Raw genomic sequence first — 115,103 nt, 5'->3', positions numbered from 1 at the left:
CGTGCGCTCGGCCATGGCGGCGTTTTCCACCGGCACCAGGTGGTCCAGCGGCTGTTCGGAAATGACGAAGCCCCCTGGGTGCTGGGACAGGTGACGGGGGAAACCGATCAGTTCCCCGGCCAGGATCAGAATGCGCCGCAGCGACGGGCTGCCGGGTTCGAAACCGGCCTCAACCAGCCGTTGATCGTCCGGGATACGGTCGCTCCAGCGGCCGCAGCACTTGGCCAGGGCATCCACCTGATCGGCTGGCAAGCCCAGCACCCGAGCCACATCACGCACAGCGCCGGCAGCGTGATAGGTATTGACCACGGCAGTCAGTGCGGCGCGGTGCCTGCCGTAACGGCGGAACACATACTGGATCACCTCTTCGCGCCGGTCATGTTCGAAGTCCACGTCGATATCGGGCGGCTCGTTGCGCTCACGCGACAGGAAGCGCTCGAACAACAGGCGATGCTCCATCGGGTCGAGCTCGGTGATGCCCAGCACGAAGCACACCACCGAGTTGGCTGCCGAACCACGCCCTTGGCAGAGAATGTGCTGGCTGCGGGCAAAGGCGACGATGTCATGCACGGTCAGGAAATAGCTTTCGTAGCCCAGCTCCTCGATCAGTGCCAGTTCCTTGTCCAGCACCGCGCGTACCTTGCTGCTCGGCCCTGACGGCCAGCGCAGGGGCAAGCCCCGCTCGCACAATTCACGCAGCCAGCTGGCAGGGGTCTGGCCCTCGGGCACCAGTTCGCGTGGGTACTGGTAGCGCAGTTCACCCAGGTCGAACTGGCAACGCTCGGCGATGACCAGGCTCTCGGCCAACAGGTCTGCCGGGTACAGCTCGGCCAATTGCTCCTGCGTACGCAGGTGGCGCTCGCCATTGGCGAACAGATGGCGCCCTGCTTCGGTCACGTTGCAGTGTTGGCGGATGGCAGTCATGCAGTCCTGCAGGGCCCGCCGGCCGCGAACATGCATGTGCACGTCACCACAGGCCACGGCGCGGATGCCCAGTTGCGCAGACAGTTCGCGCAAGCGGGACAAGCGCCGGTCATCATCGCTGCCGCGGTGCAGGTGCACGCCCAGCCACAAGCGCTCGGCGAACATATTGCACAGCCAGCGGCCTGTAGCCTGGTCGTCGGCATCATCGGCAATCCACAGCGCCAGCAACCCTTCATGGTGTGGCTGCAGATCGTCAGCGAACAACTGATAGTCACCCTTCTCGGCCCGCCGTCGGGCACGGGTGATCAAGGCACAGAGGTTCTGATAACCCGTGAGGTTCTGCACCAGCAACACCAGTTTTGGGCCATCCTGCAGGCGCATTTCACTGCCGACGATCAGGCGCAACTGCTGTTCTTTGGCGGCCTGCCAGGCGCGCACGATACCGGCCAGGGTGCACTCGTCGGTAATCGCCAGGGCCTGGTAGCCCTGCTCGCGGGCGCGGCGGAACAGCTCTTCGGCGCTCGATGCACCGCGCTGGAAGCTGAAATTGGACAGGCAATGGAGCTCGGCATAGCCCGGCGCAAAGCCCTGCGAATAGCCCTGCGAATAGCCCGGCGCGTTCATGCGAACCAGCCCTGCAGCCATAGTGGGCCGGGATGGGCCAGGTCCTGATAGGCCCAGCCACGCAGGCCATCGCGGGTTTCGATGCGGTAGTAGTCGCGGCGCACGTCGCCACCGTCCCACCAGCCTGACTCGATGCGTTCGGCCTGCCCGAGCAGCATATGGTCAGCCGCTTCCAGGGCCTGCGGTGTGGGCAGCAACCAGCCTGGGCGGCTACCGGGCAAGGCTGGCAGGCTGCCCTGGGCGCCCTGCTCCGCTGGCTGCCAGGCGCATTCGGGGCGATGGTCAGCCTCGGCGCGCAGCCCTTTGACGGCTTCATCACCCAGGCGCGCACGCAGGCGTTCGCGCAGTTGCTCCCAGGGCTGGGCCTGTTTGGCGCGAGGGTCGAACAGTGCCTGGTGCTGGGGCACGAAGGGCGGCAGATCATCAGCGACCAGCCGCAGGTTGCGCACCGGTGCCGGGATGCGCAGCGGCTCCAGGCGCCCGCGGGCCAGTTCGAACAGCATGCCAGCGTCCCGCTCGGCGGCCAGCAGGCCAACGTGCAGCAAAGTGTCCGGCCCTTCGACATGTTCCAGGTACAGGCTAAAACGCTGCACGCCGCAGTCGCGCCCGGCGAGGAAGGCCGCCAGGTCATTGAGCATGCGCCGCAAAGGGAACAGCAAGGCCTGGTGCGATTCGACGTCGAAGTTGAGTTCCAGGCGCGTTTCGAAGCGGTCCGGTGGTTGGTAGAAGTCCAACCCCATGGAACGCACCCCGAGCAACTGGTCCAGGTGCAATTGCACCTGGGCGGAAAATCGCCTGGCCAGCGCATCACGCGGCAGGGCCAGCACCTGGCCCAACTTGTGCAGCCCCATGCGGGCAAAAGCTTCGGCAGCGTCCGCTGGCAACCCGACCCGCTCGATCGGCATGCTCGCCAGTGCTGCCCGGGTCTGGTCGGCGCAGGTCAGTGCCAGGCCATCATGGCCGTTGGCAAGCATGCGGGCCGCTACCGGGTTGGTCGCGAGCACGATGCGCTGGCGCAAACCCAGTGCAGCCAGCTCCTCGCGCAGGCGGGCCTCGAACAACGGCCAGGGGCCGAACAGCTGCAAGCTGGAACCGACTTCAAGCAACAGGGCACGTGGGTAGTGAAGGCTCACCTGGGCACTGAACCGGTAGGCCCAGGCCGCCAGCAATTGCTGCAACTGCTCGATGCGGGCCGGGTCGGCCTCTACACAGTGGAACCCGTCGGCCAGGGCCCGCGCGGCCGTCAGCGTCTGCCCCGCCCGCAGGCCAAGCGCCGCCGCGGCGGAATTAACCGCTTGCAGCAGGCGGCGCTGAACGGGGCCGCCGACCAGCACCAGTGGCGCATCGGCGTCGTCACGCTCGCGCAGGATCGAATCCAGCGCCAACTGGGGCAGGAGAATGCAGGCCCAGAGCATGCTGCATCAGCCCCGCCCTGGGCAGGCGATTGGCATGGCTGGTGGCATGCCGCCACGGCACTTGAGGACGCGCCATTGCGCCGGGCGTGTATCCACGGCAATACGCAGCGCAGCGGGCGACGGGTTGTGCGCAGCCTGTTGCGGCCGACAGGCAAAGGCCAGTGCCTGCCCTGTCTCGGCGGCCACCTGCAGGCGACGCAGGGCGCGATCATCGGCACGCTCCGGCCAGCACAGCACCGCCGCGCAGCTGCCGGAACGCAAGCACTGTTCGGCCGCCCACAGGGCATCGGCCTGCCCGGCATCGACCTGCACCAGCCAGCGCAGGTCCACGCCAGCGGCCTGCCAGGCCGGTGCATAGGGAATGAACGGCGGCGCCACCAGCACCACCCGCCCGCCTTCAGCGGTCAGGCGTGACAGGGATGGCCAGAGCAATTGCAACTCGCCACAGCCTGGGCTGGCCAACAGCAACTCGCTGAGCGCCGCAGCCGGCCAGCCGCCATCCGGCAGGCGCTGGTCGAGCATGGCATGGCCCGTGGGCTGCAACCCGGCCGGGCGCACCTGGCCCTGCCGCCCACGCCAGACCTGACGCTGGTCGAGCAGCCGATCGAGGTCGACCACCGCGTCCATCAGTCGCGCCTCAACAGGCCACAGAACACGCCTTCGATGAAGAACTCGCGCTCAGGCCCCACGTCGATCGGCGCATAGGCCGGGTTGCGCGGCAGCAGCCGGTAACCGCCGGGCTGGCGCTGCAGGCGCTTGATGGTGACCTCGCCGTCCAGGCGCGCGACCACGATCTGGCCATCACGTGCCTCGCCCTGCTGGCGGATGCCGACCAGGTCACCGTCGAAGATGCCGTCATCGATCATCGAATCACCGCGCACCTTGAGCAGGTAGTCCGGTGTGCGACGAAACAGGCTGGGGTCGAGCAGCAATTGCTCGTGAATGCCCAGGTCCGGGCCGATCGGCGCACCGGCTGCGACCTGCCCCAGCACGGGAATTTCGAGGATTTCCGGCCGGCGCAGGGGCTCGGCCAGGCGAATGCCCCGCGCCTGGTTGGGCGTGACGTCGATGTAGCCGGCCTGGCACAACGCGGTGATGTGCTTGCGCGCGACGCTGCGCGAGGCAAAGCCGAAGCGGCTGGCGATATCGGCCAGGCTTGGCGGCTGGCCGTGGTCGGCAATGCGCTCGCGAATGTAGTCGAGGATTGCACGGCGTTTGGGGGTGAGATTGCTCATGGAGTACATTTGTACTCTTTTCGGCGTACGCTGAACAGCCCCCTTTGTCGTCAGGTTTGGTTATCATCCCCGGGCTTTTGTTTTTTTGAATACCTGGATACCTGATGCTGACTGCCCTGCTGTTCGATCTCGATGGAACCTTGACCGACACCGACACCCTGCACTTGCAGGCCTTCCGCCAACTGCTGCATGACTATGACGGCCGCGAGCTGACCCAGGAACAATTCGATGCCCAGGTCAGTGGCCGGGCCAATGGCGAACTGTTTGCCGAATTGTTTCCGCTTGCCGACACAACCGAGCGCCAGGCGCTGGCCGACCGCAAGGAAGCGCTTTTCCGTGTACTGTCACCCGCGTTGCAACCCATGCCCGGCCTGCTGCGCCTGATGGACCATGCGCGAGCCTGGGACATCGGCATGTGCGTGGTGACCAATGCGCCGCGGCTGAATGCCGTGCACATGCTCACGGCCATGGGGCTTGGCGATTGCTTCGAACATGTGCTGGTGGCCGAAGAGCTGGAGCGGGCGAAGCCTGATCCACTGCCCTATCTGACCGGGCTGCAGCGCCTGGAAGCGGTGGCGGGTGAGGCGCTGGCGTTCGAGGATTCGTTGCCGGGCGTGACTGCGGCGAGCGGGGCCGGGATCTTTACCGTGGGGGTTGCCACCACCCAGACGCCGGAGCGGCTGCTGGCTGCGGGGGCCAAGCTGGTGGTGAAGGACTTCAATGATCCACAGCTGTGGGAATTGATAGAGACCATGCACGGGTGATGGCCCCTAGGTGCCCGCCGGGAGGCATTCAGCGCCTGTGAGATCGAGCGCCGCGCGGGCGGCGCTCGACCTCACAGGCGCTGCAAAACTACCGACGGACAACTGCAAACCACTCGTCGGCCCTGCCGCAAACCTGTCGATTCCCCTCTCCTCGAATCGACCAAAAGCTGAACCCCCTTCGCGGAGTCAGCACCATGAGCACCCCCGATCAAAAACACCCGATCGCCTCGCGCGAGCAATGGCTGGCCGCCCGCCGCCAGCTGTGGCTGCACGAAAAAGCCTTCACCCACCAGCGCGATGAACTGGCCGCTGCCCGGCGTGCCCTGCCCTGGGTCAAGGTCGAGCAACCCTACCGCTTCCAAGGCCCGGATGGCGAACTGAGCCTGGCCGACCTGTTTGCCGGGCGCAGCCAGTTGCTGGTCTATCACTTCATGTTTGCCGAGGGCTGGAGCGAAGGTTGCCCAGGCTGTTCATTCCTCGCCGATCATTTCGATAGTGCCAACCTGCACCTGGCCCATCACGACGTCTCGCTGGTGGCCGTGTCGCGCGCGCCCTACCCCGAATTCCAGGCTTTCCGCCAGCGCATGGGCTGGCGATTCCCGTGGTACTCATCCCAAGGCAGTGGTTTCAATGAAGACTTCGGCGTCAGCGTCGGCACCGAGGGACAACGCCACTACAACTACGAGCCGTACACCGGCAACGAAGCCGAGCTGCCAGGCCTGAGCGCCTTCTACAAAGAAACCGACGGCACGCTCTACCATACCTACTCCACCTACGCCCGCGGCCTGGACATCCTGGTCAACACCTACAACTTCCTCGACATCGCGCCACTGGGGCGCAACGAAGCCGGGACCATGGACTGGGTGCGGCATCATGATCGCTATGATGGGCAACCCGACAAACCGCACTGCTGCCATGAGTGAAAGGTCAGCCCCTCACGCCCAGCATGCCCCGCTCGACGATGAAGTCGATCACCGCCTGCAGGCCTTCGCCCTTTTTCAGGTTGCTGAAGGTCCAGGGCCGCTGTGGGCGCATGCGCTGGGTATCACGCTCCATGACTTCCAGCGAGGCGCCGACATAAGGTGCCAGGTCGGTCTTGTTGATCACCAGGAAGTCCGACTTGGTAATGCCGGGCCCACCCTTGCGCGGGATCTTCTCGCCCTCGGCCACGTCGATGACATAGATGGTCAGGTCGGCCAGCTCCGGGCTGAAGGTGGCGCTGAGGTTGTCGCCACCGCTTTCGACAAAGATCACTTCCAGGTTGCCGAACTTGCGCGCCAGCGCTTCGACGGCGGCCAGGTTCATCGAGGCATCCTCACGGATGGCGGTGTGCGGGCAGCCGCCGGTCTCTACGCCGACGATCCGCTCAGGCTCCAGGGCGCCGGCTTCGGTGAGGATGCGCTGGTCTTCCTTGGTGTAGATGTCATTGGTCACCACGGCGATCTGGTAGTGATCGCGCATGGCCTTGCACAGGCATTCGAGCAGCGCGGTCTTGCCAGAGCCGACCGGGCCGCCGACACCGACGCGCAGGGGTTGCTGATAGCTTTGCATGGATGCAGTCCTCAGGAACGGAACAAACGGGTGTATTGGGTTTCGTGACGCGAAGAAGCGATTGCCAGCAGCGGCAGGCCTCCGCCGAGCTGTTCGTCGGCCAATGCCAGTGCCTGGTCCAGCACGCCAGGCAGTTCGGCGCCCAGGTCGCGCAGCAGGGTCTGCGCTGCTTGCTGGCCGAACGGCACCAGCTTGACCCCTGCCATCACCGCACCTTCTAGCCAGGCAAAGGCATGGCCGAGGGCGAGTTGACGCAGCGGGATCTGCCAGTGCGCGGCGAGCCAGGCCATACCGCCGAGCTGGCTGAGTGCAAGGCTGGTGCGCCAGGCCGGGTCCTGGCCCAGCTGCCAGCCATCGAGCAGGCGTGCGAAGGCCGAGCCGCGCTGCTGTTCTTCCAGGCGCAGCTCGGCGGTTTCGCGGTTGGCCAGCAGAAAGTGGCTCCAGTGGCTGAACGCTTGCGCGTCGCCCGCCTCGCAGGCGCGGTACAGGCGCGCCAGCACCGGCCAGTCCAGGCAGGCCAGGGTGTCGTGCATCTGCTCACGCTGCCAGGCGCTGAAGCCGGCAGTGCCCTGCACCCAACCCGCCTCGACGGCCCACTCCAACCCTTGCGAGTAGGTGAAGCCACCCACCGGCAGGCCGGGGCTGGCCAGCTGCAGCAAGCGCAGCAGTGCCAGGTCGCTGCTCATCAACCGGCCAGCACCAGTGCGGCGCCGGCCAGCATGCCGCCACCGAAGGCCTTCTGCAGGCCACTGTGGCGGCGCAGCAGGCAGCCGACGCCAAAGCCGACGGCCAGCAGCAGGCCACTGACGGTGACGAAGCCGGCGCTGAACATCCAGAAGGCGCTCGGCGTGGCTTCCACACCGTGGGCCCAACCGTGGAACAGGGCGAACACCGGCATGGCCATGGCCAGCAGCAGCTGACGGCTTGGCAGCAGCACCGCAGTGGCCGCCACCAGCACCGACACGGCGATCAGGGTTTCCATGCCCAGCACATCGCCGAACAGGTGGCCGCACACGGCGCCGGCGAACATCGAGGCCAGGGTGGCCAGCGGCAGGGTCAGGTTGCGTCGGGTCAGCGCGGCCAGCACACCGGTACCCAGCAGCATCAGCAGGTGGTCGAGGCCGGTCAGCGGGTGCAGCAGGCCGTCCTGCAACGGATTACCGTCGTGACCAGGGTGGGCAAAGGCCGGCAGTGCAACCATCAGCAAGGCAAGGGCGAAAATCTTTTTCATGGTGGGTTCCTTTTAATGAAGTGTTCAGGAATGGGCTGGCAGGCGCACGAACGGATGGTCGTGGCCATGGCTATGGCTGCGGCTGTGACTGTGAGACGCGCTCTGGTAGGCACCGGCCTCCGGCTCGAACGGTGCCTGCTCGGCTTCCACCGTCAGGCCCAGGCCGCGCAGCATGTCGTCAAGGACATGGTCATGCTGATAGCGCAGCAGGCCCGGATCGATTTGCAGGGGGACGTGGCGGTTACCCAGGTGATAGGCGGCGCGGGCCAATAGGTGCGGGTCGGCACAACGCACGGTCGATACCGCTTCAGGTGCAGCCAGCACGCGGATCACCTGCTCTCCCAAGGCATCGGCAAGCAACTCGCCGCCGCGCAGCAAGTGGCCACGTTCGAGCATCAGGCCGGCTTCGCGGCCGTCGTCCAGAGTCACGCGCAGGCGGCTTTTGATACGGCTGTCGACGTCCAGGGTCACGGTACCGGTGACGGTCTCGGATGCCTCGATCCGGCGGGTCAGGACAATCATCTTCACTCCTTCAGAACAGGAAATAGCGCTGGGCCAGCGGCAGCTCGCTGGCGGGCTCGCAGACCAGCAACTCGCCGTCGGCGCGTACCTGGTAGGTCTGCGAATCGACTTCGATCACGGGCTGCAAGGTGTTGTGAACCATGTCGGGCTTGCGTACCCGGCGGCAACCGTGGGCGACACCGATCAGGCTCTGCAAGCCCAACTCCTGGTGCAGGCCACGGTCCATGGCGGCCTGGGGCAGGAAGGTCATGCGCGTGGCGTGGCGGGCCGCACCCATGGCGCCGAACATGGGCCGGTAGTGCACCGGCTGCGGGGTCGGGATCGAGCCGTTGATGTCGCCCATCGGCGCGGTGGCGATCATCCCGCCCTTGATCACCAGGGCCGGCTTGACCGCGAAGAACGCCGGCGACCACAGCACCAGGTCGGCCAGCTTGCCGACCTCGACCGAACCGACTTCATGGGCGATGCCATGGGTCAGCGCCGGGTTGATCGTGTACTTGGCGATGTAGCGCTTGACCCGGAAGTTGTCGCTGTAGCCGGTATCTGGTGCCAGCGGACCACGGCGCAGCTTCATCTGGTGGGCGACCTGCCAGGTGCGCAGCACCACTTCGCCGACCCGGCCCATGGCCTGGGAGTCGGACGAGGTCATGGCGAAGGCGCCCATGTCGTGGAGGATGTCCTCGGCGGCGATGGTCTCGCGGCGGATGCGCGACTCGGCAAAGGCCACGTCCTCGGCAATGCTCGGGTCCAGGTGGTGGCAGACCATGAGCATGTCCAGGTGCTCGTCGACGGTGTTGACCGTGTACGGCAGGGTCGGGTTGGTCGAGGACGGCAGCACGTTGGCCTGCCCCGCTGCACGGATGATGTCTGGCGCGTGGCCGCCGCCGGCACCCTCGGTATGGAAGGTATGGATGGTGCGGTCGCCGATGGCAGCCAGGGTGTCTTCGATGCAGCCCGACTCGTTCAAGGTGTCGGTGTGGATCGCCACCTGGATGTCCATTTCCTCGGCTACGCCCAGGCAGCAGTCGATGGCAGCCGGGGTCGAGCCCCAGTCCTCGTGCAGCTTGAGCCCCACCGCGCCGGCGGCGATCTGCTCGCGTAGCGCTTCGGGACGCGAGGCGTTGCCCTTGCCCAGCAGGCCGATGTTGATCGGTAGGCAGTCGGCAGCCTGGAGCATGCGCGCCAGGTACCAGGGCCCCGGGGTGCAGGTGGTGGCATTGGTGCCGGTGGCCGGGCCGGTGCCGCCGCCAATGAAGGTTGTGACGCCGCTGGTCAGCGCCTCTTCCACCTGCTGCGGGCAGATGAAGTGGATGTGCGAATCGATACCGCCAGCGGTGACGATCTTGCCCTCGGCAGCGATGACTTCTGTACCTGGGCCGACCGGAACGTTCACGCTCGGTTGCACGTCGGGATTGCCGGCCTTGCCGATGACGGCAATGCGCCCGTGCTTGACGCCGATATCGGCCTTGACGATGCCCCAGTGGTCGATGATCAGGGCATTGGTCAGCACCAGGTCCATGGCCTCGGCGGCGAGCATCTGGCCCTGGCCCATGCCGTCGCGGATGACCTTGCCGCCACCGAACTTGACCTCTTCACCGTAGATTGTGAAGTCCTTCTCCACCTCTACCCACAGCGCGGTGTCAGCCAGGCGCACGCGGTCACCGACGGTGGGGCCGAACATGTCGGCGTAGGCCCGACGGGAAATCCGGCTCATGCCCTGCCCTCCAGTGCGCCATTCACCTTGCCCTGGAAGCCGTACACTTCACGCTTGCCGGCATAGGCCACCAGTTGCACGGTGCGCGACTGGCCCGGCTCGAAGCGCACGGCAGTACCGGCCGGGATATCGAGGCGAAAGCCACGGGTCGGCTCACGCTCGAACACCAGCGCAGCGTTGACCTCGTAGAAGTGGTAGTGCGAACCGACCTGCACCGGCCGGTCACCATGGTTGGCCACGCTGACGCCGACCGTGTCACGGCCGACGTTGAGTTCGATGTCGCCGGCGGCGACCTGAATTTCACCTGGGATCATGCTGGGCTCCTGCTCCAGGTCAGACGATAGGGTCGTGCACGGTCACCAGCTTGGTGCCGTCGGGGAAGGTCGCCTCGACCTGCACGTCATGCAGCATCTCGGCGACGCCTTCCATGACCTGCTCGCGGCCGATCACTTCGCGGCCCAGGCTCATCAGCTCGGCCACCGTGCGGCCGTCACGGGCACCTTCGAGCACCGCAGCGCTGATCAGCGCCACCGCCTCCGGGTAGTTGAGCTTCAGGCCACGGGCCAGGCGCCGTTCGGCCAGCAGCGCGGCGGTGAACAGCAGCAGTTTGTCTTTCTCTCTCGGGGTCAGCTCCATGGCGCTCTCTCAAGTGGCCCAGATGCGCGGCGGGCACGCGACCAGACCGAGAACGGCCGGGCGCAAGGCATGCCAGAGGCGCTGCAGGGTGCGTTGCAGGTGTTGGTTGTCGTGGTCGAGCAGGCGGATCACCAGCAGCGAGCCGAGCAAGGTCGCGCCTGCGGGGGTGTCGAGTTCATCGAGTAGCGTGCGTATCTGCTCCAGCACGGCCGGGGTCGCCGGCGCTGCGCAGAAGGTGGCGACCAGCGGGTGGCCGCCGACCTTGGCCAGTTGCCCGCCGGCGATGCGCAGGCGCTCGTGCAGGCCGGGGTCGTCGGGCAGCTCGATGCACAAGCGACTGTCCAGTGCGCCCTGCTCGAAGCGCTCGCTCATCACCGGCCGGCCCAGGCACAGGGTTTCCCAGGCCAACAACTTCGCACCCGGTTCCAGGGTGAAGCGGCTGTCGAGGCTGGCGCGGGCGCCGCTGAAGAAGATGCTGTCCTGGGGCAGCCATTCCAGCGTGCTGCCAGCCTGCAGGTGGAAGCGCTGGGCCAGCCGTGCGGTTGGGCCGATGCTGCGGTAGAACTTGCTGGCCCCAGGCATGGTCAGCAGCGCATGGCTGCCGGGCTCGAGGTGGATGTCCAGCTCCAGGCGGTCGCCGGCGACGATGCCGCCGGGTGGGTGCAGCACATAAACGTGGCACGGCGAGCCTTCCGGGTAGAACGGCCGCTGCACCAAAAGCGGGCCGAAATGCCGACGCGCACCAAGGCGGGTCACGCCATTGCGCTCAATGAAGCGCAGTTGCAGGTGAGCGCTCCAGCCTGCATCTTCTTCAGAGTGTTCCACCTGCTTTGCCAGTAACATCCTATAGCCCCTGAATTCCGTGGCCCGCCGAGAGATCAGAGAGGCTGGCGCCATTTAGGGCGACGCTGGCGGGCTGTCCACTCGATCAAATTTCGCTGGCTGGATATAGCAGGTTGCGGGCCAAGTACGCAGGTGAAAGCAAATGAAAACTCTGGCTGTTGTTCGGCAGGTCGCAGAATGATGCACGGTGTGGGGGCGGCACGTTGCCCCCCTTTAGATCATTAGCTGCGTGCGAGTGATCCGTGGCGGAGCCATGTAGGGTGAGCGGGATTATCATGGTGCGAGACATGACGGTGGCTTTTCAGGATGCCCAGATTTCGCTGTGCGATCAGTCCTCGCAATTCGCCAATTTCTGCTCTGGCGCGAGTCGCATGCGTGTTGAACCTGCTTTGCGTCACGACTGCAGGCGACAACAAGGAGCGCCGCTGTACGCGCAGCCCGATGGCATGGCTTTTTTTCAGGGACCAGGGCAGTGGGTAAAACGCAAGGTCACGGCCATCTTTTTCAAACGCTTTGTTCATGTGATCTATCAACCCGTTGAGAACCGACTCTACCTGATCCAGCTCGGCCTCAAGCTGCACCACCAGGTCTTCCTTGGATAACCTGACTGCTTTGACGACCTTCCAGGGAATCTGGACCATGGCAACCACGGGCACCAGCGGCACCACACTGGCCAACTCGCCCATCAGGGTATGCTCCGTTGTTTCGGCGAAGGTGTTGCCAGTCACCTCTTCCCCCCCCGCCCCTACGTCTAGGCCAATACTGTCCAATGCCTGACGGAGGGCTCCGGGTTTTGACAGGCGATCGATTTTTTTGGCCACCTCGACCTCCGGCGAAGGCAGATAGTTCGGAATGATGGCTGAGGTCACTTGACCTGCAACCAGGCCTGCTGCATGCGTACCCACCACCGGTACCACCGAGCCGACTGCGGCACCCATAAAGCTGCCTGCCGACACTGTGGCAGCCTTGAGGCCGGAGAAGAGTGCACCATAGGTGACGGTTCGCTTTTTCGATTCCAGGAAATCACGACTGCGCTCCTTCAGCGTCCGCAGAATTCCCCCGGCCTCCCTGACTGCCTTGTACTTCCTGTAGATATCCTTCTCTGCCGACAACCCGTCGCCATCCCCCCACGTCAGCGGAGAGTTGCGCACCATCCGATAGACATTCATGCCGTCCACCCAGCCTGCCGGGTCGGCACTCAACCAGCGCGCGGCCCAAGGCTGGTAATAGCGCTGCCCGAAGTAATACAACCCCGTCGCATCACGTTCCTTGCCGGCAAAACGCTGCGTTTTATAACCTGCCTCCACTTCGTTGCGAGCCGACCACACAGACGTACCGCCGTAGGGGTAATACTCCTCACGGCTGATTACCTGCCCGCTGCCGTCCAGCTCAAGGCCGACACTTGCGGTCAGGTTGCCGTACGAGTACCGCAATGCGCCGTTCTCGATGCCTGCCGGCAGGCCGAGCTGCCACTGCAGCACCCGCACCTGAACCCTACCCGTCCCACCGACCTGCAACACCTGCAACGCCTGGGTGACATCCGCGCCATGACGCCAGGTGCGCAGCTCGAGGGCGGGTAGATACAGCACATGTCCGCTGCCGGCAGCGCGAATCGAGATCTTTTCCGTGCGCTGCCGATTGCCGTCGTAGCGGTAACGCTCTCCCTCCACCAGGCCGTGCTCGCCGGCGACCAGCACGACCTCTTGCAAGGCCTGTCGAGAGGTCCAGGACAGCGCCTGGTCTGGCTGCAGCAAACGTTGATTACCTGCCGCATCGAACAGCGCATCCACTTGCAGCGGGTTTTCGGTGAGTGCGCTCGACACAGCGCGGTTGCTGCGCCCGGACACGGTCATGGCCCGCGTGTAGCTGCCCCGGCCCAGGGGCGACAAGTGGCTGATGCGGTTCAGATTGCCCCCACGATCATAGGCATACTGGCGAACGTAGTTCACCAGCGAGCCGTCCTGGCCACGCAGGGGGATGGACCGAGGGAGCAAGGCGGGATTGTGTTGCGCGTTTTCAGCCATTTCGCGTCCGCTGGCCGAGACCAGTTGATAGAGGGTGTCGTATTCACAATGCTGCGCGGGCATCACCTTCTGGTTACTCCAGAATCGCGTTGCTTCGGCGTCGCTGTAGACACCAAGCACATTGCCCACGGGGTCATACTCGTAGTGCAGATCCTGCAGCAACCTTGGCCCGAACGCATGCCCGGCAGGTCGCTGTATACGCATGCCGGAAAGGCGCTGAGTGCGTGGCTCGTAGCTGTAGAGCGTGACTACACCGTTGCCGTGCACTTCACCCTGGGTCTCGCCACTGGCCGCATAGGCCCGCGAATGGAGCACGGCCCGTTCGATGCCGCCCTTGAGAGTCAGACAGCTGTTGGCGAATGAACCTGCAACATCGTATGCATGCCGCTGCAGATGGCCTTGCGCATCGATCTGCTCGCGCAACACTCCTGTGGCGTCCACCGCATAGCAGGTGGTGTAGGGCGTCAGCGACAACAGCAGGTCCCACTGCTCCTCGCTTGCGCCTTGCCAATCGGCCTCTCCACCGGGCTTGAGCAACCTTCTGGAGGTCGCCAGCGCCACCCCGGTGATGCCCACGCGGTCCTGGCCGAGGCAACCTGCAGTGTCGTAGTGACGGACGCACAGCCCGGCCAGGTTGTGCGCCTTCATCGCCGACGATGCATCACCCCAGTTGAAACGTTCCACGATAACCAGTGGTTGTGCGCTGACCTGCTCGCTGGCATGGGTCAAACGACCGGCTAACGGTGCTACCTCATAGTGCTGCCGACGCGTGACGCCCATTCCGTTGACCTGCAGCAGCGCGCGGCCGTCGATACTGGCCAGGGAAATATCGGTCCCGGCATCGACGCAATCGGTTCGTGACAGTCGCCCACTGAATGAACAGAGGATCGAGCAATTGACCAACTCCTCGTCCTCGCCCTGAGCATGCTCGTGCAAACGTGGGTCGACGCTGCTCAGCCGTTGCCCGAGCGCGTTGAAACGATGGCGGGTGATACGCGGGTCGGTCCGGGCCAACGCTTGCGGATGCCGGTGGTAAGCAACTTCGCGCACACCCAGTCCCCTGTTATCTGTCACCATCACGTCGGGTGTGCCGCGATGGAGGGCCTCAGCGTTCCTGGTCATACCGTTCATCCTGCGTATTTGCTCGTTGCAGACGTATTAGCCTAGACACAACCGACAACCTCACAAGGACAGCACATGCCCCTGGCCCCTGCCATTCCCATACTGCGTATCTTCTGCATCGACAAGGCCCGGGAGTTCTATCTGGACTTCCTGGGCTTCCAGCTTGACTGGCAACACCGCTTCAGCCCCGACCTGCCGCTCTATGCGCAGATTCATCGTGACGGGTTGATCCTGCACCTGAGCGAACACCACGGCGATGCCTGCCCAGGCTCGACCGTGTTCGCCCGCACCGAAGACCTGCGCGCACTGGAGCGGGAATTGCTGGACAAGCAGTACGGCTATGCCCGGCCCCAGGTCGAACGGGTCGATTGGGGGTTGCAGATGCAGATCCGTGACCCGTTCGGCAACCTGTTGCGGTTTTGTCAGCAGATTGAAGAGTAAGGCTGGGTAGCCAGGCGCTGAAAATCCCCCGTCCTGCACCCAGGCCTCACCCAATTCGTGACTGGCCGTTCCCGATCCGCGAGCTTTGTATTATCGTGGCGTGGTGCGCATATAACAGCAGCCCGAGCGATCGGGCACTTGCAAGACAATCGAGGGTGTCATGAGTAACGAAAGCATTAACTGGGACAAGCTGGGTTTCGACTACATCAAGACCGACAAGCGCTACCTGTCCGTGTGGCGCAATGGTGAGTGGGACAAAGGCACCCTGACCGAAGACAACGTGCTGCACATCAGTGAAGGCTCCACCGCCCTGCACTATGGCCAGCAGTGCTTCGAAGGCCTCAAGGCCTACCGTTGCAAGGACGGCTCGATCAACCTGTTCCGCCCAGACCAGAACGCCGCCCGCATGCAGCGCAGCTGCGCGCGCCTGCTGATGCCGCAGGTGCCGACCGATGTGTTCATCGAAGCGTGCAAGCAAGTGGTCAAGGCCAACGAGAAGTTCGTCCCGCCGCACGGCAAAGGCGCCCTGTACCTGCGCCCGTTCGTGATCGGTACCGGCGACAACATCGGCGTGCGCACCGCCCCCGAGTTCATCTTCTCGGTCTTCGCCATCCCGGTTGGCTCGTACTTCAAGGGCGGCATGAAGCCGCACAACTTCCAGATCTCCAGCTTCGACCGTGCCGCCCCTCAGGGCACTGGCGCAGCCAAGGTCGGTGGCAACTACGCGGCCAGCCTGCAACCGGGCGCTGAAGCCAAGAAGGCCAACTTCGCCGACGCCATCTACCTCGATCCGCTGACCCACACCAAGATCGAGGAAGTCGGTTCGGCCAACTTCTTCGGCATCACCGCCAACAACGAATTCGTCACCCCGAAATCGGCCTCGGTACTGCCAGGCATCACCCGCCTGTCGCTGATGGAACTGGCGCAATCGCGCCTGGGCCTGACCGTGATCGAAGGCGACGTCGAGATCAACAAACTCGACCGCTTCATCGAAGCCGGCGCCTGCGGCACCGCTGCGGTGATCACCCCGATCGGTGGCATCGAGTACAACGGCAAGCTGCACGTGTTCCACGACCTGGAAAAAGTCGGCCCGATCACCCAGAAGCTCTATAACGAGTTGACCGGTATCCAGAGCGGTGACGTCGAAGCACCGGCAGGCTGGATCGTCAAGGTCGCCTGAGCCGCTGCGCCACGCTGATCGACGGGGCATGCCAGACACTGGCATGCCCCGTTTTGTTTTACCCGCCGTAGATGAATTTTTCTTAAATCGCTGTTTGGCTATTCTTTGGCACAATCAAATCTCCAAATAGACGCCCAGGAACGAGCATGCCACGCGTACTGACCATCGAAGACGACGCCGTCACCGGCCAGGAAATCGTCGCCGAACTCTCCAGCCACGGCCTGGAAGTGGATTGGGCCGACAATGGCCGCGAGGGCCTGGCCAAGGCCATTGCCGGCGGTTACGACCTGATCACCGTAGACCGCATGCTGCCTGAGGTCGATGGCCTGACGATCGTCACTACCCTGCGCAACCTGAAGATCGCGACGCCAATCCTGATGATCAGCGCCCTGTCCGACGTGGATGAGCGCGTGCGCGGCCTGCGGGCCGGTGGCGACGACTACCTGACCAAGCCGTTCGCCTCGGACGAGATGGCGGCGAGGGTCGAAGTGCTGCTGCGGCGCAACAGCGTACCCATGACCCAGACCCGCCTGCAGGTCGCCGACCTGCAGCTGGACCTGATCAGCCACGAGGCCCGCCGCGGCGAGCACACCCTCAACCTGCTGCCCACCGAGTACAAGCTGCTGGAATACCTGATGCGCCACAGCGGCCAGGTTATCACGCGGATGATGATCTTCGAGGAAGTCTGGGGCTACCACTTCGATCCGGGCACCAACCTGATTGACGTGCACATCGGCCGCCTGCGCAAGAAGATCGACTCCGCCGGCCAGTCGCCGCTGATCCGTACGGTACGGGGCTCGGGTTATGCCATTGCTGAACCCGTCTAAGGGCTGGAGTTCGTCCACCAGTCGCCTGTTGGCGCTGTACAGTTTCCTGTTCGTGGCCTGGAGCAGCATCCTCATGGGGGTGCTGTATTTCGAGGTTTCCAGTTACCTGAACAAGCTCACCCGTCACTCCATGCTGCAGCGCCAGCACCTGTTCGCGCATATGAGTGGCAAACAGCTGGACGATGCCCTGATCGCCAGCCAGGCGTTCGAAGAGCGCAGTTTCGATGCCTACGGCCTGTTCGACGCCCAGCTCAACCCGGTGGGCGGGCGCATTCGCGCGATTCCCCCTGACCTTGGCCTGGACGGCAAGGTGCACGAGCTCAAGCGCTGCCTGGACGCTGACGACCCGCACATGCCACGTGACAGCTGCGATGCTGTGGCGATCAAGGTGCAGGATGGCCGCTGGCTGGTGTTGTTCCGCGACAATGGCTCGTTGTTCGTGGTCACCCGCATCATCCTGCATGCCTTGTTGTGGGGTATCTCGCTGACTCTGATTCCGGGGTTTGCCGGTTGGTACCTGCTGCGCCGCCGGCCGCTGAAGCGCATTCGTGCCATTCAGGCCCAAGCCGAGCTGATCGTCGCCGGCGACCTCACCCACCGCTTGCCGCTGTCGGCCCGCCGCGATGAGCTGGACATGCTCGCCGATATCGTCAACGCCATGCTCGACCGCATCGAACGGCTGATGCACGAGGTCAAAGGCGTCTGCGACAACATCGCCCACGACCTGCGCACACCCCTCACCCGCCTGCGGGCTCAGCTGTACCGTATTCGCCAGCAGAGCACGCACGACTCGCCACAAGCCGAAGCGCTGGACCAGGCGATCGGCGAGACCGACACGTTGATGGCACGCTTCCGTGGCCTGCTGCGCATCAGCGAGCTGGAAGACCGCCAGCGTCGCGCCGGCTTCGTTCAGCTCGATCCGCACGACCTGCTGGTGGAACTGCACGACTTCTACCTGCCGCTGGCCGAGGATGGCGGCATCCGCCTGAGTCTCGAACAGCCTGCCCAGTTGCCGGCGCTGCATGGTGATCGCGAGCTGCTGTTCGAAGCGCTGGCCAACCTGGTGGGCAATGCCATCAAGTTCACACCCGAAGACGGCCGGGTTGCCATCAAGGCGACTCAGGATGAGCTGGGTGTGCACATCGCCATTGAAGACAGCGGGCCGGGCATTCCCGAAGAAGAGCGGGCTGCGGTGTTGAAGCGCTTCTATCGCAGCGAGGAAGGCCACCGCCATTCCGGGTTCGGGCTGGGGTTGTCGATCGTTGCGGCGATCGTCGACCTGCATGGGTTCGGGCTGGAGATTGGCGAGAGCGAGCTGGGAGGGGCGAAATTGGTGTTGCACTGCCCCCTGGCCGGTTTGGCCAAATAAAGTTGGGGCCGCTTTGCGGCCCCAATGACGCCGATCAGTCAGCCAGGCGCCAGGTAGTGGCACCCTTGCTGTCTTCCAGCACCACACCCATGGCAGTGATCTGGTCACGGATGCGGTCGGACTCCGCCCAGTTCTTGTCCGCACGCGCCTGCAGGCGCGCCTGGATCAAGGCTTCCACCTCAGCCGCGTCGACCTTGCCTTCGGCACCGGCACGCAGGAAGTCATCGGCTTCCAGCTGCAGCACGCCCAGCACATCGCCCAACTCGCGCAAGCGACCGGCCAGGCCGGCCGCCGCGTCGACATCGCTGTCACGCAGGCGGTTGATTTCGCGCACCAGGTCGAACAGCACGGCGCAGGCCTCTGGCGTACCGAAGTCGTCGTTCATCGCCACGCTGAAGCGCTCGACGAACGCTTCACCACCCTTGGCGGCAACCCGTGGCAGACCACGCAGGGCGTGGTAGAAGCGCTCCAGGGCGCCCTTGGCATCGCGCAGGCTGTCTTCGGAGTAGTTGATGGCGCTGCGATAGTGGCTGGCCACCAGCAGGTAGCGCACCACCTCCGGGTGGTACTTGTCGAGCACGTCGCGAATGGTGAAGAAGTTGTTCAACGACTTGGACATCTTCTCGCCATTGATGCGGATCATGCCGCAGTGCATCCAGCTGTTGGCGTACTGCTTGCCAGTGGCTGCCTCGCTCTGGGCGATCTCGTTCTCGTGGTGCGGGAACTCCAGGTCACTGCCGCCACCGTGGATGTCGAAGCTCTCGCCCAGGCAGCAGGTGGACATCACCGAGCACTCGATGTGCCAGCCCGGACGGCCCGGGCCCCACGGCGAATCCCAATATGGCTCGCCCGGCTTGACGCCTTTCCACAGGACGAAGTCCAGTGGGTCCTGCTTGGCCTCGTCGACCTCGATGCGGGCACCGATGCGCAGGTCCTCGATCTTCTTGCGCGACAGCTTGCCGTAGCCGACGAACTTGCCGACCCGGTAGTACACGTCACCGTTGCCCGGCGCGTAGGCATAGCCCTTGTCGATCAGGGTCTGGATCATCGCGTGCATGCCGGCGATATGGTCGGTGGCACGCGGCTCCAGGTCTGGTTTGAGGATGTTCAGGCGGCGCTCGTCCTCGTGCATCGCGTCGATCATGCGCGCGGTCAGGGCGTCGAACGCCTCGCCGTTTTCGTTGGCGCGGTTGATGATCTTGTCGTCGATGTCGGTGATGTTGCGCACGTAGGTCAGGTCGTAGCCGCTTTTACGCAGCCAGCGGGTCACCAGGTCGAACGCCACCATGCTGCGGCCGTGGCCAAGGTGGCAGTAGTCGTACACGGTCATGCCGCACACGTACATGCGCACCTTGTTGCCATCGAGCGGCTTGAAGGCTTCCTTGGTCTTGCTCAGCGTGTTGTAGATGGTAAGCACGGCGATTCCTTAGCTGCCCCAGGAGTCACGCAGGGTGACGGTGCGGTTGAACACCGGGCGACCCGGCTGGCTGTCCTTGAGGTCGGCGCAGAAGTAACCTTCGCGCTCGAACTGGAAGCGGTCCTCAGGCTGTGCCTGGCCCAGCGACGGCTCGGCGCGGCAGCCGGTCAGCACTTGCAGCGAATCCGGGTTGATGTTGTCGAGGAAGCTGCCGCCATCTTCGGTCTTCTCCGGGTTGGCGGAGCGGAACAGGCGGTCGTACAGGCGTACCTCGCACTCGACGCTGCCTTCAGCCGGCACCCAGTGGATCACGCCTTTGACCTTGCGGCCTTCCGGGTTCTTGCCCAGGGTGTCCGGGTCGTACGAGCAGCGCAGCTCGACGATGTTGCCGTCGGCATCCTTGATCGCCTCGTCGGCGCGGATCACGTAGCTGCCGCGCAGGCGCACTTCACCGGCTGGCTCCAGGCGCTTGTAGCCCTTCGGAGGCTCTTCCATGAAGTCGTCGCGGTCGATGTACAGCTCGCGGGCGAATGGCAGCACACGTACGCCCATGTCTTCCTTCGGGTGGCGCGGCAGTTCAAGCTGTTCGACCTGGCCTTCCGGGTAGTTGGTGATGACCACCTTCAGCGGGCGCAGCACGCACATGGCGCGTGGCGCAGTGCGGTCGAGGTCGTCACGGATGCTGAACTCGAGCATCGACATGTCGACCACGCCGTCGGAACGGTTGGTGCCGATCATTTCGCAGAAGTTGCGGATCGACGCCGGGGTGTAGCCGCGGCGGCGGAAGCCCGACAGGGTCGACATGCGCGGATCGTCCCAGGCGCTGACGTGCTTTTCATCGACCAGTTGCTTGAGCTTGCGCTTGGAGGTGATGGTGTAGTTCAGGTTCAGGCGGCTGAACTCGTACTGGCGCGGGTGCGCCGGTACCGGCAGGTTGTCGAGGAACCAGTCGTACAGCGGGCGGTGGCCCTCGAACTCGAGGGTGCAGATCGAGTGGGTGATGCCTTCGATGGCGTCGGACTGCCCGTGGGTGAAGTCGTAGTTCGGGTAGATGCACCACTTGTCACCGGTCTGGTGGTGGTGGGCATGGCGGATGCGGTACAGGATCGGGTCGCGCAGGTTCATGTTCGGCGAGGCCATGTCGATCTTGGCGCGCAGCACGCGCTCGCCGTCCTTGAACTCGCCGGCCTTCATGCGCGCGAACAGGTCGAGGTTTTCCTCGACGCCGCGCTCGCGGAACGGGCTGTTCTTGCCGGGTTCGGTCAGGCTGCCGCGGTATTCCTTGGCCTGATCAGGGGTCAGGTCGCAGACATAGGCCTTGCCACGCTTGATCAGTTCAACGGCCCAGTCGTGCAGCTGGTCGAAGTAGTTGGAGGCATAGCGCACTTCGCCGGCCCAGTCGAAGCCCAGCCATTTCACGTCGCTCTGGATGGCGTCGATGTATTCCTGGTCTTCCTTGGCCGGGTTGGTGTCGTCGAAGCGCAGGTGGCAGACGCCGCCAAACTCCTTGGCCAGGCCGAAGTTGACGCAGATCGACTTGGCGTGGCCGATGTGCAGGTAGCCGTTGGGCTCCGGCGGGAAGCGGGTGACGATGCTGCTGTGCTTGCCCGAGTCCAGGTCGGCCTGGATGATCGGCCGCAGGAAGTTCGCAGGGACAGCGGGGGCGCCTTTGGCAGCGGCGTTGGGCGCGTTGTCGGCAGTGGGCTTGCTCATAGGATCCTTGAATGCACGTGTCCGGCCTGGGTAGGCCGATTGAATCAAAGGGCCTATCATAGCCGAAGCAGTCAAGCTGCTGACAGCCGGGCACCGACAAACTGGCGCGTTTTATCGCGATCCGTGCAAAATGATCGTCGTGCACCCTGTGCCATGAACATGTGTCGCGGTTGCCCGATCCTGCGTCAGGTGACTACACGCGCCCTGCGCAACCTATTCCCGTATGCCTTGAAAGAGCGAATTTCAGCATGTCCAAAGTCAAACTGACCACCAACCACGGCGACATCGTCATTGAACTGAACGCTGAAAAAGCCCCGATTACCGTGGCCAACTTCATCGAGTACGTCAAAGCCGGCCATTACAGCAATGTCGTCTTCCACCGTGTGATCAAGGGCTTCATGATCCAGGGCGGCGGTTTTGAGCCAGGCATGAACGAAAAGCGTGACAAGCGTGCCAGCATCCAGAACGAAGCCGACAATGGCCTGAAGAACGACAAGTACACCATCGCCATGGCCCGCACCATGGACCCGCACTCCGCCTCCGCGCAGTTCTTCATCAATGCCTCCAACAATGACTTCCTCAACCACAGCGGCAAGAACACTCAGGGCTGGGGCTACGCGGTATTCGGTGAAGTGATCGAAGGCCGTGAAGTCGTCGACGCTATCGAAAAGGTTGCCACCGGTTCCAAAGCTGGCCACCAGGACGTGCCGAAAGAAGACGTGATCATCGAGAAAGCCGAGATCATTGAGTGATTCTGCTGATCTCTGATCTGCATTTGCAAGAAGAACGCCCGGACATAACCCGGGCGTTTCTAGATCTGCTCGACGGCCGCGCCCGTCACGCCAAGGCGCTGTACATCCTCGGTGACTTCTTCGAAGCGTGGATCGGTGACGATGCCATGACCCCGTTCCAGCAGTCGATCTGCCAGGCCTTGCGCCAGCTCAGCGACAGCGGCACGGCGATCTACCTGATGCATGGCAACCGCGACTTCCTGATTGGCCAGGATTTCTGCACGGCCGCCGGCTGCACGCTGCTGGCCGACCCGAGCGTGATCGAGCTGGGCGGTGAACAGGTACTGCTGATGCATGGCGACACCCTGTGCACCCGCGACCTGGCCTACATGAAGATGCGCCGCTACCTGCGCAACCCAGTGAGCCTGTGGATCCTCCGGCATCTGCCGCTGGCCACCCGGCAGAAACTGGCGCGCAAGCTGCGCAGCGAAAGCCGGGCGCAGACGCGTATGAAGGCTACCGAGATTGTCGACGTCACACCGGAAGAAGTGCCGAAGGTGATGGCGGCGCACGGCGTGCGCACCCTGGTGCATGGCCACACCCACCGGCCGGCGATTCACAAGCTGGTGGTGGATGGCGAACCGGCACGGCGCATCGTGCTGGGGGACTGGGACCGCAGGGGCTGGACCTTGCAGGTCGATGGGCAAGGCTTTGCCCTGGAGCCGTTCGAGTTCTCCTGAAAGTCCGAGCCGACTTCTTCGCGGGCGCGCCCGCGAAGAAGCCTGTGCAGGCTAAAGCCTCAAGGCCGGTTAGCCACCACTCCTTTATCCCGCTCACTGATCACATACTGCCGATACTCCGGGTCCGCCTTGATCTGTGCCTCGGTAAACGGCATCGCTGCCAGTTGCTTGGCGGCAAACGCCTTGGTCTGGTCGCTGAAATGCGCTGAACCGGCTTCGCTGGACTGCGAGAACGCCAGCAGCCCACGCGCCTGTGGCCCTTTTTCAGTGAAACTCACCAACTGCAGATAGCTGGTACCGCTGACCACCAGGCGCTTGCCCGGCCCGTGCGGTACGCTGAACATCGCATTGTAGACCCCCAGCTGCTGCGGCCCACCCGGCACCGGCGTGCCATCGGCGGCCTGCTGGATCTGCCCCCAACGGCTGCCCTCCTCCACGCCCGCCTTGGCCACTTGCTGCAGTGACGCCAAGGCCGCTTCGCGCAAGAGTTTACGTACCGCCGCCTGCTCCACCGCCAAGCCACGCGGGGTGTGCTGCGGGTCTGCCGGGTCGAAGGCCACGCGCCAGCTTTGCGGGTGTTTGGCCATGCTCTCGACCATATTCTGGAAATGCACCAGGCCGATACCACTGTTCAAATCGGCCTTGCCATTCCACACGGCGAGGCTGGCGCACACGGCCTGCAGGTCTGCCTCAGCCCCCTTGCACCACTGCAGCAGGTCAGGCAGCACCAGGCTGGCCAGGTATACATCGTCATCCAGCACCATGCGCTGCAAGTCATCGACGCCCAGCTTGGCGTTGCCTTGCAGGCGCTCGAGGGCGAAACGCCCGCGCATGCCCAGCGGCTGGTCGCTGCGGCTGATCAAGGGCGAGAACCCGGTCAACGGCTGGGCCGGGTTGGCCATCCAGGCCGGGTCGTTGGAATTCTGCACGAAGTCGTTGCGTTCCAGGCTTGGCAGCATCTGCGCCGGGAAGATACCAGGCTGTGCGGCCTGAGCATCGACCTTCCACTGGCAGGCGCTGCGCGACCCGTCCAGCACCACCAGCGGGCCTTGCGCCGCCGGGTTGCTGCATTCGCTCAGCAGCTGCTGATCGACATAGGGCACCACCGACTGGTTCAGGTACAGCGCCTTGCCTGCGGCATCGACCGCCAGGGTGTTGACCCATGGGATACCCTGCAACTGCTCGATGGACCCCTTGAGGACATCCAGGCTGTCGGCTTGGTTGATGCGATACCACTGCTGCAGCACGCGCGTGTTGTCCAGGTTGGCATCGCGCAGGCTATAGGCCGCCTGGGTGTCCCAATCCAGTCGACCGGGCCACTGCACCACCGGCCCGAAACTGGAGCTGTAGACCTGGCGCTCGACCTGGCTGAGTGAGCCATCGGCGGCCTTGACCGTGACGCTCACGGTCTGCTGTGCCATGGGGATGGACTGGCCATCCTGCAGGTAGTGGGTCGGGTCCTTGGGGTCCAGTTGCAGGCGGTACAGGGTGAAGTGCTTCGAGGTGTCCACCGTGTGGGTCCAGGCCAGGTGGCGGTTGAAGCCGATGTTCACCACGGGCAGGCCAGGCAAGGCCGCCCCCATCACATCCAGCTTGCCAGGAATGGTCAGCTGCATCTGGTAGAAGCGCATGCCGCCCATCCACGGGAAGTGCGGGTTGGCCAGCAGCAGGCCACGGCCATTGGCCGAGCGCTGCGCCCCCACGGCCACGGCGTTGCTGCCGCGTTCAGAGGCGAAGCGCTGCTGCTGGGCCAGTGCCACGTCAAAGGACGGGGCAGCTTGCTGAGCAGCCAGCTTGGGGGGCTGGGCGCCCGCCAACGCTTCGGCGAACTGGCCCACGCCGCCTTCGGCCAGCAGGCGACGGGTCAGTTTGACCAGGTCCTGGCTGGTGATCGGGCGTACCCACTGACCATCGCCACATTCCGCTGGCAGGCCTTGGCTGCGTCGCTCGGCCAGGGCACGATTGAAGCCGCTGGCATACCCCTCCAGCAGTTCACGCACCTGCGCTGGCTGGGCCTGCATGAAGCCGCTGACTGCCGCCGGCGTGTTGAGCCAGGTAAAGAACAGGTCGCTGGCCAGGTTGTCGCGTTGCTCGAGGGTCTTGCCCTGGACGCCAAAATAGCGCGAGCGCTCACCATTGACCGTCAACACTTCGTTGGCCAGCAGGCACAGGTTGTCCTGGGCATAGGCATAGCCAATGCCATAGCCCAGGCCGCGCTCGTCCTTGGCGACGATATGCGGCACACCAAAACTGGTACGGCGGATCTGCGCACTGGCATCAGCGCTGGGTTCCCGCGCCTGCACGGCTACGCTGGAGGCGACCAGGGCAGCCGCCAGGCTGGCACAGGTCAAGGGACGCGAAATTGGCAACACGGGCACTCCTCGGATTCAGGGGGTCATTCCCGATCAGACGAATGGCTGGATGAAAATTTTACGCGCACGCGCGCCGCGAACCGTCTTTAAGAAAAACCGGCAGAAATCTTTTTTCAGGCAGAAGCTGCAGATTTGCCGTTCTCATTCGTCCTAATCAGTGAGCCACCCATATTTCGGGACAGTCCACGAAAAGGAGCATTCACATGTACAACCCGCAACCCTCAGTGCAGACCGGACGCGCCCCGGGCAAAGCGGCCGACGGAGCGGCCGCCTGCGTGGACGAGCGTGCCGGCAACGTGCAGATTCGCGAACTGCTGCGCGGATACGGCCTGCGTACCAGCCTCATTCGCCTGAAGGTGATCGATGCGCTCTACAACGCAGACCGCACCGGGCGCAGCATTGGCGTACGCGGCGTGCATGCGCAACTGGAACAACTGGACATACCGCTGTCGTTCCTGAGCGTACGCGAGGTGCTCAAGCGGCTGTGCACAGAGGGTGTGATCAGCCTTGGCAGCGACAAGTGCTACAGCCTCAAGCCAGAAGCACGCGCCGTGCTCGAGCAGCCCTTGCCGCGCTGACTGAAGGCCGGCCTGGGGTGGCCGGCTGGCAGGCGTCAGGGCTTGACCTTGCGCCGCAGAATCCCATTGATCACCACCACGACTACGGCAATGGCAATGGCCAGCATCTGGAAGGTCTGCTCACTGATCGTGCCTTGCTTCTGCAGATGCGACAGGCCCAGCATGAGGCCCAGCACCACCAGGATGATCAGAAGCGAGTATTTGAGGCGCTGCACGTGTGTCATCGAAAATTCCTTCAACATCGGGGGCATTTGGCTCGCAATGAGCAGGCGCAATGATACAACGGCCATGGCTTGCGGCGCTGTATTTCCTGCTTAGCGTGGCGAGCTCAGCCTGAAAGCATGGGTTTCCCCAATCCATGCTGGAGGCACCATGCGCAATTTCGCGCTTTTCATCATGCTGCTCACACCCTCTCTTCCCATTCATGCCCTGGACACCGGCCAGGCCGCGCCTGAACAATTGCTCAAGTTAGGTAGCCAGCTGGCGGCTCATGCAGGCAGCAGCCAATGGCAACAACTTTGGCAAAGAACCCGTGCTGCAGGGCACCTGCAAGCCACATCCGGGAAAGCCCACTTCACGATCCCCCAGCCGCAGCTGCCGGAATTGGCTCGTCAGACGCTGGCGCAAGCGGATCAGGTAGAAACCGTAAACCGCACCCTCGCCCGCTATCGGCGTACCTTCCCCGACAGGGTCATTGGCCTGCTCGATGGTCAACCCTTGAACAGCCTTTGCCTGATCATCGACTGGCGCACCTTGCCGCAGGAGCAGGCCGATAAAGCCCATGCCTACCTCGGCAGTGCAAGCCTGCTGAACAGCTATCCATGCAAGTAAGGGGGGGGCCACTTATAGACACGGTAGACAATGCAACCCTATGTGACATCGGGCCTGTACGGCAGCGCTGAGGCATCTTCCTACACCGCTAAGCATCGTTGCCTGCAAGCCCTGCTCATCAAAACTACAACTGCCAGCCCACTTGGCGCCTAGCGACAGCATTCGTCGCTCACCGAGAATTCCCCCATGCCAACGACAGGCATCGCGCCCCATCCACCGCGAGGAAGTCTCATATGGAACTGCCAGATCTCACCGCCATCGACATCGGCCAGTTACCGCATTCGCTGCAGGCCCTGATCGAATGCATCGGCCTTGAAAACGCCTACCAGCTGACCTGCGCCTACGGCGGCAGGCCCAAGTACATTCCCAAGCACCGAGAGCGCACCAAGCTGGCCGACGTACTCCCGGCCGATGCGCTCGACGCCTTGATCAAACGCTTTGCCGGCGTGGCCCTGGAAATTCCCAAGGCAGACCATTTCCTGCGCCAGCTGCGCAACCTGCAGATCCAGAAAGAAAGCGCCAACGGCTTGTCCCGGAGCCTGCTGGCCGACAAGTACGGCCTGAGCCTGCGCCAGATAGGCAACATTCGCCGTCAGGAGCATTGCGCTCGCTGAAGGTGCTCATGCGCGGTCACCCTGATTGGCCGCCTCCTTAGCCTTGCAAAAAGAGATAACCTCCATGTCTATCGATAACAGCCTTATCGGTTCGGTCATCAATGCGCTGCCCATGGACCGCATGATCGCCGCACCGCTGCAAGCGATGGTCCAGGCACAGGTCACTGCCAGCAAATCCTATGCGGACTTCCTCATGCAGGTTTGCGTACAAGATGGCAAAGCCGTTGCCATCCAGTTCGACTACGACGAAACCATCGTTGACGAACAAGGCGAGTACAAAGGCATAGTCAGCAAGTCCATGAAGGTGCCCCTGCTGGCAGCCATCACCCACCCGAACATCACCATAGAAGAAGGTAACGTCGAATTCGAGCTGACCATCAGTCAGATGGCCGAGGACTTCAGCGAGTCGAGCAAGAGCGGCGAACTGGCTGCTTCGCTGGGATGGGGCCCGTTCAAACTGGATGTAAAAGGCAGTATCAGCAGCAAGTCCACACAAACCCGCAAGACCGATACCCGGGCACGCTATGCGTTCAATACCTCGCTGCGTCGCCAGGACCCACCAGAGGCCATGATGCGGGTGATCGACTTCCTCACCGAAGCCGCCACCAAGCCGACAGTGGTCAAAAACTCAACACTGGAAAGTCCGGACACCATCTCGCAGGCCGACACCCTTAAACCCACTCCCGGCATAGAGAGCGACGCTGGCAAGGGTTCCACTACCGTCTGACGGTCAACCCGATGCTTGATCGCTCGCCCTGCTCCTCCCAGCGGGGCCTCTTCCTGCTTCAGGAGCCAGCCCCTTGGACAACCCACCAGCGCCCATGACCGCCATCGATCTGCGGGATATCACACGCGGTCTGCAGGAGGCCGCTGCGGCCACCAACAGCCTGATAGCCCAGCAGTACATCAACCTGTTTGATCAATTCTTCGACTATGACACCCAGGCGCTAGGCAGCCCGATGAAGCCCAAGATGGTCGAGGTCGCCATGGACGACAGGCACGTGATGCGCGTGCCACTGTTCGCCCTGGTGGCGCCCAAGGGTTTGACCCTGGAACGCATGCAGGTAGACCTGTCGGTGCGCGTCAATGCCACCGAGGAGCTGCGCGCAATACGCGAAGAATGTGGGCGGGCCAGCGCCGCCAGTTTCAAGGTGACGATCGGCGCCCAGGGCCGCCAAGGCGAAGCCCGGGACCCTGACGAAGTGCAGATCCGCATGCAGTTTCATGCCAGCGAACCACCCGAAGCGCTCAACCGCCTGATCGAGGAATACACCAGGCTGGTTACGCCAATACGCAAGCCCGACGCACCTGCGTCCACCGAAATCAACGAATTCATCGAGGCCGCCACCGTACGCTGACGCCCCTCAGAAGTCTCGCTTGTAGAAGATATCCAGCGAGCTTGCCAGCCCGCTGGCGGCTTCCAGATACACCTTCTTGCTCAGTTTGTAGCGCAGCGCAACGGTATTGGCCGGCTCGAACACCCCGACCCCATAGCGCAAGCTGAGCTTCTCGGTCAGGTTGCCACTGGCCACCACACTGGTGCTGTTACCAGAGCCTTCGGTGTCCAACTGGAAGTCTTCGATGCCCAGGCCCGATGCCAGGCTGCCGGTAATCCCGGCACTGCCTGCCAGGCCCAGACCCAATGCCGCTTCGGCAAGCATGTTGCTGTCCTCACCGGAAGTCCCCAGCGGGCGCCCGAGCACCAGATAGGACAACGCCTGCTCCTGGCTCATGGCCGGTTCCGAGAACACGCTGGTACTCGGCTGCTCGGCACTGCCACTCAGGCGGATACCGGCAATCACATCGTCGACCTTGCGGATAGCCTCGATATCCAGATAGGGCTGGTCGATTGGCCCGGCGAACAACAGCCGTGCGCGGCGAATGGTCAGGCGCTGGCCATAGGCACGATAGCGACCATCAGCCAGGCTCAATTCGCCACGGGTGTCCAGGTTGTCACCGATGTGCACATGGCCAAGCAGGTTGGCGGTCAGGCCGAAGCCGCTGAATGACAGCTTGTCCTGCCCCACGACCACGTCGATATCCATGGCCATCGCCATGGGCGGTTTGCCCTCTTCGGTCTGGTGGCCGACGATGACGGCATCGTCCGAGACCTTGACGGTAGAGGGAGGCAACTCGCGCACAACGATCTTGCCCTTGGGCACCAGCACTTTACCGGACACCGCCAGCTTGTCATCAATCAGGCGCAAGTTCAGGTCTGGCGCGACTTCCAATGTGGCGTAGGGCTCGACGTTCACGGGCAACTGCTGGCCCTGCAGGCGCAGGTCCATGCCCAGCGCCTGGCCCCAGGTCAGGTGGCCGTTGAGCTGGCCGCGACCGGCTTCCCCGCTGCGCCAGCCACCGTTGACCTGCACCTGCTCGCCGGCGATCAAGGCCTGCAGCGAAAGGTCCTGCAGGCTGACCGGCAACTCGGCACCACTGACTTCGCCGCCACTGAGCATCAGGTTGCCGTTGACCTGTGGCGCCAGCAAGGTGCCGGTCAAGCGCCCGCTGCCATTCAACTGCCCAGCCAGGCGCTCGACCATCGGCATGAACGGACGGGCGATCGACAGTTCCAGCCCGGCCAGGCGGAAGTCGCCCGACAGCGGCTTGTCCTTGCCCAGTGGATCGAGGCGTGTGTTCAGGCTCAGTTCGCCCAGGCGTTCGCCACGAAAATCCAGGCGCGTATCGACCCGGCGTGGCGCCAGGGTGCTGTCCAGGCGCAGGGCCTGGTAAGGGAAGTCGATCCAACGGCCCTTGTCGCGAACGCGCAACGTACCGCCACTGGCATCGATACGCACGGTGCCTTTCGGGCCGCTGGCCGGAATATCCAGGTTCACGTCGGCATTGAGCATGCCCTGCCAGGCGAAGTCCTTCGGCAGCCATTGCGCCAGGCTCTCCAGCGGGAACTGCTTGAGGTGGTAGCGCAGGCGCGGCTCGGGCGCCAGGCGCTGATCCTCGCCGCACAGGCTGGCCTGGCCGGAGCGCCAGCAGTGGGCACCGAAATCCATTTGGCCACTGGCCAGTCGCTGCAGCCGGGCGGGTGCCTGCAGCTGCCAGTCCTGGCCGCCGGCCTGGATCCTGCCGCTTGCCAGGCGGCCACGCCAGTCACCTTTGTTAAGCTGGCCATCCAAGCCCAGATCGAGCTTGAGCTGTGGGCCATCCAGCGCCAGGCTCAGCGCCTGTTGGCGAATGTCGCCCTTGCCATTGGCCTGCAAGGTGCCCAGCGAAGTGTCGCCCAGACGGATACCGCTGGCCTTGAGGTCGATCAGACCCCGTTGGGCACTGTCCAGGCGGGCCTCCAGGTCGAGTCGCTGGAGGCGGTTTTCTTCCTGTGCCAATTGCTGGCCCTGCAGGGTCAGGTTGCCATGCGGCGCGTTCAGTGTGCCACTGACGTCCAGGCGCCCCTTGACCTGCCCTTGCAGCCTCGGCCACAGCTGGCCGAGCCGAGGCAGGTCTAGGTCGACTCGCCCGGCCAGGCGCTGCTGCAAGCTGCCGCTGCCGTTGATACGGTTATCACCCAGTTGTACCGCCAGCGCACCGAGGGTCCAGCTCTGCCCGGCACCTTGTGCCTCGACCTTGAGCACCGCCGGCTGCCCGCGCAGGCGCCCCTTGAGGTCGAGCTGGGCATCCAGGCTGAGCTGCTCGTCTTTCATTTCGCCCTTGCTGCGCAGCGGCCCGGCCAGGGTGCCGGGCAACTCCGCGAGCCAGTACGCCGGGTCCAGGGCCGACAACTGCAGGTCGACGTCCCACGCCAAAGTATCGGCGAAGCGCACCGCGACACTGCCCGCCGCCTTGCCCTGCCCGGCCGTCAGCGCCAGCTGCGGCAGGCGCACCTGGCCCAGGTCACCTTCGAACGGGCTGGCGAGGGTGAACGCCCCGGCCGGGCCGTCAAGGTCACCGTTGAAGGTGCCTTGATAATTGCCATTCTGGTATTGGACCTGGGCATTGAGACGCTTGAGAGTAACCTGCGGCGGTGTTTCCAGCGGGTACAGGCGCAGCCACGGAAAGTCCTGCCACTCCAGCTGGGCGTCGGCCTTCAACGCCTGCTGCCAGTCAGCGTTGGCCTGCAGTTTGACGCGCTGGGCGTCGCTGGCCGTCAGGTCCAGGGCATCCAGCCTGGCGCCCTTGGCGTCGACCATGCCGGTCAGTGCCAGTGCGATCGGTGCCTGCTCGGCCGGCAGGCTGGCACTACCCGACAGTTGGTAGCCCTTGAGCAGATCGCCCTGGGCATCCAGCACGAGCTGATTGAGCTGCAACGTGTCGGGCAGCGATGCCGTTGGTTTGAAGGCATCGGCGCGAATCTGCAGTTTCGCCGGCAGGTGTTCGGCGAGGGCCTGTACCGTCCCGCTCAGGCGGGCATCAAGGTAGCCGCTGCTGGTGGCGTCGATGGACAGGGTTTTCTGCAATTCACCCTTTGCGTTCAGCGCCAGCTGCCAAGCCTTGCCCTCCACCTCAGGCAACTGCACCTGACCTTGAAGTTGTACCGGCCAATCGCCCTCTGGCTGCACATCGCCCTGCACTTGCAGGCGCAAATCGTCACGCTGCAGTTGCAGGCTGTCGATACGCAGGCCGCTCGCGGTCCAATGCGCCGCCAGGTGCAGATCACCGAGCAGATCGCTGCCATCCAGGCGCAACTGCCCCACCTTTACCTCACCGACCTCAATCGCCACCGGCAAGCGCAGCGCGGGTAACTGCAGCGGACCGCCATCGGCCGGCTGATCGCTGGGCGCGAAGGCCATGTCGACCCGCTGGGCCTGCAACTGGTCGATGCACAGCGTGGCGCGCAGGAGGCAGGCAGGCGACCAGCTCAGTAGCGGCGCCTCCACTTGCACATTATTGCCGCCGTCGATCCAGCTCAAATGGGTGGCCTGCCAGGTGCCCGCCAGGCGGCCCTGGAAATCGTCGACAGTCAGCCCTGGCACCCGGCCGAGTGCCCAGCGGCTCCCCCCTTCGGTCCCCAGCAACACGCCCAGGGCCAGGGCCACCAGCAACACACTGCCGAGCACACCCAGCAGAATGAATTTCAACACACGCATCACAGCTCAGGCCCCATGGAGAAGTGCAGGCGAATACCGCCGTCGTCATCGAGTGCCTTGGCCAGGTCCAGGCGCAGCGGCCCGACCGGCGACACCCAGCGCACACCGATACCGACCCCGGTCTTGAGGCTGGGCAGCTCCAACGTGTTGAAGGAGTTGCCCTGGTCGATGAAGGTCGCTACTCGCCATTTTTCGGCCAGCGAATACTGGTACTCGACACTGCCGGCAACCAGGTAGCGGCCGCCGATGCGGTCGCCGTCGCTGTTCTTCGGCGACAGGGTCTGGTAGTCGTAGCCGCGCACGCTCTGGTCGCCACCGGCGAAGAAGCGCAGCGACGGCGGAATGTTGTTCTTGTAGCCGTTGGTGGCACTGCCACCGAACTGCACCCTGCCGAGGAGTCGGTGGTTGTGGCCGAGGGTGGTCAGGCCCTTGAGCAGGACATTGCCATGCAACAGGTTGGTGTCGGACATCAGCCCTTCCTTGGCCACCTGGGTATCGAACTGCAAACGGTAGCCGTTGTGCGGGTCGATGCGGTTGTCACTGCGCAGGTAGGAAAAGCTCACGCCAGGCATCAGCAGGTGGCTCAGCCCCGAATCATCGCCCAGGCGATACTCTTCGCGCTGGTACTTGAGCGAGATCACCCGCTGCCAGCCGCTGGCCAGCTTGCTGTGCCACTCCGGGCCGACGGTCAGCAGCTTGCTGAGGGTGTCGGTGCCGGCGATTTCTTCGTTCTGGTAGCCGCCGGCGAAGCGCAGCTTATCGGTCAAGGGTGGGTCCAAGGGCACGTCGTACCACAGGCCGACGTTCTGCCGCGGTGCCGAAAGCTCGGTTTCCCAGCCATAACTGTGGCCTTGCGGGTTGACCCAGTGCCGTGTCCAGTTGGCCTTGCCACGCGGCCCCACGTCGGTCGAGAAGCCCAGGCCCAGGCCCATGGTACGGGGCTTGCGAGTGTCCAGGCGGACGTCCACCGGGATGTCTTCGCCTACCGCCGCAGTCGGTGCGGCATCGACCCGCACGCCTTCGAAATAGCCGCTCGATTGCAGGTCGTTGTTGAGTTGGGCGATCAGTTCGGAGTCGTAGGGCGTACCGGGTTTGAACGAGACCATGCGCTGCAGCAGGTCTTCGTCGAGCGGCGTGTCGCCACTGAATTTCACCGCCCCGAGGCGATAACGCGGACCGCTCTGGTAAACCAGCTCGATATCCGCCACACCGGCCTGAGGGTCGACCGCCAGGCGCTGGCGCGTGAAGTGGCCACTGAAGAAGCCATAACGCGAAGCCTGGTTCTGGATCAGCCGCTTGGCATCTTCGTACAGGCCGTGGTTGAGCTGTTCGCCCGCACGCAGGGCGCGGCTGTCAGGCACGCGAAAGGCTTTCATCTCGCTGGCCGGCCCTTCGATGCGCACGGTCACGTTGCGCAGGCGCACCGGCTCGCCAGGGTCGATCTTGATGATCAGTTGTGGGTGCTGATCGGCCTTGGCAGGCGGCTTGACCTCGGTGTCGATCTGCGCCTGATAGTAGCCAAGTGCCTGCGCGGCCTTGCGCGCCTGCTCCTGGGCCCCGCGGCTGAAACGCAGCAGCGCTTCTTCATCGCGGTCGCCAAGGGTACCGATATAGCCTTCGACATTGGCCTTGAGCTCCTTGTTGGCAGGTTTTACCTTCACCAGCAACTCGCTCTGGCCCCATGCTGCAAAACTGGCGGCCCAGAAAACCAGGCCCCAGGTTAGTCTTCCTGAATACGTCATGCGGCGCATGCTACCAGAGCCAGGCGCTCAAGGGAGGCGCCTGGCGGCCTTCTTCAAGCAATTGATGACATGGATGACACTGGATTGGAATGAAAGAACACCCTTTCCCGGATTGGCCCTACAGCCACCTCGCCTATCTCTTCATAGCCCTGGCGCGCGTAAAAGGCCAGGTAATGCTCGTTGCCAGAGTCCAGCACCACGCCCTGGGTATTGGGGTCTTCCGCGCACCAGTCGTGAACAGCTTGTAACAATTGTTCGCCGTAGTGACAGCCACGAAATTGCGGATGCACCCCAAGCAGCGGCAGCATGTGCACCTGCCCGGTCGGCAGGCAGCTGGCCAGCGCCGCCTGGTAGTCCATGTAACGCCGGGTGCAGCGCTGGCCGGTGCCCAGCAGCATGCGCAAACGCCAGGCCCAGCTGTCGGCCACGCCCAGGCGGCGTTGCGGCGGCACGATCAGGGCCAGGGCGATCAGGCGGTCTTCCAGCAGCAGGCCGATGGCCGGCAACTGTAGATAGAAGTGCTGGCGTACCCACTCGCGCACCATCACCCGCAGCCGGCGTTCGTAGCCAGGGCGCTGGGCCTCGAAGATATAGGCGAAGGTCGGTTCGTGGCGGTAGGCGTTGTACAGCAGCGAACGCGCCTCACGGCTGTAACCGTCATCGAGGGTGCAGATGCGCGCCTGGGCGGCAGTGGCTTCGAGCATGGTGGGTCGTCCTCCTGGAAAGGGCATGTCAGTGCCTTGGAGGTGCTCCACAGCGCATCGTTCACCTCATCCAGCACGTTAGCAGCGCCTTGGCCAAGCCGCCACGCTGGTGATGAACGCCGATGTCGGCTAGCATCCGGCCTTTTACCAGGATTGTCTTTCCATGAAGATCGTCTGTTTCAACATCAACGGCCTGCGTGCCCGCCCGCACCAGCTGGCGGCGCTGATCGAAAAGCACCAGCCGGACGTGATCGGCCTGCAGGAAACCAAGGTCAGCGACGATCAGTTCCCCCTGGCCGATGTCCAGGCATTGGGCTACCACGTGCACTACCACGGCCAGAAAGGCCACTACGGGGTCGCCCTGCTCTCGCGCCAGGCTCCCCTGAGCCTGTTCAAGGGCTTTGCCACGGATGAAGAAGATGCCCAGCGGCGCTTCATCTGGGGCACCTTCGCCGATGCCGACGGCAACCCGATCACTGTCATGAACGGCTACTTCCCGCAAGGCGAAAGCCGTGACCATCCCACCAAGTTCCCGGCCAAGCAACGTTTCTACAGCGACCTGCAAGCGTTGCTCGAAGGGCAGTTCAAGAACGACCAGCCGGTACTGGTGATGGGCGACATGAACATCTCGCCCCAGGACTGCGATATCGGTATCGGCCCGGACAACGCCAAGCGCTGGCTGAAGACCGGCAAGTGCAGCTTCCTGCCGGAGGAGCGCGAGTGGATGGAGCGCCTCAAGGGTTGGGGCCTGGTGGACAGCTTCCGCCACCTGCACCCGGAGGTGGCCGACCGCTTCAGCTGGTTCGACTACCGCAGCCGCGGCTTCGAGGATGACCCCAAGCGCGGGCTGCGCATCGACCTGATCATGGCCTCCCAGGCTCTGGTGCCACGGATCAAGGCGGCCGGCGTGGACTATGAGCTGCGCGGGATGGAAAAGCCTTCCGACCATGCGCCGATCTGGCTCGAATTGAGTTGAGTTGTCTGGGGTACATGCCGTCAGGAATGTGTCGTCTGTGAGACCGAGCGCCGCGCAGGCGGCGCTCGATCTCAAACCCACCGGAACACTCGAGCCGTACACACCCGCTACAACCCAAGGCGCAACGCCTCCCCTACCCCCGCCCCACGCCCGTCGTCCGCCGCGCTGACCAAGGCAAAGTTGTACGCCCCGTGCGACCAGTACCGCGCCTCCAGCTGCCCATCGACCCGCTGCCCGTGCGGCATGCGCTCATAGCGGTCACCGGGCGAGCGCAGAAACAGGCTGATGCGCTGGCCGTTGCGATCCTGGAACACCAGCAGCGCCGCCGGCCCCTGCTCGTTGCTGAGCAACCGCGCGCCCACCGGCTGGAAGCCGTAACCCGCCAGGTCCGGCAGCTGCCCCACGCGGCTGAAATGCCGGCCCAGCCAGTCGCGCAGTTGCACCGGGTCGCTGGCCTGGATATCCAGTGCCTCACTGCCGGCGAACAGCCGATGGGCCTGCACCGCATCGGCCATCGGCAGTTCATTGCTGGCCAAGGTCACCTGCCGTGCCTGCCAGCCACCCAACCCACCGACGCCCATGGCCAGCAGCAACACCGCCGCCGAAGCCAGCCGCCGCTGCCGGCGCTGGCGCACCCGCTGCTGCACCTGCCGCAGGTCAAGCGTGGCCGCCCCAGGCTGCTCGGCAAACCCTGCCAGGGCCGCGCGCAGGCGCCGGGCGTCGTTGCGCCAGGCTTCGATCCGCGCGCTTTCCTGCGGGTTGGCCGCCAGCCAGGCCTGTACCTCGGCGCGCCGCGCCGGCTCCAGGCGGTCGTCGATGTAGGCGTGCAGCTCGTCTTCACCAGGGATAAGGCGTGTCATTTGAGTCTCCGCAAGGCCGGCGGCTGGGGGTTGCCCTCGGTCAGTTCGCGCAAGGCGGCACGGGCACGCGACAGGCGCGACATCACCGTACCGATGGGGATTTCCAGGGCTGCGGCCGCCTCCTTGTAACTGAGCCCCTCGATGCTGACCAGCAGCAGCAAGGCCCGCTGTTCGGTCGACAGGTGGGCGAAGGCCTGCAAGTCGGCCTGGGCCAGGACGATATCCTCGGTATTGTCGCCCACCGCTTCGTGTTCCACGGTGCTGCGGCCGAACCACGACAGCCAGCGAGCATGCAAGCGCTCGCGGCGCTGCAAGGCCCCGCCAAGGCGCTGCGCCTGGCCGGCATAGGCGCCGTGATGCTGGCGCTGGGCGCCGGTTTCGCCTATGCCGCTGGCTGGATCGGCGGGCAGCAGCTGACGCCGCAACGCATCATCGACACCTTCGAGGCCCAGGCCGGCCACCACCCGGGCTATCGCAAGAACCACGCCAAGGGCCTGTGCGTCAGCGGCTACTTCCAGCCCAGCGGCCAGGCCGCAGCCTTGTCGACCGCACGGGCCTTCAGCCAGGCCCGAGTGCCGGTGATCGGCCGCTTCGCCATCGGCGGTGCCAACCCGTTCGCCCCGGACACCGGCGTACCGGTGCGCAGCCTGGCGATCCAGCTAAGTACCGATGACGGTCAGATCTGGCGCACCGGCATGAACAACCCACCGGTGCTGGCCGTCAGCAACCCGCAGGGCTTCTACGACCAGGTGCTGGCAGGCGCGCCAGACCCGGCCACCGGCAAGCCGGACCCGGCCAAGCTGCAGGCATTCTTCGCCGCCCACCCCGAAAGCGCGGCATTTCGCCAATGGGCGGCGAGCTACAAGCCCAGCGACAGCTTCGCCAGCACCCAGTACCACAGCATCAACGCCTTCCGCCTGATCGATGCCAGCGGCACGGCGCACCCGGTGCGCTGGCAGCTTGAACCACAAACGCCATTCACCGCCCTGCCCGGCCAGGTCGACGACAAGCAGTTCCTCCAGCACGACCTGCAACAGCGCCTGGCCCAAGGGCCGCTGCGCTGGACCCTGCGCCTGGTGCTGGCCGACCAGGGCGATGCAGTGGACGACCCGGCCCGCCCATGGCCAGCCGAGCGCCGCAGCGTCGATGCCGGCACCCTGGTGGTCGAACAGGTCGACGCCCCCGAGCAAGGCGCCTGCCGTGACCTGAACTTCGACCCGTTGATCCTGCCCAGCGGCATCGAGCCGTCCGCCGACCCGATCCTCGCCGCCCGTTCGGCGGCCTATTCGGAATCCTTCAACCGCCGCAGCCGCGAGTCTCTCGGCGCAGGAGCACAGCGATGAAACCTGAAGTCTTTCACCCCTTGGCGCGCCTGGTGCACTGGCTGATGGCAATCCTGATCATCAGCATGCTGTTCATCGGCGTGAGCATGGTCGGCGACCTGTCACCGCGCCACCCGCAGCTGGTCGAACTGCACAAGGCCACGGGCCTGGCATTGCTGGTACTGGTGATCGTGCGCATAGGCTTGCGCCTGACCTTGCCACATCCGCCACTGCCCACCGACCTGCCGGCATTCCAGCGCTTTGCAGCCGGCGCCTCGCATCTGCTGCTCTACGGCCTGATGCTGGCCATGCCGCTGCTGGGCTGGGCGATGCTGTCGGCAGGCGGCTACCCACGCCCCCTGCAACTGCCAGCCATCGCCCCGCACGACCTGCAACTGTATGCCGTACTGCGCCAGGCCCATGGCTGGGCCGGCTACCTGTTGTTCGCCACCGTGCTGGTGCACCTGGGGGCGGCGCTGATGCATGCCCTGGTGCGTCGGGACGGCGTGTTGCGTAGCATGTGGCCAGGCCCCGTGCGGCGCAGCGAATGACAAGCTGATGCCCGGGCGGGCTCGACAAACAGCAATTATTCTCATTAAGCTCGACAGCTTTCTTGTCGACCTGCCCTGGACTGCCTTATGAACGTCGCAAAGGACCCTGCATTACTGACACCCGCCAACACCCTGGACATGCGCCCGCTGCTGTTGGCCAACATGGCCTGCACCATGTCGATGATGGCCTTCGTCGCACTGATCGGGCCGATCTCGCGCCTGCTGGGCATGGCCACGTGGCAAGCCGGGGCGGCAGTGACCGTGGCCGGCGTGGTCTGGGTGCTGCTGGCGCGCCCGTGGGGGCGGTTGTCTGACCGCCTGGGGCGCCGCCGTATCCTGCTGCTGGGTAGCGCCGGCTTCACCCTGGCCTACTGGCTGCTGTGCCTGTTCGTCGAAGGGGCGCTGCGCTGGCTGCCGGGGGCAGGCCTGGCGTTCGTCGGCCTGATGCTGGCACGCGGTTGCATCGGCGCCTTCTACGCTGCCATCCCGGTGGGCTGCAACGCACTGATCGCCGACCATGTCGAGCCTCAGCGCCGGGCGCGGGCCATGGCTTCGCTGGGCGCGGCGAATGCCGTGGGCCTGGTGGTGGGGCCGGCGCTGGCGGCCGTGCTGGCACAGCACAGCCTGAGCCTCCCGTTCCACGTCATGTCGTTGTTGCCGGCCAGCGCCTTCCTGGTGCTGCTGTTCAAGCTCAAGCCCCAGCCCCTTGCGCAAAACCATGCGCCCAGCCCCGTCCGGCTCAGCGACCCTCGCCTGCGCCGGCCACTGCTGGTGGCGTTCAGCGCCATGCTCAGCGTCACGGTGTCGCAGATCGTCGTCGGTTTCTTCGCCCTCGACCGCCTGCAGCTGGCGCCGACCGACGCGGCCCAGGCTGCCGGTATCGCCCTGACCACCGTCGGGGTGGCGCTGATCCTGTCGCAGGTGCTGCTGCGCCAGTTGGAGTGGCCGCCGTTGAAGATGATCCGGGTCGGCGCCAGTGTGTCGGCGCTGGGCTTCGCCTGTGGCGCGCTGGCCACCACGGCGCCCTGGCTGTGGAGTTGCTACTTTGTCGCCGCGGCCGGCATGGGCTTCGTGTTCCCGGCGTTTTCCGCGCTGGCGGCCAATGCCATGCAGGCCTCGGAACAAGGTGCCACCGCAGGCTCGATTGGCGCCGCCCAGGGCATGGGCGCGGTGATCGGCCCGCTGGCCGGAACGCTGGTCTATGCCCTGGACCCTCGCCTGCCGTTCCTGGCGGTGGCAGTGCTTTTGCTGCTGGTCGGGCTGTGGCCGCTGCCGCGTGACCAACGCGCCTGAAAGCACAGCGCGCAAGCGTGCAGAGTGTGTTTTAATGCGTCGCTAATTATTTTAAACACCTCTGATTACAAGGCGGCTATGGACACGGGGACGCGACTCAAACTGGTGCGTGAACGCAACAACCTCTCCCAACGGGAACTGGCCCGCCGCAGCGGGTTGACCAATTCGACGATCTCGCAGATCGAACAGAACCGTGTCAGCCCGTCGGTCAGCTCCCTGAAAAAGCTGCTCGAAGGGATTCCCATGACCCTGGCCGAATTCTTCAGCTTCGACGAGCCGGTGCGCGAAGAGCGCTTCGTGTTCCGCGCCAGCGAGCAGCCGGACCTGGGCCGTAATGGCCTGCGCATGCTGCTGGTCGGTGCCAGCGTCGAGGCCCGGCAGATGCGCATGCTGCGCGAGCTCTACGCCCCAGGTGCCGATTCCGGCGAGCCGATCGTGCATGCCGAAGGCGAAGAATGTGGCCTGGTCACCCGCGGCACCGTGGAACTGTGGGTCGATGGCCAGGTGAGCATCCTCAACTCGGGCGATGGCTACTACATCCCCACTACCCTGCCGCACAGCTTCAAGAACATTGGCCAGGACGAGGCGGAAATCATCAGCGCCAATACCCCGGCGAATTTCTGAGCCAGGTTTGGCCTCGCCAATGGCGAGGCCATCCCGTCTCAACGGCTCAGCGCTTGTTCGACGAAATCCAGGCGATCCTGGCCGAAGAACATCTCCCCGTCGACAAAGCAGGTCGGCGCCCCGAACACACCTCGCGAAACTGCCTCTTCGGTCACCCGCTTGAGTTCGGCCTTTACCTCGCTATCCGCCGCCAGCGCATGGAACGCCGCAGGGTCGAAGCCGGCCTGGCCGAGCGTTTCATCCAGTGCCGAGCCATCGCTCAAGTTGCGCCGCTGTTCCCACAGTCCCTTGAACAGCGCGGCCAACAACGCTTCGAACTGGGCTGAAGCGCGAACCTGCATGCCGATGGCGCCGCGCATCAGGGTCAGGGTGTTCACCGGGAACCCCGACGGCATGCCGAATGGCACGCCATACCGGCGGGCATAACGGCCAAGGTCTGTGAACATGTAGCGGCCCTTGGCAGGGATCATCGCCGGCGAAGCGTTGCCGGTGGCCTGGAACACTCCGCCCAGCAGCATGGGCCGGTAAACCAGAGTCGCACCATGCCGGGCGCAGATAGCAGGCAGCTGGGTCCAGGCCAGATAGCTGGCCGGGCTGCCCAGGTCGAAATAGAACTCCACGGTCTTGCTCATGCATCACACTCCTTGGTTGGTCAGGCTTACCAGCGCTCCATCCACGGGCGCAGGTCCAGTTCGAAGGTCCAGGCATCACGGGGCTGGGCATGCAGGAACCAGTAACTGTCGGCGATGTGCGCCGGGTCGAGAATGCCGCCCTGATCCTTGAGTGCGTAGCGTTCCGGGAAACTGTCGCGGATGAACGCCGTGTCGATGGCACCATCCACCACTACATGGGCAACGTGGATGTTCCGCGGGCCGAGCTCGCGCGCCATGCTCTGGGCCAAGGCGCGCAAGCCGTGCTTGGCCCCGGCGAAGGCAGCGAAACCGGCAGCGCCGCGGGTGCCTGCAGTGGCGCCAGTGAACAGCAAGGTGCCGCGTTCACGGGTGACCATGCGCCGAGCCACGGCCTGGGCAGTGAGGAAGCCGGCGAAGCAGGCCATTTCCCATATCTTGAAATACTTGCGCGGTGTCTCCTCGAGAATGCTGCACGGCACATTGGCGCCGATGTTGAAGACAAACGCCTCGATCGGGCCGATATCACGCTCGATGGTCTCCACCAGCTCGGCCACCTCATCTGCCTTGCGCGCATCCGAGCCGAAGCCATGGGCCTGGCCTCCTTCAGCGCGGATCTCATCGATCAAAGGCTGCAGCTTTTCAGCCTGGCGGCGGGTAACACACGCGACATAACCCTCACGGGCAAAGCGTTTGGCGATTGCACCACCGGTGGCGTCCCCCGCCCCGATCACCAGCACCACTTTCTGTTGTTCTGCCATGCCTGCCCCCATTGATGAATGATCGTTTAGTAAACGAACGCTATGTTATGATCGCCCCCATCGTCAAGCAGCGCGAAGAGGTCGTGCATGCGCTACTCCACCGAACACAAGCAGCAGACCCGCGACAAGCTGTTGGCCAGCAGCGGCGCGCTGGCCAAGCGCGGCGGTTTTTCCAGCACCGGTGTGGCCGGGCTGATGAAGGCCATCGGCCTGACCGGCGGCGCCTTCTACAACCACTTCCCGTCCAAGGACGACCTGTTCACCGAAGTGGTCCGCCAGGAACTGTGCAACAGCCCGTTGGCCCGCCTGGCCAACCAGGGTGCCAGCCGCGAACGCCTGGCCCGCTGCCTGCAGCAGTACCTGAGCCTGGCACACCTGCACAATGCCGAAGGCGGCTGCCCGCTGCCGCCCTTGGGGGTGGAAATCGCCCGCGCCGAACAACCTGTGCGCGAAGAGGCCGAGCACTGGCTGGTGAGCCTGCATGCCGCGTGGAGCGAAACCCTGGATGACCCGGCGCTGGCCTGGGTGCTGATCAGTCAGTGTGTCGGCGCCCTGGTGGTCGGGCGCATGCTGGCCAGTGAAGCGGTGCAACAGCAGTTGCTCGATGCCAGCAAAGGCTTTGTCGACAGGGCGTTGAATGAAGCGGATTAACCTGCTGTTGGGGCTGTTGCTGGCAGCGCCTGCCCTGGCCGAACAGGCCTGCCCGCCTGGGCAGTATCAGGTGTGCCTGATGGGCTGTTTCTGCGCACCGATCGACCCCGGCCAGGCCGGGCAGGTGCTCAAGGATGTCGAGACCGTGGCGTCAGGCAGCCTGGCGTTTGCCTTGCAACAGGCTCGCGACGAGGCCACTGCCAGCGGCACTCAACCGATCCCGTTGCACATTCGCGCGCAACTGGAGCCCTGGTATGACTTTGCCGTGCTCGATGCCGCGCGCTACCGGGTCGGTGACGAGCAACAGGTCACAGCGGCCAACGCCATGCTGCAGAACCCGGACGTGAACGCGGTGACGCTGATCGACACCATCATCTTCCGCCACGCCAGCGACGCCGAGGACAACGTGGCGTTGTGGGCCCATGAGCTGAAGCATGTGCAGCAGTATCAGCAACTGGGGGTGAATGAGTTTGCCCGGCGCTATACACGCAACTACGAGGAGCTGGAAGGGCCGGCCTACAAGATCGAGGCCGAGGTGGGGAAGGCATTGCGCGAGCGCAGTTCCGGGCAGGCGCGATAACCTGTACCGGCCTCTGGGGAGCGGGCGTGCCCGCGAAGAGGCCGGTACAGGCAACACACATCTTTCAGGAAGAAGCAGTAGCCCCCTCACCCACCTGCTCGCGACTGGCGTAGCGCTGCGCCAGCACCGCACACACCATCAACTGGATCTGGTGGAACAGCATCAGCGGCAGGATCATCGCGCCGATGCCGCTCCCCACGAACAGGACCTGGGCCATCGGCACCCCGGTGGCCAAGCTCTTCTTGGAGCCGGCGAACAGGATGGTGATACGGTCTTCCAGGCTGAAGCCCAGCACCTTGCCCAGCAGGCGCGTAGCGAACAGCACCACCGCCAGCAGGATGCCGCAGACGGCGAACAGCCCGGCCAGGTGCTGCGGCGACACGGTATGCCACAGGCCGGTGACCACGGCCTCGCTGAACGCGGTGTACACCACCAGCAGGATCGAGCCCTGGTCCACCATCTTCAGCCAGCGGGCATTTTTCTTTACCCAGGCACCGATCCAACGGCGTGCGACCTGCCCGGCCACGAACGGCACCAGCAACTGCAGGGTGATCTTCAATACCGCGTCCAGCCCCGAACCGGTATCACCACTGGCGCCCAGCAGCATCACCACCAGCAGCGGAGTCAGGAAGATGCCGATCAGGCTGGAAGCCGCCGCGCTGCAGATGGCTGCCGGCACATTGCCGCGGGCCAGCGAGGTGAAGGCGATGGCCGACTGCACGGTGGCAGGCAGCGCGCACAGGTACAGCACACCGAGGTACAGTTCGTTGCCCACCAGCGGCACGAACAGCGGCTTGAACGCCAGGCCCAGCAGCGGGAACATCACGAAGGTGCAGGAGAACACCAGCAGGTGCAGGCGCCAGTGGCCAGCACCGGCGATGATCGCCTCGCGCGACAGCTTGGCGCCGTGCAGGAAGAACAGCAGGCCGATCGCCAGGTTGGTGAGCCAGCCGAAATACACCGCGCCGTCGCCCGAGCAAGGCAGCACGGTGGCGATCAGCACCACCCCGAGCAGGCACAGGGTGAAGTTGTCGAACAACATGCGCAAATACTTCATAACAGTTTCCATCTTGTCGTTGTACGAGGCCAGACGATAAGGTCTTGGGTTTTTTCCTGCTAACGCCGGAACCCCCATCGGTGTCGCTCAACGGACACACCCACGACGGCCACACCCAAAAAAAGGACCCTTGCATGCCGCTCTTACGTCTTGCTCCACTGCTCATCCTGTTCGGCACCGCCTGCGCGCACGCTGCCGATCCATTGCAAGCCCAGGTAGACGAAGTCATTCGGCCCCTCATGAAAGAGCAGGACATCGCCGGCATGGCCGTCGCGGTCTACGCCAACGGCCAGGCCCATTACTTCAGCTATGGCGTGGCCAGCAAAGCCGACGGCAGCGCGGTAACCGCCGACACCTTGTTCGAGATCGGTTCGTTGAGCAAGACCTACACCGCCACCCTCGCCGCCCTGGCCAGTGCCGAAGGCAAACTCGACCTTGAGGCCCCTGCCCGGCGTTACCAGCCCGCCCTGGCCGGCTCGCCCCTGGGCGAGGCCAGCGTGCTGGAGCTTGGCGCCTTCAGCGCAGACTGCCTGCCGCTGCAGTTCCCCGACGAAGTACAGACGCCGGAGCAGACGCTGGCGTTCTTGCGCAACTGGAAGCCGCGCACCAAACAGGGTACCCAGCGCTGCTACTCCAACCCGAGCCTGGGCCTGTTCGGTGACCTCGCGGCACGTGCACAGCACAAGCCATTCGCAACCGTCATGACCGAGCACCTGCTACCGCAGATGGGCCTGCAGCACACCTACCTGCAAGTGCCGCAAACCGCACAGGCGCTGTATGCACAGGGCTATGACGCGCAGAACCACCCGGTGCGCGTCAGCCCTGGCCCCTTCGCCGACGAAGCCTACGGCATCAAGACCAGCGCCAGCGACCTGCTGCGCTACGTGCGCCTGCACATGCAGCCAGCCGAATTGCCACCGGCACTGCGCAAGGCCACCGCCATCACCCAGGCCGGCTACTTCAAGGTTGGCGCCATGACCCAGGGCCTGGGCTGGGAACGCTACCCGTACCCGGTTGCGCTGGAGACGCTGGTCGATGGCAACAGCCCGCGCCTGATTCGTGAGCCCCAGGCCACCCAGCGCCTGAACCCCGCGCTCCCGGCCCTGCCCGCCGCCTGGTACAACAAGACCGGGGCCACCAGCGGTTTCGGCGCCTACGCCGCCTTCATCCCGTCCGAAGGCAAGGCCATTGTCCTGCTCGCCAACCGCAATTACCCCAACGAAGCCCGAGTGCGCGCGGCCTTCCAGATCCTTTCCAGCCTCGACCGCTGAGTCACCGCCGAATGGATTGCCAGACAATATGACAAAAATGTAGTGCCAAAAAATATTCACTACAAAACCATTGACGCCGTTCATCAGCCTTGTGCATGATGAAGCCGTCTCCCTGATCGGGAGCGGTGGCAAGGGTGTTCCAGACGGCTTGCGCGGTAACGCAGGCCGTCCGTGGAGAGGGAATCTGTCCAAAAGGCAGCGTGAGAAAGCCCCTGTTGCGATGCTGCTGTAGCAGCCTTGGTAGTGCGCTACAACCTGTGGCGCCAACTGTGAAAATCAACAACAAATAGGTGATGGGGGCTTTATGATGAACTTGAACAACAATCCGACTATCGACCAATTGGCCCAGCTGTTCGCGGTACGCAAGGACAGCCTCGACGACCACCTGCTGTGGGTCAGCCAGACCGGCGAGGTGCGCATCGACCGCCTGCCGCCGAACACGGTCGAAGATGAATTCGAAGCGCACCTGCCCAGCATGCGCGCCCGCTTCAAGGTCTACCGCCGTGGCCAGGGCTACGTCGGCAAGAAGGCCGCCGCCGACACCGAGTTCGTGGGCCGCGTGCTGCAGACCCTGCAACAAGAATGGCCCGCCGCCCGTGAGCGGCAGGCAGTCAAGGTGATCGAACCGCTGAACTGAGGGTTCGCCGCCACTTATGAAGCCCGGCCCGCATAGGCCGGGCTTTTTCATGCCCGCCGTCGCTGCCGCGGCATGGGCAATGCACCCGTGGCCAGCGCCCGGGCCCGGTCGACACCCCACACCAACGCGCGGGTCATGGTCTCGCCCGGCCGCGACGCGTAGTACTCCTCCAGCAGTGCCCGCCCGTCTTGCCCGTACAACCCAAGGAACAGCTGCGTCGCGCCGAGCCGTGAAAGGCGCACCTGGATATCCAGCGAAGTGCCGTCGCTGAGCACTTCGTCATGGCAGCGGCTGTGCAGCCGTGCGTCGGCCCACTGCCAATAGGTCTCGTCCCTGACTCGCATGAAAAATCAATCCTCTCTTTCCTGGATGCCGCGCCAGAAGACCACAACTGCGCCGCCATCGCGAGGGCTACCCACGGTTACCATGAGCAGGATCAAGCAACACCCACAAAAAACCCCGCCGATATGACTTATACCCTAAAGGTACATAGTTTGTGAGGTCGGGCCTGTAGAGCTTGCTGTTTTCGACATTCGACCATCATAGCCTTACGATGTAGAAGTACATCGTAAGGCATCGCAACTCCTAAGCGGCGGCGATGCCGCTATTTTTCCAGTTGCCTTTACCCTTGATCTTTGACGTCTACCCCTTTAGGACCGTAAATCCAATCGAAGCATGCTTGATCGAACCATGTAGCGAAGTCCTCGACCTCAGCGAGGACTGTATTGAGCTTATCGGCGTCGACGTGCAGCGTGGGCTCGATCATCCACATTGAGTCCACATCTAAACCACTGGTCTCAATGTCAGCAAGTAGATCGCGTTCTTGGTCAGAAAGGAAAAATGGGCTTGGGTGTTTCTTCAGATCCTTCGCCGCATGCGTTGGAGTGATACGCGTCAGACTCCCTGGATGCTGCGCCCGGTTCCTGGCTAAAACCAGTTGCTCAAGCATGCCGAGATTCGCACCGCTGTCGTCGAACTGCACACCAATGGAATTCGAGAACACCGTCCTGTAACCGTGCAACCACCCCTTGCGGAATAACGACTTCCGTTCCTCCGGGTCGATCTTTATCCCGACTTGCTGTTCCCAAGTTTCGAGATAAACATTAAGAGTGCCGGCCAGCATCGACAGGCACGAATGACCGAGCACTTGAACGGCATCGGATGCCTCGTTCCACTCGATCTCGTAAGGTGGCCCGACGTCCTCGCAATAAGGCGGCGTAAAAGGAGGCTCACCCGCTTCGATTAAACGCATACGTTCGACAAAGGGTGCAGTGGAATCGCGATACAAGTGGCGGATGAAGATAACGCGCTGTTTCAGAAACCAAGCAACTTCCATCAGATATCTCCCCACGATTGAGCGTTTGAGAATGTAACTGAACAATAGGAATTACCCCACCCTCTGATTCATGACGCAGCAGTTGGGTAATTGCACCGACTTGCCCGCCCATTTGCATTCGGCCTGACCAATCATTTGCATCGGATTTGACCAGCACGCTTCGCGGACATGACCGGCAGAGAACGGCCGATTCTGTTGAAAAAGTCGGTTCTTCCAGACTGCCCGCATACTGCCCCTTGAAAACGTCTTTTTTGCGCGCCGCTACGCGAAATCTGAGCCCGGAATCCTCTGCTCAATGTAAAGATTTCAATCTCAAGCACGTACTTTTCTACCGTGGAAACCATGGCCGACTTTTTCAACAGAATCGGCCAGAAGCAGACAGGTGATCAATCACTGCACGGCGCGGTTATCCGAAGGCAGACGCTCTTGCATCGAAACGCTGAGCCCATTGGTTCTGCCGGGCATGACCTACCAGAAAATCCACAAAGGCCCGGGTCTTGGGCGGCAGAAGTTTCTGACTGGAGAAGTACAGCGAGATCTGTCCGGCATTCACGTACCACTCCGGGAGGATCCGCACCAGGCTGCCATCCTCCAAGTGCCTGAGCACGTCCGGGACGGCCAACAACGCAACGCCCAAGCCAAGCACAGCACTTTGGCAGAGCGCCTGCGGGTCATTGACGAGCAAACGGGGCTTCATTTCCAGAGGCCGTTGCTGCCCTTCGGGCCCTTGCAGCATCCAGCTTCTGACTTTGCCGGTTCGACCTGAACGCATAGCGAGGTGATCAAGTCGTGCCACCTGATCAAGATCGGAAATACGACCTTTGCCAGTCATATATTCTTTCGACGCCACCAGGATCAGATGCGCCGGTGCGATCTCCCTGGCGATCTGACCCGGAGCGAGTTCAAAACCACCGCCAATCGCCGCGTCAAAGCCCTCGGCGACCAGGTCGACCTGCCGATTGTCCAAATACCACTCCGGAATCACACTCGGGTAGCGCGCCAGAAAGGCAGGCATCAGTGGCAGCAAGAAATCGCGCCCGAAGCTCGGTGCCGCACTGACACGCAGCACTCCGGCCGGTTCTCCGGCATGGCTAGTGATGTCGGCAATCGCCGCCTGAACGCCTTCGAGACCGGGCTCGATATTCCCCAGAAAACGCTCCCCCGCTTCGGTCAACGTGACCCGGCGCGTGCTGCGCTGGAACAGTTGCACACCCAGATTAGCTTCAAGCTGGGCAACGTTTCGGCTGACCGCAGCCGGCGTCAGTCCTAGACGCCGTGCCGCGGCTGAAAAGCTGCCTGACTCGGCGCTGCGAACGAAGGACAGCAGGTTTCCCAATGTTTCCATGAGTTCAGCCTTCAAGTAATACTTGAAAGCAATTATAGCGACTACCCACTACTGGATAGCGAATCAAAAGCGTCTCATAGCCTCACTTCTCACCCACACCGAGGCAACCCACATGAACGCAACCACCCTCCCACTCACCGGCAAGATCGCAATCGTCACCGGCGGCTCACGCAGCATCGGCGCAGCCATCGCCAAGCGCCTGGCTGCGGACGGCGCCACTGTTGCCATTACCTACAACGCATCGCCCGACCGCGCCGAGTCGGTCGTGAAAGACATCACTGACGCAGGCGGTCGGGCCGTCGCATTGGCTGCCGATGCCGGTAACCCTGACGCGGTGCGTACCGCCGTGGGCGAGGTCGCCAGACGCTTCGGCAAAGTAGACATCCTGGTCAACAACGCTGGTATCAGCGTGCTGGGCGCACCGCAAGACATCGCCTTCGACGACTTCCAGCGGATTCTCGCCGTCAACGTGACCGGCGTGTTTGTCGCCACGCAGGAAGCACTCAAACACATGGGCCAGGGCGGCCGCATCATCCATATCGGCAGTTCCATGGTGCAGTACGCGGCGTTCGGTACGGCGTCCGCGTACACCCTGACCAAAGGCGCAGTCGCCGGTTTCAGCCGTGGACTGGTCCGTGATCTCGGCCCTCGCGGGATCACCGTCAACACCGTTCACCCCGGCCCTACCGACAGCGACATGAACCCTGGCGATGGCCCTGTCGCCGACTTCGTCCGGCCTAATATTGCGGTCGGCCGCTATGGCGAAGGCAAAGACATCGCCAGTGCAGTGGCTTACCTGGCCAGCCCGGAAGCCGGTTTCGTCAGCGGCGCCGAATTGATGGTCGATGGCGGCTTCACCGCCTGAGGAGGCAGTCATGAACATCAGCATCATTGGTGCCGGCGCCATTGGCTCGGCCATTGCCCGCCTGCTCGTCAACGCTGGTTTGAACGTCAGCATTGCCAACCGTCGTGGGCCGGAAACGCTTGCGCCACTGGTCGCAGAACTGGGCCCACTTGCACAAGCGGTCACGGCCCGCCAGGCCAGTCAGGCTGACATCGTATTTCTGGCCGTGAACTGGTCAAAGCTTCCGCAGGCGGTGGAAGGTCTGGGGCCTTGGAATGGCCGCATCGTGGTGGACACCAACAATCCGATCGAAGCCCCACTGTTCAAACCGTTCGATCTGGGTAACGAAACCTCGTCCCACGTCGTTGCGGCAATGTTGCCCGGCGCTCGCCTGGTCAAGGCCTTCAACCATCTGGCGCCTCCATTGCTTTCGGCCCCTGCTGCCGAAGGTGGAAAGCGAGTGCTGTTCTACGCCGGTGAAGACGCTGACGCCAAACACAAGGTCGCTGAACTGATCACGCGACTGGGCTTTTTCGGTGTCGATCTGGGCGGCTTGCAGCAGGGTGAGCTGACTCAGTTTCCCGGTGGCCCGATCCCCGGACTCAATCTCGTCAAACACAACTGACAAGCGGGCCGCTGTGAGGCGGCCTCGCTTTTGGAGCATCCTGTGCAACCTTTGATTTCTTCTCCAGCAGCCTCTTCCTGGTTGTCGGTCGCGGCGGTGGGCATTGGCGCCTTTGCGCTGGTAACCACCGAGTTCCTGCCCGTCGGCCTGCTGCCGCAGGTGGCTCGGGAACTGACCATCACCGAAGGACAGACCGGGCTGATGGTGACATTGCCCGGCTTGCTGGCCGCGCTGACCGCCCCCCTGACATTGCTGTGGGCTCGCACGCTCGACCGGCGCCGCGTGTTGTGTGTGCTGTTGGCACTGCTCGCCGTATCAAACGTGACAGTAGCTCTGGCCTCGAACCTATGGATGTTACTGCTGGGTCGCGCGCTGCTCGGTATCGCCGTCGGTGGATTCTGGACCATTGGCGGCACACTGGGGCCGCGCCTGCGTCCCGAGCAGGCCGCAAAAGCCACCTCGCTGATCTTTTCCGGAGTCTCGATCGGCACCGTTGCCGGCGTGCCCGCTGGCACCTTGCTGGGCGAATGGCTGGGATGGCGCGTAGTGTTTGCGGTGGCGGCCGGTCTTTCCTTGATCGTCACCCTGCTGCTGTGGCGCAACCTGCCCCGATTGCCTGCGCAACCTGGCACTGGCCTCGGCCTTCTGGCCGACGTCCTGCGCCTGCGCAAGACCCGCTTCGGTCTGTTGGCGGTGCTCCTGATTTTTATCGGGCAATTTGCCGCCTACACCTACTTGTCTCCCTACCTGCTCAACGAAGCGGCGATGTCGCCGGTATCGCTCAGCGCAATCCTGTTGGGGTTCGGTATCGCCGGGTTTATCGGCAATCTGGCGGGCGGCTGGGCGATCACGCGAAGCCCTTCCTGGACGTTGAAAGGCACGGCGTTGCTGATGGGCATACCGATGATCCTGCTGGCAGGCGTGGCACCCATCGCTCCGGCCGTGGTCATGCTCGTCATGTTGTGGGGTGTCGGTTTCGGTCTGCTGCCGATTGCCATGCAGAGCTGGTTGTTCGCCATGGCCCCGGAGAGGCTGGAAGCCATGGGGGCCATCTTTGTGTCCAGTGCGCAGGTATCGATCGGCATCGGCGCGCTGGCCGGCGGCCTGGTTGTCGACCACTTCGGCGTACTGAGCGCCCTCATACTCGGCGGCACATCGGCCGTGTTGACGGCAATCGTGATCCTGATCAGCCGGTTCAAGACCGTCAGCGATATGCAATGGAACGCTGAAGGCTGACCTTGGTGCATCTTCCGACTGGGGCGTTCCAGCTTTTTCGGGGGCTATTAGGCTCTGTACGAAAAGAGATGTCGCAAACACCGCATGGAACAAGCCAGCGAGACCATGGCGGCATAGCTTTTCGCGAGCTTGTCAAAGCGTGTCACGATCCGACGGTTCTCTTTCAGCCAGCCAAACATGCGCTCGATGATGTTGCGCTGCCGATACTTGGGCCGATCAAACAGTCTGGGTAAGCCAGGCTTGGGCTTGCGCTTCATCGAGCGCATCGGGATGACGGGTTGCATTCGATATTGGTCGCAGTAGCGGCGCAGCGCTTCAGCGTCGTAGCCCTTGTCTGCAAGCAACCACTTGCAGCGTTTACGCGGGCGGCCACGTTGGGCCGATGGAATGCTGACTTCGTCCAGCAGTGGTTGCGCGTAGCTGATGTCACTGGCCTGACCGCCAGAGAGGAGGAAGCGCAACGGTGTCCCGTTGGCGTCGCAGAGCATGTGAATCTTGGTTGTCAGGCCACCGCGACTGCGGCCTAGAGCGTGATCGGCAGGCTCGTCAGGCCCCCTTTTTTCCCGGCGCCGGAAGAGGCTCGGGTTGCGCGTACAGCAGTTGAGTCGATCATCCAGGTTTGCAAATCGATCAAGCCTTGCTCATTCAATCTCAGGTGCAAGCGTTTGAGCATCTGATCGAATGTCCCCTGGTTTCGCCAGCCCCGAAACCGTTGATACACCGTTGACCACGGGCCGAAGCGTTCCGGCATATCTCGCCACGCAGCACCCGAGCAGAGCACCCAGAGCACGCCGTCGAGCATCAGGCGGTCGCTCAGGCGGGGCCGCCCCCGGCCATGGGTTTCGGTGAAGAGATCAGCAACCACAATCCAGGCCTCATCCGAGAGTTCGTAACGCTTCGCCATCACAGAATTCCTTTCCGTAGATGGCGGGGAACGCTACAGAATTTCAGCTTCCGAGGGGCGTCAATTCAGTTTCTCGGGATTTCGTACAGAACCTAGATACGAGGTCTGCGTGGACACCAGTTGCAGACATTGTGTCGCCAAGTGTGCCAATCCAGACGTAACGTTGGGTTTCGAGGCACGCCAAGTAGTAGGCAGTAGGCATTGCATTGCTCCAATCGACGAAGGTGAGAGGCGCCAAGCCGGCTTAAGTTACAAGACACATGACAGCGAAGCAACGAAGTGAAAAATCGAAAGCTCTCTCGACTTTCAGGAGGATGAAGTGAGTGGCGGAAGAGGAACATAGGAATGGTGTTGCCCACATACTATGCAAAAAATGGTATAGCTTTATGAGTTCTGAATAAAAAAACCCCTCTGATGAGGGGCTTTTGATGAGTTAACTGCCTTAAAAAGCTCTAACTATGTATCTCCCACTGGGGGGAATAACATCGGACGGGGTGGTGTGAACAGGTTCACTTTTTCGAGGCTTACTTCCTGGCTGGCACCCGCGGCGTGAAACGGCCCTTCTTGATGCGCTGAAGATGGGCAGGTTTGAGGTTTTCCGAGTCGTCCAGGGTCATGTGGGCGAAGCCCAGGTTGAACGCCGCCTGACCGCAACGTACCTGGCTGTTGATCGGGAATGCATCGTTCGTGTCTTCGAAAAATGTGTCGCTCATGCCTGTCTCCATTCCGTGGCGCCCGCGTCGGCCAGCAATGGGCTGACCTGAAAAACGCGACCTATGCCAGTGAGACTAGCCGGTCACAAGCGGACTGCCTGGACGAAACCTACAGACCCGACCAATGGCATTTGGCTACTTCAGCCGCACGGCCGTACCGGTGGCGAAGACCACGACCATGCCGCCTTGCACCGACGGCATGCTGATCTCGAAGTCCACGCCTACCACGGCATCGGCTTGCAACTGCCGTGCCCGTGCAATGAGTTCCTCGGTGGCCTGCTCGCGGGCCTCGCGCAAGGCGCTTTCCAGGGTCTGCGAACGGCCACCGAACACGTCGCGAAAACGTGTGAAGAAATCGCGCACGAAGTTGATGCCTTGCACCGATTCGGAGCTGACCACGCCAAGGTACTGGGCGATAGGGCGGCCTTCGAGCTGGCTGGTAGTGGTGATGATCATGTTGCGCTCCTTGGCCTTGCAAAAAAGGCCAAGTCTAACAAATGCGTCGGCCGCTTCTGCTACTGCGCGCTGGCCGCCCGCAACCGCTGCCCCAGCTTCGGCCCGAACACATTGACCAAAAGGCCGAGCATCACCAGCAGCGCGCCCCAGCCCTGCACTGACGTCAGCCGCTCACCCAACAACCATGCCGACGAACTCAGGCCGATCACCGGCACCAGCAGCGAGAACGGCGCCACCTTGCCCGCCGGGTGGCGCGACAGCAGCTTGCTCCACAGGCTGTAGCCGATCATGGTGGCGACGAATGCCAGGTACGCCAGCGCCAGCACCGAGCTCCAGCTGATATTGGCCAGCGCATGGCCGATGCGCTCCGGCCCTTCCAGCCACCACGACAAGGCCAAGAACGGCAGCGGCGGAATCAACCCGCCCCAGATCACCAGCGCCACCAGGTCCACCGAGCCAAAGCGGCGGGTGATGATGTTGCCCATGCCCCACATGGCCCCGCCACACAAGGTCAGTAGCAAGGCCACCAGCGGCACATGACCGCTGTCTTCACTGCCGATCAGCGCCAGGCCGCTGGCAGCCACCATCAGCCCCAGCACACTGGCCAGGCGCAGCCGCTCACCCAGGAACAGCGCGGCAAAACCGAGGGTGAAGAACGCCTGCGACTGCAGCACCAGCGAAGCCAGGCCCGGTGGCATGCCGCTGTACATGGCCTGGAAGAGAAAGGCGAACTGGCCCAGGGAGATAGTCGCGCCATAGGCGATCAGCCAGCGCCACGGCAGCTTCGGCCGCTTGACCAGGAGCACGGCCGGAAACGCCACCAGCAGAAAGCGCAATGCCCCCAGCAGCATCGGCGGCAGGCCATCGAGGCCGACCTTGATGACCACGAAATTGACTCCCCAGGCGACAATCACCACCAGGGCGATCAGCAGATCCTTGAGCGGCATTGCAACTTCCTTCTTCAGGCTTTCTAGACACATTTCGTAACAGCATAAGGCCATTCTCCGACCAGGGACCAGCACAGTTATGGCCAACCCTTGCACAACAGATTTTCTGTTATGGCTTGCAAGCTTCACTTGACCTTACTTGTATAGACATGCTGATATCAGGCAGACGCCATCCGCGCAGCGTGCAGGCGATGGCCCTCTCCCTGACACAAAAACAATCAAGTGGAGCCCTCAATGTCCCGCAAATCCGTGCTCGAACGGCGCTCTATCGACTACATTCCCGAAGCCGAGCGCCATGGCAAGCTGTACAGCCAGTTCACCCTCTGGCTAGGTGCCAACCTGCAGATTACCGCCATCGTCACCGGCGCCCTGGCCGTGGTGCTCGGCGGCGACGTGTTCTGGTCGCTGATCGGTCTGCTGCTGGGCCAGCTGATCGGTGGCGCGGTCATGGCCCTGCATGCGGCCCAGGGCCCGCGCCTGGGCCTGCCGCAGATGATCTCCAGCCGCGTGCAGTTCGGTGTGTATGGCGCGGCCATCCCGATGGTGCTGGTATGCCTGATGTACCTGGGCTTCACTGCCACCGGCACGGTGCTGTCCGGGCAAGCCATCGGCCAGTTGCTGAGCGTCAGTGACAGCACCGGCATCCTCATCTTCGCCTCGGTGATCGTGCTCGCCACCCTGGCCGGCTACCGGGTGATCCACTGGATCGGCCGGGTCGCCAGCGTGCTGGGCATCATCGCCTTCGTCTACCTGTTCAGCCGCATCCTGATGCTCGCCGACATCGGCCAGCTGCTGGAAAACCGCCACTTCAGCTGGGCCACCTTCCTGCTCTCGGTGTCGCTGGCCGCCTCCTGGCAGATCGCCTTTGGCCCCTACGTGGCAGACTACTCGCGCTACCTGCCGAGCAGCACGTCGCCAGTGAAGACCTTCCTCGCCGCTGGCCTGGGTTCGGTCGTCGGCGCGCAGGCGTCGATGATTCTCGGCGTGTTCGCTGCAGCCATCGCCGGCGGGCAATTCAGCGGGCGTGAAGTGGCCTATATCGTCGGCCTCGGCGGGGCCGGCACCACTGCGGCATTGCTGTACTTCAGCATCGCCTTCGGCAAGGTGACCATCTCGACGCTGAACTCCTATGGCAGTTTCATGTGCATCGCCACCATCATCAGCGGCTTCCGTGGCCACCTGACGATCAGCCGCATGCAACGCCTGGTGTTCGTGCTGGCCATCGTCGGCGCTGCCACCCTGGTCGCCCTGCTCGGCCAGCACTCGTTCCTCAGCGCGTTCAAGTCGTTCATCCTGTTCCTGCTGACCTTCTTCGTGCCCTGGAGCGCGGTCAACCTGGTGGATTACTACTTCATCACCAAGGAGCGCTACGACATCCCGGCCCTGGCCGACCCGGAGGGCCGCTATGGCCGCTGGAACTGGCCTGGCATCAGTGTCTACACCTTTGGCGTGCTGGTGCAGATGCCGTTCATCGACACCAAGCTGTACACCGGCCCCATGGTCGCGCACCTGGGCGGCGTGGATGTGTCGTGGCTGATCGGGCTGGTGGTGCCCAGCGTGCTCTATTACTGCGTGGCACGCCGACGTGCCGCCGATGCGCCGGCCAGCATGATCGTGCCACAGGTACGCTGATCACCCGCCCTTCGCCAACAAGCCAGCTTGCAGAAGCTGGCTTGCTGGATGGGAGCAGGCTAGGCGGCCGGTAAACTACATCATTTGCTGGCCCAGGCATTGAAGCGCTGTTCCAGCTCTTCACCATGGTCGACCCAGAACTCCACATTCATTGCCAAGGCACCCTGCAGGTTCTCCGGCGAGGTCGGCACCCAACTGGCCAGCGCCGGGTCCAGCTTGGCCGCCGCCTGGGTATTGGTCGGCCCGTAAGGGATCTGCTCGACGTAACGCACCTGGGTATCCGGCTGGTTGGCATAGCTGATCAGGCGCTTGGCCTGGTCGACATGTTTCGAGCCCTTGATGATCGCCCAGTAGTCCATGCCATACAGGCTGCCGGGCCACACCACCGCCAGCGGGCTGCCTTGCTGGGCGGCCACGGCGATGCGGCCGCTGTAGGTCGAGGTCATCACCACGTCACCTGCGGTCAGCCACTGCGCCGGTTGCGCGCCGGCATCCCACCACTGGATATACGGCTTGAGCTCGGTGAGCTTGGCAAAGGCACGCTCGACACCCGCCGGCGTCGACAAGACCTTGTACACGTCCTCGACCTTGACCCCGTCGGCCAGCAAGGCGAACTCCAGGTTGTATACCGCACGCTTGCGCAGGCCGCGCTTGCCCGGGTACTTCTGCACGTTCCAGAAATCAGCCCACGAGGTCGGCGCCTGGGCTAGCTTGTCGCGGTCATAGGCAATCGCCACGCTCCACACCAGCGCCGCCGAGCCACAGTCCTGGGCTGCAGCGGGGATCAGTTCGGCGGCATGCCCCAGGCGCTGCCAGTCGAGGTGCTCGTAGATGCCCTCGTCGCAGCCGCGCATCAGGTCAGGCCCTTCGATCTGCACCACGTCCCAGTCGACATTGCCGGTATCGGCCATCACCTGGATCCGCGCCATCTCGCCGTTGTATTCGCTCTGGATCAACTTGCTGCCGTCCTGGGCGCTGAAAGGCTGGAAGATCGCCACATCCTGGGCTTTCTGACCGGCGCCGCCATAGCCGACCACGACCATCTGCGGCGCCGCTTGCGCACTGCTCAGGCCCAAGGCCAGCAGCGCTGCGCAAAGGCCGGTACTACGAGGAAATGCCTGCATCGAGTTGCCTCCTGTCGGTACCTTCCAGCGTCAGCTCGAAGGCCCGTTTCTTGTTGTAGTGAGGTCATGCGCCACTGCCGTGGCTGGGAAAAAGCTAGTCGGGCGCCAGTAAAAAAACAATTTGATTTTTTACTGAAGCTACACTTTCATGAGAAAAACAAGAACGATACCGTACCGGAGCTGCCCGCATGACGACCGCCTTCGCCCACCTGTTCGAGCCCCTGCAGATCCGCGGCAAACGCCTGAAGAACCGCATCATGTCGACCGGCCACGACACCTGCCTGCCCACCGATAACCTGGTCAACGACAAGCTCATCGCCTACCAACGCGCCCGCGCCGCCGGCGGTGTCGGCCTGATCGTACTGCAGGTGGCCGGGGTGCATGACAGTGCCCGCTACACCTCGCACGTGCTGATGGCCACCGACGACGCCTGCATCGACGGCTACCGGCGCCTGGCCGAGGCCTGCCATGCCCACGGCACGGTGGTGCTGTCGCAACTGTTTCACCCGGGACGGGAGATCATGGAGTCGGCGGACGGCCTGCTGGCGGTGGCCTACTCGGCCTCGTCGGTGCCCAACGAGCGCTTCCGGGTCATGCCACGGGCGCTGGAGCAGGCAATGATCGACGAGATCGTCCAGGGCTACGCCAGCGCCGCCCGACGCCTGCACCAGGCCGGTCTGGACGGTGTCGAGGTGGTGGCCAGCCATGGCTACCTGCCGGCGCAGTTCCTCAACCCGCGGGTCAACCAGCGCACCGACGGCTACAACGGCGACCTCGAACAGCGCCTGCGCTTCCTGCGTGAGGTGCTGGCAGCGGTCAGGGCGGCCACCGACGAGCAGTTCATCGTCGGCCTGCGCATCAGCGCCGATGAGCGCGACAGTGAGGGCCTGAGCGAAGACGAATCGCTCGCCGCCGCCCAGGCCCTGCAAGACCAGGTCGACTACCTGCACATCGTCGCCGGCACCTCGGCGTCGCTGGGTGGCGCCGTGCATATCGTGCCGCCCATGGCCATCGCCCCGGCCTATCTGGCGCGCGAGGCCGGCACCTTCAAGCAGCACCTGGACATCCCGCTGTTCGTCACCGGGCGCATCAACCAACCGCAGGAAGCCGAACTGATCCTGGCCCGTGGCCAGGCCGACGTCTGCGGCATGACCCGCGCACTGATCTGCGACCCGCAGATGCCGGCCAAGACCGAACGCGGCCAGGTCGAGGATGTGCGCGCCTGCATTGCCTGCAACCAGGCGTGCATCGGCCATTTCCACCGGGGGCTGCCGATCTCCTGTATCCAGCACCCGGAAACCGGCCGCGAGCTGCAGTACGAAACCCCGGCCCCCGCTACGGCGCGCAAACGCATTCTGGTGGCGGGGGTGGCCCCGCCGGCATGAAGGCCGCAGCTGTTGCCGCTGCCCGGGGGCATGACGTCACCTTGTACGAAGCCAGTACACAACTCGGCGGCCAGATACAGCTCGCGCAACTGCTGCCCCGGCGCGCCGAATTCGGCGGTGCCAGCACCAACCTGCAGCGGGAAATGGAACTGGCCGGCGTACTCGTAGTACGTAATACGCGAGTGGATCGCGCCCTGGTCGAACGCGAACGCCCCGACCTGGTGATTGCCGCCACCGGCGCCACGCCCTACTGGCCAACGTTCGAACGCAGCGGCGAGCTGCAGGTGGTGGATGCCTGGCAGGTCCTGCGCAATGACGTCACCCTCGGCCGCTCGGTACTGGTGATCGACTGGCGCTGCGACTGGATCGGCCCCGGCATCGCCGAGCGCCTGGTCCGCGACGGCCACCAGGTGCAACTGGCGGTAAACGGCACCCACTGTGGCGAAACCCTGCCGCTGTATGTTCGCGATCAGCTGGCTGGCGAGCTGCACCGCCTGGGCATCCCGATCACGCCTTACGCCCGCCTGTACGGCTGCGACGACAACACCGTCTACCTGCAGCACACCGCCAGCGGCGAGCCGATGATCTTCGAAGGTATCGACACCCTGGTGCTGTGCCTTGGCCACCAACCTCAGGACACCCTGGCCGCAGAACTGGCAGGCCTGGTGGAGGTGCGACGCATCGGCGACTGCCTGGCCCCACGCACGGTCGAGGAAGCGATCCATGAAGGCCTGACAGTTGCCTGGGCGCTCTGAGCCTGTCCATACTGCGGCTTTCCCGATGGACCGAAGCGCATGAGCCAGCAACCCCAGTTCCCGCCCGCCGCCGAAGACGGCGGCAGCGCGCCGCAGTTCCTCGGTGGCCGCATCCGCGGCCTGCGCAAGCGCCGCGGCATGACCCTGGCGGAGCTGGCGGCGCACAGCGAGCTGACCGCCGGCTACATCAGCCAGCTGGAGCGCAACCTGTCGTACCCGTCGATCCCGGCACTGTTCAACATTGCCCGCAGCCTCGGCGTGACCATCCAGTGGTTCTTCGCCAGCGAAGCCACCACCGCCCCCGAAGACCAGGGTTACGTGGTGCGGCGCAACAGCCGGCTGAGCGTGCATTACGAGGACGGCATCGTCGACCAGCTGCTCACCCCGCAGCCCAACCGCCAGCTGGAGATGCTGCACTCGCGCTTTCCCCCAGGCACCTACAGCCAGCAAAGCTACAGCCATGAAGGCGACGAAGCGGGTTACGTGCTCTCGGGCAGTTTCGAGGTGTGGGTCGGCGAGCGCCACTTCCTGCTGGGCGAAGGCGACAGCTTCAGCTTCTCCAGCCAGGAGCCGCACCGCTATGGCAACCCTGGCGAGGTAGATGCCGTGATCATCTGGGTGATCACCCCGCCTACTTTCTGAATCCAAGGACGCCATCACCATCAGGCGACGCCCTATACAATGACCGAGCCCAACCAGCAACTCGACCCACCGCTGCTCCCCGTCGACCACCCAAGGGTCTTGGTCTTCGTCGCCTATCCGCAGATGGGCCTGCTCGACCTCAGCGGTGCGCAGACCGTGTTCTGGGCCGCGACCAAGGCCATGGCCGAGCGCGGCCTGCCAGGCTACCGGCTGCACACCGCCAGCCTTGAAGGCGGCCTGCAGCAAACGGCCGAAGGCCTGGTGGTAGCCAGCGAGCGGCTGGACGATGTCATGACGCAAACCGTCGACACGCTGATCGTGCCCGGCGCCCCCGACATCATCCGCAGCCTCCCCGATCACGGCCCGCTGATCACCTGGTTGCGCCGTGCCAGCCACCACGCCAGGCGCACCGCTTCGGTCTGCAGCGGGACCTTCCTGCTGGCCAGCGCCGGCCTGCTCGATGGCCGGCGCGCCGCCACCCACTGGGCCATGTGCGAGGTATTGCGCCGCGACTTCCCGGCCGTGGAGGTGGACCATGAGTCGATCTTCGTCCAGCAGGGCAGCGTCTGGACCTCTGCCGGCGTGAGCGCGGGTATCGACATGGCCCTGGCCCTGGTCGAACTGGACTGCGGCCGCGACGTGGCGATGCAGGTGGCGCGCGAGCTGGTGGTGTTCCTCAAGCGCCCCGGTGGCCAGGCCCAGTTCAGCGAACTGCTCAAGTCCCAGGGCCAGGACACGGGCGCGTTCGAGGCGCTGCACCTATGGCTCAACCAGCACCTGCACGACCCACGGCTCAGCGTCGAACACCTTGCCGAACAGGCGCACATGAGCCTGCGCAACTTCACTCGGGTGTACAAACAGAAAACCGGCCGCACCCCGGCCAAGGCTATCGAGGTGTTCCGCCTCGAAGCGGCGCGGCGCCTGCTGGAGAACAGTGACGGCCACATCGAGCATGTTGCCCGCCAGTGCGGCTTCGGCAGCGAAGAGCGCATGCGCCTGGCGTTCCAGCGCCATCTGGCGGTTACCCCTCGCGACTATCGGGCGCGCTTCGCCCGCACGGTACCCTTGGCCGAAATTCAGGGTTCTCTGGCCTAGGGTGCGGCACCTGGTCGCTCGTAACATCGTTGACCGCAATTACGGTCTACCTTGTCTAGCGGTCTTTCCCCATGGGACAACCCAGGAGCATAACGATGAAAAACATCCTGATCATTGGCGCCGGCTTCGCAGGCCTGTGGAGCGCCCTGAGCGCCATCCGTCAGCTGGACCTGCACGGCCGTAAGGATGTCCAGGTGACACTGCTCGCCCCCCAGGCCGAACTGCATGTGCGCCCGCGCTTCTACGAGCCTGAAGTGCACACCATGGCTGCACCGTTGCAGGAGCTGTTCGATGCAGTGAACGTGCGCTTCGTCCACGGCACGGCCTTCCATGTCGATGAAACCGACCATCACGTACGCTACCGCACGTCATCCGGCACCGAATGCAACCTGCCCTATGACCGCCTGATCATGGCCTGCGGCAGCGTGCTCAATCGCCCGGACATGGTGGGTATCGAACACGTCTTCGATGTCGACAAGATCGATAGCGCCGCGCGCCTCGAAGCCCACCTCAAAGCCCTGGTCGACTGGCCCGATAGCCCGGCACGCAACACCGTGGTGGTGGCCGGCGGCGGCTTTACCGGTATCGAGACCGCCACGGAACTGCCGACGCGCCTGCGCGCGATTCTCGGTGAGGACGCCAGGCTGCGCGTGGTTGTGGTCGACCGCGGGGCGAAGATCGGCGCCGCGCTGGGAGACGGCATCCGCCCGGCCATCGAACAGGCCTCCGAGGCACTGGGCATCGAGTGGATCTGCGGCGCCACTGTCGCCTCGGTGGACCGCGACGGGGTGCTGCTGGACAACGGCCAGCGCATCGACGCCGCCACCGTCATATGGACCGTGGGCTTCAAGGCCAACCCGCTGACCGAACAGATCAGCGGCGAGCGCGACCGCCAAGGCCGCCTGCATGTCGACGGCAACCTCAAGGTCGTGGGCAATGACGCGGTCTACGCGGCCGGGGACGTAGCCTATGCCGCCTGCGACAACCAGGGCAACTTCGCCGTGATGTCTTGCCAGCATGCCATTCCGCTGGGGCGCTATGCCGGCAACAACGCAGCGGCCGAACTGATCGGTGTGGCGCCGATGACCTACAGCCAGCCCAAGTACGTGACCTGCCTCGACCTTGGCGCCTGGGGCGCGGTGTACACCGAGGGCTGGGAGCGCACCGTGTCGCCACCGACCGACAAGGCCGAGGCCAAGCTGCTGAAATCGCAGATCAACTCGATCTGGATCTATCCACCGACGGCGGACCGTACGGCTGCCCTGGCGGCGGCGGACCCGACCATTCCCGTGGCCTGACCCAGCGCATTCGCGGGCCTGCCCCGCGAATGCACTCTCACCGCTACGCCATGCAGCCCACGCTTGCGCCCGATGCATTTGCGCTTTTCTCCGAACCCATGGCATAGATGCAGGTCAACGTCTTTGGCTGACTGCCTTCGCGCCTTCTCAGGAGAACCCTGCATGAGCAAGCACCCTTACATCCCGCCCAAGGTCTGGCGCAACGATGCCGCGTCCGGCGGCCAGTTCGCCAGCATCAACCGGCCGATCGCCGGGCCAACCCATGACAAGGACCTGCCCGTCGGCAAGCACCCGCTGCAGCTGTACTCCCTGGCCACCCCCAACGGCGTCAAGGTCACCATCCTCCTCGAAGAACTGCTCGCCCTGGGCCACAGCGGCGCCGAATACGATGCCTGGCTGATCCACATCGGTGACGGCGACCAGTTCTCCAGCGGCTTCGTCGAGGTCAACCCCAACTCGAAGATCCCCGCCCTGCTCGACCGCAGCGTCGAGCCGCCGGTGCGGGTGTTCGAGTCCGGTTCGATCCTGCTGCACCTGGCGGAAAAATTCGGCGCGTTCCTGCCGAAAACCCCGTCCGCACGCACCGAGACACTCAACTGGCTGTTCTGGCAGATGGGCGCCGCGCCTTACCTGGGCGGCGGTTTCGGTCACTTCTATGTGTATGCGCCGGAAAAGTTCGAGTACGCCATCAACCGCTTCACCATGGAAGCCAAGCGCCAGCTCGATGTGCTGGAGCGCCGCCTGGCGGTCAGCCGCTATCTGGGTGGCGACGAATACAGCATCGCCGATATCGCCGTGTGGCCCTGGTACGGCCAACTGGTGCGCGGCAACCTATATGGCGCGGCCGAGTTCCTGGCGGTGGACGAGTACCCGCATGTGCAGCGCTGGGCCGAGGCCATTGCCCAGCGCCCGGCCGTGCAGCGTGGCACCCGGGTCAACCGCACCTGGGGCGATGAAGCCAGCCAGGTGGCCGAACGGCACGCGGCGGCCGACCTGGATTGAGACTGACGGGGCCGCTCTGCGGCCCCGACAATGCCCCGTTGCAAAAAACCATTTCTCCCGCGCAAACCTCCCAGCCCTGATCCCTTCTTGTACACTCCTCGCACTAGCCCCAACCTGCACAAATTTTGGTGAAAGCATGATCGAGGTAACCGAGGTTTCCATTGCCGAGCTGCGCGACGCACTCGAAACGGGCCGCACGACGGCGGTCGAGCTGGTCAAGGCCTACCTGGCGCGCATCGACGCCTACGATGGAGCCGACACCGCCACCGCGCTGAACGCCGTGGTCGTACGCAACCCTGAAGCGCTCAAGGAAGCCGAGGCCTCCGACGCCCGCCGCGCCAAGGGCCAGGCCCTGAGCCCGCTGGACGGCATCCCCTACACCGCCAAGGACAGCTACCTGGTCAAAGGCCTGACTGCCGCCTCCGGCAGCCCGGCGTTCAAGGACCTGGTCGCCCAGCGCGACGCCTTCACCATCGAGCGCCTGCGCGCCGCCGGTGCCGTGTGCCTGGGCAAGACCAACATGCCGCCGATGGCCAATGGCGGCATGCAGCGTGGCGTCTACGGCCGCGCCGAAAGCCCGTACAACGCGAAGTACCTGACCGCTCCGTTTGCCTCTGGCTCGTCGAACGGCGCCGGTACCGCTACCGCCGCCAGCTTCAGCGCCTTCGGCCTGGCCGAGGAAACCTGGTCGAGTGGCCGCGGCCCGGCCTCGAACAACGGCCTGTGCGCCTACACCCCCTCGCGCGGCGTGATCTCGGTACGTGGCAACTGGCCACTGACCCCGACCATGGACGTGGTGGTGCCGTACGCCCGGACCATGGCCGACCTGCTGGAAATCCTCGACGTGGTGGTTGCCGACGATGCCGACAAGCGCGGCGACCTGTGGCGCCTGCAGCCGTGGGTGCCGATCCCGGCCGCCTCCTCCGTGCGCCCTGCTTCCTACCTGGACCTGGCCGTCGACGCCAGCTCGCTCAAGGGCAAGCGTTTTGGCGTACCGCGCATGTACATCAATGCCGACGCCGAAGCCGGCACCTCCGAGAAGCCAGGCATCGGCGGCCCGACCGGCCAGCGCGTCATCACCCGCGACAGCGTCATCGCCCTCTGGCAACAGGCTCGCCAGGCCCTGGAGGCGGCCGGTGCCGAAGTACTGGAAGTCGACTTCCCGCTGGTGTCCAATTGCGAAGGCGACCGCCCGGGCGCGCCGACCGTCTACAATCGCGGCATCGTCAGCAAGGAATTCCTGCATGACGAACTGTGGGAACTGTCGGGCTGGGGCTTCGACGACTTCCTGCGCGCCAACGATGACCCCAAGCTCAATCGCCTGGCCGATGTCGACGGCCCGCAGATCTTCCCGCACGACCCGGGCACCCTGCCCAATCGTGAGGACGACCTGGCCGCCGGCATGGACGAATACGTCAACATGGCCAAGCGCGGCCTGAAGACCTGGGACCAGATCGAGACCCTGCCCGATGGCCTGCGCGGGCTGGAAAAGACCCGCAAGATGGACCTCGAGGACTGGATGGACGCGCAGGGCCTGGACGCCGTGCTGTTCCCGACCGTGGCCGATGTGGGCCCGGCCGATGCCGATGTCAACCCGGCCTCGGCCGACATCGCCTGGAGCAACGGCATCTGGGTGGCCAACGGCAACCTGGCCATCCGCCACCTGGGCGTGCCGACCGTGACCGTGCCGATGGGCGTGATGGCCGATATCGGCATGCCGGTGGGGCTGACCTTTGCCGGCAAGGCTTATAGCGACAATGCGCTGCTGAGCTTTGCTGCGGCCTTCGAGGCGACCGGCTCGCGGCGGATGATTCCACCGCGCACGCCAGCCCTGGGCTGATCACACTGGCCCCGACGCCGACTTGCCGGCGTTGGGGCCAGCTGGTATGACATCCTTCCTTTGTATTGCGCAATCAGAAGGCTTTCATGTCCCTCCATATCCAGACGCCCCTCATCGAATCCCGCCCGCTGTCGCTGGCCGCTGGCCGTTCGGTCTGGCTAAAGCTCGACGCCCTGCAGCCCTGCGGCTCGTTCAAGCTGCGCGGGGTCGGCCATGCCTGCGAGGTGCACCACGCTCGTGGCGCGCGCCATTTTGTCTCTTCGTCGGGCGGCAATGCCGGGCTGGCCGTGGCTTATGCCGGACGCAAGCTGGGGGTGCCGGTGACCGTGGTGGTGCCGGAGACCACCACCGAGCGGGCCAGGCAGCTGCTGGGCCTGGAAGACGCCAAGGTGGTGGTGCATGGCAGCTCGTGGCAAGAGGCCAACGAGCTGGCACTGACCCTGGTCGGTGCCGGCGATGCCTTCATCCACCCGTTCGACGACCCGCTGCTGTGGGCCGGGCATGCCAGCCTGGTCGACGAAGTGGCGGCAACCGGGTTCAAACCGGATGCGGTGGTGCTGTCGGTGGGCGGCGGCGGCCTGCTCAGCGGTGTGGTCGAAGGCTTGCAGCGCCATGGCTGGGGCGATGTGCCGGTGCTGGCGGTGGAAACCACTGGCGCCGCTTCGCTGCATGCGGCCATGCAGGCCGGGCACACGGTGGAACTGCCACGCATTGCCTCGGTGGCCAGTTCGCTGGGCGCCAAGCGCGTGGCCGAACAGGCTATTGCCTGTACCCGGCAACATCCCGTGCACAGCCACCTGGTCAGTGACCGGGCGGCACTGGAGGCCTGCGAGCGGTTCCTGCTGGACCATCGGGTGCTGGTGGAGCCTGCGTGTGGGGCGGCGTTGGCAGTGGCTTATGCTGAGGGTGCGCTGGCCGGGTATCGGCACGTGCTGGTGGTGGTGTGTGGCGGGGCTACAGCGACCCTGGAGCAGATTCGGGCGTGGTTGGAACAGGTCGATTGAGTTCGACCCGGCATTTTTGGCGCCTGTGAGATCGAGCGCCGCCCGCGCGGCGCATCGCGAGCTGCGCTCGCTCCTACGTTTGTTTCGGGCCAATCATTCCTGGGGGATTTGCGCGCGGACGCCTTGGCGCATGGCACGAGACCGCGTCGTACGAACAAGGCGGTCGCGCGCGCCTGCCACAGGCGTTACTGGCCCGAAACAAACGTAGGAGCGAGCGCAGCTCGCGATGCGCCGCGCGGGCGGCGCTCGATCTCACAGGCGCCAAAAACGCCATGACGAACACCCACTATTGGTCAGCCTGTCATCAGGATGTTCATTTCCCCCTGTATTACTGTCCCCACGCAGACGAAATACACCATCCGCCCTTTCGATCTGCGGCAAGTGAAGGCACAATGCGGGTCTTTTTTTTGGCCGGCCTGGCCGGGGGCCTTTAAATGATCAAGACGCCGTACTACCTCATCGACAAAACCAAGCTCCTGAGCAACATGGAGAAGATCGCCTACGTGCGTGAAAACTCCGGTGCCAAGGCGCTGCTCGCCCTCAAGTGCTTCGCCACCTGGTCGGTGTTCGACCTGATGCAGCAGTACATGGATGGCACCACCTCGTCCTCGCTGTTCGAGCTCAAGCTCGGCCGCCAGAAGTTCGCTGGCGAAACCCACGCCTACAGCGTGGCCTGGGCCGATGACGAGATCGAGGAAATGCTCGAGAACTGCGACAAGATCATCTTCAACTCGATCGGCCAGCTGCAGCGCTTCGCCGAACAGTCCGAAGGCAAGGTTCGCGGCCTGCGCGTCAACCCGCAGGTGAGCAGCTCCGACTACCTGCTGGCCGACCCGGCCCGCCCGTTCAGCCGCCTCGGCGAATGGGACCCGGCGAAGATCGAACAGGTGATCGAACAGATCTCCGGCTTCATGTTCCACAACAACTGCGAGAACGGTGACTTCGGCCTGTTCGACAAGATGCTGTCGCACATCGAAGAACGCTTCGGCCACCTGCTGCACAAGGTCGAGTGGGTCAGCCTCGGTGGCGGCATCCACTTCACCGGCGAAGGCTATGCGCTGGACGCCTTCTGCGCGCGCCTGAAAGCCTTCTCCGAGAAGTATGGCGTGCAGGTCTACCTGGAGCCGGGCGAAGCCGCCATCACCAACAGCGCCTCGCTGGAAGTGACCGTACTCGACACCCTGTACAACGGCAAAAACCTGGCCGTGGTCGACAGCTCGATCGAAGCGCACCTGCTCGACCTGCTGATCTATCGCCTCAACGCCAAGATGGCCCCCAACGACGGCGAGCACACCTACATGGTCTGCGGCAAGTCGTGCCTGGCCGGTGACATCTTCGGCGAGTACCAATTCGATCGTCCGCTGGCCATTGGCGACCGCCTGTCGTTCATCGACACCGCCGGTTACACCATGGTCAAGAAAAACTGGTTCAACGGTCTGAAGATGCCATCGATCGTGGTCAAGCAGCTCGACGGCAGCGTCGAGGTGGTCCGCGATTTCGGCTTTGAAGACTACGTTTCCAGCCTGTCGTAAGACCGGCTTTCCAAGTAAGGAGCAAAAGGTAAATTGAAGAAGAACGTTCTTATCATTGGTGCAGGAGGTGTCGCCAAGGTGGTGGCCCACAAGTGCGCGCAGCATAACGACGAACTGGGTCGTATCGCTATCGCGTCACGGAACATCTCCAAATGCCAGGCCATCATCGACAGCGTCAAGGCCAAGGGTAGCCTCAAGGTACCCGCCGACATCCAGGCCTTCTCGCTCAACGCCCTCGATGTCGAGGCGACCAAGGCACTGATCCGCGAGACCGAATCGCAGATCGTGATCAACGTCGGTTCCGCCTTCCTCAACATGTCGGTGCTGCGTGCCTGCATCGATACCGGTGTCGCCTACCTGGACACCGCCATCCACGAAGAGCCGGGCAAAATCTGCGAGACCCCGCCGTGGTACGGCAACTACGAGTGGAAACACCTCGAAGAGTGCCAACAAAAGAACATTACCGCCATTCTCGGCGTCGGTTTCGACCCAGGTGTGGTGAACAGCTACGCAAAACTTGCGCAGCAGCAATACTTCGACAGCATTGATTCGATCGACATTCTCGATGTCAATGCCGGTTCGCACGGCAAATACTTTGCCACCAACTTCGACCCGGAAATCAACTTCCGCGAGTTTACCGGGCAAGTGTGGAGCTGGCAGAACAGCCAGTGGACCAGCAACACCATGTTCGAAGTCAAGCGTACCGACGACCTGCCGGTGGTAGGTTCGCAGAACCTGTACCTGACTGGCCACGACGAAGTTCATTCGATCTCGAAGAACCTCAATGTGCCGAACGTGCGTTTCTGGATGAGCTTCGGCGAGCACTACATCAATGTGTTCACCGTGCTGAAGAATCTCGGCCTGCTCTCCGAGCAACCGGTGAAGACCGCCGAAGGTCTGGAAGTGGTACCGCTGAAAGTGGTCAAGGCCGTGTTGCCTGACCCGGCCTCGCTGGCCCCAGGCTATACCGGCAAGACCTGCATCGGTGACCTGGTCAAGGGCACCAAGAACGGCCAGCCGCGTGAAGTATTCATCTACAACGTGGCCGACCACGAAGAAGCCTACGCCGAGACCGACAGCCAGGGTATCTCCTACACCGCCGGTGTACCGCCAGTGGCTGCGGCCCTGCTGGTCGCCCGTGGCGAGTGGGATGCCAAGCGCATGGTCAACGTCGAGGAGCTGCCAGCCGAGCCGTTCCTCAAGGCGCTGGACGTGATGGGCCTGCCGACCCGCGTGAAAGATGAAAATGGCGATCGTCCTTGGGACGCTGAAGCCTAAGCCGTAAGCCAGAAGGGGCGCCAATCAGGCGCCCCTTCTGCATTTTGCAGGCCCGGCCTCTTCGCGGGACAAGCCCGCTCCTACAGGTTTCGTGTAGGAGCGGGCTTGTCCCGCGAAGAGGCCGGCACGGGATTACACCTACTTCCTGGCCTCCAGGATCAAGTTGAACGGTGTCTGCGTAGCCCGCCGGAACCGTGTGAACCCCGCCTCCTCGAACACCGCCCGCAACCGTGCCTCCCCGGCCTGCGCACCCAACCCCAGCCCCACTTCCTGGGACAGCGAATTGGGCGTGCAGATGAACGTCGACGCCGCATAGAACAACCGCCCGACAGGCGTCAGGTTGCCCTCCAGCGAGTCTTCGGCGTAGGGCTCCACCAGCATCACCGTGCCATCCGCCTTCAGCGCCCGATAGGCATGCTTGGCCGCGCCCACGGGGTCGCCCATGTCATGCAGGCAATCGAAGAAGCACACCAGGTCGTGGTCATGCCCCGGATAGTCCTTGGCCGATGCCTGCTGGAAGCTCACACGCCCCGCCAGCCCGGCCTCGCGCGCACGCTCGCTGGCCGTAGCGATGGAGGGTGCGTGATAGTCATAGCCCGTGAAGGTAGAAGCCGGAAACGCCTGCGCCAGGACCAGGGTTGAAGCACCATGGCCACAACCGACATCCGCCACCTTGGCCCCGGCCTGCAGCTTGGCCACCACGCCTTCAAGCGCCGGCAACCAGTCCGCCACAAGAAAGGTGCGATAACCGGGCCTGAAGAAGCGTTCGGTGCCACTGAACATGCACGGGTGGTGGTCACCCCAGGCCAACCCGCCGTCGCCACGCATGGCGGCCACCAGCTTGTCCTTGTCATGGAACAGCGCCGCGATGACCGCCGCGCCGCCCGCCATGTAGGCCGGCGAATCTTCCAGAGCCAGGGCCAGGGCCTGCTCTTCAGGCAGAACGAACATGCCCTTGTCATGCACCATGTAGCCGGAGGCCGCCTGGGCGTTGAGCCATTCGCGCACCAGCCGGGGGTGGCAACCGGTCTTTGCCGCCAGCGCCTCGGGGCTGGTCGGCTGGCTGTCGGCCATGGCCCGGTACAGCCCAAGTTCATCGCCGAGGATCACATTGGCCAGGGTCGCCGCAGCGCCCATGTCACCGACCAGCTTGCCCATGAACGCTTGAAGCCTTGCCTCATCCATGACCTGCCCTCCTCTGCAAAGAAGGCCATCGCCAACGAGAACGTCCGCTCCAGGCAGGCGGTGGTCGATTGAATGATGTGAGCCCGCTGCCTTGATCGGCCACGGGCCATTCAAGTCTAGTCGAGGCAGGCGCAGCGTAGCTCGAACAGTCGGGATTGTTTGCTTGGGGCGATGCCACTGGCAGGTAACAATTTCTAAACAACACTGTGACATTTTTTTTCAGCTTTCTAATCCAGGAGCTGTCAAATGAAGGTCACGGTTTTCGGTACCGGCTATGTCGGCCTGACCCAGGCAGTCTGCCTGGCCCAGGTGGGACATTCGGTGTTGTGCATGGATATCAACGCCGAGAGGGTCGCGGCCCTCAGCGAAGGGCATTGCCCGATCTTCGAGCCAGGCCTTGCACCCCTGCTGGAGAAGAACCTGGGCTGCGGCCGCCTGCGTTTCACCACCGACGCCGCAGAGGCTGCGCAGTACGCCAGGTTGCAGTTCATCGCTGTAGGCACCCCGCCACAAGCCGATGGCAGCGCCGACATGCGCTATGTGTTCAGTGTGGTCGACAGCATCCTCGAACATGCCGATGGCCCCAAGGTCATCGTCAACAAGTCCACCTCGCCGGTCGGCACGGTAGACCGTATCAAGGCGCGGATCAGCCAGGCGGTCGCCGACGCTGACCGCTACCAGGTGATCAGCAACCCCGAATTCCTCAAGGAAGGCTCGGCAGTGGAAGACTGCATGCGCCCGGACCGCATCATCATCGGCGGCGCCGCATCGGCCGAGGTCGAGTTGCTGCGCGAGCTGTACCAGCCATTCAGCCGCAACCACGAAAAAGTCATGGTCATGGACGCGCGCAGCGCCGAGCTGACCAAGTACGCCGCCAACTGCATGCTGGCGACCAAGATTTCCTTCATCAACGAAATGGCCAACCTGGCCGAGCACCTGGGTGCCGACATCGAAATGGTCCGCCGCGGCATCGGCTCGGACCCGCGCATCGGTTACGACTTCATCTACCCCGGCTGCGGCTTCGGCGGCTCGTGCTTCCCCAAGGACCTGCAGGCGCTGCGCAGGACAGCCGAGACCGAAGGCCTCGACCCGCTGCTGCTGGGCGCGGTGGAAGCGGTCAACCAGCGGCAGAAGAGCCGGCTGTTCAGCAAGATCCAGCGCCACTACCCCGGCGGCCTGCACGGCAAGGTCTTCGCCGTGTGGGGGCTGTCGTTCAAAGCCAACACCGATGACATCCGCGAAGCCTCCAGCCTGGTGCTGCTCGAAGCACTGTGGGCCGCCGGCGCCAGCGTCCAGGCCCATGACCCGCAAGCCATGCAGGAGATCCATCGGCACTACGGCACTCGCCCCGACCTGACGCTGGTACCGTGCAAGGACGATGCGCTGGAAGGTGCCGATGCCCTGGTGATCGTCACCGAGTGGCAGGACTACCGCGTGCTGAACCTGGACAAGGTCCCGCAGCAACTGGCTGACCGTGTGGTTTTCGACGGCCGCAACCTGTTCGAACCCGAGCACATGGCCGCCGCCGGTCTCACGTACTACGGCATTGGCCGTGGCCAGGTGAAACCATCATGCCCGTACTGATCACCGGCGCGGCCGGATTCATCGGTTTCCACCTGGCCCGCCGCCTGTGCGAGGCGGGCATCGAAGTGGTGGGCATCGACAACCTCAACGCCTACTACAGCGTCGAGCTCAAACTGGCGCGCCTGCAACAGTTGCTCGCCTACCCCAATTTCCACTTCCAGACGGTCGACATCGCCAACGCCGCCGACCTGCAGCAACTGTTCGCCGGGCAGCCGTTCAGCGAAGTGATCCACCTGGCGGCGCAGGCCGGTGTGCGCTACTCGCTGGACAACCCGGCGGTCTATGGGCAGTCCAACCTGACCGGTTTTCTCAACCTCCTCGAAGCCTGCCGCCAGCACCCGCCGCGTCACCTGATCTATGCCTCCAGCAGTTCGGTGTACGGCGCCAATACTAAACAGCCGTTCAGCATCGATGACCCGGTCGAGCAGCCGATTTCGCTGTATGCCGCGAGCAAGCGCGCCAATGAGCTGATGGCCCACAGCTACGCGCACCTGTACCAGCTGCCGATCACCGGCCTGCGCTTCTTCACCGTCTACGGCCCGTGGGGCCGCCCCGACATGGCGCTGTTCAAGTTTACCCGGGCGATGCTCGACGGCCAGCCGATCGAAATCTACAACCACGGCCAGATGGCACGCGACTTCACCTACATCGACGACATCGTCGAAAGCATCCTGCGCCTGCGCCAGAAGCCGCCACGGCCTGAAGCCGGGCAACCGCCCTGCCAGCTGTTCAACATCGGCCGTGGCCAGCCCGTGCGCCTGCTGGCGTTCGTCGAGTGCCTGGAGAACACGCTGGGCATCAAGGCCCGGCGCGAGTACCTGCCCTTGCAGGCGGGTGACGTGCTGGAAACCTGGGCGGATGTGGACTCACTGACGCGCTGGATCGATTTTTCGCCGAGCACTCCGCTGGAGCACGGCGTCGCCGCTTTCGTTGGCTGGTACCGGGACTTCTACCGGGTTTGACCACGCAATCATTACAAGAACATAGGTAGCCTCAATGACTGATCCACTTGACCTCTCGCTACTGATCCCCGCCAAGAATGAGGTCGATAATCTGCCGGCATTGCTGGCGGAAATCCGCACGGCACTGGCCAATGAAAACTACGAAGTGCTGGTGGTTGACGACGGCAGCACCGACCAGACACTCAACAGGCTGCGCCAGCTCAAGCAGCAGGGCTTCACCCAGCTGCGCATCCTGCGCCACGACCGCTCGCTGGGCCAGAGCACCTCGATCTGGCATGCCGCCCAGGCTGCCCGCGGCCGCTGGCTGGCCACCCTCGACGGCGACGGGCAAAACGACCCGGCCGACATCCCCGGCATGCTCGCCCTGGTACGCGGCAACCAAGACCTCGGCGGCGGCATCAAGCTGGTCGCCGGCCACCGCGTCAACCGTCGCGATACCGCCAGCAAGCGCTGGGCCTCGCGCTTTGCCAACGGCCTGCGCAGCCGCCTGCTCAAGGACGCCACGCCAGATACCGGCTGCGGCCTGAAGCTGATCGACCGCGACGCCTTCTTGCGCTTGCCCTATTTCGACCACATGCACCGCTATATCCCGGCGCTGATCCTGCGCCACAAGGGCCGCATGCTGGTGCACCCGGTGAACCACCGCCCGCGCCATGCCGGGGTCTCCAAGTACGGCAACCTGGACCGCGCCCTGGTCGGCATTCTCGACCTGGTCGGGGTCTGGTGGCTGATCCGCCGCACGCGCCTCGACAGCCAACCCCAGGAGCTCGAAGGATGACCCGCGAAACCCTCTGGCTGATTGTCGGCTTCGCCGGTCAGGTCGTGTTCACCGGCCGCTTCGTCCTGCAGTGGCTGTACAGCGAATTCAAGAAGCGCAGCGTGATCCCGGTGGGCTTCTGGTACCTGAGCATGCTCGGCAGCGCCCTGCTGCTGATCTACGCCATCTACCGCGAAGACCCGGTGTTCATCATCGGCCAGTCGTTCGGCCTGGTGGTCTACCTGCGCAACCTGCAATTGCTTGCCCGCCACAAAGAGCAGAAGGAATAGCCCTTGCCCAGGTTCAAGACGCTCGGGGCCGAACGCCTGGCCCTGGTTGTACTCGCTGTGCTGCTGGTCGGTGCCGGTATCGGCTGGCGCCAGCCGATGAACGTCGATGAGGAGCGCTTCCTCGGCGTTGCCCTGGAAATGCTCCAGAGCGGCAACTGGTTCATCCCCCACCGCGCTGCAGAAATCTACGGCGACAAGCCACCGTTGTTCATGTGGACCGTGGCCCTGTTCAGCTACCTGACCGGCTCGCCCAAGGTCGCCCTGTACCTGCCAGGGCTGATGTCTGCGGCGACCATTACCCTGGTGCTGCATGACCTGGGGCGACGCCTGTGGACCCCGCGCATCGGTGTGATTGCCGCACTGCTGTTCCTGGCGACCTACCAGAGCTACAGCATCCTGCGCACCGGGCAGATCGACAGCTACCTGTGCCTGTGGGTAGCGCTGGGGCTCTACGGCATGGTCCGCCACCTGCTGCTCGGGCCTGCCTGGGGCTGGTTCTACCTGGCCTGCGCGGCCATGGGCCTGGGCATCATCAGCAAGGGCGTGGGGTTTGTCCCGGCGCTGATGCTGCTGCCTTATGCCTGGGCGGTGCGCAAGGGCTGGCGCGGCGTGGTGGCCTACCCCGGCCAGGGTGGGCGCTGGAGCCTGGGTTTCGTCTGGCTGCTGACAGGCTGCGCGGTATGGCTGCTGCCGCTGCTGGTCTCGATCGCCCACGGCGGCGGCGCGGCGGAACTGGCCTACCTGAAGGAAATCCTGCTGCGCCAGACCGCCAACCGCTATGCCAATGCCTGGGACCATCGCGAGCCCTTCTGGTACTTCTTCGTCAAGGTCATCCCGCAGTACTGGCTGCCCCTGATCCTGGCCTTGCCGTGGCTGGTCCCGGCCTGGCGCCGGCAGTTGCACAAACGCGATGGGCGCTTCCTGCTGCTGCTCGGCTGGGTGGCCCTGGTGCTGCTGTTCTTCAGCCTGAGCAGCGGCAAGCGCAAAATCTATATCTTCCCGGCCCTGCCGGGGCTGGTGCTGGCCATCGCCCCGCTGGTGCCGTGGATGCTCAAGCGCTGGCTGCAGCGCCGCCCCGGCTGGCACAAGGTGTTCACCGGCATTGCCGTAGCCTGGTTCTGCCTGTGGTTCGCCCGCGGCTTCGTCGAGCCGCTCAAGGAAGGCCGCAACCCGCACGAAACCTTGATGGTCGACGCCGCACGCGCCACCGGTGGCGCCGAACTGGTGCTGGTCAACTGGCGTGAAGGGCACTGGCTGTTTGCTCGTCAACCCATCGTCCACTTCGGTTTCGCCAACCAGTCCAAGCCGGAAACGGCCGTGTATTGGCTACGCCGAAACCCTTCGGCCTTCGCCCTGATCCCGGAAACGGAGCTGGGCCGTTGCTTCAACGCCGACAAGGCCCACCGGCTGGGCGATACCTCGCGTGCCGAGTGGTACGTGGTCGGTGCCGATGCCGACAACGGCCAGTGCCAGCCCTCAGCACCGGCGCGGGTCTATCACTTCGTCTGGTCCTGAGACCTGCACCTCTCAGCCCTTAGCACTTGCAATTGGGGAAGTCTCTAAATACTGTATGAATATTCAGTATCGCGAGACATCCCCATGCAGCTCATCGCCAAACTCGGCATTCTCGCCGATGCCGCCAAGTACGATGCCTCATGCGCCAGCAGCGGCGCGCCGAAACGCAGCTCGCGTGGCAGCGATGGCCTGGGCGCAACCGATGGCATGGGTATCTGCCACAGCTACACCCCCGATGGCCGCTGCGTGTCGCTGCTCAAGGTGTTGCTGACCAACTTCTGTTTGTATGACTGCCAGTACTGTGTCAACCGCCGTTCCAGCAACGTGCCGCGCGCCCGCTTCAGCCCCGAGGAAGTGGTGCGCCTGACCCTGGACTTCTACCGGCGCAACTGCATCAGCGGCCTGTTCCTCAGCTCCGGGATCATCCGCTCGGCCGACTACACCATGGAGCAGCTGATCCGAGTGGCGCGCCTGCTGCGTGAAGAACACAACTTCCGTGGCTACATCCACCTCAAGACCATCCCCGACGCCGACCCGCTGCTGATCGAAGAAGCCGGGCGCCTGGCCGACCGCCTCAGCGTCAACATCGAGTTGCCCACCGATGCCAGCCTCAAGCGCCTGGCCCCGGAAAAGCAGGCGCATACCATCCGCCAGGCCATGGGCGTGATCCATCAGGGCCAGCAGGCCGTGGCCGGTGAACCGAAAGCACCGCGCTTCACCCCGGCCGGGCAGAGCACCCAGGTGATCGTCGGCGCCGATGCCACCGACGACAGCACCCTGCTGCGCAATGCCGAGTCGCTGTATCAGGGCTATGGGCTCAAGCGCGTGTACTACTCGGCCTTCAGCCCGATACCCGACAGCCCTGGCAGCGTGCCGCTGGCCGCCCCGCCGCTGCTGCGCGAACACCGCCTGTACCAGGCCGACTTCCTGCTGCGTGGCTATGGCTACAAGGCCGGTGAACTGCTCGGCGACGCCGGCAACCTGGCACTGGACATCGACCCGAAGCTGGCCTGGGCGCTGGCCAACCGCGAGGTGTTTCCGCTGGATGTGAACCGCGCCGAGCCGGCGCTGCTGGCGCGCATTCCCGGCATTGGCCTGCGCAGCGTGCAACGGCTGGTGGCCCTGCGCCGCGAGCGGCGGGTGCGCTACGACGACCTGATCCAGCTGCGCTGCGTGCTGGAAAAAGCGCGGCCGTTCATCGTCACCAGCGATTACCGCCCCGCCGATGGCGAGCTGCGCAGTGGCTTGCTCAGGGCACGCCTGCGCGAACCTCAGGCGCCGCAGCAGATGGGGTTGTGGGGGTGATTGCGCTCGATTGCGATGACCAGTTCGGCACCTGGCGCAACCAGGCCCGAACCCTGCTCGGTCACGGTATCGACCCCGCCGACGTGACCTGGGCGCAAGGCCCGATCCAGGACCTGCTGGCCATGCCCACACCTTTGCCCGAAGGCCCTGGCCCGTTTCGCGCCAAGGTGCCTGCCGCGTTGCTGACGCAACTGGAGCAGGCGGCCCGCTACCGCGGCGAGCAACGCTGGAACCTGCTGTATGAAGTGCTCTGGCGGGTGGCCCACGGCGACCGCACCGCCATGCTGGCCGGTGACCGGCTGGGCAGTGAATTGCAGCGGCGCATCAAGCAAGTCAGCCGTGAAGCGCACCACCTGCATGCGTTCGTGCGCTTCGTGCCGCTGCCAGAGGCGCTGGCCGAACAGTTGCAGCTGGACCTGGTGGCCTATCACGATCCTGCTCACGACATCCTGGAAAGCGCCAGCGCGCACTTCGCCGACCGGCTGGGGCGCCAGCGCTGGCTCATCGCAACGCCGAAGGATGGCATTCGCTTCGACGGCCAGGCATTCGAATATCACCGCCATTGCCCGGACGATTGGCGGCAATGGGCACACAATGCCGACGACCCCGGTGCCGAGCTGTGGCGTACCTATTACCGGCACACCTTCAACCCGGCCCGGCTCAACCCCGACGCCCTGCGCCTGCACATGCCGGGGCGCTTCTGGCGGCACTTGCCGGAGGGCATGCTGATTCCGCAACTGGAAGGCCTGGCGCGGCAAGGCAAGCAGCGCGACGGGCAGGCGCCGGAAGTGGCCAGCCAGCGCGGCAAGAAGATCACCCGCTCCGGGTAATTTGTGAAAATTTTGTAATGGATTCGGTATACCACCTTCCCAAGGTGCGACACATCCTGACAAACTTACTGCTAATCGTTCTCATATACACTTACATTAGCAGTTGTCAGGAGCCCACCCTACATGTTGTCGCCTCTCGCGCACACGCGCCCCCTCGCCGCTCGTAACCTGCTCGCCATGGCCGTCTACATGGCAATCGCCACTCCCGCACTGGCTGAAGACGCCCCAACCACACTGGAACTGGGCGCCACTGAAATCAGCTCCGACGCGCTGGGCAGCACCACCGAGGGCTCGGGCTCTTACACCACCGGTTCCATGTCCACTGCCACCAAGCTGCCGCTGAGCATGCGTGAAACGCCCCAGGCGGTGACCGTAATCACCCGCCAACGCATGGACGACCAGGCCATGACCAGCATCAACGACGTGGTCAAGGCCACGCCTGGCCTGTTCCTCGACTACTCCAACGGCCCGGGCCGGCAAAGCTACTCGGCACGCGGGTTCGACATCGACAACCTGATGTACGACGGCATCCCCAGCGGCTACACCGGCTGGGTGGTCGGTGCCCAGCCGAACCTGGCGATGTTCGACCGGGTCGAGGTGGTGCGCGGCGCCACCGGCCTGGTCACCGGTGCCGGCAATCCGTCGGCCGCGATCAACCTGGTGCGCAAGCGCCCGCTGGCCGAACAGAAGGTCACCCTGACCGGCGCCGCTGGCAGCTGGGACGACTACCGCGGCGAGGTCGATGCGTCCAGCCCGCTCAATGACAGCGGCACCTTGCGTGGGCGTGTGGTGGCGTCCTATCGTGATGCCAACAGCTACATCGATGACGTCGAGGAAGACCACGGCCTGTTCTATGCGGTGACCGAGGCGGACCTGTCCGATGACACCAGCCTGATGCTCGGTTTCTCCCACCAGAAGGACAAGACCAACTACTTCTGGGGCGCCATGCCCACTGCCCTCGATGGCCATCACATGGGCTTCTCGCGCTCCTATAACCCGGGCACCGACTGGGAGAACAAGGACCAGGAGATCGATACCGTGTTCGCCGAGCTGCGCCATCGCCTGGCCAACGATTGGAAACTGCAGCTCAACGCCAACTACGCACAACAGCAAGCCACGTTCACCGGTTCCTATCAGTCACGCTGGGCTGGCTTGCAGGCGCCGTTGTCACGCACGGTGTACCAGTCGAAACATCAGGAAAACCAGGCCGGGCTTGACGGCTTCGTCAGCGGCCCGTTCGAGCTGTTCGGGCGCAGCCACGAGCTGGTGGTGGGCGCGAGCAAGCGCATTTACGACATGGACACGCGCAACTACAGCCCGTACGACACCAACTGGCCACTCAACGGCGGCAAGCCGGACTTCGTGCACACCGGCAACCAGCGTGAAGTCACCACCCAGGATGGCGTTTACATGACCACTCGCCTGAACCTGGCCGACCCGCTCAAGCTGATCCTCGGCGGGCGCCTGGACTGGTACGACTACGACAACCGCGATGGCGACGGCGACTACAAGGTCACCCGCAACGTCACCAAGTATGCAGGCCTGATCTACGACCTCGACGACCATCACTCGGTGTACGTGAGCTACAGCGACATCTTCACCCCGCAAAGTTCCAAGGACACGTCCGGTACTCCGGTGAAACCGATCGTTGGCAAAAACTACGAGGTCGGTATCAAGGGCGAATACTTCGGCGGCGCGCTCAACGCCAGCATCGCGCTGTTCCGCATCGACCAGGAAAACCGTGCCACCCAGGTGTTCGTCGCGGACTGCCCGCAAACCTCCTGCTACGAGGCCTCGGGCGAGGTGCGCAGCCAGGGTATCGACATGGAGCTGCAAGGTGCTCTGACACCGAACTGGCAGGTCGGCGCGGGCTACACCTATGCGCGGGCGCACACCATCAAGGACGCCGCCAACCCCGCCAACATCAACCAGCGTTTCGACACCGACACCCCGGAGCACATGTTCAAGCTGAACACGGTCTACCACTTCCAGGGCCCGCTGGAGAAGCTGCGCGTGGGTGGCAACATTTCCTGGCAGAGCCGCATCTACAACGACTTCACCGTGGCCGACGGCAGCGAGTACCGGCTGGTTCAAGGCTCCTACGCGGTCACCGACCTGATGGCCGGCTACCGGGTCAACCAGAACCTCGACCTGCAGCTCAATGCCAACAACGTGTTCGACCGCAAGTACTACTCGGCCATTGCCAGTTCGGTGGACTATGCCGGCGATACCTGGGGGGCGCCGCGTAATCTGATGTTGACGGCCAAGTACAGTTTCTGACTGTTCGCCGTCAGATCTTCAACGCCTGTGAAACCGAGCGCCGCGCGGGCGGCGCTCGGTCTCACAGGCGCTAAAAATCCACCGGCTGGCACCTTGCCGCGCAAACACCTTTCCAACCCCTGCAGCTATCAAAACTGCCAGCTTTCCAACTGCCGCCCTTCCCTCAAAGTCCCCCCACGACAACCTGCCACGGCACAGCAAACTGGCACTCTAGACAAACGCCATCTAGCCTGTACCCGGCAGCTACCCGTACACCTATAACGAGAAAGCGCAACACCAACCGTGATCCAGCTGGCGAGTGGCGTTTGCAGGGCATGATTCAGGGCGTATGAACACCCTGGCCCCGGTACGCTCTCGGCTGATGCACATCCGTCGCTCTGGCATCCCACAGGGAAGTGCTTGCATGGCCACGCATGTTTCAGCCTCCGACCAGTATCGCGCCCTCGGTCTGTCTACCCTGGCCTTCACCCTGTGCTTCGCGGTGTGGACGCTGTTCTCCATCCTCGGCCTGCAGATCAAGGACGAATTCGCCCTCTCCGATACCCAACTCGGCCTGCTGATGGCCACGCCGGTGCTGACAGGCTCCATTTCGCGCATATTCCTCGGCCTGTGGACCGACCGCTATGGCGGCCGTTGGGTGTTCGGCCTGCTGATGCTGGTGTCGGCGCTGTGCGTCTACCTGCTGACCTTCGCCAACAGCTTTGCGTTGTTGCTGCTCGCCGCGCTGGGCGTGGGCCTTGCCGGTGGCGGTTTCATCGTCGGCACCGCCTACACCGCCACCTGGTTCGAACCTGCCCGGCAAGGCACGGCGTTGGGCATATTCGGTGCCGGCAACGTCGGCGCCGGGGTGACCAACCTGGCCGCTCCCTTGCTGTTGCTGGCCCTGGGCTGGCGTGGTGCGGCACTGGTGTACGCCAGCGTACTGGCGATCATGGGCGTGCTGTTCATCCTGCTGGCAAAGAATGACCCACAGAGCGAAACGCGCCTCGCTCATCCAGTGCCATTGCGCGAACAGCTGGCCCCCCTGGCCGAACTGCGGGTGTGGCGTTTCTCGCTGTACTACTTCTTCGTCTTCGGCGGCTTCGTCGCCCTGGCCCTGTGGCTGCCGCACTACCTGATGCAGGTGTATGGCCTGGGCCTGGCCGCCGCCGGCGTGGTCGCCGCGCTGTACACCGTGCCGGCCTCGTTGTTCCGCATCCTCGGCGGCTGGCTGTCGGACCGCCACGGCGCGCGCAAGGTGATGTACTGGACCCTGGCGGTTTCGGTGCTGTGTACCTTCCTGCTCAGCTACCCACCCACCCGCTACAGCATCACCGGCGTGCGCGGCGAAATCGACTTTTCAATGAGCCTGGGCCTGCTCGGTTTCACCGCCATCATCGTCGTGCTCGGCTTCTTCATGTCCTTGGGCAAGGCGGCAGTGTTCAAGCACATCCCCACCTACTACCCACAGCACGTCGGCGTGGTCGGCGGCCTGGTGGGGATGATGGGCGGGCTCGGCGGTTTCCTGCTGCCACTCACTTTCGGCATGCTCAACGACGTGATCGGCATCTGGCAGAGCTGCTTCATGCTGTTGTTCCTGATTGCAGCAGGTGCGCTGGCCTGGATGCATTACGCGATCCGCATGGCCGAACGCGTGGAATGGGCGCAGAGCCGCGAGAGCCACGACCTGCCGGAGCTGTCCACCCCCAGCAGCTTCGTGCTGCGCGAGTGGCACCCGGAAGACCCGACATTCTGGGAGGCCACCGGCAAACGCATCGCCACCCGCAACCTGTGGATCTCGATCCCCAACCTGTTGCTGGGCTTTGCCATCTGGATGGTCTGGTCGGTGGTGGTGGCCAAGCTGCCGCTGGCCGGCTTCGACTACAGCGCCAACCAGCTGTTCTGGCTGGCCGCCCTGCCCGGCCTGTCAGGCGCCACACTGCGGATTTTCTACAGCTTCATGGTGCCGATCTTCGGTGGCCGACGCTGGACCGCGCTGTCCACGGCCTCGCTGCTGCTACCGGCGCTGTGGATCGGCTTTGCCGTGCAGAACCCGCAAACGCCCTACCTGGTGATGCTGATCCTGGCGCTGCTGTGCGGCCTGGGCGGCGGCAACTTCTCGTCTAGCATGGCCAACATCTCGTTCTTCTTCCCCAAGCAGGCCAAGGGCGGCGCCATGGGGCTGAATGCCGGCCTGGGTAACCTGGGCGTCAGCGTGATGCAATTCCTGGTACCGCTGGTGATCACTGCCGGCGTGTTCGGCAGCCTCGGGGGCGAGCCGCAGAGCACCGCACAAGGCACGCCGCTGTGGCTGCAGAACGCCGGTTTCATCTGGGTGCCGTTCATCATCGCCGCTGCCGTGGCGGCCTGGTTCGGCATGAACGACATCGCCAGCGCCAAGTCGTCGTTCAGCGACCAGATGGCGATCTTCAAGCGCAAGCATACCTGGCTGATGAGCGTGCTCTATACCGGCACCTTCGGCAGCTTCATCGGCTTCTCGGCAGGCTTCCCGCTGCTGGCCGGGCACCTGTTTCCGGACGTCGACATCCTCAAGTTCGCCTTCCTCGGCCCGCTGATCGGAGCCCTCTCCCGCGCCTTCTCGGGTGGCCTGGCCGACCGTTTCGGCGGTGGGCGCATCAGCCTGTGGGTATACGTGGCGATGGCCGCCTGCGTGGCCGGGGTGCTGTTCTTCATCGCGACCGGCAGCTTCTGGGGCTTCCTGGCGATGTTCCTGCTGCTGTTCTTGTTCTCCGGTGTCGGCAACGCCAGCACCACGCAGATGATCCCGGCGATCTTCCGCATCCAGACACCGCGCCTGTTCCCCAACCTGCCGGCCGAGCAACAGGCGCTGACCAGCGAGAAGGAGTCCGCCGCCGCCGTGGGCTTCATCTCGGCGGTGGCCGCCTATGGCGGGTTCTTCATTCCCAAGTCATTCGGCAGCGCGTTCGACCTTACCGGTGGGCCGGAGTGGGCGCTGTACGGTTTCATCGTGTTCTACCTGCTGTGCATCGTCCTGACCTGGTTCTACTACACCCGGGGCAACGCCGAAGTCCGCTGCTAACCGTCACCGCTGCTAAACGTCACGGAGCAAAACCATGAGTTTCTTCATCGACCGCCTCCGCTACCTGGTAAAACGCCCGCCCGAGTTCGCCGACGGCCATGGAGAAACCCGCGACGAAAGCCGCGCCTGGGAGGACGGCTACCGCCAGCGCTGGCAGTACGACAAGATCGCCCGCTCCACCCACGGGGTGAACTGCACAGGCTCCTGCAGCTGGAAGGTCTATGTGAAGAACGGCCTGGTGACCTGGGAAACCCAGCAGACCGACTACCCGCGCACCCGCCCCGACCTGCCCAACCACGAACCGCGCGGCTGCCCGCGTGGGGCCAGTTATTCCTGGTACCTGTACAGCGCCAACCGGCTCAAGTATCCACTGGTACGCAAGGCGCTGATCCAGCTGTGGCGTGCGGCGCTGGCAGCGCAGCCCGACCCGGTGCTGGCCTGGGCCAGCATCGTCGAAGACCCGGCCAAGGCCCGCCAGTACAAATCGATCCGCGGCCGTGGCGGTTTCGTGCGCAGCGACTGGGACGAACTGCAGACGCTGGTCGCTGCGGCCAACGTGTACACCGTCAAGCAATATGGCCCCGACCGCGTCACTGGCTTTTCGCCGATCCCGGCCATGTCGATGGTCAGCTACGCTGCCGGCACCCGTTACCTGTCACTGATCGGCGGGGTGTGCCTGTCGTTCTACGACTGGTACTGCGACCTGCCGCCGGCTTCGCCGCAAGTGTGGGGTGAGCAGACCGACGTGCCCGAGTCGGCCGACTGGTACAACTCCGGCTACATCATCGCCTGGGGCTCGAACGTACCGCAGACCCGCACCCCCGACGCGCACTTCTTCACCGAGGTGCGCTACAAGGGCACCAAGACCATCGCCATCACCCCCGACTACGCCGAAATCGCCAAGCTCTGCGACGAATGGATGAGCGCCAAGCAAGGCACCGATGCGGCCCTGGCGATCGCCATGGGCCACGTGATCTTCAAGGAGTTCCACCTCGATAACCCCAGTGCCTACTTCACCGACTACATCCGCCGCTATACCGACATGCCGATGCTGGTCGAGCTTGAACAACGCGAGGATGGCAAACTGGTGCCTGGCAAGCAGCTACGCGCCAGCGACTTTGCCGGCAACCTGGAGCAGGCCAACAACCCCGAATGGAAAACCATCGCCTGGGACGAACAGGGCGAGCGCCTGGTGGTGCCACGGGGCTCGATCGGTTTTCGCTGGGGCGAAACCGGCCACTGGAACCTGGAAACCGTCGAGGCCGGAGGCAGCGAAGTGCAGCTGTGCCTGTCGCTGCTGGGGCGCCACGATGAAGTGGCACGGGTGGCGTTCCCCTACTTCGGCGGTATCGAACGCGAGCACTTCGCCCATGTGCCGGTGAGTGACGTGCTGTATCACCACATCCCGGCCAAGCGCCTGACCCTCGCCGACGGCCGCGAAGTACTGGCCGTGACGGTCTTCGACCTGACTGCCGGCAACTACGGCATCGACCGTGGCCTCGCCGCCACGGTTGGCGGCAGCGGCACGGACGACGGCGCCAGCGCCTACGACCAGCTCAAGCCCTATACCCCGGCCTGGCAACAGGCGATCACCGGGGTCAAGGCCGAGCAGATGATCCGCATCGCCCGCGAATTCGCCGACAACGCCAACAAGACCCACGGCCGCTCCATGATCATCGTCGGTGCCGGGATGAACCACTGGTACCACATGGACATGAACTACCGCGGGCTGATCAACATGCTGATCCTCTGCGGCTGCGTGGGCAAAAGCGGGGGCGGCTGGTCGCACTATGTCGGCCAGGAAAAACTCCGCCCGCAGACGGGCTGGACGCCCCTGGCCTTTGCCCTGGACTGGCATCGCCCGCCCCGGCACATGAACAGCACCTCGTTCTTCTACAACCACTCCAGCCAGTGGCGCTACGAGAAACTCGAGGTCAAGGAACTGCTGTCACCCCTGGCGCGCAGCGAAAACTTCAGCGGCAGCCTGGTGGACTATAACGTGCGCGCCGAGCGCATGGGCTGGCTGCCTTCGGCGCCGCAGTTGAGCATCAACCCGTTGCGCCTGGCCGCCGCCGCGCAAGCCGCCGGGCAGAGCACCGCCGACTACACCGTCAGCCAGCTCAAGAGCGGCAACCTGCGTTTCGCCAGCGAAGACCCGGACAACCCGCAGAACCACCCACGCAACCTGTTCGTCTGGCGTTCCAACCTGCTCGGCTCCTCCGGCAAGGGCCATGAATACATGCTCAAGTACCTGCTCGGCACGCGCAACGGCGTGCTCGGCAAGGACCTGGGCGAAGTCGGCGGGCACAAGCCCGAGGAAGTCGTGTGGCAGGACGATGCCATCGAAGGCAAGCTCGACCTGGTGGTGACCCTGGACTTTCGCATGTCCACCACCTGCCTTTACTCCGACGTGGTGCTGCCCACCGCCACCTGGTACGAAAAGGACGACCTCAACACCTCCGACATGCACCCGTTCATCCACCCGCTCACCGCCGCCACCGACCCGGCCTGGGAAGCGCGCAGCGACTGGCAGATCTACGATGGCATCGCCCAGGCCTTCGCCCGCGTGTGCGTCGGCCATCTGGGCGAAGAGACCGACCTGGTCACCCTGCCCCTGCAGCACGACAGCCCCGGCGAACTGGCCCAGCCCGAGGTGCGCGACTGGAAAAAGGGCGAGTGCGAGGCCATCCCCGGCAAGACCATGCCCTCGCTCATCGAGGTCAAGCGCAACTACCCCGAAACCTACGAGCGCTTCAGCTCGGTCGGGCCGTTGCTCGACAGCCTCGGCAACGGCGGCAAGGGCATCGCCTGGAAGACCGAGGAGGAAGTCGACCTGCTCGGCCAGCTCAACTATCACAAGCACGAAGGCTCGGCAGCCGGGCGGCCGAAGCTGGCCTCGGCCCTGGATGCTGCGGAAATGATCCTCACCCTGGCCCCCGAAACCAATGGCCACGTGGCGGTCAAGGCCTGGGAAGCGCTGTCCAGGGTCACCGGCCGCGACCACAGCCACCTGGCCCGGCGCAAGGAAGAAGAAAAGATCCGCTTCCGCGACCTGGTCGCGCAGCCGCGCAAGATCATCTCCAGCCCCACCTGGTCAGGCCTTGAAGACGAGCACGTGAGCTACAACGCCTGCTACACCAACGTCCACGAATTGATCCCCTGGCGCACGCTGACCGGGCGCCAGCAGTTCTATCAGGACCACCCGTGGATGCGGGCGTTCGGCGAGAGCCTGATGGTGTACCGCCCGCCTATCGACACCAAGGCCGCTGCCAGCGTCGCCGCGCCCAAGCCCAACGGCAACCCGGAAATCGCCCTCAACTGGCTGACCCCGCACCAGAAGTGGGGCATCCACTCCACCTACAGCGACAACCTGCTGATGCAGACCCTGTCGCGCGGCGGGCCGATCGTGTGGATCAGCGAAGACGACGCCCGGCGCATCGGCGTGGCCGACAACGACTGGATCGAGCTGTTCAACGCCAACGGCGCCATCGCCGCCCGTGCGGTGGTCAGCCAGCGCGTGCGCCCGGGCATGGCGATGATGTACCACGCTCAGGAGCGCATCGTGAACATCCCCGGTTCCGAGGTCACCGGCACCCGCGGCGGCATCCACAACTCGGTGACCCGCGTGTGCCCCAAGCCGACCCACATGATCGGCGGCTACGCCCAGCTTTCGTATGGCTTCAACTACTACGGGACGGTGGGTTCGAACCGCGACGAGTTCGTCATCGTGCGCAAGATGCACCGGGTCGACTGGCTCGACGGTGAAGGCAACGACTATAAGCAGGAGACCGTAAAATGAAGATCCGTTCCCAGGTCGGCATGGTCCTCAACCTCGACAAGTGCATCGGCTGCCATACCTGTTCGGTCACCTGCAAGAACGTCTGGACCAGCCGCGAGGGCGTCGAGTACGCCTGGTTCAACAACGTCGAGACCAAGCCCGGCATCGGCTACCCCAAGGAGTGGGAAAACCAGAAAAAGTGGAAAGGCGGCTGGATACGTAATGCCGACGGTTCGATCAACCCCGGCATCGGCGGCAAGTGGCGGGTGCTGGCGAACATCTTCGCCAACCCCGACCTGCCGGAGATCGACGACTACTACGAGCCCTTCACCTTCGACTACGAACACCTGCACACGGCCAAGAGCGGCGACCACCAACCGGTGGCGCGGCCGCGCTCGCTGATCTCCGGCCAGCGCATGAAAAAGATCGAGTGGGGGCCCAACTGGGAGGAACTGCTCGGCAGCGAATTCGCCAAGCGCCGCCGCGACGTGAACTTCGACCAGGTCCAGGCCGACATCTACGGCCAGTTCGAAAACACCTTCATGATGTACCTGCCGCGCCTGTGCGAGCACTGCCTGAACCCGGCCTGCGTCGCCTCCTGCCCCAGCGGTGCGATCTACAAGCGCGAAGAAGACGGCATCGTGCTGATCGACCAGGACAAGTGCCGCGGCTGGCGCATGTGCGTCAGCGGCTGCCCCTACAAGAAGATCTACTACAACTGGAAGAGCGGCAAATCCGAGAAGTGCATCTTCTGCTACCCACGCATCGAGACCGGCCAGCCGACCGTGTGCTCCGAGACCTGCGTGGGGCGCATCCGCTACCTGGGTGTGCTGCTGTACGACGCCGACCGTATCGAAGAAGTCGCCGCCTCGGCCGATGACCGTGACCTCTATCATCGCCAGTGCGACATCTTCCTCGACCCGCACGACCCGGCGGTGATCGCCCAGGCGCGCAAGGACGGTATCGACGACAGCGTGATCAGCGCCGCCCAGGCCTCGCCGGTGTACAAGCTGGCCATCGACTGGCAACTGGCGCTGCCCTTGCACCCGGAGTACCGCACGCTGCCGATGGTGTGGTACGTGCCACCGCTGTCACCGATCCAGTCCGCCGCCGAGGCCGGCCATGTCGAGTTCGACGGCGTGCTGCCGAAGATCGAGTCGCTGCGCATTCCCGTGCGCTACCTGGCCAACATGCTCACCGCCGGCGAAGAAGCACCGGTGGTGCTGGCCCTCAAGCGGCTGATGGCGATGCGCGTGTACATGCGTGCCAAGCATGTCGACGGCACCTTGAACACTGCCGTGCTCGACCAGGTCGGCCTGAGCCAGCAACAGGTCGAGGACATGTACCGCTACCTGGCCATCGCCAACTACGAAGACCGCTTCGTCATCCCCACCGGCCACCGCGAGCGCATACCGGACGTGTACGCCGAGCGCAGTGGCTGTGGCTTCACCTTTGGCGATGGCTGCAACGGCGGGCGCAACGAGCTGAGCCTGTTCGGTGGGCGCAAGCAGACCACCACGCTGGTCAAGCCGGTGCAGACCTTCGACCCGCTGGAGGACAGCCGCCGTGAGTGAGTGCCTGCTGAGCCTGCGCGTGCTGGCGCGCCTGCTGGATTACCCCAGCGCCGAGTTGCTGGCCGCAAGCCCCGAGCTGATCACGCTGATCGAGCGTGAAACGCGATGGCCACCGCCCCTGCGCGCCAGCCTTGCGCAATGGTGTCGGGAACTTGCCGAGAGCGATTTGCTCGACCTTGAAGAGGCCTACGTCGAGATGTTCGACCGTGGCCGCGCCGTCTCGCTGCTGTTGTTCGAGCATGTGCACGGTGAGTCCCGTGACCGTGGCCAGGCGATGGTCAACCTGCTGGCGGAATATTCGGCGGCGGGCTTTACGCTGGATGCCCGCGAACTGCCGGACCACCTGCCCTTGTTCCTGGAGTATCTGTCCACCCGTGAAGAGGCCGAGATCGGTCAGTGGCTGGGCGAGATCGAGCCGATCCTGGCGCTGCTTGGCGCCCGCCTGGAAGAACGTGACAGCCGCTACGCCCTGGTGCCCCGCGCTCTGCTTACGCTGATTGGTGCCAGCGACAGCATCGCCGCCCAGCGACCGGTTGCCAACGCGGAACCGGCCGACAACACACCGCAGGCGCTGGATGCGGTGTGGGAAGAAGAAGCGGTGCGTTTCGAGGCGAAGTCCGCCCAGGACTGCAGCCTGCAATCGGCCGAAGGCCGGCGCCTGGCCGAGCGCAAGTACGAGGCCATTCCCCAGGTCATCCAGGTCATGCCGCCCAGCGGCCAATGAACGGAGGTGCATCATGTTCGAGGAATACCTGCTCCATCTGGTCTACGGCTACTACCCCTACCTGGCCGGCACCGTGTTCCTGCTCGGCAGCCTGTTCCGCTACGACCACGGCCAGTACACCTGGAAAACCGGGTCCAGCCAGATGCTGTCGAGCAAGCACATGCGCCTGGCCAGCAATCTGTTCCATATCGGCATCCTGATCATCTTCTTCGGCCACCTGTTCGGCCTGCTGACCCCGCACTGGGTATACGGGCCATTCCTCTCCGCCGGCCACAAGCAGCTGCTGGCCATCGTCATCGGCGGTTTCGCCGGTGTGCTGTGCGTGATCGGCGGCGCCATGCTGCTCTGGCGCCGGCTGTTCAACCCGCGGGTGCGCGCCTCGTCGAGCCTGATGGACAACGCCATCATCTTCCTGCTGCTGTTGCAGGCCTGCCTGGGGCTGGTGACGATCTTCTTCTCCTATGGCCACCTCGACGGCACCATGATGCTGACCCTGGCCAACTGGGCGCAGGCGATCGTGCTGTTCAGCGGCGATGCCGCGAATTACCTGAACGATGCACCGATCATTTTCAAGCTTCATATCTTCCTGGGCCTGACCATCATTCTGCTGTTCCCCTTCACCCGGCTGGTGCATGTGTGGAGCATTCCCCTGGGGTATCTGGGGCGCAACTACCAGATCGTTCGGCGGCGTGGCTGAGGAGTAGCGAGCATGGAAAGAATTGCGGTCGAAAACCTGCCCGACGGCCCAGCAGTGGTGATCCGCGTGGGCGATACGTTGCTCAGCGAGGCTGACATTGCCAAGGAAACGCCTTTTCACCCCTCAGCCTCGCTGCTCGAAGCCCAACGCAGCGCCGCCCGTGCGTTGGTGATACGTGAGCTGCTCAACCAGCGTGCGGCGATGCTGGGGCTGCAGACCGGGGATGAAGGCACGGCCCGCTTGCTTGAAAACGAGCTGAACGTGCCGCAGGTGAACGCCGCCGACAGCCTTCGCTATTTCGACAGCCATCGCGAACGCTTCTGCGAACCGGCGCGGATGAAAGTGCGGCATATACTGCTGCCTGCGGCGCCCGAAGATGCCCGCGCGCGGGATGCCCACTACCGCCTGGGCGAGCAGCTGCTGAAGGAACTGGGTGAACACCCGGAGCGCTTTACCGAGCTGGCCCAGCGTCATTCGGCCTGCCCTTCGAAAGACCAGGGTGGCGAGCTGGGCTGGCTGAGTTCGGGGCAGACCGTGGCCGAGCTGGACCAAGTGCTGCAGCGCTTGCCGGTGGGCATGCACGACCGGCCGCTGGCATCGCGGTATGGCTGGCATGTGCTATGCGTCGATGAACGGGTCGAGCGCAGGCAGTTGCCTTATCGGCAGGTTGCCGAGCGGGTGGCGCAGTGTTTGCGTGAAGAGGCCACACGGCGGGCCCTGCGGGAATACCTGCTGGCGCTGCAAGCGGAATTCGGGGTCGAGGGGTTCAGCCTTGAGGAGCCTGGTTCTTCGTAACCTGCACTGGCCCTTTCGCGGGCTTGCCCGCGAAGAGGCCGGCACAGGCTGTTGCTTCAATCAGCCAAACAACCTGGCAAGGCAGCCCAGCTTCTTCTTGTAAGAGCGCCGGGCCGCCAGTGCATCCTCCAGGCTCACCGCCAAAAACCGCGCCTGCTGGTTCGGCTGCATCTGCCCGATCAGGTCCAGGTCGGCACTGATCACTGTGCCGATCATCGCGTAGCCACCACCCGACACCGCATCCCGGTGCAGGATGATCGGCTCCAGCCCCGCCGGCACCTGGATCGAGCCGATCGGGTAGCAGCTGTCGACGATATTCGAGGGGTCCGACCCCGCGCCAAACGGCTGCTCACGCGGCTGGAAGCTCAGCGCACCGCCGCCCTTGTAGCGATAGCCGATGCGGTCGGCCTCTGAACCGACGGTCCAGGCATCGGTGAAAAAGCTTTTCGCCGCCGCCTCGGTCAAGCGGTGGAAGTACAACCCCGGCACCACCCGCAGCACCACTTCGCCGCCCAGCGACTGGCGCAAGGCCATGGGCAGACTGGCCCCGGCGCGGCTCTTGCCACTCGGCACGCCGACCGGCAACAGGTCACCGGCTACCAGCTTGCGCCCCTGCAAGCCGCCCAGCGCGCCCAACGCATAGGTCGAGCGGCTGCCAAGCACCTCGGGGACATCAATGCCGCCCGCCACGGCCAGGTACGCCCGCGCGCCCGCCGTAGGGAAGCCGAAGCGCAGTACCTGCCCGGCACGCACCGCGAAGGCGGTGTCCGGGCGCTGTTCACGGCCATCGAGCAACACCGGCATCTGCGCACCGCACACCGCCACCAGCGCGTCATGCTGGAACTCCAGTTCCGGCCCCACCAACGTGCATTCCAGGCCCGCCGCACCCGCGGGGTTACCGACCAGGTGGTTGGCGGCCTGCAAGGCATACTGGTCCAGCGCACCGGAAGGCGGGATGCCCAGGTGGTAATAGCCTTCGCGGCCCATGTCCTGCACCGAGGTGGCCAACCCGGGTTTGATGACCTTGATCATGCCAGCGCCTCCTGCAGCGATTTGGGGTAGCCGACCGGGTCGGCGAGGAATGCATCCAGGGAAAACTCCACCGGGCGGATACGCAGGTCGAAGCGCCCCTCTTCGACATCCGCCACGGCCTGGTCATAGGCCTGCCGGTCGATGGGCTTGAACTGGACGATATCGCCGGGGCGGAAGAACACCATGTGTTCCTTCAGGTAAGCCAGCGACTGCTGCGGGTCGTAGATCGGTGCCGGGGTCACGCCGAACATCTGGTAGCCCCCTGCCCCGCGCACCGAGTAGATGCAGCCGAAGCAGCCACCATGGCCGAGGGTCAGCTTGGGCGTGTCGGTGCGGGGGCGCAGGTACTTGGGCACCTGCAACTGCCGCTCGCGCTCGACCATTTGGAACATGAACGGCAAGCCGGCGACGAAGCCGACCATCGACACGAACCATGGCGCGCCACTGTGCGCGGCAATGAACGCCTCGACGTCGGCCAGGCCGTTGATGCGGGCGGCGTACTCCAGGTCGGTGCTGTCGGGGTCCTGGTGGCGGTCACGGAAACGCATGAGCGTTTCGTGGGTCCAGGGGTCGTTGTACAGCACCGGAATCTCGATGATCCGCGTGCTCAACGACCGCTCGGACACCGCCTCGGCCTCGGCGCCACGCACGGCTTCGAGCAGCGCCTCGGGGGCGATGCGGTCCGGGTCGAAGCGGATCTGGAACGAGGCATTGGCCAGGCATATGTCGAGCACGCCCTCCAGCGCCAGGCGCTCCACCGCACGGGTCACCGCCATGCCCTTGAAGAAGGCCTCCAGCGACATGCTGTCGCTGACTTCGGCGAACAGGTGCTCGTCGGCACCGAAGCTGTAGCGGATGGGAGTACTGGCCATGTCTGCTCCTTTTTTGGAATCTTTATCGAACGGCAGGCAAAACAAAACAGGTGCAACCGGCTGCGGCGACTTCGCGCCAGCAGTCGTCGAAACTCAGCGCGGTGCACGCACCTCGATGCCGGCGGCGTCCAGCGCGGCACGCGTGGCCTCGACCAGGTCGAGCGCGCCCGGGGTGTCACTGTGCAGGCAGATGGAATCGAATTCGATCGCCAGGTCCTGGCCTTCCACAGTGCGCACCACACCCTCCTGGCAGGCCCGCAGCACCCGCTCGGCGACCCGTTGCGGCTGGTAACCACGCACATGGCGGGTGAACACGATGGAGCCACTCAGATCGTACTCGCGGTCGGCGTAGAACTCGCGTACCACCGGTTGGCCGAGGTCCTGGGCAATGCGGCAGATCACCGAGCCGGGCATGCAATACAGCAACAGCTCGGGTTCGATCACCCGCAGGTTTTCCACAAGCAGGCGTGCGGCCTCTTCATCACGGGCCAGGTGCATGTACAGCGCACCATGGGGCTTGATGTGCTGCAGCCTGACGCCCTGCGCCCGGGCAATCTCGCGCAACGCACCGAGCTGGTAGAGGATGTCGTCGACCAGCTCCTGGGCCGGGGCATTGATGTGGCGGCGGCCGAAGCCGACCAGGTCGCGGAAACCGGGGTGAGCCCCCACGCCCACGCCCAGCGCCTTGGCCCGCTCGACGGTGCGGCGCATGGTGCCGGGGTCGCCGGCATGGAAGCCGGTGGCGATGTTGGCCGAGCTGATGAAGGCCATCAGTTCGTGGTCGACGCCATCGCCGATGGTCCAGGGGCCGAAGCCCTCGCCCATGTCAGAGTTGAAATCCACTGCGCGCATCGCTGTTCTCCTGGCTTGTGACGGCATGCAAGCCACGTTAGATTCTCCCGACCCCCTTGGGAAGATCTATAAACAGATAGGGTGTCTTCTGAAAATCAGATACCCAGGAGCCCACTGTGTCACTGACCCTGCGCCAGGTTCGCTATTTTGTCGCCACCGCCGAGATCGGCCAGATCTCCCAGGCGGCGATTCACCTCAATATTTCCCAGTCGGCGGTGACCACCGCGATCAAGGAACTGGAGGCGATGCTGGGGGTGCTGCTGTTCCAGCGCTCGGCCCAGGGCATGAGCCTGACCGAAGCCGGCCGGCACTTCCTCAACCGCGCCTATGTGATCCTGCGCAGCGTCGACGATGCCCTGAACAGCCCGCTGCCCGATGTGCGCGCCAGCGGCCTGCTGCGCCTGGCGGCGAGCTACACGGTGATCGGCTACTTCCTGCCGCACCACTTGCAGCGCCTGGAGCACTGGCATCCGGACGTGACCCTGCAAGTGCATGAACAGGAGCGCAGCGCCATCGAGCAGGGGCTGCTGGAAGGCCGTTTCGACATGGCAGTGGTGCTCACCGCCAACCTCACCCACCCCGATATCGTCTCGGAAACCCTGTTCAACTCAGAGCGCCGGCTATGGCTGCCCGGTCATCATCCGTTATGCGAACGTTCGGCGGTGAGCCTGGCCGACGTGGCCCGGGAGCCGTACATCCTGCTCACCGTGGACGAGGCCGAACAAAGCGCCATGCGTTACTGGCAGCAGGCCGGGCAACGGCCGAATGTGCGGGTACGCACCAGCTCGGTGGAGGCCGTGCGCAGCATGGTCGCCAACGGCAGTGGTGTGGCGATCCTCTCCGACCTGGTGCACCGCCCCTGGTCGCTTGAAGGCAAGCGCATCGAAACGGTGACCATCACTGACCCGGTGACACCGATGAGCGTCGGCCTCGCCTGGCACCGCGAGCGCGCCTTCAGCCCGGCGATGCAGGCGCTGCGCACCTACTTCCATGATGCCTTCCTGGCACCGCAGCAACTCTCGGCCCGGCGCTGAATTCGATACCCGTGTGAGCGCCCTATGGGAGCGGTTGTGGGAGCTGTTGTGGGAGCGGCCTTGCTGGTGCTGCTGCTCGGCCACCCACGCCTGCGCCATGCTTCGCGCTTGTGACACCCGAGCACCTGTCATGGGATCGCATGAGGGCCGCAGGTGCATGACGGCAGCTTTGCAGCGCTCTCAAGATCGAGCGCCGCCCGCGCGGCGCATCGCGGATAAATCCGCTCCTACAGTTTGTTTCGGGCCAATCTCTCCTGTGCCGCCAACAGGGGCCGCCTTGGTGCATGCCTGAAGTCAGGTGAGGGGCCATCGATGCTCACCTTGAAATCCCGCCATGGAGTGAGATTACCCGCGAAATAGCCATCGCTATTCTCAGCCGAACGATCCGCCCGCGATGCCGTCATAACTTGGGCCGGTGCCGCCACGCAAAGAGGACGCGAAATGACCCAGCCCGACCCGTCTTACCTCAAATGGCTTGAAGACCGCTCGATGCTCAAGGCCTCGCAGGAGCGCGCCAAGCTGTACTCCGGCCAGTCACGCCTGTGGCAGAACCCCTACGCCGAAGCCCAGCCACGCCGGGCCACCGAGATTGCCTCGGTGTGGCTGACGGTCTACCCCGACGCGATCATCGCCCCCGAAGGCTGCTCGGTACTGTCTGCCCTCGGCCACGAAACGCTGTGGAAGCGCCTGTCGGAGATCGGTGTACAAGGCATCCACACTGGCCCGATCAAGCAATCTGGCGGTGTGCGCGGACGTGATTTCACCCCCAGCATCGACGGCAACTTCGACCGCATCAGCTTCGACATCGACCCGCTCTACGGCAACGAGCAGGAGCTGGTGCAGATGAGCCGCATGGCCGCCGCGCACAATGCCGTGACCATTGACGACCTGATCCCCTCGCACACCGGCAAGGGCGCCGACTTCCGCCTGGCCGAACTGGCTTATGGCGCCTATCCCGGGCTCTTCCACATGGTCGAGATCCGCGAGGAGGACTGGCCGCTGCTGCCCGACGTGCCCGAGGGCCGCGATGCGGTCAACCTGGCACCGGCGCTGTGCGATGAACTCAAGCTGCGCCACTACATCGTCGGCCAGCTGCAGCGGGTGATTTTCTTCGAGCCCGGGGTCAAGGAAACCGACTGGAGCGCCACCGCACCGATCACCGGGGTCGATGGCAAGACCCGACGCTGGGTGTACCTGCACTACTTCAAGGACGGCCAGCCGTCACTGAACTGGCTCGACCCCAGCTTCGCCGCTCAGCAGATGATCATCGGCGACGCCCTGCACGCGCTGGACTGCCTGGGCGCCCGCGGCCTGCGCCTGGATGCCAACGGCTTTCTCGGCGTGGAGACCCGCGCCAGCGGCAGTGCCTGGTCGGAAAGCCATCCGCTGTCGATCGTCGGCAACCAGCTGATTGGCGGCATGATCCGCAAGGCCGGTGGCTTCAGCTTCCAGGAGCTCAACCTGACCCTCGACGACATCGCGCAGATGTCCAAGGGCGGTGCCGACCTGTCCTACGATTTCATCACCCGCCCCGCCTGCCAGCATGCCTTGCTGACCGGCGACACCGAATTCCTGCGCCTGATGCTCAAGGAGATGCACGCCTTCGGCATCGACCCGGCGTCGTTGATCCACGCCCTGCAGAACCACGATGAACTGACCGTCGAGCTGGTGCACTTCTGGACCCTGCACGCCCACGACATGTACCTGTACAAGGGCCAGACCCTGCCCGGCGGTATTCTGCGCGAGCACATCCGCGAAGAGATCTACGAACGCCTGTCGGGTGAGCATGCGCCGTACAACCTGCGCTTCGTCACCAACGGCATCGCCTGCACCACCGCCAGCCTGATCACCGCGGCGCTGGGCATTCGTGACCTCGAACAGCTCAGCCCGGCAGATATCGCGCTGATCCAGAAGGTGCACCTGCTGCTGGTGATGTACAACGCCATGCAACCGGGCGTGGTCGCGCTGTCCGGGTGGGACCTGGTCGGTGCGTTGCCGTTGCCGGCCGAGGCGGTGGCCGAGCGCATGCTCGACGGCGATACTCGCTGGATCCACCGGGGCGGCTACGACCTGGCCGGGCTCGACCCGCAGGCACAAGCCTCGGTGCGCGGCATGCCCCGTGCCCGCTCGCTGTACGGCAGCCTCGACAGCCAGCTGGATAACCCTGAGTCGTTCGCCAGCCAGGTGAAGAAGCTGCTGGCCGTGCGTCAGGCCTATGGCATCGCCACCAGCCGCCAGGTGCTGGTGCCCGAGGTCAGCAGCCCGGGCCTGCTGGTGATGGTGCATGAGCTGCCAGCCGGGCGTGGCATCCAGATCAGTGCCTTGAACTTCGGCCATGAGGTAATCGCCGAGCAACTGCAATTGACCGGCTTTAGCCCGGGGCCGGTGGTGGACATGATCAACGAGACGGTCGAAGGCGACCTGACCGAAGATGGCCGACTGACCGTCAATCTCGACCCTTACGAGGCGCTGTGTCTGCGCATCGTCAACAGCAGCGGGCATGTCTGATTGGCGATAAAAACAGTCGGGTATTCAATAAAATCGTAATATCGAATGGCCATATTGGGCGGCCCTGAACAAGCACTCATGGACGCCCAATGCATTTCACGCCCAATCGCCTGGCCCTGTGCGTCGCACTGGCCTGTGCCGCCTTCGCCCCCGCCGCCTTTTCCAAGGACTACCTGATCGACAGCGCCAGCACCGATACCCTGGAGCTGAAAAAGGCCGACACCCTCAAGGTAACCGCCAATGGCAGCATCGTGGCCAGCGACGACGACGGCGTGATCCTGCCCAAGCACACCAGCGGCGCCACCCTCACCGTCGATAACGCCGGTATCATCCGCTCCACCGATGGCCGCGGTATCGACACCAAGGACGCGGGTGAAGACCTCAGCCACTATGTGATCACCAACCAGGCCGGTGCGCTGATCCAGGGTACCAACGACGGCCTGCGCTTCCAGACCAACCCTGCAGCGGGTGGCAGCCTGAGCATCGTCAACGCCGGCACCATCGAGTCCACCGTCGAAGGCCAGGCCATCGACCTGGAAACCCTGAACAACCCGGCCTTCACCACCACCCTGGTGAACCAGGCCAGCGGCGTGATCCACGCGGTCGGCAACGATGCGATCAAGACCGGCTCCAACGCCACCATCACCAACTACGGGCTGATCTACACCGACACTGCGCCGCAGGACAAGAACGGCCTCGACCAGAAGTGGGATGGCATCAAGATCGGCACCTCCACCGGCGTCACGGTGTACAACTACGGCATCATCAGCGCCGACCGCCATGGCATCGACCTGAAAAGCGACGCCACTCTCTACAACTATGCCGGAGCCAGTGTCACCGGGCGCAACGGCTCGGGCTTTGGCTCCGACGGCAGCGGCACGGTATACAACTGGGGCACCATCACCGGCGCCATCGCCGACGGCAAGATCAACGGTGACGGCGACGGGGTCGACATCGACAACATCGGCTATGTGTACAACGCCGGTACCATCCAGGGCCTGGGCGCCAAGGGCGTGGACAGCGGCGGCCGGCCCAACGGCAGCGAAGGCATCGCCATGGGTGGCGGCACCGTGATCAACACCAGCAGCGGGGTGATCCGCAGTGTCGATAACGGCATCCTGGTCGACGACGGCGCCGAAGGCTCCGGTGTGGCCGCGACCCACATTACCAACGCCGGCCGCATCGAAGGCGAAAACGGCTTCGGCATCAAGCTGATCGGCGACTTCGCCGACACCGTGATCAACAGCGGCACCATCAGCGGCGGCAATGGCCTGGCGCTGAGCATGGGCGCGGGCAACGACGGCCTGGTGGTGGAGACCGGCGGCGTGTTCAACGGCCGGGTCGATGGTGGCGATGGCGTCGACAGCGTGACCCTGAACGGCACCGGCAGCTTCGGCAACAGCGCCAACTTCGAAACGCTCAAGGTCAGCGGCGGCAGCTGGACGCTGACCAGCCTCGACGACTTCAGCCAGGGCGGTGTGGTGACCGCTGGCGCTACCTTGATCAACCAGGGCAGTATCCTCGGTGAAATGCTCATCGAACAGGGCGCTACCTATGCCGGTGGCGGTTCGGTCGGTGGCCTGCAAGTGAACGGCACCCTGCTGACCAATACCGGCCTGGGCGTGGCGACAATCGCGAGTGACCTGAGCTTTGGCCAAGGCTCGACCCTGGTCTACGGTGTCAACGCCGATGGCAGCAGCGCCCCGCTCAGCGTCAGTGGTACGGCAAGCCTCGACGGCGCCACCCTGCGCGTACAGCCTAGCGCCGGCGAATACCCGTGGCAGAGCCACTACACCGTGCTGACCGCAGGCTCGGTCGATGGCCGCTTCGGCCAGGTCACCAGCGACTATGCCTTCCTCACCCCGACCCTGAGCTACAGCAGCACCTCGGTAGGCCTGGACTACACCCGCAATGACGTCGCCTTCGAGCACTACGCGCAGTCCGGCAATGGCGCGGGGGCCGCACGCAGCCTGGCCAGCCTTGGGCAGAACAGCAACCTGTACAACGCCGTGCTCGGCACCACCACGGCCGGTGCTGGCAGCGCCATCGAGCAACTGTCCGGCAGCAATACCGCCAACCTGGCGGCCGCCACGATGGCTGGCGCCAGCCAGGTTGGCAGCTCCATGCTGGGCGCCATGCAGGCCATGGGCAGCTCAGGCGCCCTGCTGGTGGGCATGAACGACGAGGACGGCCCTGCCCTGGCCGCCACTGGCGTGCCACGCGAAGCGCGCAACCTCAATGACCCGAACGCTCAAGGGCGGGTCTGGGCGCAGGCGCTGGGCAGCTACGGCAAGGTCGATGGCAGCCACGGCGCAAGCGCATTGGAACAACGCACCGGCGGTGGCGTGCTGGGGGTGGACTGGGCGCTCGGCGGCGACTGGCGCCTGGGTGTGCTGGGTGGATATTCGCGCACGCGCCTGGACAGCACCGGCCTGGACGGCACCGTGCGCAGCTGGCACGTCGGCGTGTACGCCCAGCACCAGAGTGGCCCGCTGGCCGTGCGCCTGGGCGCGGCCTACAGCAGCCATGACGGCGACAGCAAGCGTGACGTGGCCTTCAGCGGCTTCAACGAACGCCTCAAGGGTGACTACGATGCCGACAGCCAGCAGGCTTTCGTCGAGCTGGGCTATGCCATGGGCAGCGGCCGCCTGAGCACCGAGCCGTTCGCCAACCTCGGCTACCAGCGCTACCACCGTGACAGCTACCGCGAGCAAGGCGGTGACGCGGCTCTTGCGGTGGATACCGATACCCAGGACAACTTCAGCAGCACCTTCGGCGTGCGCCTGGCGCACCTGGGGCAGCTGGACAACGGCATGAGCCTGACGCCACGGGCGACCCTGGGCTGGCGCCACACCTACGGCAGCATCGATACCCGCACGCGCCAGGCGTTCATTGCCGGGGGGGATGCGTTCAGTGTCGAAGGCAGTGCGATCGACCGCGACAGTTTGCTGATCGAGGCCGGGCTGGATCTGGGGTTGAGTGCGCGGCAGAGCATTGGCGTGGGGTATAGCGGGGAGCTGGGCAGCAATAGTCGCAACCATGCGGTTGTCGGGCAGTGGCAGTTGAAGTTCTAGAGCTTCACTGCCTGATCCGGCCTCTTCGCGGGGCAAGCCCGCTCCTACAGGGCAACGCGACCTCCTGTAGGAGCGGGCTTGCCCCGCGAAGAGGCCGGTACAGGCAGCTTGCATTTACGGCGCCACGGGCATAGTTTCCTGATGTTTTCCTATCTGTGCCCAGGAGCAACTCCATGTACACCGGCATCGTCCAAGCCGTCCGCCCTCTCCTTGATGTGACCACCTACCCGGGCCACAACCAGTTCACCATCGACCTCACCCCGGAACTGCTCGATGAGCTGAAGATCGGTGCCAGTGTCAGTGTCGAGGGCACCTGCCTCTCGGTTACGGAAATCAACGGCACCCAGGTGAAGTTCGACGCCATGACCGCCACCCTCGAACGCACCAACCTGCGCTGCTTCAAGGCTGGCCAGGGCGTGAACATCGAGCGTTCGGCGAAAATGAACGCCGAAGTCGGCGGCCACCTGATGGCCGGCCACATCGCCACCACCGCCGAGGTGGTCGAACTGTCGATCAAGGAAACTGGCGCCTTCATCACCTTCCGCATGCCCCCGCAATGGGGCAAGTACGTGTTTCCACGGGGTTTCATCGGGGTCAACGGCTGCAGCCTGACCGTCGCCGATGTCGAGGACAACGTGGTGACCATCAACCTGATCCCGGAAACCCTGCGCCAGACCACCTTCGCCCGCTACCAGGCCGGCGAGTTGCTGAACATCGAGGTGGACCACCAGACCATGGTGCTGGTGGACGTGGTAGAGCGCACCATCAAGGCTACCCTGGCCCGCGAACTACCGCGCTGAGGCGACCCCTCACTCGATGCGCGGGTGCTGCTGCACCAGCAACTGGCGCTTGGCCTCGAGCTCGGCAATCTGCGCGTCGATGTCTTCGATCTTCTGCTCGATGTTGTCGTGGTGCTCCTGCAGCAGTTCGCGCGCTTCTTCGATGTCCGACGCGGCGGGCGCTGCGCCACGCAGCGGCTTGTTGGCGGTTTCCTTCATGGTCAGGCCGGTGACCAGGCCGATCACGGCAATCACCATCAGGTAGTACGCCGGCATGTACAGGTTGCCGCTGCTTTCCACCAGCCAGGCGGCGAGGGTCGGGGTCAGGCCGGCGATCAGTACCGAGATGTTGAAGGCGCTGGCGAGGGCGCTGTAGCGGATGTGCGTGGGGAACATCGCCGGCAAGGTCGAGGCCATCACGCCGATGAAGAAGTTCAGCAGCACGGCGATGATCAGCAGGCCGGAGAAGATCAGCCCAAGCGCGCCGCTGTTGATCAGCATGAACGCCGGAATGGCCAGGGCGAACAGCCCGACACTGCCCACCACGATGAACGGGCGGCGGCCGAACTTGTCGCTCATCAAGCCGATGATCGGCTGCACGAACAGCATGCCGACCATGATCGCGATGATGATCAGCACCCCGTGGTCTTCGCTGTAGTGCAGGTTGTGTGACAGGTAGCTGGGCATGTAGGTGAGCAGCATGTAGTAGGTGACGTTGGTGGCGATCACCACGCCGATACAGGTCACCAGGCTGCGCCAGTGCTGGGTGGCGACCTCCTTGAACGACACCTTCGGGCCCGAGGCCAGGCCCTCGCGGTCACCCTGTTCGAGCTTGTCCACGTGCTGCTGGAACGCCGGGGTCTCCTCCAGCGCGTGGCGCAGATAAAGGCCGATGATGCCCAGCGGCAAGGCCAGGAAGAACGGCAGGCGCCAGCCCCATTCGAGGAACTTCTCTTCGCCGATGACGGTGTTGATCAGCACCACCACACCCGCCCCCAGCACGAAGCCGGCAATCGAGCCAAAGTCCAGCCAGCTGCCGAGGAAGCCGCGCTTGCGGTCCGGGGCGTACTCGGCGACGAAGATCGATGCCCCGGTGTACTCCCCGCCCACCGAGAAACCCTGGGCCATCTTCGCCAGCAACAGCAGGATCGGCGCCCAGATGCCGATCGAGGCGTAGGACGGTATCAAGCCGATGGCGAAGGTGCTCAGCGACATGATCACGATGGTCGCGGCGAGGATTTTCTGCCGCCCGAAACGGTCGCCCAGGGCGCCGAAGAACAGCCCGCCCAGCGGGCGGATCAGGAACGGTACCGAGAACGTGGCCAGCGCCGCGATCATCTGCACGCTGGGGTCGGCGTTGGGGAAGAACACCTTGCCCAGGGCGAAGGCGACGAAGCCGTACACGCCGAAGTCGAACCATTCCATGGCGTTGCCCAGTGCAGCGGCGGTGATCGCCTTACGCATCTTGGCGTCGTCGACGATGGTGATGTCCTTGAGGCCGATCGGCTGGACGCTTTTCTTGCGAGATTTCATTCCTGTATCCCTGTCGCTGAAGGCTCTAAGGGATCAGATACAACGGGACACTAAATAATTCAGCACTCACTGATTTTTTCTCGACATGAACAATCCACAACCGGAAAGACGAATAGTAGACAAATTGTATTATTGAGATAGACAATGACAAAATGTCGCACTCGAAGGCCGGTGTGCCAACCGTGGCATGCCTGCGAGCCTGATCGTTAACCGGAGTATAAAAATTGCAAAAAGTCACTTCGCTGCCTGGCGACGACGCCCGTCCGGGCTGGTATCACACCAGCCCCAAGCGTCAGCCCCGTCCAGGCCATTCGGGTCGCAAGGAAGCACGCTGGACCATCGTCGGCGCCGGCCTGACCGGTCTGGCAGCGGCGCGCCAGATGGCGTTGAACTTCCCCAATGAAGAGATCGTGCTGGTCGAGGCCCAGGAAGTCGGCTTCGGCTCCGCGGGCCGCAACGCTGGTTTCGCCATCGATGTGCCCCACGACATCGGGGCCAAGGACTACATCGGCGATGTCACCACCGCGACCAAAATCCTGCGCCTGAACACCCTTGGCCAGGACTACCTGCGCGACATCGTCGAGCGCAACGGCATCGACTGCCAGATGTCCGACTCCGGTAAGTACCAGGCAGCCGTCGGCGCCAAGGGCATCGCCATCCTCGAGGCCTACCGCAGCGGCCTGGAGAAGATCGGCTGCAGCTCCACCCTGATCGACGAGCAGGACCTGCCCGCGCACATCGGCACCTCGTACTACAAGAAGGCCCTGCACATCCCCGGCACCCTGCTGCTGCAGCCATCGGCACTGGTCAAGGGCCTGGCCGACCACCTGCCGGCCAACGTCACCCTGTACGAAAACACCGCAATCACCTCGATCGACCAGGGCGAGCGCATCACCCTGGTGCATGCGCGCGGCAGCATCGTCACCGACAAGCTGATCCTGGCCAACAACGGCTTCGCCTCGGCCTTCGGCTTCCTCAAGGGCCGCCTGCTGCCGACCTTCCTCTACGCCAGCCTCAGCCGCCAACTGACAGAGGAAGAACAGGCCCGCCTGGGCGGCCAGCCGGTGTGGGGCGTGATCCCGGCGCATCCGTTCGGCAGCACCGTGCGACGCACCGCCGACAACCGCATCCTGATCCGCAACAGCTTCAACTTCTACCCGGACGGCCGCCCGCGTGCCAAGGCCCTGCAGCGCCACCTGCCGGCCCACCGCAAGTCGTTCGAGCGGCGCTTCCCGATGCTCGGCAACGTCGAGTTCGAATACTCCTGGAGCGGCGCGATCTGCCTGTCGGAAAACCACGAAGGCTTCTTCGGCCAGCTGGCACCGAACGTTTACGGCGCACTGTGCTGCAACGGGCTGGGCATCACCCGTGGCACCGCCACGGGCAAGCTGCTGGCCGACTGGCTGGTGGGCGAGCGCAACGAGCACATCGACTTCCTGCTGTCGTCGCCAGGGCCAAACAAAACTCCGCCGCAACCGTTCCTGTCGATCGGCGTGAACTCGGTGCTCAAGTGGGGCCAGTTCCGCGCCGGCCTGGAAGTCTGACCCAAGCGGGCCGCCAGGCCCGCATCCACACGTTCTTGCATCACCTACCGTTCAAGAGAGACTCATGCGTTCCACTGCCCCACCCGTCCTGATCGACGACGTTGAAATCAATCGCTTCCATCAACTGCTCACCCTGCGTACCGGGCTGGGCTGGGTGATGGTCGGTTACATCCTCAGCATCATCGGCGTCGCCACCCTTCCCATGTCCGCAGCCTTGCAACTGGGCGGCTTCTGGCAAGGCATGGTCGCCGCCATGGCCCTGCTCGGCGTGTTCGCCGGCGGCTTCTTCGGCGGCTGGCTGACCGACCGCATGGGCCGGCAGAAGCTGTTCTTCGTCGCCCCGGCCATCGTCCTGCTGTCGTCCATCGCCATGCTCTGGGTTCAGGACCCGCTGGCCCTGTCGTTACTGCGCCTGTGCTGCGGCCTGGCCGTCGGCATCGAATACACCGCTGCCGGCTCGCTGCTGACCGAGTTCATCCCGCAGAAATCCCGTGGCTCGCGCCTGTCGCTGCTGACCGTGCTGTGGTTCGTTGGTGCCGCGCTGGCCTACATCGCCGGCAACTTCATGCTGGCCGACGCCGGCCCCGAACAATGGCGCACGGTCATGGCCAGCCCGGCGATCATTGCCGGCCTGCTGTTGCTGGCCCGCCTGGGCACCCCGGAGTCGCCGCGCTGGCTGCTGAACAAGGGCCGCCGCCAGGAGGCCGAACAGGTGATCCGCCAGGTCTACGGCCCGGCGTTTTCGCTGCGCAACATCAGCGATGACACCGCCTCGGGCAAGGCGATGTCGTTCCTCGACGCGCTGCGCGCCGGCTACGGCAAGCGCATCTTCTTCGTAGTGATGTTCTGGGCCTGCGCGGTGATCCCGCTGTTCGCCGTGTACGCCTTCGTGCCCAAGCTGTTCCAGGCCCTGAAGCTGACCGGCAACCTGGCCGCCTACGGTTCGATGGGCATCACCCTGATCCTGGTGATCGGCTGCTGCGTCGCCACCTGGCTGATCAACTACCTGGGCCGTCGCACCATCATCATCCACAGTTTCCTGTGGTCGGGCCTGGCGCTGCTGGGCCTGGGGCTGTTCCCGGATGCCCAGGGCTGGGTGGTGCTGTCGCTGTTCGGCGCCTATGCACTGTTCATCGGCGGCGCCCAGGTGCTGGAGTTCGTCTACCCGAACGAGCTGTTCCCCACCGAGATCCGCGCCTTCGCAGTCGGCATGGGCGCCTCGCTGGCTGCCTTCAGCTCGGCCATCGGCACCTGGCTGGTACCGATCTCGCTGGAGCAGTTCGGCATTGCCAACACGATGTTCGCGGCCAGCGCGATTACCATGCTCGGCCTTGCGGTCTCGCTGGTGCTGGCACCGGAGACCAGGTCGATGAGCCTGCAGGAAGCGGCAGCGCTGTAAGCTGCCACCTTTCGCGCACAAAAAACCGCTGCACTCGCAGCGGCCTTTTTGTGCCACACCAGCATCAGTGCAAGCCAGCATCAACGAAGACCTCCGCCCGCCCCTGTTCTACCCGCCAAGCCAGATGATTAGCCGCGATATAGCCAGATGTCATGGCCGGCCCAATGATCGACCCTGGGCCGGGGTAGGTCTTGCCCATCAGCGCCTTGCCCAGCGTCAAGCGGCGGTCCCGCGCGGTACGTCGGCGCCAGCGCAGGTCGGCGAGGTAGCCGAGGCCCAGGCGCGCCGTCAGCCAGACCCAGCCAGGCTCCTTGGTGACGATGGTGTGTGCCTTCTGCGTACTACACATGGGACGCAGTAGCGCACGCCGCATCTGTCACCAGATAGAACAGGCACTGATGCCGAATCGCGAGAGAATCTGAAGAGAATATGTAGCGGGATTAAACAGCTGGGTAGAGCTCTTAGCCGGCGTGGACGCCCATGCAGCAACGGGGCTGGCAGCCTCACAGTGCCCCACCCCCGCCAATTCTACCAATTTGAAGGCTTGACGTTCATTCGCATCCCGGATGCAGGAGTGAGTGAAGCATGCCCAGCTAGCGGCTTGCTGCGGCCTTAGACATCCCGAGCGGCTATCCATTCAGATCTGGCGTCCTATGCCGGGTGTGTCGATCCTCGCCTACGCACCCTTGTCCAGCGCCCCCATGCATCAGCAAGAAGGGTAAAGCTCACACAATAAGAGTGGTCCAAGCTTATAGATTTTCTACCGGATCTCGTCCACGTTATCGACGGAAAGCGCCAGGCGATCATCCATTACCGACAGCATCCCTCGCAGTGCATGCCAATAAATCAACAGACACCTATATGGTTGCACAAACTAACTGGCCTCTATTTTTGACGCCATGACGATATCCGGAACCGCAGCAACCAATTAGACTAAAATTTACTCCTACACGCTTTAGCGACTTTTCCTACAAATTAATCAGACATCATTAAATACGCACCGACGAACTCTCTCTACGAAGCAAATATTGGCTCTCACCGCGCTCAAATGAGACGCACCAAAGCCTCAAGACCGCCACTCAAGCGGCAGGATTAGATATTCGATCAATAATCACTCCCGGCATTACTATGGAAAGCTCATCGTTCCTTTCTGAAAGAAACGCTTGACATGAAAGTTAGGTCTTGGCCATATTCTGTCTCACTGACCAACCGAGCAATCATCTCTCTTGACAATGACCAACACTTGAAAAAAACAGGTCAGCAATCTCCGCAATGAGTCCCTATAGATGAGTTGCAACAGTCAGCGCACATGCAAAGACAACTTTTATCAATGCTTAACCCAAGCAAATGGAAGGCTTATGTCTGACTTGAAGAATCAATATATAAATACTGCTAGGACGGTCGAAATTGGGAATCCCTCCTGGCAACTCGCGCAGAACTCCGGGTTGACCGACTTGAGCGTCCGACATGTAGAACGCAGCCGCATGGCCGATCAGAACGGACATACCTTCATGAATATGTGCTCCTGCTCTTACCTCGGGCTGGAAATCGACCCACGTCTTGCCAGACGCGCGGCGGACTATGTGTTGCAAAGCAGAACCGTCAATTTGCCGACCTCCCGCATCCGGATCCGCCTTAAAGAGCTGGATGAACTGGAGCAGGCCATGTCTGCACACTTCAAGTGCAGCGCCTTCACCGCAACCTCATGCAGCGCGGGGATTGTTGCATCGCTGCCTTTGCTGGCAGGCGGTATTTTTACGGATGGGCAACGCCCGTTCATGATCTTCGACAAACATGCACATTTTGCCTTGAACCAGGTCAAGGCGGTCTGTGGGGATGAGACCCATGTGGTTACATGCAACCACAATGATGTCGACTTCATCGAAGACATGTGCAAACGCCACCCTTTGGTCGCCTATGTCGCCGACGGGGCCTACAGCATGGGCGGCAGCGCACCGATCGAGCGCCTACTGCAACTGCAGGACAAGTACGGGCTATTCCTGTACTTCGACGACTCGCACTCACTGAGCGCATATGGCGAACGGGGCGAGGGTTATATCCGCACCTTCATGCCGGAAATCAACACACGGACGATGCTGGTGTACTCCCAGGCCAAGGCTTTCGGGGCCAATGGTGGTGGAATCTTCATGTCTGAACGAGCAGATTACCAGCAGGTCTTCCGCCGCTTCGGTGGACCGATGTCCTACTCACAGTATGTCAATCCAGCCACCATCGGTGCCTCGATGGCTTCGCTGGACATTCACCAGTCTCCCGAACTTGGCAAACTGCAGAAAAAGCTAAACACAAATATCCAACTGTTCGACAGTCTGTTCCCTACCCAGCATGCGGGCTCTGGCTTGCCGATTCGCGTTGTCCCGTTGGACAACCCCGACTTGGCGGTCAGCGTTTCTGAGGGTGTGTTCAAACGCGGTTACTACACCTCCGCCGTGTTCTTCCCGATTGTCGCCAGGAACAAGTCAGGGCTGCGCGTAATGATGCGTGCCGATATGTCCCATGCGGACATCCATGGTTTCTGTGCGGCCGTACGCGCCGAGGTCGAGCGGGCCCGTCAGGGTTTGCCGGTTGCCCATGGTTGAGCGCATGACGATGGGCCAGCCTGTTCCGAGAAGCCTGCTTTACTGTTCCGCGCTGCACCCCGAGCAGTACGCAAAGAGTACCTCGACGGATGTCATGGTGATTGATCTGGAGGACGGCGTACCCCAGGGGCAAAAAGCCCACGCGCGCGCCTGTGTCGAGCAGTTTTATCGCTCGCGGGTGGTGCAGCGAACGGCTCTGCGCATCAACCCGCTGCGCGATAACGAAGGGTTACTCGACCTCTTGCTCATTCAATCGCTGGAATATCGACCTGAATTTATCGTGATGGCCATGACCGAAGCGGCTGCCGAGATCGATGTGGTCCGGGCCAACCTGTGCCGAGACGGTGCAAGTCCGAAGATTCTGGTCACGGTCGAGACGTCAGCCTGCCTGCGCGATATCTACGAAATCGCCGACACAGCCGATGGCCTTATCTTCGGCTCGGAAGGGGTTCTTGGTGGTGCCCTGCCGGCAGCAGCCAGCGCCCACCCACTCAATCGCATCTGCGAAGCAGAGGAGGTAGCCAGTGCAGTTTACTGGCTGTCCTCCCAGGAGGCTTCGTTCGTGACTGGCATCGCGATGCCGGTGGATGGCGGAACTCAAGCCTGAGCTTCGCCGTAGGCCCCCTACCCACTTCGCACCAGGATCAATGAAGGGAGGAAGAAGGCATGCTGCTTCTCAATCGCCAAGACATCGAACAGTGTGTCGAACTGCCGAGGCTTGTTCGCGTGTTGGAAGATGCGCATCGAAATTTTATATCTTCGCCTCCGGTGGTTCCCGATCGGCTGATGATCACCCACCAACGCGAAAACGCATTTTCCCTGTTCATGCCAGCGCTTTTGCCAGAGCAATCCACCTTGGGAATCAAGGTATCGTCGTTTCACGCCGGCAACGGCGTGCGGGGTTTGCCGGCAGTAAACGGCGCCGTCTTGTTGATCGAACCAGAAACCGGACGGCTGCTGGCAATGCTGGACAGCGCGGTCCTGACAGCGATACGCACCAGCGCGATGAGCGCATTGGCCACCAACAAGCTGTGCCCGCTGCGGCGCCTCAACCTTGCCGTGATCGGTGCCGGGGTCCAGGCCGCCGCACATGTGAGGGCCATGGCTGCCGTCCGCGAACTTGGGAGGGTGCGGATTTATTCGCGGCGGGCGGAGCAGAGCGCTGCGCTGGCCGAACGATTATCCATCGAGCTCTGCTTGCCAATCCATGCGGTCGACAGCCTGCATTTGGCGCTGGCCGACGCAGACATCGTCTGTACCACCACCTCCCACGCCAGCCCAACGCCACTGATCACTTCGGACATGCTCAAGCCGCTCGCGCATATCAACGCGGTGGGTGGCAGCACGCCCGCCGCATGCGAGATCGACCCGTGGTTACTGGCCGAGGCCCAGGTGCATGTCGATCATCTCGACTCGGCCCGCCATGAATCTTCTGTCTGGCCCCGTGGCTGGCTGGCAGGAGGTAGCAAGGAGCACCAAGGCTGCTCTAATCCGACTTCATCGAGATCAGCCTAAGCAACTAGCACCGGTAGCAGATGAGCTCAACAGCCCGATTGAAATCCAACAATAACGAAAGAGTCGAGTGGTTGATTGCCACTCAGCGTCAGTAACATCGAGGAGCGTCTATGCGACAGCAATATGATCCAGTCTGGGTTGAGAGCACGGTTCAAGCCAAATGGCTTCGCGATGAAGTCTTCAAGGCTGTCGAAGACGAAAGTCGGCCAAAATACTACGCCTGCTCCATGCTGCCCTACCCGTCAGGGAAGTTGCACATGGGCCATGTGCGCAACTACACGATCAATGACATGCTGGCCCGCCACTTAAGGATGAAGGGCTACAACGTCCTGATGCCGATGGGCTGGGACGCATTCGGCCTGCCAGCAGAAAATGCCGCTATGCAGTCGGGTGTGCCTCCGGCCAAATGGACACGGATGAACATCGCCGACATGAAATCGCAGATGCAACCGCTCGGCCTGGCGTTCGACTGGTCAAGGGAAATCGCCACCTGCGATCCGCAATATTACAAGTGGAACCAGTGGTTCTTCCTGAAACTGCTGGAAAAGGGCGTGGCCTACAAGAAAACCCAGGTCGTCAACTGGGACCCTGTCGACCAGACCGTGCTGGCCAATGAGCAAGTGGTGGATGGGCGGGGTTGGCGATCCGGGGCACTGGTGGAAAAACGCGAGATTCCGGGCTACTACCTGCGTACCACGCAGTATGGCGAAGAGCTGCTGTCGGCCATCGATACCCTGGACGGCTGGCCAGATATGGTTCGCAGCATGCAGCGCAACTGGATTGGCAAGACCAGTGGCGTGCGCGTAGCCTTCCTCCACGGGGTCGAAGATGCCAGCGGGCAGTTGATCGACGCGGGCAAGCTGTGGGTGTTCACCACGCGCGTCGATACGCTGATGGGTGTGACGTTTTGCGCTGTGTCCCCTGATCATCCCCTGGCAAAGCGAGCAATCGAGCTCGAAGCCGGTCTTGAATCACAGGTGCAGGTGTGCCGGCAGTCGGCACATCCCAGCCCTGCTGTCGGCGCACAGCCGAAAGTTGGCATTCCGAGCGGCTTGCATGTCGAGCATCCATTGACCGGGGAACCGGTCGCCGTCTGGATCACCAATTATGTACTCGGTGAGTATGGCGAAGGCGCCTTGATGGGGGTACCGGCCCACGATGAACGTGATTTCGACTTTGCCCGCCAGTACGGTTTGCCCGTGCGCGCAGTCATCGCATTCGAAGGGGCGCCCCATGACCCTGCCGCCTGGTCGGATCTTTACGCCAGCCGGGAAGGCCGCCTGATCAACTCTGGCGAATACGATGGCCTCACGGTGGAACAGGCGTCGGTAGCGATCTTCGATGCCCTGGCCGAGCGCCAATGCGGCGAGCAAGCCACCACCTGGCGCTTGCGAGACTGGGGCATCTCCCGGCAGCGCTACTGGGGAACACCGATTCCAATCATCCATTGCGAACACTGTGGCGATGTACCGGTGCCTTATGCGGACCTGCCGGTAGTATTGCCGACAGACTGCATTCCCGACGGCAGTGGCAATCCGTTGCAGCAGCATGATGCGTTCCGCCACGTCACATGTCCGCGATGTGCCGCCCCCGCGCTTCGGGAAACGGACACCATGGATACCTTCGTCGACTCAAGCTGGTACTTCATGCGCTACTGCGACCCGGACTGCCACACCTCGATGGTCGGGCCTGGCAATCGCTACTGGATGCCCATCGACCAATACATCGGCGGTATCGAACATGCGGTGCTGCACCTGCTCTATGCCAGGTTCTGGACCAAGGCGATGCGCGACGAAGGATTGGTGGACTTCGATGAGCCGTTCAAGAACCTGTTCACCCAAGGCATGCTGCTGCGGGAGAGTTACTATCGGAAGGCCGAAGATGGCAGCCGCCGTTGGTTCTACCCCTCCGAAGTATCGGTTAACTACGATAAGAAGGGCCGCCCGGTCAGCGCCACGGCGATCGAGGATGGTTTGCCCGTTAGCCTGGGCGGGGTGGAGAAGATGTCCAAGTCGAAGAACAACGTGGTCGAGCCCAAGGACATTATCAACCGGTTTGGCGCGGACACTGCCCGCCTGTTCACCATCTTCGCAGGGCCTCCCGACCAGAGCACGATCTGGAGCGACAGCGGAGTCGAAGGAGCTTATCGCTTCCTGCGCCGTCTCTGGAACGTTGCCGTTGACGAGAGAACTCGCTGGGATGAAGGTGGCGACGTCGCGACGGATGCCACGCAAGCCAGCCGCGTGCGTTTCGAGACCCATGGCTTGCTGCAGCAGATCAATAACGATTACGAGCGGCTGCAGTACAACACCGTCGTCTCGGGCGCAATGAAGATGCTCAAGGTGCTCGAAGGCGCCCGCGACGCTGGCCGCCAGGCCTGCCGGGAAACCCTGTCTATTCTCCTGCAGGTACTGCACCCGGTGACGCCACATATCACCCAACTACTCTGGGAAACGCTGGCATTCCCTGGCGCGATCCATGACAGTGCCTGGCCGACCCCGGACAGCGAAGCCCTGAAACAAGATGAAGTGAAGATGATGGTGCAGGTCAACGGCAAGCTGCGCGGGGAGATTTTCGTCCAAGCCGACGCCGACCATGACACGATCCGGGGCCAAGCGCTCTGCGACAAGGCATTGAGCAAGTATCTGCAAGGCGCGGTAAGAATGATCGTGGTACCAAACCGACTGGTGAACTTCATCGTCTGACCTTGGGCCGCCCACTTAAAACCATAAAGCCGGCATTCTTTGAAAATGCCGGCTTTTTCGTTGGGTCAGACCCCTTCGCGGGCCAGGTCCATGGCGAAGTAGGTCAGGATCAGGTCGGCACCGGCACGTTTGATTGCGCCGATGCTTTCACGCACCACCCGGCCTTCGTCGATGGCACCGGCCAGGCCGCCGAACTTGATCATTGCGTACTCGCCACTCACCTGGTACGCCGCCAGCGGCAGGCGCGAGGCGGCGCGGATGTCGGCGATCACGTCGAGGTAGGCACCGGCCGGCTTGACCATCAGCACATCGGCCCCTTCCTGCTCGTCGAGCAGCGACTCGCGCACCGCTTCGCGGCGGTTCATCGGGTTCATCTGGTAGCTCTTGCGGTCGCCCTTGAGCGCGGTACCGCCTGCTTCACGGAACGGGCCATACAGCGACGAGGCGAACTTGGTGGAGTAAGCCATGATCGCGGTGTCGTGGAAGCCGGCGCCGTCCAGGGCGCTGCGGATGGCCTGCACCTGGCCGTCCATCGCTGCCGACGGGGCGATGAAGTCGGCACCAGCAGCGGCGGCGATGACCGCCTGCTTGCCCAGGTTGGCCAGGGTGGCGTCGTTGTCCACGCCGTGGTCGTGCAGCACGCCGCAGTGGCCGTGGCTGGTGTATTCGCAGAAGCAGGTGTCGGACATCACGACCATTTCCGGCACGGTGTCCTTGCAGATCCGCGACATGCGCGCGACCAGGCCGTTCTCGTTCCAGGTGTCGCTGCCGGTGGCGTCCAGGTTGTGCGATACGCCGAAGGTCATCACCGACTTGATGCCGGCGCGGGCATAGCGCTCGATTTCCTGGGCCAGCAGTTTTTCCGGAATGCGGTTGACACCCGGCATGCTGGTGATCGGCACGAAGTCATCGATGCCTTCCTCGACGAAGATCGGCAGGATCAGGTCTTCCAGACGGAATTCGGTTTCCTGGAAGATCGTGCGCAGGGATTCGTTCTGGCGCAGGCGGCGAGGACGAACGGAAGGGAAACGGTTGGACATGACAGCTCCAGGGCATTTTTTAACGGCGTATACCTTATGCCTGTCGGGCGCCAGTGAAAAGGCCAGATGACGAGATTATGTCTTGCATCAAAAGTATTAAGCTTTTTCCTGTGCTGGCCCCGCGAAAGGGCCAGCACAGGAGAGACTCAATCCACCAGCCGCGGCGCCCCCACTTCAGCCGCCTGTCGATCCAGCCCATGGGCCTCGAGGATCCGCGCAATCTCGCCACTGCCATGCAACGCCTGGATGTTGGCATCGAGCGCCTTGCCCAGTTCGGCATTGCTCCGCATGTACGGAATTGCCGTCTGCCCCGGCTGCTCGGTGGCCTTCACCCGCGGGTCGGGCGCCGACACCTTGATGCTCGCGCCTTGATAGGCCCCCTTCTGCTGCGACGCTATTGCCACCGCATGGCTGTCGATACCCGCCTCGATGCGCCCGGACGCCAGGTCCTGGGCCATGGCCACCGGGTTGGGGTACAGCACCAGGTTATCGCCCAACACCTTCTTCAGGTCATTGACCCACAGGTAACCCTGCACGGTGCCGACCCGCTTGCCTTCCAGTTCGCCGACCGTGACATAGCCGGGCTTGGAGATGATGCCCATCACATCCAGGTACAGCGGTGCCGACAGGCCCAGCACCTTGCCGCGCTCGACGGTGCGGTACCAGTCGCCGATCACCACGTCGGCACGGCGGGTGACCACCGACTGGATCGCCGCCGCCGGGTCAAGCACGCTGGCCTTGATGGTCAGGCATTCGCGGGCGGCGATCTGCCTGATGATCTCGCCGTCCACGCCGCCCAGCTCCTGGTTTGGCCCAGGGATCGAGTATGGCGGGAACACCCAGGCCGCGACCGTCAGGACGCCGGGGGTCAAGGTAGTAAAGCTGTGGCCTGGCTTGCATTCGGCCAGGGCCTGGGCACTGCCGGCCACGGCGACACAGAAGGCCAGGCAACGGGTAATACGCTTGAATGGTTTCATCACGGGTACCTTTGCAATGTAAGGGGCAGGCAATGTAAGGGGCAGGCAGGGTTCAGGGTGTTGCGTGCTGGCCGGGCGCCAGTCTTCTTTCCAGGGCGGCGACGCCCAGGCTTGCCGGGGCGCAGACCGCTGCATACATCAGCCCGGCCAGCACCAGTACCGGCATGTACTGGAAGGTCGAAGAGCCGATGGCCGAGGCGCGGCTGACGATTTCGGGCAAGGCGATGGTGAAACACAGCGACGAGGCCTGGAACATCATGATCGAGAAGCCCAGCAGCGACGGCAGCGCCACCCGCAGTGCCTGGGGCAGGATCACATAGCGCAGCGCATCGACCCGGTCCAGGCCGATCACCTCGGCCGCTTCATGCTGACCCCGGGCCACCGCCTCCAGGCCACCCCGGATGATCTCGCTGGTATAGGCCGCCGTGCAGTAGGCCAGCGCCAGCACGGCCGCCCAGAACGAGCTCAGGGTCAGGTTCACCGACGGCAGGCCGAAGTAGAAGTACTGCAACAGGATCAAGGCCGGCGCACCGCGCCCCAGCTCCACGATCACCAACGCCGGGTAGCGCACCGCCCTGCCCTTCGCGCTCACGCCCAGGGCCAGCAGCAGGCCGAGGCACACGCCGAGTAACAGGCTGATGGCGGTCACCTGCAATGACAGCACGAAGCCCTTCCACAGCTCCGGGAACCACTCGGCCCATTGGCTCAGGATCTCGTTCATTGGCTGATCCTCCGTTGCAAGCTCGCCGACACCCAGCGCGAGGCCAGCGCCACCGGCACGCTGAGCACCAGGTACACCAACGCGGCAGCGCTATACACACCCAACCCCTGGAAGGTCTGCTGCGACACCTGGTACGCCTGGAAGCTGATGTCTGCCACCCCCAGGGTCGACGCCACCGCCGAATCCTTGAGCAGGCCGATGGCATAGGTGGCCGCCGTCGGGATGGAGATGCGTGTCAGTTGCGGCAACACCACATCGAAGAAGCGTTGCGGTGGCGACAGGTTGAGCACATGGGCCGCCTCGTACTGGCCATCGGGGATCGCCGCAAAGGCGCCGCGGTACACCTCGGCCATCTGTGCGGCGGTGATCAGGCCCAGGCCGACCACCGCCGCGACGAACGGCGACAGGGTGAGATAACCACCGCCAATGCCGAAGAAGATGAAGAACAGCCAGACGATCGGCGGGATCGAGCGCAAGGTCAGCACAATGGCCGCACCGAG

The 115,103-nt window shown here is 63.8% G+C and carries 100 protein-coding genes and 2 pseudogenes (2 of these 102 cut by a window edge); 59 read left to right on the top strand and 43 right to left on the bottom strand.

What is annotated here, in order from left to right:
* The 4 genes in view from C2H86_RS23800 to lexA are tightly spaced (at most 6 nt apart) and all read right to left on the bottom strand, a layout consistent with a single transcriptional unit that may run on beyond the window.
* Positions 1-1,569, bottom strand: partial view of an error-prone DNA polymerase gene (locus tag C2H86_RS23800; RefSeq protein ID WP_430738564.1) — the 5' end (the start) only. The gene continues 1,569 nt to the left of window position 1, outside the view; 1,569 of the gene's 3,138 nt are visible here — the first part of the coding sequence; its start codon is at positions 1,567-1,569; the stop codon falls past the left edge of the window.
* Positions 1,545-2,963: a Y-family DNA polymerase gene (locus C2H86_RS23795; RefSeq protein ID WP_159410117.1), complete on the bottom strand. Its 1,419-nt coding sequence runs from the start codon at positions 2,961-2,963 to the stop codon at positions 1,545-1,547. Before C2H86_RS23795 ends, C2H86_RS23800 begins: the two co-directional genes overlap by 25 nt.
* 6 nt (positions 2,964-2,969) lie before the next feature.
* A complete protein-coding gene (imuA, locus tag C2H86_RS23790) occupies positions 2,970-3,590 on the bottom strand; it encodes a translesion DNA synthesis-associated protein ImuA (protein WP_159410116.1) in 621 nt (206 codons plus the stop codon).
* Positions 3,590-4,207, bottom strand: a complete 618-nt coding sequence (gene lexA, locus C2H86_RS23785) for a transcriptional repressor LexA (RefSeq protein WP_205524562.1) — start codon at positions 4,205-4,207, stop codon at positions 3,590-3,592. The genes imuA and lexA overlap by 1 nt, the downstream gene beginning before the upstream one ends.
* A gap of 95 nt (positions 4,208-4,302) precedes the next feature.
* On the opposite strand from lexA, the gene C2H86_RS23780 reads away from it, so the two are divergent.
* Positions 4,303-4,962 carry an HAD family hydrolase gene (locus tag C2H86_RS23780; RefSeq protein WP_159410114.1) on the top strand — a complete coding sequence of 220 codons (660 nt, stop codon included), beginning with the start codon at positions 4,303-4,305 and terminating at the stop codon, positions 4,960-4,962.
* A gap of 194 nt (positions 4,963-5,156) precedes the next feature.
* Positions 5,157-5,885 carry a DUF899 domain-containing protein gene (locus tag C2H86_RS23775; RefSeq protein WP_159410113.1) on the top strand — a complete coding sequence of 243 codons (729 nt, stop codon included), beginning with the start codon at positions 5,157-5,159 and terminating at the stop codon, positions 5,883-5,885.
* Positions 5,886-5,889: 4 nt separating this feature from the next.
* Here the strand turns inward: C2H86_RS23775 and ureG are convergent, their stop codons facing one another.
* The 9 genes from ureG to C2H86_RS23730 form a co-directional block, all read right to left on the bottom strand.
* On the bottom strand, positions 5,890-6,513 hold the full coding sequence (gene ureG, locus C2H86_RS23770) for an urease accessory protein UreG (RefSeq protein ID WP_027916761.1): 624 nt from the start codon (positions 6,511-6,513) through the stop codon (positions 5,890-5,892).
* 11 nt (positions 6,514-6,524) lie between these two features.
* Positions 6,525-7,199: an urease accessory protein UreF gene (locus C2H86_RS23765; RefSeq protein WP_159410112.1), complete on the bottom strand. Its 675-nt coding sequence runs from the start codon at positions 7,197-7,199 to the stop codon at positions 6,525-6,527.
* Entirely contained in the window at positions 7,199-7,744 is a 546-nt protein-coding gene (locus C2H86_RS23760; protein ID WP_159410111.1) for a HupE/UreJ family protein, read from the bottom strand. Before C2H86_RS23760 ends, C2H86_RS23765 begins: the two co-directional genes overlap by 1 nt.
* 24 nt (positions 7,745-7,768) lie before the next feature.
* Positions 7,769-8,266 (bottom strand): urease accessory protein UreE, encoded by a 498-nt coding sequence (ureE, locus tag C2H86_RS23755; RefSeq protein ID WP_159410110.1) that lies wholly within the window; start codon positions 8,264-8,266, stop codon positions 7,769-7,771.
* Between the two features lie 10 nt (positions 8,267-8,276).
* Positions 8,277-9,980: an urease subunit alpha gene (ureC, locus tag C2H86_RS23750; protein WP_159410109.1), complete on the bottom strand. Its 1,704-nt coding sequence runs from the start codon at positions 9,978-9,980 to the stop codon at positions 8,277-8,279.
* A complete protein-coding gene (locus C2H86_RS23745; protein ID WP_159410108.1) occupies positions 9,977-10,294 on the bottom strand; it encodes an urease subunit beta in 318 nt (105 codons plus the stop codon). Before C2H86_RS23745 ends, ureC begins: the two co-directional genes overlap by 4 nt.
* Before the next feature lie 19 nt (positions 10,295-10,313).
* A complete protein-coding gene (locus C2H86_RS23740) occupies positions 10,314-10,616 on the bottom strand; it encodes an urease subunit gamma (protein WP_027916767.1) in 303 nt (100 codons plus the stop codon).
* A 9-nt stretch (positions 10,617-10,625) separates the two neighbouring features.
* A complete protein-coding gene (locus C2H86_RS23735) occupies positions 10,626-11,459 on the bottom strand; it encodes an urease accessory protein UreD (protein ID WP_159410107.1) in 834 nt (277 codons plus the stop codon).
* Between the two features lie 221 nt (positions 11,460-11,680).
* Positions 11,681-14,605, bottom strand: coding sequence for an RHS repeat-associated core domain-containing protein (locus C2H86_RS23730; protein ID WP_159410106.1), 2,925 nt, complete (start codon positions 14,603-14,605; stop codon positions 11,681-11,683).
* 75 nt (positions 14,606-14,680) lie between these two features.
* On the opposite strand from C2H86_RS23730, the gene C2H86_RS23725 reads away from it, so the two are divergent.
* The 4 genes from C2H86_RS23725 (at position 14,681) to C2H86_RS23710 (ending at position 18,422) form a co-directional block, all read left to right on the top strand.
* The gene (locus tag C2H86_RS23725) at positions 14,681-15,046 is read left to right on the top strand and encodes a glyoxalase superfamily protein (RefSeq protein WP_159410105.1); all 366 of its coding nucleotides are present in this window, start codon (positions 14,681-14,683) and stop codon (positions 15,044-15,046) included.
* Between the two features lie 160 nt (positions 15,047-15,206).
* Positions 15,207-16,226, top strand: a complete 1,020-nt coding sequence (locus tag C2H86_RS23720; RefSeq protein ID WP_159410104.1) for a branched-chain amino acid aminotransferase — start codon at positions 15,207-15,209, stop codon at positions 16,224-16,226.
* Positions 16,227-16,372: 146 nt separating this feature from the next.
* Positions 16,373-17,053, top strand: a complete 681-nt coding sequence (locus C2H86_RS23715) for a response regulator transcription factor (protein WP_103447069.1) — start codon at positions 16,373-16,375, stop codon at positions 17,051-17,053.
* Positions 17,031-18,422, top strand: coding sequence for a sensor histidine kinase (locus C2H86_RS23710; protein WP_159410103.1), 1,392 nt, complete (start codon positions 17,031-17,033; stop codon positions 18,420-18,422). The genes C2H86_RS23715 and C2H86_RS23710 overlap by 23 nt, the downstream gene beginning before the upstream one ends.
* Positions 18,423-18,456: 34 nt before the next feature.
* Here the strand turns inward: C2H86_RS23710 and cysS are convergent, their stop codons facing one another.
* Positions 18,457-19,839, bottom strand: a complete 1,383-nt coding sequence (cysS, locus tag C2H86_RS23705; protein WP_103447067.1) for a cysteine--tRNA ligase — start codon at positions 19,837-19,839, stop codon at positions 18,457-18,459.
* Between the two features lie 9 nt (positions 19,840-19,848).
* On the bottom strand, positions 19,849-21,552 hold the full coding sequence (locus C2H86_RS23700) for a glutamine--tRNA ligase/YqeY domain fusion protein (protein WP_060507419.1): 1,704 nt from the start codon (positions 21,550-21,552) through the stop codon (positions 19,849-19,851).
* Between the two features lie 248 nt (positions 21,553-21,800).
* On the opposite strand from C2H86_RS23700, the gene C2H86_RS23695 reads away from it, so the two are divergent.
* Together C2H86_RS23695 and C2H86_RS23690 are read left to right on the top strand one after the other, a co-directional pair.
* On the top strand, positions 21,801-22,304 hold the full coding sequence (locus tag C2H86_RS23695) for a peptidylprolyl isomerase (RefSeq protein WP_159410102.1): 504 nt from the start codon (positions 21,801-21,803) through the stop codon (positions 22,302-22,304).
* Positions 22,301-23,023 carry a UDP-2,3-diacylglucosamine diphosphatase gene (locus C2H86_RS23690; RefSeq protein WP_159410101.1) on the top strand — a complete coding sequence of 241 codons (723 nt, stop codon included), beginning with the start codon at positions 22,301-22,303 and terminating at the stop codon, positions 23,021-23,023. The genes C2H86_RS23695 and C2H86_RS23690 overlap by 4 nt, the downstream gene beginning before the upstream one ends.
* Before the next feature lie 59 nt (positions 23,024-23,082).
* Here C2H86_RS23690 and C2H86_RS23685 read toward each other — a convergent pair whose 3' ends face one another.
* Positions 23,083-25,395, bottom strand: coding sequence for an acylase (locus tag C2H86_RS23685; protein ID WP_159410100.1), 2,313 nt, complete (start codon positions 25,393-25,395; stop codon positions 23,083-23,085).
* Between the two features lie 203 nt (positions 25,396-25,598).
* Here C2H86_RS23685 and C2H86_RS23680 point away from each other — a divergent pair, with 203 nt between their 5' ends.
* Complete coding sequence (locus tag C2H86_RS23680) at positions 25,599-25,973, top strand: fe2+ zn2+ uptake regulation protein (protein WP_159410099.1); 375 nt, start codon at positions 25,599-25,601, stop codon at positions 25,971-25,973.
* A gap of 35 nt (positions 25,974-26,008) precedes the next feature.
* Here the strand turns inward: C2H86_RS23680 and C2H86_RS23675 are convergent, their stop codons facing one another.
* A complete protein-coding gene (locus tag C2H86_RS23675; protein WP_003248064.1) occupies positions 26,009-26,197 on the bottom strand; it encodes a hypothetical protein in 189 nt (62 codons plus the stop codon).
* Between the two features lie 148 nt (positions 26,198-26,345).
* Here C2H86_RS23675 and C2H86_RS23670 point away from each other — a divergent pair, with 148 nt between their 5' ends.
* From C2H86_RS23670 to C2H86_RS23655, 4 genes are all read left to right on the top strand, one after another.
* Positions 26,346-26,804, top strand: a complete 459-nt coding sequence (locus C2H86_RS23670) for a hypothetical protein (RefSeq protein ID WP_159410098.1) — start codon at positions 26,346-26,348, stop codon at positions 26,802-26,804.
* A gap of 233 nt (positions 26,805-27,037) precedes the next feature.
* A complete protein-coding gene (locus tag C2H86_RS23665; RefSeq protein ID WP_159410097.1) occupies positions 27,038-27,418 on the top strand; it encodes a Mor transcription activator family protein in 381 nt (126 codons plus the stop codon).
* A gap of 64 nt (positions 27,419-27,482) precedes the next feature.
* A complete protein-coding gene (locus C2H86_RS23660; RefSeq protein ID WP_159410096.1) occupies positions 27,483-28,145 on the top strand; it encodes a DUF2589 domain-containing protein in 663 nt (220 codons plus the stop codon).
* A gap of 73 nt (positions 28,146-28,218) precedes the next feature.
* Entirely contained in the window at positions 28,219-28,776 is a 558-nt protein-coding gene (locus C2H86_RS23655) for a DUF2589 domain-containing protein (protein WP_205524561.1), read from the top strand.
* A gap of 6 nt (positions 28,777-28,782) precedes the next feature.
* On the opposite strand, the gene C2H86_RS23650 is transcribed toward C2H86_RS23655, so the two are convergent.
* From C2H86_RS23650 to C2H86_RS23640, 3 genes are read right to left on the bottom strand one after another with little or no spacing between them, the layout of a single operon-like run.
* The gene (locus C2H86_RS23650) at positions 28,783-32,457 is read right to left on the bottom strand and encodes a translocation/assembly module TamB domain-containing protein (RefSeq protein ID WP_159410095.1); all 3,675 of its coding nucleotides are present in this window, start codon (positions 32,455-32,457) and stop codon (positions 28,783-28,785) included.
* Positions 32,454-34,196, bottom strand: coding sequence for an autotransporter assembly complex protein TamA (locus C2H86_RS23645; RefSeq protein WP_159412986.1), 1,743 nt, complete (start codon positions 34,194-34,196; stop codon positions 32,454-32,456). The genes C2H86_RS23650 and C2H86_RS23645 overlap by 4 nt, the downstream gene beginning before the upstream one ends.
* A 53-nt stretch (positions 34,197-34,249) precedes the next feature.
* A complete protein-coding gene (locus tag C2H86_RS23640) occupies positions 34,250-34,900 on the bottom strand; it encodes a GNAT family N-acetyltransferase (RefSeq protein WP_159410094.1) in 651 nt (216 codons plus the stop codon).
* Between the two features lie 163 nt (positions 34,901-35,063).
* Between C2H86_RS23640 and xthA the strand changes: the two genes are divergently transcribed.
* Positions 35,064-35,876 (top strand): exodeoxyribonuclease III, encoded by an 813-nt coding sequence (gene xthA, locus C2H86_RS23635; protein ID WP_159410093.1) that lies wholly within the window; start codon positions 35,064-35,066, stop codon positions 35,874-35,876.
* Between the two features lie 107 nt (positions 35,877-35,983).
* Here the strand turns inward: xthA and C2H86_RS23630 are convergent, their stop codons facing one another.
* Together C2H86_RS23630 and C2H86_RS23625 are read right to left on the bottom strand one after the other, a co-directional pair.
* Positions 35,984-36,736 (bottom strand): anti-sigma factor family protein, encoded by a 753-nt coding sequence (locus tag C2H86_RS23630; protein WP_159410092.1) that lies wholly within the window; start codon positions 36,734-36,736, stop codon positions 35,984-35,986.
* A pseudogene (locus C2H86_RS23625) lies at positions 36,733-37,047 on the bottom strand (sigma factor-like helix-turn-helix DNA-binding protein); the annotation flags it as partial. The pseudogene C2H86_RS23625 and the gene C2H86_RS23630, both read right to left, overlap by 4 nt.
* Between C2H86_RS23625 and C2H86_RS23620 the strand changes: the two are divergent.
* From C2H86_RS23620 to C2H86_RS23605, 4 genes are all read left to right on the top strand, one after another.
* Positions 37,027-38,079, top strand: a complete 1,053-nt coding sequence (locus C2H86_RS23620) for a catalase family peroxidase (RefSeq protein WP_159410091.1) — start codon at positions 37,027-37,029, stop codon at positions 38,077-38,079. The pseudogene C2H86_RS23625 and the gene C2H86_RS23620 sit on opposite strands and share 21 nt — an antisense overlap.
* Positions 38,076-38,609, top strand: coding sequence for a cytochrome b (locus C2H86_RS23615; protein ID WP_159410090.1), 534 nt, complete (start codon positions 38,076-38,078; stop codon positions 38,607-38,609). Before C2H86_RS23620 ends, C2H86_RS23615 begins: the two co-directional genes overlap by 4 nt.
* A gap of 87 nt (positions 38,610-38,696) precedes the next feature.
* Positions 38,697-39,902 carry an MFS transporter gene (locus C2H86_RS23610; RefSeq protein ID WP_159410089.1) on the top strand — a complete coding sequence of 402 codons (1,206 nt, stop codon included), beginning with the start codon at positions 38,697-38,699 and terminating at the stop codon, positions 39,900-39,902.
* Between the two features lie 78 nt (positions 39,903-39,980).
* Complete coding sequence (locus tag C2H86_RS23605) at positions 39,981-40,526, top strand: cupin domain-containing protein (protein ID WP_027916793.1); 546 nt, start codon at positions 39,981-39,983, stop codon at positions 40,524-40,526.
* A 38-nt stretch (positions 40,527-40,564) separates the two neighbouring features.
* On the opposite strand, the gene C2H86_RS23600 is transcribed toward C2H86_RS23605, so the two are convergent.
* Together C2H86_RS23600 and C2H86_RS23595 are read right to left on the bottom strand one after the other, a co-directional pair.
* Positions 40,565-41,158 (bottom strand): 2-hydroxychromene-2-carboxylate isomerase, encoded by a 594-nt coding sequence (locus C2H86_RS23600; RefSeq protein ID WP_159410088.1) that lies wholly within the window; start codon positions 41,156-41,158, stop codon positions 40,565-40,567.
* A 26-nt stretch (positions 41,159-41,184) separates the two neighbouring features.
* Positions 41,185-41,916: an SDR family oxidoreductase gene (locus tag C2H86_RS23595; protein ID WP_159410087.1), complete on the bottom strand. Its 732-nt coding sequence runs from the start codon at positions 41,914-41,916 to the stop codon at positions 41,185-41,187.
* An 87-nt stretch (positions 41,917-42,003) separates the two neighbouring features.
* On the opposite strand from C2H86_RS23595, the gene C2H86_RS23590 reads away from it, so the two are divergent.
* Both C2H86_RS23590 and C2H86_RS23585 read left to right on the top strand, forming a co-directional pair.
* A complete protein-coding gene (locus tag C2H86_RS23590; protein WP_159410086.1) occupies positions 42,004-42,567 on the top strand; it encodes a TetR/AcrR family transcriptional regulator in 564 nt (187 codons plus the stop codon).
* On the top strand, positions 42,554-43,147 hold the full coding sequence (locus tag C2H86_RS23585) for a DUF4157 domain-containing protein (RefSeq protein ID WP_159410085.1): 594 nt from the start codon (positions 42,554-42,556) through the stop codon (positions 43,145-43,147). The genes C2H86_RS23590 and C2H86_RS23585 overlap by 14 nt, the downstream gene beginning before the upstream one ends.
* Before the next feature lie 64 nt (positions 43,148-43,211).
* Here C2H86_RS23585 and C2H86_RS23580 read toward each other — a convergent pair whose 3' ends face one another.
* Positions 43,212-44,216 carry a bile acid:sodium symporter family protein gene (locus C2H86_RS23580; protein WP_159410084.1) on the bottom strand — a complete coding sequence of 335 codons (1,005 nt, stop codon included), beginning with the start codon at positions 44,214-44,216 and terminating at the stop codon, positions 43,212-43,214.
* 122 nt (positions 44,217-44,338) lie between these two features.
* Between C2H86_RS23580 and ampC the strand changes: the two genes are divergently transcribed.
* Together ampC and C2H86_RS23570 are read left to right on the top strand one after the other, a co-directional pair.
* On the top strand, positions 44,339-45,475 hold the full coding sequence (gene ampC, locus C2H86_RS23575) for a class C beta-lactamase (RefSeq protein ID WP_159410083.1): 1,137 nt from the start codon (positions 44,339-44,341) through the stop codon (positions 45,473-45,475).
* Between the two features lie 304 nt (positions 45,476-45,779).
* Positions 45,780-46,112: a hypothetical protein gene (locus C2H86_RS23570; protein ID WP_027916800.1), complete on the top strand. Its 333-nt coding sequence runs from the start codon at positions 45,780-45,782 to the stop codon at positions 46,110-46,112.
* Positions 46,113-46,159: 47 nt separating this feature from the next.
* Here the strand turns inward: C2H86_RS23570 and C2H86_RS23565 are convergent, their stop codons facing one another.
* The 3 genes from C2H86_RS23565 to C2H86_RS23555 all read right to left on the bottom strand — a co-directional run bounded on the left by C2H86_RS23565 (position 46,160) and on the right by C2H86_RS23555 (position 48,793).
* On the bottom strand, positions 46,160-46,456 hold the full coding sequence (locus C2H86_RS23565; protein ID WP_159410082.1) for a hypothetical protein: 297 nt from the start codon (positions 46,454-46,456) through the stop codon (positions 46,160-46,162).
* Between the two features lie 278 nt (positions 46,457-46,734).
* Positions 46,735-47,448, bottom strand: coding sequence for a hypothetical protein (locus C2H86_RS23560; RefSeq protein ID WP_159410081.1), 714 nt, complete (start codon positions 47,446-47,448; stop codon positions 46,735-46,737).
* A gap of 406 nt (positions 47,449-47,854) precedes the next feature.
* Positions 47,855-48,793 carry a LysR family transcriptional regulator gene (locus tag C2H86_RS23555; RefSeq protein ID WP_159410080.1) on the bottom strand — a complete coding sequence of 313 codons (939 nt, stop codon included), beginning with the start codon at positions 48,791-48,793 and terminating at the stop codon, positions 47,855-47,857.
* A 112-nt stretch (positions 48,794-48,905) separates the two neighbouring features.
* Between C2H86_RS23555 and C2H86_RS23550 the strand changes: the two genes are divergently transcribed.
* The 3 genes from C2H86_RS23550 to C2H86_RS23540 are packed head-to-tail and all read left to right on the top strand — an operon-like array spanning position 48,906 to position 51,498.
* On the top strand, positions 48,906-49,658 hold the full coding sequence (locus C2H86_RS23550) for a 3-oxoacyl-ACP reductase family protein (protein ID WP_159410079.1): 753 nt from the start codon (positions 48,906-48,908) through the stop codon (positions 49,656-49,658).
* A gap of 10 nt (positions 49,659-49,668) precedes the next feature.
* On the top strand, positions 49,669-50,262 hold the full coding sequence (locus tag C2H86_RS23545; RefSeq protein ID WP_159410078.1) for an NADPH-dependent F420 reductase: 594 nt from the start codon (positions 49,669-49,671) through the stop codon (positions 50,260-50,262).
* A 42-nt stretch (positions 50,263-50,304) separates the two neighbouring features.
* Complete coding sequence (locus C2H86_RS23540; RefSeq protein ID WP_240349637.1) at positions 50,305-51,498, top strand: MFS transporter; 1,194 nt, start codon at positions 50,305-50,307, stop codon at positions 51,496-51,498.
* A gap of 47 nt (positions 51,499-51,545) precedes the next feature.
* On the opposite strand, the gene C2H86_RS23535 is transcribed toward C2H86_RS23540, so the two are convergent.
* The 4 genes from C2H86_RS23535 to C2H86_RS23520 form a co-directional block, all read right to left on the bottom strand.
* Positions 51,546-52,402 (bottom strand): IS5 family transposase gene (locus tag C2H86_RS23535; protein WP_159410076.1). Its coding sequence is split into 2 segments (ribosomal slippage): positions 51,546-52,058 and positions 52,061-52,402, totalling 855 coding nucleotides; the frame shifts between segments, so codons are not numbered across the junction.
* A gap of 524 nt (positions 52,403-52,926) precedes the next feature.
* Positions 52,927-53,115: a hypothetical protein gene (locus C2H86_RS23530; RefSeq protein ID WP_110638228.1), complete on the bottom strand. Its 189-nt coding sequence runs from the start codon at positions 53,113-53,115 to the stop codon at positions 52,927-52,929.
* A gap of 135 nt (positions 53,116-53,250) precedes the next feature.
* Positions 53,251-53,571, bottom strand: coding sequence for a YbjQ family protein (locus C2H86_RS23525; protein WP_159410075.1), 321 nt, complete (start codon positions 53,569-53,571; stop codon positions 53,251-53,253).
* A gap of 59 nt (positions 53,572-53,630) precedes the next feature.
* On the bottom strand, positions 53,631-54,518 hold the full coding sequence (locus C2H86_RS23520) for an EamA family transporter (RefSeq protein WP_159410074.1): 888 nt from the start codon (positions 54,516-54,518) through the stop codon (positions 53,631-53,633).
* A gap of 234 nt (positions 54,519-54,752) precedes the next feature.
* Here C2H86_RS23520 and C2H86_RS23515 point away from each other — a divergent pair, with 234 nt between their 5' ends.
* Positions 54,753-56,150, top strand: coding sequence for a purine-cytosine permease family protein (locus C2H86_RS23515; RefSeq protein WP_159410073.1), 1,398 nt, complete (start codon positions 54,753-54,755; stop codon positions 56,148-56,150).
* A gap of 80 nt (positions 56,151-56,230) precedes the next feature.
* On the opposite strand, the gene C2H86_RS23510 is transcribed toward C2H86_RS23515, so the two are convergent.
* Positions 56,231-57,274 (bottom strand): ABC transporter substrate-binding protein, encoded by a 1,044-nt coding sequence (locus C2H86_RS23510; protein ID WP_159410072.1) that lies wholly within the window; start codon positions 57,272-57,274, stop codon positions 56,231-56,233.
* Positions 57,275-57,462: 188 nt separating this feature from the next.
* Between C2H86_RS23510 and C2H86_RS23505 the strand changes: the two are divergent.
* The 9 genes and pseudogenes from C2H86_RS23505 to C2H86_RS23465 all read left to right on the top strand — a co-directional run bounded on the left by C2H86_RS23505 (position 57,463) and on the right by C2H86_RS23465 (position 69,105).
* Positions 57,463-59,414 (top strand): annotated as a pseudogene (locus C2H86_RS23505) (FAD-dependent oxidoreductase).
* A gap of 39 nt (positions 59,415-59,453) precedes the next feature.
* Complete coding sequence (locus C2H86_RS23500) at positions 59,454-60,056, top strand: helix-turn-helix domain-containing protein (RefSeq protein ID WP_054887346.1); 603 nt, start codon at positions 59,454-59,456, stop codon at positions 60,054-60,056.
* A 39-nt stretch (positions 60,057-60,095) separates the two neighbouring features.
* The gene (locus C2H86_RS23495) at positions 60,096-61,151 is read left to right on the top strand and encodes a GlxA family transcriptional regulator (protein ID WP_159410070.1); all 1,056 of its coding nucleotides are present in this window, start codon (positions 60,096-60,098) and stop codon (positions 61,149-61,151) included.
* 95 nt (positions 61,152-61,246) lie between these two features.
* A complete protein-coding gene (locus C2H86_RS23490; protein ID WP_159410069.1) occupies positions 61,247-62,449 on the top strand; it encodes an NAD(P)/FAD-dependent oxidoreductase in 1,203 nt (400 codons plus the stop codon).
* Positions 62,450-62,611: 162 nt separating this feature from the next.
* Positions 62,612-63,451 carry a glutathione-dependent disulfide-bond oxidoreductase gene (gene yghU / locus C2H86_RS23485; protein WP_159410068.1) on the top strand — a complete coding sequence of 280 codons (840 nt, stop codon included), beginning with the start codon at positions 62,612-62,614 and terminating at the stop codon, positions 63,449-63,451.
* A gap of 136 nt (positions 63,452-63,587) precedes the next feature.
* A complete protein-coding gene (locus C2H86_RS23480) occupies positions 63,588-65,291 on the top strand; it encodes an amidase (protein WP_159410067.1) in 1,704 nt (567 codons plus the stop codon).
* An 86-nt stretch (positions 65,292-65,377) separates the two neighbouring features.
* Entirely contained in the window at positions 65,378-66,295 is a 918-nt protein-coding gene (locus tag C2H86_RS23475; RefSeq protein WP_159410066.1) for a pyridoxal-phosphate dependent enzyme, read from the top strand.
* 434 nt (positions 66,296-66,729) lie between these two features.
* On the top strand, positions 66,730-67,827 hold the full coding sequence (locus C2H86_RS23470; protein WP_103447033.1) for a carboxynorspermidine decarboxylase: 1,098 nt from the start codon (positions 66,730-66,732) through the stop codon (positions 67,825-67,827).
* Positions 67,828-67,860: 33 nt separating this feature from the next.
* The gene (locus C2H86_RS23465; RefSeq protein ID WP_085676984.1) at positions 67,861-69,105 is read left to right on the top strand and encodes a saccharopine dehydrogenase family protein; all 1,245 of its coding nucleotides are present in this window, start codon (positions 67,861-67,863) and stop codon (positions 69,103-69,105) included.
* Between the two features lie 138 nt (positions 69,106-69,243).
* Here the strand turns inward: C2H86_RS23465 and C2H86_RS23460 are convergent, their stop codons facing one another.
* Positions 69,244-70,290 carry a class I SAM-dependent methyltransferase gene (locus C2H86_RS23460; protein ID WP_159410065.1) on the bottom strand — a complete coding sequence of 349 codons (1,047 nt, stop codon included), beginning with the start codon at positions 70,288-70,290 and terminating at the stop codon, positions 69,244-69,246.
* A 246-nt stretch (positions 70,291-70,536) separates the two neighbouring features.
* Here C2H86_RS23460 and C2H86_RS23455 point away from each other — a divergent pair, with 246 nt between their 5' ends.
* The 14 genes from C2H86_RS23455 to C2H86_RS23390 all read left to right on the top strand — a co-directional run bounded on the left by C2H86_RS23455 (position 70,537) and on the right by C2H86_RS23390 (position 90,421).
* Positions 70,537-71,874 carry a UDP-glucose dehydrogenase family protein gene (locus C2H86_RS23455; RefSeq protein WP_159410064.1) on the top strand — a complete coding sequence of 446 codons (1,338 nt, stop codon included), beginning with the start codon at positions 70,537-70,539 and terminating at the stop codon, positions 71,872-71,874.
* Positions 71,862-72,836, top strand: coding sequence for an NAD-dependent epimerase (locus C2H86_RS23450; RefSeq protein WP_159410063.1), 975 nt, complete (start codon positions 71,862-71,864; stop codon positions 72,834-72,836). The genes C2H86_RS23455 and C2H86_RS23450 overlap by 13 nt, the downstream gene beginning before the upstream one ends.
* Positions 72,837-72,870: 34 nt before the next feature.
* Positions 72,871-73,614 carry a glycosyltransferase family 2 protein gene (locus tag C2H86_RS23445; RefSeq protein ID WP_159410062.1) on the top strand — a complete coding sequence of 248 codons (744 nt, stop codon included), beginning with the start codon at positions 72,871-72,873 and terminating at the stop codon, positions 73,612-73,614.
* Positions 73,611-73,883, top strand: coding sequence for a lipid-A-disaccharide synthase N-terminal domain-containing protein (locus tag C2H86_RS23440; protein WP_159410061.1), 273 nt, complete (start codon positions 73,611-73,613; stop codon positions 73,881-73,883). Before C2H86_RS23445 ends, C2H86_RS23440 begins: the two co-directional genes overlap by 4 nt.
* Positions 73,884-73,886: 3 nt before the next feature.
* Entirely contained in the window at positions 73,887-75,398 is a 1,512-nt protein-coding gene (locus C2H86_RS23435; protein WP_159410060.1) for an ArnT family glycosyltransferase, read from the top strand.
* 84 nt (positions 75,399-75,482) lie between these two features.
* Positions 75,483-76,703 (top strand): putative DNA modification/repair radical SAM protein, encoded by a 1,221-nt coding sequence (locus C2H86_RS23430; RefSeq protein ID WP_159410059.1) that lies wholly within the window; start codon positions 75,483-75,485, stop codon positions 76,701-76,703.
* Positions 76,694-77,533: a TIGR03915 family putative DNA repair protein gene (locus tag C2H86_RS23425; protein WP_159410058.1), complete on the top strand. Its 840-nt coding sequence runs from the start codon at positions 76,694-76,696 to the stop codon at positions 77,531-77,533. The genes C2H86_RS23430 and C2H86_RS23425 overlap by 10 nt, the downstream gene beginning before the upstream one ends.
* Positions 77,534-77,710: 177 nt before the next feature.
* Complete coding sequence (locus C2H86_RS23420) at positions 77,711-79,813, top strand: TonB-dependent siderophore receptor (protein ID WP_430738603.1); 2,103 nt, start codon at positions 77,711-77,713, stop codon at positions 79,811-79,813.
* Between the two features lie 328 nt (positions 79,814-80,141).
* Entirely contained in the window at positions 80,142-82,853 is a 2,712-nt protein-coding gene (locus C2H86_RS23415) for a nitrate/nitrite transporter (RefSeq protein WP_346266727.1), read from the top strand.
* A gap of 34 nt (positions 82,854-82,887) precedes the next feature.
* The gene (locus C2H86_RS23410) at positions 82,888-86,652 is read left to right on the top strand and encodes a nitrate reductase subunit alpha (protein ID WP_159410055.1); all 3,765 of its coding nucleotides are present in this window, start codon (positions 82,888-82,890) and stop codon (positions 86,650-86,652) included.
* Positions 86,649-88,205, top strand: a complete 1,557-nt coding sequence (gene narH, locus C2H86_RS23405) for a nitrate reductase subunit beta (RefSeq protein WP_159410054.1) — start codon at positions 86,649-86,651, stop codon at positions 88,203-88,205. The genes C2H86_RS23410 and narH overlap by 4 nt, the downstream gene beginning before the upstream one ends.
* Complete coding sequence (gene narJ / locus C2H86_RS23400) at positions 88,198-88,929, top strand: nitrate reductase molybdenum cofactor assembly chaperone (RefSeq protein ID WP_205524560.1); 732 nt, start codon at positions 88,198-88,200, stop codon at positions 88,927-88,929. The genes narH and narJ overlap by 8 nt, the downstream gene beginning before the upstream one ends.
* Before the next feature lie 13 nt (positions 88,930-88,942).
* Positions 88,943-89,626, top strand: a complete 684-nt coding sequence (narI, locus tag C2H86_RS23395) for a respiratory nitrate reductase subunit gamma (RefSeq protein WP_159410053.1) — start codon at positions 88,943-88,945, stop codon at positions 89,624-89,626.
* Between the two features lie 12 nt (positions 89,627-89,638).
* Positions 89,639-90,421, top strand: a complete 783-nt coding sequence (locus C2H86_RS23390) for a peptidylprolyl isomerase (RefSeq protein ID WP_159410052.1) — start codon at positions 89,639-89,641, stop codon at positions 90,419-90,421.
* Between the two features lie 60 nt (positions 90,422-90,481).
* Here the strand turns inward: C2H86_RS23390 and C2H86_RS23385 are convergent, their stop codons facing one another.
* The 3 genes from C2H86_RS23385 to C2H86_RS23375 all read right to left on the bottom strand — a co-directional run bounded on the left by C2H86_RS23385 (position 90,482) and on the right by C2H86_RS23375 (position 93,177).
* A complete protein-coding gene (locus C2H86_RS23385; protein WP_159410051.1) occupies positions 90,482-91,453 on the bottom strand; it encodes a biotin-dependent carboxyltransferase family protein in 972 nt (323 codons plus the stop codon).
* Positions 91,450-92,325: a 5-oxoprolinase subunit B family protein gene (locus C2H86_RS23380; protein WP_159410050.1), complete on the bottom strand. Its 876-nt coding sequence runs from the start codon at positions 92,323-92,325 to the stop codon at positions 91,450-91,452. The genes C2H86_RS23385 and C2H86_RS23380 overlap by 4 nt, the downstream gene beginning before the upstream one ends.
* A gap of 93 nt (positions 92,326-92,418) precedes the next feature.
* Complete coding sequence (locus C2H86_RS23375) at positions 92,419-93,177, bottom strand: 5-oxoprolinase subunit PxpA (RefSeq protein WP_159410049.1); 759 nt, start codon at positions 93,175-93,177, stop codon at positions 92,419-92,421.
* 116 nt (positions 93,178-93,293) lie between these two features.
* Between C2H86_RS23375 and C2H86_RS23370 the strand changes: the two genes are divergently transcribed.
* The 4 genes from C2H86_RS23370 (at position 93,294) to C2H86_RS23355 (ending at position 100,593) form a co-directional block, all read left to right on the top strand.
* Positions 93,294-94,211 (top strand): LysR family transcriptional regulator, encoded by a 918-nt coding sequence (locus C2H86_RS23370; protein ID WP_159410048.1) that lies wholly within the window; start codon positions 93,294-93,296, stop codon positions 94,209-94,211.
* Between the two features lie 441 nt (positions 94,212-94,652).
* Positions 94,653-96,719, top strand: coding sequence for a maltose alpha-D-glucosyltransferase (treS, locus tag C2H86_RS23365; protein WP_159410047.1), 2,067 nt, complete (start codon positions 94,653-94,655; stop codon positions 96,717-96,719).
* An 89-nt stretch (positions 96,720-96,808) separates the two neighbouring features.
* The gene (locus tag C2H86_RS23360; protein WP_159410046.1) at positions 96,809-99,793 is read left to right on the top strand and encodes an autotransporter outer membrane beta-barrel domain-containing protein; all 2,985 of its coding nucleotides are present in this window, start codon (positions 96,809-96,811) and stop codon (positions 99,791-99,793) included.
* Positions 99,794-99,966: 173 nt separating this feature from the next.
* Entirely contained in the window at positions 99,967-100,593 is a 627-nt protein-coding gene (locus tag C2H86_RS23355) for a riboflavin synthase subunit alpha (protein WP_159410045.1), read from the top strand.
* A gap of 9 nt (positions 100,594-100,602) precedes the next feature.
* Here the strand turns inward: C2H86_RS23355 and proP are convergent, their stop codons facing one another.
* The gene (gene proP, locus C2H86_RS23350) at positions 100,603-102,105 is read right to left on the bottom strand and encodes a glycine betaine/L-proline transporter ProP (RefSeq protein ID WP_159410044.1); all 1,503 of its coding nucleotides are present in this window, start codon (positions 102,103-102,105) and stop codon (positions 100,603-100,605) included.
* Positions 102,106-102,329: 224 nt separating this feature from the next.
* Between proP and C2H86_RS23345 the strand changes: the two genes are divergently transcribed.
* Positions 102,330-103,649: an NAD(P)/FAD-dependent oxidoreductase gene (locus C2H86_RS23345; RefSeq protein WP_159410043.1), complete on the top strand. Its 1,320-nt coding sequence runs from the start codon at positions 102,330-102,332 to the stop codon at positions 103,647-103,649.
* 64 nt (positions 103,650-103,713) lie between these two features.
* Positions 103,714-105,048 (top strand): MFS transporter, encoded by a 1,335-nt coding sequence (locus C2H86_RS23340; protein ID WP_159410042.1) that lies wholly within the window; start codon positions 103,714-103,716, stop codon positions 105,046-105,048.
* A 64-nt stretch (positions 105,049-105,112) separates the two neighbouring features.
* Here C2H86_RS23340 and C2H86_RS23335 read toward each other — a convergent pair whose 3' ends face one another.
* Positions 105,113-105,397, bottom strand: coding sequence for a hypothetical protein (locus C2H86_RS23335; protein WP_159410041.1), 285 nt, complete (start codon positions 105,395-105,397; stop codon positions 105,113-105,115).
* A gap of 1,009 nt (positions 105,398-106,406) precedes the next feature.
* On the opposite strand from C2H86_RS23335, the gene C2H86_RS23330 reads away from it, so the two are divergent.
* The 4 genes from C2H86_RS23330 to leuS all read left to right on the top strand — a co-directional run bounded on the left by C2H86_RS23330 (position 106,407) and on the right by leuS (position 111,865).
* A complete protein-coding gene (locus C2H86_RS23330; protein WP_159410040.1) occupies positions 106,407-107,645 on the top strand; it encodes an aminotransferase class I/II-fold pyridoxal phosphate-dependent enzyme in 1,239 nt (412 codons plus the stop codon).
* A complete protein-coding gene (locus C2H86_RS23325; protein WP_205524559.1) occupies positions 107,638-108,252 on the top strand; it encodes an aldolase/citrate lyase family protein in 615 nt (204 codons plus the stop codon). The genes C2H86_RS23330 and C2H86_RS23325 overlap by 8 nt, the downstream gene beginning before the upstream one ends.
* A 59-nt stretch (positions 108,253-108,311) precedes the next feature.
* A complete protein-coding gene (locus C2H86_RS23320; protein WP_159410039.1) occupies positions 108,312-109,160 on the top strand; it encodes an ornithine cyclodeaminase family protein in 849 nt (282 codons plus the stop codon).
* Between the two features lie 110 nt (positions 109,161-109,270).
* Entirely contained in the window at positions 109,271-111,865 is a 2,595-nt protein-coding gene (leuS, locus tag C2H86_RS23315) for a leucine--tRNA ligase (RefSeq protein WP_159410038.1), read from the top strand.
* 65 nt (positions 111,866-111,930) lie between these two features.
* On the opposite strand, the gene hemB is transcribed toward leuS, so the two are convergent.
* The 4 genes from hemB to C2H86_RS23295 form a co-directional block, all read right to left on the bottom strand.
* Positions 111,931-112,905 (bottom strand): porphobilinogen synthase, encoded by a 975-nt coding sequence (gene hemB, locus C2H86_RS23310; RefSeq protein WP_159410037.1) that lies wholly within the window; start codon positions 112,903-112,905, stop codon positions 111,931-111,933.
* A 146-nt stretch (positions 112,906-113,051) separates the two neighbouring features.
* Entirely contained in the window at positions 113,052-113,885 is an 834-nt protein-coding gene (locus tag C2H86_RS23305) for a substrate-binding periplasmic protein (RefSeq protein ID WP_159410036.1), read from the bottom strand.
* Positions 113,886-113,934: 49 nt separating this feature from the next.
* Positions 113,935-114,603, bottom strand: coding sequence for an amino acid ABC transporter permease (locus C2H86_RS23300; protein ID WP_159410035.1), 669 nt, complete (start codon positions 114,601-114,603; stop codon positions 113,935-113,937).
* Positions 114,600-115,103, bottom strand: partial view of an amino acid ABC transporter permease gene (locus C2H86_RS23295; RefSeq protein WP_159410034.1) — the 3' portion only. It continues 138 nt past the right edge of the window; only the last 504 of its 642 coding nucleotides appear in the window; the start codon falls outside the window, past its right edge; the stop codon is at positions 114,600-114,602. The genes C2H86_RS23300 and C2H86_RS23295 overlap by 4 nt, the downstream gene beginning before the upstream one ends.

It is taken from the genome of Pseudomonas putida (genome assembly GCF_009883635.2).
Lineage (GTDB): Bacteria > Pseudomonadota > Gammaproteobacteria > Pseudomonadales > Pseudomonadaceae > Aquipseudomonas > Aquipseudomonas putida_W.
Note: the sequence above shows the minus strand (reverse complement) of the source record. Positions and strands in the feature narration are given on the sequence as shown.

What these genes read in the sequence shown, in the direction of transcription:
- C2H86_RS23745 (WP_159410108.1), bottom strand. Translation starts at nt 10,294, where the DNA reads ATGATCCCAGGTGAAATTCAGGTCGCCGCCGGCGACATCGAACTCAAC.
- C2H86_RS23720 (WP_159410104.1), top strand. Translation starts at nt 15,207, where the DNA reads ATGAGTAACGAAAGCATTAACTGGGACAAGCTGGGTTTCGACTACATC.
- C2H86_RS23590 (WP_159410086.1), top strand. Translation starts at nt 42,004, where the DNA reads ATGCGCTACTCCACCGAACACAAGCAGCAGACCCGCGACAAGCTGTTG.
- C2H86_RS23670 (WP_159410098.1), top strand. Translation starts at nt 26,346, where the DNA reads ATGCGCAATTTCGCGCTTTTCATCATGCTGCTCACACCCTCTCTTCCC.
- treS (WP_159410047.1), top strand. Translation starts at nt 94,653, where the DNA reads ATGACCCAGCCCGACCCGTCTTACCTCAAATGGCTTGAAGACCGCTCG.
- ureE (WP_159410110.1), bottom strand. Translation starts at nt 8,266, where the DNA reads ATGATTGTCCTGACCCGCCGGATCGAGGCATCCGAGACCGTCACCGGT.
- C2H86_RS23475 (WP_159410066.1), top strand. Translation starts at nt 65,378, where the DNA reads ATGTCCCTCCATATCCAGACGCCCCTCATCGAATCCCGCCCGCTGTCG.
- hemB (WP_159410037.1), bottom strand. Translation starts at nt 112,905, where the DNA reads ATGTCCAACCGTTTCCCTTCCGTTCGTCCTCGCCGCCTGCGCCAGAAC.
- C2H86_RS23360 (WP_159410046.1), top strand. Translation starts at nt 96,809, where the DNA reads ATGCATTTCACGCCCAATCGCCTGGCCCTGTGCGTCGCACTGGCCTGT.
- C2H86_RS23460 (WP_159410065.1), bottom strand. Translation starts at nt 70,290, where the DNA reads ATGGATGAGGCAAGGCTTCAAGCGTTCATGGGCAAGCTGGTCGGTGAC.
- C2H86_RS23620 (WP_159410091.1), top strand. Translation starts at nt 37,027, where the DNA reads ATGCAAGCGCTCGCGGCGCTGCAAGGCCCCGCCAAGGCGCTGCGCCTG.
- C2H86_RS23610 (WP_159410089.1), top strand. Translation starts at nt 38,697, where the DNA reads ATGAACGTCGCAAAGGACCCTGCATTACTGACACCCGCCAACACCCTG.
- C2H86_RS23725 (WP_159410105.1), top strand. Translation starts at nt 14,681, where the DNA reads ATGCCCCTGGCCCCTGCCATTCCCATACTGCGTATCTTCTGCATCGAC.
- proP (WP_159410044.1), bottom strand. Translation starts at nt 102,105, where the DNA reads ATGAAATCTCGCAAGAAAAGCGTCCAGCCGATCGGCCTCAAGGACATC.
- C2H86_RS23710 (WP_159410103.1), top strand. Translation starts at nt 17,031, where the DNA reads ATGCCATTGCTGAACCCGTCTAAGGGCTGGAGTTCGTCCACCAGTCGC.
- imuA (WP_159410116.1), bottom strand. Translation starts at nt 3,590, where the DNA reads ATGGACGCGGTGGTCGACCTCGATCGGCTGCTCGACCAGCGTCAGGTC.
- C2H86_RS23515 (WP_159410073.1), top strand. Translation starts at nt 54,753, where the DNA reads ATGTCCCGCAAATCCGTGCTCGAACGGCGCTCTATCGACTACATTCCC.
- C2H86_RS23570 (WP_027916800.1), top strand. Translation starts at nt 45,780, where the DNA reads ATGATGAACTTGAACAACAATCCGACTATCGACCAATTGGCCCAGCTG.
- C2H86_RS23585 (WP_159410085.1), top strand. Translation starts at nt 42,554, where the DNA reads ATGAAGCGGATTAACCTGCTGTTGGGGCTGTTGCTGGCAGCGCCTGCC.
- C2H86_RS23760 (WP_159410111.1), bottom strand. Translation starts at nt 7,744, where the DNA reads ATGAAAAAGATTTTCGCCCTTGCCTTGCTGATGGTTGCACTGCCGGCC.
- C2H86_RS23630 (WP_159410092.1), bottom strand. Translation starts at nt 36,736, where the DNA reads ATGACACGCCTTATCCCTGGTGAAGACGAGCTGCACGCCTACATCGAC.
- leuS (WP_159410038.1), top strand. Translation starts at nt 109,271, where the DNA reads ATGCGACAGCAATATGATCCAGTCTGGGTTGAGAGCACGGTTCAAGCC.
- C2H86_RS23615 (WP_159410090.1), top strand. Translation starts at nt 38,076, where the DNA reads ATGAAACCTGAAGTCTTTCACCCCTTGGCGCGCCTGGTGCACTGGCTG.
- C2H86_RS23660 (WP_159410096.1), top strand. Translation starts at nt 27,483, where the DNA reads ATGTCTATCGATAACAGCCTTATCGGTTCGGTCATCAATGCGCTGCCC.
- C2H86_RS23520 (WP_159410074.1), bottom strand. Translation starts at nt 54,518, where the DNA reads ATGCCGCTCAAGGATCTGCTGATCGCCCTGGTGGTGATTGTCGCCTGG.
- C2H86_RS23530 (WP_110638228.1), bottom strand. Translation starts at nt 53,115, where the DNA reads ATGAGCGACACATTTTTCGAAGACACGAACGATGCATTCCCGATCAAC.
- C2H86_RS23355 (WP_159410045.1), top strand. Translation starts at nt 99,967, where the DNA reads ATGTACACCGGCATCGTCCAAGCCGTCCGCCCTCTCCTTGATGTGACC.
- C2H86_RS23730 (WP_159410106.1), bottom strand. Translation starts at nt 14,605, where the DNA reads ATGACCAGGAACGCTGAGGCCCTCCATCGCGGCACACCCGACGTGATG.
- C2H86_RS23700 (WP_060507419.1), bottom strand. Translation starts at nt 21,552, where the DNA reads ATGAGCAAGCCCACTGCCGACAACGCGCCCAACGCCGCTGCCAAAGGC.
- C2H86_RS23330 (WP_159410040.1), top strand. Translation starts at nt 106,407, where the DNA reads ATGTCTGACTTGAAGAATCAATATATAAATACTGCTAGGACGGTCGAA.
- C2H86_RS23445 (WP_159410062.1), top strand. Translation starts at nt 72,871, where the DNA reads ATGACTGATCCACTTGACCTCTCGCTACTGATCCCCGCCAAGAATGAG.
- C2H86_RS23645 (WP_159412986.1), bottom strand. Translation starts at nt 34,196, where the DNA reads ATGACGTATTCAGGAAGACTAACCTGGGGCCTGGTTTTCTGGGCCGCC.
- C2H86_RS23555 (WP_159410080.1), bottom strand. Translation starts at nt 48,793, where the DNA reads ATGGAAACATTGGGAAACCTGCTGTCCTTCGTTCGCAGCGCCGAGTCA.
- C2H86_RS23380 (WP_159410050.1), bottom strand. Translation starts at nt 92,325, where the DNA reads ATGGCCAGTACTCCCATCCGCTACAGCTTCGGTGCCGACGAGCACCTG.
- yghU (WP_159410068.1), top strand. Translation starts at nt 62,612, where the DNA reads ATGAGCAAGCACCCTTACATCCCGCCCAAGGTCTGGCGCAACGATGCC.
- C2H86_RS23390 (WP_159410052.1), top strand. Translation starts at nt 89,639, where the DNA reads ATGGAAAGAATTGCGGTCGAAAACCTGCCCGACGGCCCAGCAGTGGTG.
- C2H86_RS23695 (WP_159410102.1), top strand. Translation starts at nt 21,801, where the DNA reads ATGTCCAAAGTCAAACTGACCACCAACCACGGCGACATCGTCATTGAA.
- C2H86_RS23340 (WP_159410042.1), top strand. Translation starts at nt 103,714, where the DNA reads ATGCGTTCCACTGCCCCACCCGTCCTGATCGACGACGTTGAAATCAAT.
- C2H86_RS23775 (WP_159410113.1), top strand. Translation starts at nt 5,157, where the DNA reads ATGAGCACCCCCGATCAAAAACACCCGATCGCCTCGCGCGAGCAATGG.
- lexA (WP_205524562.1), bottom strand. Translation starts at nt 4,207, where the DNA reads ATGTACTCCATGAGCAATCTCACCCCCAAACGCCGTGCAATCCTCGAC.
- C2H86_RS23440 (WP_159410061.1), top strand. Translation starts at nt 73,611, where the DNA reads ATGACCCGCGAAACCCTCTGGCTGATTGTCGGCTTCGCCGGTCAGGTC.
- C2H86_RS23375 (WP_159410049.1), bottom strand. Translation starts at nt 93,177, where the DNA reads ATGCGCGCAGTGGATTTCAACTCTGACATGGGCGAGGGCTTCGGCCCC.
- C2H86_RS23550 (WP_159410079.1), top strand. Translation starts at nt 48,906, where the DNA reads ATGAACGCAACCACCCTCCCACTCACCGGCAAGATCGCAATCGTCACC.
- C2H86_RS23715 (WP_103447069.1), top strand. Translation starts at nt 16,373, where the DNA reads ATGCCACGCGTACTGACCATCGAAGACGACGCCGTCACCGGCCAGGAA.
- C2H86_RS23455 (WP_159410064.1), top strand. Translation starts at nt 70,537, where the DNA reads ATGAAGGTCACGGTTTTCGGTACCGGCTATGTCGGCCTGACCCAGGCA.
- C2H86_RS23385 (WP_159410051.1), bottom strand. Translation starts at nt 91,453, where the DNA reads ATGATCAAGGTCATCAAACCCGGGTTGGCCACCTCGGTGCAGGACATG.
- ureC (WP_159410109.1), bottom strand. Translation starts at nt 9,980, where the DNA reads ATGAGCCGGATTTCCCGTCGGGCCTACGCCGACATGTTCGGCCCCACC.
- C2H86_RS23420 (WP_430738603.1), top strand. Translation starts at nt 77,711, where the DNA reads ATGGCCGTCTACATGGCAATCGCCACTCCCGCACTGGCTGAAGACGCC.
- C2H86_RS23580 (WP_159410084.1), bottom strand. Translation starts at nt 44,216, where the DNA reads ATGGAAACTGTTATGAAGTATTTGCGCATGTTGTTCGACAACTTCACC.
- narH (WP_159410054.1), top strand. Translation starts at nt 86,649, where the DNA reads ATGAAGATCCGTTCCCAGGTCGGCATGGTCCTCAACCTCGACAAGTGC.
- narI (WP_159410053.1), top strand. Translation starts at nt 88,943, where the DNA reads ATGTTCGAGGAATACCTGCTCCATCTGGTCTACGGCTACTACCCCTAC.
- C2H86_RS23675 (WP_003248064.1), bottom strand. Translation starts at nt 26,197, where the DNA reads ATGACACACGTGCAGCGCCTCAAATACTCGCTTCTGATCATCCTGGTG.
- C2H86_RS23525 (WP_159410075.1), bottom strand. Translation starts at nt 53,571, where the DNA reads ATGATCATCACCACTACCAGCCAGCTCGAAGGCCGCCCTATCGCCCAG.
- C2H86_RS23415 (WP_346266727.1), top strand. Translation starts at nt 80,142, where the DNA reads ATGAACACCCTGGCCCCGGTACGCTCTCGGCTGATGCACATCCGTCGC.
- C2H86_RS23780 (WP_159410114.1), top strand. Translation starts at nt 4,303, where the DNA reads ATGCTGACTGCCCTGCTGTTCGATCTCGATGGAACCTTGACCGACACC.
- C2H86_RS23430 (WP_159410059.1), top strand. Translation starts at nt 75,483, where the DNA reads ATGCAGCTCATCGCCAAACTCGGCATTCTCGCCGATGCCGCCAAGTAC.
- C2H86_RS23735 (WP_159410107.1), bottom strand. Translation starts at nt 11,459, where the DNA reads ATGTTACTGGCAAAGCAGGTGGAACACTCTGAAGAAGATGCAGGCTGG.
- C2H86_RS23470 (WP_103447033.1), top strand. Translation starts at nt 66,730, where the DNA reads ATGATCAAGACGCCGTACTACCTCATCGACAAAACCAAGCTCCTGAGC.
- C2H86_RS23335 (WP_159410041.1), bottom strand. Translation starts at nt 105,397, where the DNA reads ATGTGTAGTACGCAGAAGGCACACACCATCGTCACCAAGGAGCCTGGC.
- C2H86_RS23495 (WP_159410070.1), top strand. Translation starts at nt 60,096, where the DNA reads ATGACCGAGCCCAACCAGCAACTCGACCCACCGCTGCTCCCCGTCGAC.
- C2H86_RS23545 (WP_159410078.1), top strand. Translation starts at nt 49,669, where the DNA reads ATGAACATCAGCATCATTGGTGCCGGCGCCATTGGCTCGGCCATTGCC.
- C2H86_RS23565 (WP_159410082.1), bottom strand. Translation starts at nt 46,456, where the DNA reads ATGCGAGTCAGGGACGAGACCTATTGGCAGTGGGCCGACGCACGGCTG.
- xthA (WP_159410093.1), top strand. Translation starts at nt 35,064, where the DNA reads ATGAAGATCGTCTGTTTCAACATCAACGGCCTGCGTGCCCGCCCGCAC.
- C2H86_RS23480 (WP_159410067.1), top strand. Translation starts at nt 63,588, where the DNA reads ATGATCGAGGTAACCGAGGTTTCCATTGCCGAGCTGCGCGACGCACTC.
- C2H86_RS23665 (WP_159410097.1), top strand. Translation starts at nt 27,038, where the DNA reads ATGGAACTGCCAGATCTCACCGCCATCGACATCGGCCAGTTACCGCAT.
- C2H86_RS23605 (WP_027916793.1), top strand. Translation starts at nt 39,981, where the DNA reads ATGGACACGGGGACGCGACTCAAACTGGTGCGTGAACGCAACAACCTC.
- C2H86_RS23600 (WP_159410088.1), bottom strand. Translation starts at nt 41,158, where the DNA reads ATGAGCAAGACCGTGGAGTTCTATTTCGACCTGGGCAGCCCGGCCAGC.
- C2H86_RS23500 (WP_054887346.1), top strand. Translation starts at nt 59,454, where the DNA reads ATGAGCCAGCAACCCCAGTTCCCGCCCGCCGCCGAAGACGGCGGCAGC.
- C2H86_RS23765 (WP_159410112.1), bottom strand. Translation starts at nt 7,199, where the DNA reads ATGAGCAGCGACCTGGCACTGCTGCGCTTGCTGCAGCTGGCCAGCCCC.
- ampC (WP_159410083.1), top strand. Translation starts at nt 44,339, where the DNA reads ATGCCGCTCTTACGTCTTGCTCCACTGCTCATCCTGTTCGGCACCGCC.
- C2H86_RS23640 (WP_159410094.1), bottom strand. Translation starts at nt 34,900, where the DNA reads ATGCTCGAAGCCACTGCCGCCCAGGCGCGCATCTGCACCCTCGATGAC.
- C2H86_RS23795 (WP_159410117.1), bottom strand. Translation starts at nt 2,963, where the DNA reads ATGCTCTGGGCCTGCATTCTCCTGCCCCAGTTGGCGCTGGATTCGATC.
- ureG (WP_027916761.1), bottom strand. Translation starts at nt 6,513, where the DNA reads ATGCAAAGCTATCAGCAACCCCTGCGCGTCGGTGTCGGCGGCCCGGTC.
- C2H86_RS23325 (WP_205524559.1), top strand. Translation starts at nt 107,638, where the DNA reads ATGGTTGAGCGCATGACGATGGGCCAGCCTGTTCCGAGAAGCCTGCTT.
- C2H86_RS23560 (WP_159410081.1), bottom strand. Translation starts at nt 47,448, where the DNA reads ATGGAAGTTGCTTGGTTTCTGAAACAGCGCGTTATCTTCATCCGCCAC.
- C2H86_RS23490 (WP_159410069.1), top strand. Translation starts at nt 61,247, where the DNA reads ATGAAAAACATCCTGATCATTGGCGCCGGCTTCGCAGGCCTGTGGAGC.
- C2H86_RS23740 (WP_027916767.1), bottom strand. Translation starts at nt 10,616, where the DNA reads ATGGAGCTGACCCCGAGAGAGAAAGACAAACTGCTGCTGTTCACCGCC.
- C2H86_RS23320 (WP_159410039.1), top strand. Translation starts at nt 108,312, where the DNA reads ATGCTGCTTCTCAATCGCCAAGACATCGAACAGTGTGTCGAACTGCCG.
- C2H86_RS23595 (WP_159410087.1), bottom strand. Translation starts at nt 41,916, where the DNA reads ATGGCAGAACAACAGAAAGTGGTGCTGGTGATCGGGGCGGGGGACGCC.
- C2H86_RS23300 (WP_159410035.1), bottom strand. Translation starts at nt 114,603, where the DNA reads ATGAACGAGATCCTGAGCCAATGGGCCGAGTGGTTCCCGGAGCTGTGG.
- C2H86_RS23410 (WP_159410055.1), top strand. Translation starts at nt 82,888, where the DNA reads ATGAGTTTCTTCATCGACCGCCTCCGCTACCTGGTAAAACGCCCGCCC.
- C2H86_RS23510 (WP_159410072.1), bottom strand. Translation starts at nt 57,274, where the DNA reads ATGCAGGCATTTCCTCGTAGTACCGGCCTTTGCGCAGCGCTGCTGGCC.
- C2H86_RS23680 (WP_159410099.1), top strand. Translation starts at nt 25,599, where the DNA reads ATGTACAACCCGCAACCCTCAGTGCAGACCGGACGCGCCCCGGGCAAA.
- C2H86_RS23450 (WP_159410063.1), top strand. Translation starts at nt 71,862, where the DNA reads ATGCCCGTACTGATCACCGGCGCGGCCGGATTCATCGGTTTCCACCTG.